This is a genomic window from Streptomyces soli, assembly GCF_003999195.1.
Classification (GTDB): domain Bacteria; phylum Actinomycetota; class Actinomycetes; order Streptomycetales; family Streptomycetaceae; genus Actinacidiphila; species Actinacidiphila soli.
Genome location: NZ_RJVR01000192.1, coordinates 1 through 99,405 on the forward strand (window position 1 = coordinate 1; position 99,405 = coordinate 99,405).

The window sequence follows — 99,405 nt, forward strand, 5'->3', positions numbered from 1 at the left end:
CGCGCCGCCGTCGCCGTACGCGCGCCAGCGCCCCCGGCGCCGTCGCCGTCGCCCAGGCCGAGCCCACGGCTGCCGTCGAGGCACCCGCCACCGACGAGCCCAAGCCGGCCCGGCGCCGTCGCCGCACCCGCTCGGGCGCTGCGACCAGCGACAGCTGACAGCCGGCTCTGAACGGCGAAGGGCCGGCCACCGTCTCGGTGGCCGGCCCTTCGCCGTTTCGACGGCCCGGACAGGGCCGTGGGCCGTAACGGGCCTTACGCTGGGGAGGCCCGTCACCAGCCGTGCCCTCCGAAGGAGCCTCCGTGTCAGCCGCGTCGCAGCCCACGCGCACCGCCACCGCAGCCGCCGATCGCGCCGCCGGCGGCCCGGAGCCGGAGCGGCATGCCGGGGCGACGGTGGACTTCACGCTGCTGGCGGTGGCGATCGCGGGCGTGTCGCTGTCGGCGCCGCTGATCGCGGCGACCGCCGCGCCCGCGCTGGCCATCGCCTTCTGGCGGAACGCCATGGCCGTGGGAGCGCTCAGCCCCTTCGCCCTCGTACGACACCGGGGCGAGCTGCGCCGCATGGGGCGGCGCGCCCTGCTGCTGTCCATAGCCGCCGGCGCCGTACTGGCCCTGCACTTCGGGCTGTGGCTGCCGAGCCTGTCCATGACCTCGGTCGCCTCGTCGACAGCCCTGTGCACGACCACCCCGATCTGGACGACTCTCTTCCTCCGCATGCGCGGCCACCGACCCCCCACCCTTGTCTGGGCCGGCACCCTCCTCGCGGTCGTCGGCGTCGTGATCCTCACCGGCGTCGACCTGTCCCTCTCCCCCCGCGCCCTCGCAGGCGACGCCCTCGCGCTGGGCGGCGGCATCGCGGCCGCCGCGTACGTCCTCCTGGGCGCCGAAGTCCGACGCACCGTCAGCACGACCGCGTACACCTACGTCTGCTACTCGACCACCGCCGTCGTCCTGCTCGCCGCCTGCCTGGTCTCGGGCTCCGCCCTCCACGGCTACGACGGCACCACCTGGGCCAAACTCGTCGCCCTCACCGTCGCCGCCCAACTGCTCGGCCACAGCCTCCTCAACCGCGTCGTCCGCGGCCTCGGCCCCTCCACCACCTCCACCGCCATCCTCCTCGAAACCCCCGGCGCCGCCCTCATCGCCGCCCTGTGGCTCGGCCAAACCCCGCCGGTGGCGGCCTACCCGGCGCTCGGCGTGATCCTGGTGGGGCTGGCGCTGGTGGTGCGGGCGGGCCGGCAAAGCGCATAGCCCACCGCACGGCCCCGGGCACCCCGGCCCGACGGAGGGGGCACTCTCCCCCAGACTCCGTCCGGGGGGACCCCCACCCAGCCTTCGGCCGGAGGACCCCCACCCAGACGGAGTCTGGGGGAGAGTCCGGCGCAGCCGCCCCGAAGCCTGCGAAGCAGTGAGTGCGAGGACGGCAGAAGGGATCAGAGCCAGCCGTTGCGGCGAAAGCCGCGGTGGATGGCGAAGCAGACGGAGAGCATGCCAATGAGGACGACGGGGTAGCCGAAGCGGGTGTGGAGCTCGGGCATGTGGTCGAAGTTCATGCCGTAGACGCCGGTGATCATGGTGGGGACGGCGAAGATGGCGGCCCAGGCGGTGATCTTGCGCATGTCCTCGTTCTGGACGACGGTGGCCTGGGCGAGGTTGGCCTGGAGGATGGAGTTGAGGAGGTCGTCGAAGCCGATGACCTGCTCGTGGACGCGGGCGACGTGGTCGGCGACGTCGCGGAAGTACTTCTGGATCTCGGGGTCGACGACCCGCATGGGCCGCTCGCTGAGCAGCTGCATGGGCCGCAGCAGAGGCGAGACGGCCCGCTTGAACTCCAGTACCTCGCGCTTGAGTTGGTAGATGCGGCCCGCGTCGCCGCCGCTGCGCGGGGTGCGGCCCTGCACCGCGGAGAAGACGTCGATCTCGACCTCGTCGATGTCGTCCTGGAGGGCGTCGGTCACCGCAAGGTAGTCGTCGACGACCTGGTCGGCGATGGCGTGGAGGACGGCGGAGGGGCCGTGGGCGAGCAGCTCGGGGTCGTCCTCGAGGCGGTGACGGAGGGCGCGGAGCGAGCCGTGGCCCCCGTGCCGGACGGTGATGACGAAGTGCCGGCCGGTGAAGACCATGACCTCGCCGCTCTCGACCACCTCGCTGGTGGCGGTGAGTTCGGCGTGCTCGACGTAGCGGATGGTCTTGAAGACCATGAAGAGCGTGTCGTCGTAGCGCTCCAGCTTCGGCCGCTGGTGCGCCATCACCGCGTCCTCGACCGCCAGCGGGTGCAGTCCGAAGACCTCAGCGATGCCGGAGAACTCCTGCTCCGACGGCTCGTGCAGGCCGATCCACACGAAACCCTTGTCGCCGCTGCTGTCGCCACCCCGCACCTGGTCCAGGGCCTCGCGCGGGCTCAGGTGGTCGCTGGCGCGGCGGCCGTCGCGGTAGACGGCGCAGTCCACGACCGAGCTGGGGACGGCCGGGCGGCCGGCGGTCGGGCCGTAGTCGTACGAAGCGTGGCTCTTGCGCAGGCTGGGGCGCGGGCGGACGACTGCGCGCAGGTCGCGGATCATCGACATGGCAAGCTCCTTCACGGACTGGCCGACGGCGTGACGACGCCGTACTGAAATGCTGATCAATGCAGGGTGATCACAGCGCAGTTCAGGGAGCTCTTCCGGTGCGTGGTGCGTGCGTCCGTATGACGGCGACGCAGACAGCACGTGGCGACTGCCACTCGCGGAAAGTCAGAGATTCCGGGATTCCGGGTTTCGCGGCTGGGAGGCCGGGAAGGGAAGCGTGGGGATCAGTGCGAGAGTCGCCGGGCGGAAGAGCTGCCGGTACTGCACGGTCGACTAGGATCCATTGCAGCCCCCACCTCCTCCTGCCGATCCCCGCTTGGGGAAGACCTGTTGGCGATTTACTCAGCCAGCGGCCCAGCCTACCAGGGGGCTGAGGCGTTACCTCGGCACTTTGCCCGTTCGATACGCGCTCTATGCTCGCGTCATGGTCGAGGTACTGGAGCTGGTGGAGGCGCGGCTGCGCATGGCGTTCGGCGAGCCGGACGCCCGGGCGGCGGTGACTTTCCTCGGTACGGAGCGGATCGAGGTGCTGCGTTTCGTCGACGGCGACATGCTGCGTTACGTCACCCTCGGCATGTCGCGCGAGCCGATGAACGATCCCCTGGCCGCCGTCGCCGACCCCCTGCGCGGGCCGCGCGCCGAGCTGGTGCTCTCCCTCCGGGCGGGTCGGGCCTCCGGCGCCGACACGGACAAGGTGCTGCGGCCGCTGGCGGTCCTCGCCGCATCCCCCCGGGTCGAGGGTGTCGTCGTCGCCCCGGGCAACTCGCTCGACGTCGGCGAACCCCTGTGGCCCGCGGCGCCGTTCTCGGCGGTGCTCGTGGCCGAGCCCGGCGGCCTGGTGGAGGCCCTGGCCCTGGAGGCGCCGCTCGATCCGGTGCGCTTCTTCCCGCTGCTGCCGATGACGCATACGGAGGCCGCCTGGAAGCGGGTCCATGGCGCGGCCGCGTTGCAGGAGCGGTGGCTCCAGCACGGCACGGATCTGCGTGACCCGGTACGCGGCCCGGTGTCGCTCGGCTGAGGCGATCCGCGGAGACGCTCGGGAAGCCCGGCGCGCCGATCCGTGCCGGACGGGTGATCGTCCTTGACGCGGGCACGGCGCGGGAGGACTGTTGGGCGGTATGAGGGGCGAACCCAGTTGCCCGAAGTGCGGTGGCCGGGTCCGAGCGCCCGGCCTCTTCTCCGATTCCTGGCAGTGCGACGAGCACGGCGCCGTCCATCCACTGCAGCCCGTCGTCCCGCCGAGCGTCGAGGCGCTGAGCGTGGTCGTGAACCGCGCGCATGTGCCGGTGTGGATGCCGTGGCCGCTGCCGGTCGGCTGGCTGTTCACCGGCGTGGCGTCGGCGGGCGACGACCGAAGCGGCGGGCGGGCGACGGCTGTCGCGTGCTCGGGCCCCGGGCCGCTGGGCGGTCCCGGTGAGATGGTACTGGTGGCCGAAGAGCTGGGAGTCGGGCTCGGTGCCCGCTTCGCGGGCATTCCGGGACCCGATCCGGGTCCACAGATGTGTATCGGCAGGCCGCCGGCCGCCAAGGTGATCGCCGCGGGGCGGGTGACGCCGCTGTGGCATGTGGCCGGCGTGCCGGCCGATCGCGCGGTCTTCGCAGGTGAGTCGTTCGGACTGTGGCTGTGGGCGGTGGTCTGGCCGGAGGAGGCCGGGCTGCTGATGTACGACGAGTTGATACTGACCGATCTGCGGGATGCCGGCGCGGAGGTCGAGCTCGTGCCGTGCGGGGCGCTCTCACCACGTCTGTTGTAGTGAACGCTCTGCGGACAGGTCCCTGGAATTCAAAGGCGTCCAAGGCCGTTATCCTGGTATTCGCATCCCCGCATCTATAGCCGACCGCCTTGGAGTTCAACCGTGCGCATCGACCTGCACACCCACTCCACGGCATCTGACGGCACCGACACCCCGGCCGAGCTGGTCCGCAACGCGGCCGCCGCGGGCCTGGACGTCGTCGCCCTCACCGACCACGACACGGTGGGCGGATATGCGGAGGCCCAGAAGTCCCTGCACGAGCTGACGGTCCCGCTCACCCTGGTGACCGGCGCCGAGTTGTCCTGCCGGATCGACGGTGTGAGCCTGCACCTGCTCGCGTACCTCTTCGACCCGCGCGAGCCCGAGCTGTTCCGCGAGCGCGAGCTCGTACGGGACGACCGGGTGCCGCGCGCCCGCGCCATGGTCGCGAAGCTGAACGAGAACGGCGTCCCGGTCACCTGGGAGCGCGTCGCGCAGATCGCCGGGGACGGGGCGGTGGGCCGCCCGCACATCGCGCAGGCGCTGATCGAGGCGGGCCTGGTCGGCAGCATCTCCGAGGCCTTCACTCCGCAGTGGATCGGCCCGGGCGGACCGGCGTACGTCGAGAAGCACGAGCTCGACCCCTTCGAGGCAGTACGCCTGGTCAAAGGCGCTGGCGGCGTGACGGTCTTCGCCCACCCGGCGGCCGTGAAGCGCGGCGTGTGCGTGCCGGACAGCGTCATATCCGACCTCGCGGCGGCCGGCCTGGACGGCATCGAGGTCGACCACATGGACCACGACGAGCCCACCCGGGCCCGACTGCGGGGCCTCGCGGGGGAACTGGGTCTGCTGGCCACGGGGTCGAGTGACTACCACGGCACCCGCAAGACGTGCCGGCTCGGCGAGTACACGACGGACCCGGAGGTATACGGCGAGATCGCGCGGCGCGCCACGGGCGCCGTGCCGATCAGCGCCGTCTAGCGCGATTCCCCTCCGGCCCCCGTCCCTCCCTCAACCCCGCCTGTCCGCAAACGCCGGACGGCCTGAAAGCTCATGAACCTCTTCGACCCGACCCTCTTCGGGTCCGTCTTCGTCACGCTCTTCGTGATCATGGACCCGCCCGGCATCACGCCGATCTTCCTCGCCCTCACCTCCGGCCGTGCCACGAAGACCCAGCGGAAGATGGCCTGGCAGGCCACCCTCGTCGCACTCGGCGTCATCACCATCTTCGGCATCTGCGGCCAGCAGATCCTGGACTACCTGCATGTGTCGGTGCCCGCGCTGATGATGGCGGGCGGGCTGCTCCTGTTGCTGATCGCGCTCGATCTGCTCACCGGCAAGGCGGACGAGCCGACGCAGACCAAGGACGTCAATGTCGCGCTCGTGCCGCTCGGCATGCCGCTGCTGGCGGGGCCGGGGGCGATCGTGACCGTGATCCTGGCGGTGCAGAAGGCGGACTCGGTGGGGCAGCAGGTGTCGGTGTGGGTGGCGATCGTGGCCATGCATGCCGTGCTGTGGCTGACGATGCGCTATTCGCTGCTGATCATCCGTCTGATCAAGGACGGCGGTGTGGTCCTGGTGACCCGGCTGTCCGGGATGCTGCTCTCGGCGATCGCCGTGCAACAGATCGCCAACGGCATCTTCGGCTTCATCCGCGGCGAGGGGTAGCTCGTAGTGGGTAGCCAAAGGGCCCTGTACGTCCTCGTACAGGGCCCTACTGCGTAAAGCTGTCTCCCCTACTCCGCCGGGCGGATGTAAAGGCGCTGGCCGGTTTCGGCAGCCTGCTGAACGATCTTCTTGACGGAGGCGGCGTCCACGACCGTGCTGTCGACGGCGGTGCCGTCCTGGTCGTTGAGGCGCATGATTTCGAAGCGCATGGGCTTCTCCCTTCGTCCGGGCACTCCTCCATTGGAGCGGTGAGCTGCTTCACAGCCATTGCTTGTCCGTTAAGTCTGGATTGCGAGGCGCACTTGTCGCATCTCGGATCCCCACTTACATGACTGAACAACGAAGCTGCCCAGGAAAACATTCCCTACGCTAACGAAATCCTTTCGGAGCCTAACTACTCGCCGGTAGCTGCTCCGGTTGTGCGCGCACGGCGGGCCGCCGGACAATGTGACCTCTATGAACGACGACGTCCTGGCCGCCATCGAGCGGACCAACGAGCTCCTGCAACGCGTGCTCGCCGAGGTCGCAACCACCCCGGCCACCCATGCGGTCTTCGTCGACGCCGGGTATGTGTACGCCGCCGCCGGCCGCCTCGTCGCGGGCACCGAGGACCGGCGGGCCTTCGAGCTGGACGCCGAGGCGATCATCGAGGCCTTCATCGACAAGGCCCGCGCGCTCTTCCCCGACAGCCGGCTGCTGCGGGTCTACTGGTACGACGGCGCCAGGCGCCGCATCCACACCCCCGAGCAGGAGCGGATCGCCGAGCTGCCGGACGTCAAGGTGCGGCTCGGCAACCTCAACGCCAGCCGGCAGCAGAAGGGCGTCGACTCGCTCATCCGCTCCGACCTGGAGTCACTCGCCCGGCACCGGGCCATCAGCGACGCCGTGCTGATCGGCGGCGACGAGGACCTGGTCTCCGCGGTCGAGGCCGCGCAGGGCTACGGCGCCCGGGTCCACCTGTGGGGCATCGAGGCCGACAGCGGCCGCAACCAGGCCGACCCGCTGCTCTGGGAGGTCGACAGCCAGCGCACCTTCGACCTCGACTTCTGCAAGCCGTACATCACCCGGCGCTCCACCCCCGCCTATGGCAGCGACCTGCCCGGCAGCCCGGGGATCATCCCGACGCGCGAGGACGTGCACTTCGTCGGCGCCCGGGTCGCCGCGCAGTGGCTGTCCACCCGCGGCCGCGAGTCGCTCGCCGAGCTGCTGCCGGGCCACCCGTATCTGCCGCCCGCGTACGACCAGGAGCTGCTGGTCGAGGCCGAAGGAATGCTCAACATCTCCCTGCGCGGCCACGCCGACCTGCGGCGCGTCCTGCGCGACGGCTTCTGGGAGCACCTGCAGGCGCAGCTTTAGGGCCTGTCTTGTTGATCTCCGTGGGGAAGGAGCGGGGTCTGGTAATCCACAAGACAGGCCCTAAACGCTTGCCCAGAAGGCGGTCAGCGCCTCGGCGGTGGCGGCGGGCTGCTCGGAGTTCGGGGAGTGCTCGGCGCCGTCGATCACCACCCGTACGGCGGAGAGGCGCTCGGCCATGTCGTCCAGCCAGGGGCAGGGCCAGGCGTGGTCCGCGGCACCGGAGATGACCAGCTTCGGGAGCGGAACGGCGGCCAGTTCGGCGACCCGGTCGGGCTCGGAGATCAGCTGCCGGCCGGTGACGACGAGCAGCTCCGGGACGTTGGCGAGCCAGCGGCGGTGCATGAAGTCGTCGACGGCGCCGGTGACTTCGGGCACGGTGGCAGGGACGCCGGCGTCCTCCACGTCCAGTTCGCGCATGGCCTGCCAGACGGTCTCCATGTCGGCGACCGCGAGCGCTTCGAGCAGCATCTTCGTACGGGCCTGCTGCTCGGCCTCGATCGCGGCCGGGCCCGAGCTCATGACCGTCAGCGACGCCCACCCCTCCGGTCCCGTCTCCAGCACCGCCCTGCGGGCCACCAGGCCGCCCAGGGAGTGCCCCAGCAGGTGCACCGGGCCGGGCAGTGCCTCGGCCTGGGCGACCACGTCGGCCGCCAACTCGGCCTGGGCGTAGGGCGCCTCGGAGCGCGGGCCGCCTGTCTCGTGCTGGCCGCGGCCGTCCACGGCGATCGTACGGAAGCCGAACGCCGCCAGCGGTTCGAGCAGCGCGATGAAGTCCTCCTTGCTGCCCGTGAAGCCCGGGACCAGCAGCGCCGTGCCCCGGACAGCTGTCCCGGCGGGCGGCGTCGCGTCCAGTACCGCGAAGGACCCGCGGGCCGTCTCCAGCCGGTGGGCGCGGGCGTTGTCGGGCAGCGTGAGGAAGGGAGGCCTGCTCATGCGGTCGAGGCTAGCGGTGCCGGGTTACGGGCCCCGAGCCGGACTCCATCCATCAGGCAATAGGCTGCAGACATGACGGAGACGGAGACGGCGGCCATCAGTCAGGCGCTGCTCGACCAGGCACTGGTCGAGGAGGCCCTGAAGAAGTCCGGCCTCGTGTGGGTCGCGGCGGGCGCGGGCGCCGAGGCGGCCGCACCGCAGGCCCTGTGGCACGCCTGGGTGGACGGCGCCGTCTGCGTCGTCGGGGACGGCGAAGGCGAGCAGCCGCTGCCCGGCCTCACCGACGGCGGTACGGCCACCGTGACCGTACGCAGCAAGGACAAGGGCGGTCGCCTCGTCGCCTTCCCCGCCAAGGTCGTCGAGCTGGAACCGCGCGGCGAGGCCTGGTCGGCCGCCGTCGACGAGCTCAAGGGCAAGCGCCTCAACGCCCCCGACGCCGAGACCATGACCGACCGCTGGGCCCGCGAGTGTCGCGTCCTGCGCCTCGAGCCCGCCGGCGAGCTCACGCAGCACCCCGGTGCCATGCCCGACGGTGGTGGCGCAGCGGCGCCGGTGCCGACCTCGGCCACCACCCGCCAGGCCATTCCGGCCGGCCTGCCGAAGCTGCTCTTCCGCCGCAAGCGCCGGGCCTAGCCGGGCTGTGCCGGCCGCCGACGCGCCTGCGGCCACCACCGTCGGAGGCGCGCTCGTTGCCGGGCGCGGGCCGGTTGGGCCGGCCTCCCCCGAAGCTTCCTTTGGGTGATGGGGAGGACGGCCTACCCCCAACCCGGGCTATGACGTGACTGACTTGCCGTAGTCCACGACGTGATCCGCGTCCGGCGCGCGCAGCGTGAAGTCCTTGCCCCAGTCCGCCAGTGTGAGGGTGCCCGCGCCGCCTGCGCGCTCGTAGCGCAGCGGGTACGGCTTGCCCTCCAGGGACACGTCCAGCGTGCCGCCGGAGCCGCCCGCGCCGGTGAGAGCGATCGTGCGGGTGCCGCCGACGGAGCGGTGGTCGCCGATCGCCAGGTCGCCGTCCAGGACGAAGAGGCCGTCGAGCAGGACCTTCTTGTCGGTGAAGCCGCTGAACTGCTTGTAGGCGGGGTCGCCGGTGGGCACCTTGACGTACTTGTTCTTGAGCTTGTCGCCGACCTCGTCGCCGTAGAAGCCGGCCCCGGCCTTGAGGTACAGGTCGTCGCCGACCCGCAGCAGCTGGAAGGTGCTGCCCTTGGCCGTGACCTGCCCGAGGCCGCCGTTGCCGCGCAAGCGCATGTCCAGCTTGTACGTGCTGCCGTTGCTGGAGACCGTGCCGGACAGCCGGACCGTGGCGGCCGCGTCGGCGGCGGAGCGGGCGCGCTGCTCGATGGTTTTGGGCGGGAGCTTGGCGACGCCGTTGGTTCCCGCGTCCGGATCGCCCGCGCATCCCGTCGTACCCACGAGCGCGAGTCCCGCGCACATCACCCACCAGAGGAAAGCGGCTGACCGGCGGCCGGGAAACACGTGGGATCTTCCTCCTACGGCAAAAAGCGTGCGCGAAGCGGGCCCGAAGCTACCGCAGCGTACCGCCGTCGCACGAGACCCCCTACGGGACCCAAGGAGCCGTCCGGCGCGCCCCCCATGATCCTGGCGAGCTAGCCTGAACACGCGTCATCGCCGGAAAGCCACGCAGCAGAACGCCAGGAACACCGCGAAGAGGAGGTCACCGCATGCCTGCCGGTACCTTCCGGGTCTTCGTCTCGCATCTCGCCGGCGTGCCGGTGTTCGACCCCAACGGCGACCAGGTCGGCCGGGTCCGGGACGTGGTGGTGATGCTGCGCGTGGGCGGACGCCCGCCGCGCGTGCTGGGCCTGGTGGTGGAGGTCGTGAGCCGCCGGCGCATCTTCCTGCCCATCACCCGCGTCACCGGCGTGGAATCGGGCCAGGTCATCACCACCGGCGTAGTGAACATGCAGCGCTTCGAGCAGCGCCCCACCGAGACCCTGGTCCTGGGCGAGCTGCTCGACCGGCGCGTCCGCCTCACCGAGACCGGCGAGGAGGTGACCGTCCTCGATGTGTCGATGGTGCGTCTGCCGGCCCGCCGCGACTGGGAGATCGACAAGGTCTTCGTACGGAGAGGCAAGGGCGGTGCGCTGCGGCGGCGCGGGGAGACGCTGACCGTCGAGTGGTCGGCGGTCACCGGCTTCTCGCTCGACGAGCAGGGGCAGGGCGCGGCGGCGCTGCTCGCGACCTTCGAGCAGCTGCGCCCGGCCGACCTGGCGAACGTGCTGCACCACCTCACGGCCAAGCGCCGCGCCGAGGTCGCGGCGGCCCTGGACGACGACCGGCTCGCCGACGTGATGGAGGAGCTGCCGGACGACGACCGGGTCGAGATCCTCGGCAAGCTCAAGGAGGAGCGCGCGGCCGACGTCCTGGAGGCGATGGCCCCGGACGACGCGGCCGACCTGCTGTCCGAGCTGCCGGAAGCGGACAAGGAGAAGCTCCTCGCCCTCATGCAGCCGCACGACGCGGCCGACATGCGGCGCCTGCTGGCGTACGAGGAGCGGACGGCCGGCGGTCTGATGACCACCGACCCGATCGTGCTGCGCCCCGACGCCACCGTCGCCGACGCCCTCGCGCGGGTCCGCAACCCGGACCTGTCCCCCGCGCTGGCCGCGCAGGTCTACGTCTGCCGGGCCCCGGAAGAGACGCCGACCGGCAAGTACCTGGGCACCGTGCACTTCCAACGGCTGCTGCGCGACCCGCCGTTCACCCTCGTCGGCTCGATCGTCGACAGCGACCTGCGGCCGCTGACGCCGGACAGCTCGCTGCAGGGTGTCACCAGCTATCTGGCGACGTACAACATGGTCGCGGCTCCCGTCGTCGACGAGAGCGGCTCACTGCTCGGCGCGGTCACCGTCGACGACGTCCTCGACCATCTGCTCCCCGAGGACTGGCGGGAGACCGACTATGGCCGATGACCGCCCCCGCGTCCGCCTGGACCAGCCACGGGTTCGGCGGCGCAATCTGCTGCCCACCTACGACCCCGAGGCGTTCGGGCGGCTGTCGGAGAAGATCGCCCGCTTCCTGGGCACCATGCGCTTCATCGCGTGGATGACGGCGGTCATCATCGCCTGGGTGCTGTGGAACGCCTTCGCGCCCGCCCATCTGCGCTGGGACCCCTACCCGTTCATCTTCCTGACCCTGATGCTGTCCCTGCAGGCCTCGTACGCCGCTCCGCTGATCCTGCTCGCCCAGAACCGCCAGGACGACCGCGACCGCGTCAACCTGGAGCAGGACCGCAAGCAGAACGAGCGCAGCATCGCGGACACCGAGTATCTGACCCGTGAGGTGGCGTCGCTGCGGATGGGACTCGGCGAGGTCGCGACCCGCGACTGGATGCGCTCCGAGCTCCAGGATCTGGTCAAGGAGTTGGAAGAGCGGCGTCTGGTCGACGCGGGTGACGAATCCGACGACCGGGCCTCCTGACCCGAGCCGTACCATCGACGGTATGGCTACCGAAACGTACACCCCCCCTACCGCCGACGCGGTGCGCACCGCGCTCGCGACGGTGAACGACCCGGAGATCCACAAGCCAATCACCGACCTCGGCATGGTGAAATCGGTCGACATCGCCGAGGACGGTGCGGTCAAGGTGGCCGTCTACCTGACGGTGTCGGGGTGTCCGCTGCGGGACACGATCACGCGTGAGGTCACCACGGCGGTGTCGGCGGTCGCCGGTGTGACCGGTGTGACGGTCGAGCTGGACGTGATGAGCGACGAGCAGCGTCGTGAGCTGACCTCCTCGCTGCGCGGCGGCCAGGCCGAGCGCGAGATCCCCTTCGCCCAGCCCGGCTCGCTGACCCGGGTCTACGCGGTCGCCTCCGGCAAGGGCGGCGTCGGCAAGTCCTCGGTGACGGTGAACCTCGCCGCCGCGATGGCGGCGGACGGGCTGAAGGTCGGTGTCGTCGACGCCGACATCTACGGCCACAGCGTCCCGCGCATGCTCGGTGTGGACGGCCGGCCCACCCAGGTCGAGAACATGATCATGCCGCCGTCCGCGAACGGCGTGAAGGTCATCTCGATCGGCATGTTCACCCCCGGCAACGCCCCCGTGGTGTGGCGTGGCCCGATGCTGCACCGCGCCCTCCAGCAGTTCCTGGCGGACGTCTACTGGGGCGACCTGGACGTGCTGCTGCTCGACCTGCCGCCGGGCACCGGTGACATCGCGATCTCGGTGGCCCAGCTGGTACCGAACGCCGAGATCCTGGTCGTCACCACCCCGCAGCAGGCGGCGGCCGAGGTCGCCGAGCGGGCCGGCTCCATCGCCGTACAGACCCACCAGAAGATCGTCGGCGTCGTCGAGAACATGTCGGGCATGCCCTGCCCGCACTGCGACGAGATCGTCGACGTCTTCGGCTCGGGCGGCGGCCAGAGCGTCGCCGAGGGCCTGACCCGCACGACCGGCGCCACGGTGCCGGTCCTCGGCCAGATCCCCATCGACGTCCGCCTCCGCGAAGGCGGCGACGACGGCCGCCCGGTGGTGCTGACGGACCCCGAGTCCCCGGCCGGCTCCGCCCTGCGGGCCATCGCCGGCAAGCTCGGCGGCTGCCAGCGCGGCCTCGCGGGGCTGTCGCTGGGGATCACGCCGCGCAACAAGTTCTGACGGCTCTCGCAGCTGACGCCGGGGCGGGCTTCGCCCCCGGCGTCAGCCGGCGCACGCTGTGATGTCCTTGACGACGGCCAGCCCGAGCCCGTACGCGCTCATCCCGCGCCCGTACGCGCCCAGGTGCACCCCCCGCGCGGATCCGGCCAGGACCCACCCGTACTCGGACTCGCGGTAGTGGAACGCGGTAGGCACGCCGTCCACCGGCAGGGTGAGCGCCGACCATCCCGGGCCGTCGAGCGCGTCGGCCAGGTCCCAGGCGATGGCCGTCTGCTGGTCCAGCCAGGCCTGACGGAGGTGGCGCTCCATCATGGTCGGCCAGGTGCAGGACAGCAGGCCGGACCCGGCGAGCCAGGCAGCGGACGAGACGGATGTGGCGTCGAGCACACCGGTGCCGTCGGCGCTGCGCCGTAGGGGCCGGTCGGCGACGGACACCACGACCGCGAAGCGGCGGGTTTCCGGGGTCGGCTCGACCTTCACCGAGGGCTCGTCACCATGGCCCACGGAGCCGTGCTCCACAGTGCCGTCGGCGCTCATGCCGATTGGGGTGAGCCAGCGAGGGCCGGTGAAAGCCTCGTCCAGCCCGTACCAGGGGAAATCGGCCTTGAGATAGCCGTCGATCGGACGGGAACGTTCCGCTGTATCAGCTGTCGTCTCCACGCGCGGCGCCTCCTCAATAGGGCAAACAAAGGGAGAATAGCCACTCGCGGTGCCTGATCGGGGCAGGGGCCCCGATCAGGTGGCGTCGGAGTCGTACGGCGGGGGCTCACCGGGGTCGAGACGGTCTCGCTTGCGCAGCATGTCCGGCGTGTCGGACGAGGCCGAGGAGGACCCCGACGAGGAGTCCCGGCCGTGCACCGCGTCGGTCAGCGTGGCCGCTTCCTCGCGGAAGTCGAAGCCGTTGCGGATGTCCTTCAGCCCCAGCTCGTCGTTGTCCATCAGCTGCTTGCGGACGAACGTCTTGGGGTTGAGGTCCTCGAACTCGAAGTCCTTGAACTCCGGGCCCAGCTCCTTGCGGATGTCCTCCTTGGCGCTGTCCGAGAACGCCCGCACCTTGCGGATGAAACTCGAGACGTCCTGGATGACCTTCGGCAGCTTGTCCGGGCCGAAAACGAGCACGGCAAGGATCGCGAGCGCCACTATCTCCAGCGGGCCTATGTCGAAGAACACCCTGCAGCTCCTACGTAAACGAACCGGCAGACCTCACCGTACCTGGCGACCCTGGCAAAGCGGGAGGGGCCGCCCTTGTCAGCTTGTTGTGGCGTCGGCTTCGTGTGGCGTCAGCTTCCTGAGGCGCTGCCGAGCGTAAGTTGTGCGGTGTGTTGCTCGCCGTTGCGCGTGAGGGTCAGCGTGAGGTGGTCGCCCGGGCGGTTGCTGCGGATGCGCACGATCAGCTCCGCGCCGCTGTGCACGCTCTTGCCGTCGACCGCGGTGATGACGTCGCCCTTCCTGATGCCCGCCCGGTCGCCCGGGCCGCCCTTGGTCGGCTCTTCGCTGACCTGGGCGCCGTCGCCGCTGTACTGCATGTTGACGCTGACGCCGATGACCGGGTGGGTGGCCTTGCCGGTGCTGATCAGCTCTTCGGCGACCAGCTTGGCCTGGTTGATCGGGATGGAGAAGCCGAGGCCGATACTGCCGCCCTGGCTGCTGCCGCCGAACGGGTCGGAGCCGGGGTCGGCCGAACGGATGGCGCTGTTGATGCCGATGACCAGGCCGCCCTCGTCGACCAGGGGGCCGCCGGAGTTACCGGGGTTGATGGGGGCGTCGGTCTGGAGGGCGTCGACATAGCTGACGTCGGTGCCGTCGCTCTGGCTACCCGCGGTGATGGGGCGGTGGGTGGCACTGATGATGCCGGAGGTGACGGTGCCCTCCAGGTCGTAGGGGGCGCCGATGGCCACGACGGGGTCGCCGACCCTGACCGCGTCGGAGTCGCCGAGGGCCAGCGGGCGCAGGCCGGTGGACCCGGAGACCTTGATGACAGCGAGGTCGTAGCCGCTGTCCCGGCCGGTGACCTCGGCGTTCTTGATGACCTGGCCGTTGTTGAAGGTCACGGAGATGCCGCCGCTCGTGGCGGACTCCACGACATGGCTGTTGGTGAGGATGTGGCCCTGGCCGTCGAGTACGAAGCCGGTGCCGGTGGCCTCGCCGCTGTCGGTCTTGACGTGGATGTAGACCACCCCGGGCAGTGTCCTGGCGGCTATACCCGCGATGCTCTGCGGCGCCCGTGCCTCCGCCTGGGCGGAGGCGGAGGCGGTCGCCTGCGGCAGGCTCACCCGGCTCCCCCCGTCGCCGTTGTGCGACCGTACGTACGCTCCGGCGGCCCCGCCCAGCACTCCGGCCGCCAACGCGACCGCCAGCAGCCCGGCGACCGTCCGGCGCCGCCGCCGCCGTTCAGGGGTGGGCGAGGGCGAGGGCTGGGACGGCGTCCAGGGGTCGTACGCCTGCCAGTGGCCGACGGAAAGCGGCTGCACGGGCGGGGCGGGCGCCCAGGGGCCGGGCGGCCCGTAGGGCGGGGTGTCGTACGGGTCCGGGGTGTGGCGCGGCACGGGCGACAGCGCCGCCTGTACGGGCTCTGGGGCGGCCTCTACGGCCTCGGGGGCAGCAGGGGGTGCGGCGGGCTCGGTATCCGGCCCTGCGGTCGGTTCCGGGCGGCTCCACCACTGCGGCCCGGCGGCCTTCCCCACGCTCATGCACTCCCCTACGACGGACGACCTGCGGACGACGACCTGCACTCACTGGGATTGAACCAGGAGTCGGCGCCGCCCGCAGCCGTCGGTCAGGGGGTGGCCGAGGCGTTGCCCAGCAGCGGGATCGGGGAGTCCAGCAGTGCGGGCACGGTGGGAGTGACCGTGGGGGTCGGGCTGGCGGAGGAGGTCGCGCGGGACCCCTTCCGGGGGGTCGTGGTGACCAACTGTCCGGTGTCCGGAAGGACCAGCGGGCGGGCCACCGACACCACAGGTGTGCTCGCGACCCCGGGCGAGGCCGGACCGGCCGCCGAGGCGGACGGGGAAGCCGACGGCACAGGCGCCGACACCGGGCTGACCGCATCGCCGGCCTGCCCCCGTGTGCCGCGCACGCCCCGCACATCGGCGACGTCGGAGGCCCGTGCGCTCAGCGGCGTCACCGCAGAGCCCGGGTCGTCCGAGCCAATGTCGGCCGCGCCTTCGAGCGGCAGCGCGCCACCGAGGGCGATCGCCGCCATGGAGAAAGCGCCGGCCGCTGCGAAGGCGAACCGCCGGCCCCGCTTGGCGTTCCCGGGCCGCTCGACCTCGTGTATGCGGAAGCCGCTGGTCGGCTCGGGCGCCGGGATGAAGCCGTCGCGCCGCCTGCCGAAGACATTGCCGCTGAGCCGCTGGCCGCCGAGGCTGGTCGCCTCGATCACGCCTTCGCGCTGGTCGTCCTTGTCTCCGCCGCCCTTGCCGCCACTGCTGCCATGGTCGTCACCGCCGGGCAGTCCCTGGAGCCGGGCCAGCAGGTCGGCGGACAGGGCGGGCGGGGCCGCGGCGGCCACCGCGTTCTTCAACTGCCGCTGATCGTTCGCGGCCGCTTTGCAGCCCGGGCAGGTGGCGAGGTGCGCGAGCACCCGTTCCCGGGCGTCGTCGTGCAGCTCTCCATCGACAAAGGCGGCGAGGCGGTCGCCGAGGTGATGTTCGGCAGGCGTGAGGTGCTCGCCGGTCCCGTTCACGTTCTCCCGCCCTCCAGGCCCGGCTGGTGGGTCGCGAGGGCCGGCGCCTCCCCGGGGCGGGCGGCGGGGGCTCGGTGCTCCAGTGCCTTGCGCAGGTGCGAGCGGCCACGGTGGATCCGGCTGCGCACGGTGCCGAGCTTCACGCCGAGCGTCGCCGCGATCTCCTCGTACGAAAGGCCCTCGATGTCACAGAGCACGACGGCGGCACGGAACTCCGGCGCAAGGGTGTCCAGCGCCTGCTGCACGTCGGCGTCGAAATGCGTGTCCGCGAAGTGCTGGGCGGGCGACGGCTCACGGCTGGGCAGCCGCTCCGCCGCGTCGTCGCCGAGCGCGTCGAAACGGATCCGCTGACGACGGCGCACCATGTCCAGGAAGAGGTTGGTGGTGATGCGGTGCAGCCAGCCCTCGAAGGTGCCGGGCGTGTACGTCGACAGCGAACGGAAGACCCGGACGAAGACCTCCTGAGTCAGGTCCTCGGCGTCGTGCTGGTTACCCGTCAGGCGGTACGCCAGGCGGTAGACCCGTGCGCTGTGCGTGCTGACGATCTCCTCCCACGAGGGAGGGGTCCAAGCCTGTCCGTCCCCGTCGGTGGCGAAAGTCGCGGTCGTAGGCGCGGTCGCGGTCTCGGAGTCGTCAGTGGACGGCCGGTCGTCAGCAGTATCGGTCACGGATTTCGGCTCGCCGGCCGACCTGCGGAAGCGCTTCAGCACTCCCCGGTCCTCCGCCGCAGCCGCACCTCCCCTGTCGGCTCTGGTGGTCTCCAGTAGAGCCCCTACCATATCCACCTCGCCCGTTAGCTCCGGATAAGGGCGATGCATGCGACCGCCCCCTGCTTTCTCTGCTACGTATCACTGTCTCTAACGCGCAGTCCCATCTGCGGGTTCCCGACGGCAGCGGATACAGTCGCCAACGCGAGTGCACAAGCGATACGGGGACAGCACGGGGACAGGGAGAGGGCGATTACCGGCAACCGGCAGGCGAGCTGGGCGTTCGCGGACGCCTTCGTCGCCGAGGACGACGCGCTGATACGCGCCCGCGCCCGTGCCCGGGAGGCCGGAATGCGGGTCGTCTCGCCCGGCACCGGCGCGGCCCTGCGGCTGCTCGCCGCCACCGCGGACGCCAAGGCCGTCGTGGAGATCGGCACCGGCACCGGCGTCTCCGGCATCCATCTGCTGCACGGCATGCGCCGCGACGGCGTCCTGACCACCGTCGACTCCGAGCCCGACCGCCAACAGCTCGCCCGCGCCGCCTACCGCGAGGCCGGCTTCGCCACGAATCGCGCCCGCTTCATCCCCGGCCGCGCGCTCGACGTTCTGCCGCGCCTCGCCGACGGCGGCTACGACCTCGTCTTCTGCGACGGCGACCGGCTCGAGTACCCCGAGTACCTAGCCGAATCGTTGCGTCTGCTCCGTCCGGGTGGCCTGGTCTGCTTCGAGGGCACCTTCGCCCAGGGCCGCGCCATGGACGCCGCCCACCAGGAGCCCGAAGTCGTACGCCTGCGCGAGCTGATGCGCTCCGTACGCGACCACTCCGCCCTGGCCCCGGTCCTGCTCCCCACGGACGACGGCCTGCTGTGCGCGGTGCGCCGGGGCTGAAAAGCCGACGGCTCCCGGCTGCACGTGTTTTACGTACAGCCGGGAGCCGCGAGGAATTCGGTTCGCCGGTGTCAGGCGATGGCCTTCTTCAGCGCCTCTCCGAGCGCATCCGCCTCGTCGGGTGTCAGCTCGACGACAAGCCGTCCGCCGCCCTCGAGCGGAACTCGCATGATGATGCTCCGCCCCTCCTTGGTCACCTCGAGCGGGCCATCACCCGTCCGCGGCTTCATGGCCGCCATGCTCGTTCCCCTTCCTGAAACCAGCTTCCGCAACCGGGGGCCAGGCGCCACCGGACTCGAACACATTGGTTCTCGGCCATTATCCCGCATCGTGTGACCCGATGACCAACGTCGGTTCCCATCCGTTCGAGAACCGGGTCCCACAAAACCGTTCATTTCGGTGATCACGATTGATGCACGTCACAGGTTCTGCCGCTCTGCTCCCGTATTCGCCCCCGGTGATCTCCGGCATGCTGACCCTCGTACGTGAGCCGCGACGAAGGGAACGACGACCGATATGGCCGACACCGTGCTGTACGACGTGAGCGACGGGCTCGCCACGATCACCCTGAACCGGCCGGACGCGATGAACGCGCTCAACATCGAGACCAAGGTCGCCCTGCGGGACACGCTGCGGGCGGCGGCCGAGGACCCGGCGGTGCGGGCGGTGCTGTTCACGGCGACCGGGCGGGCCTTCTGCGTCGGGCAGGACCTCAAGGAGCACGTCGGCCTGCTGGCCCAGGCGGACGGCAAGCAGGTCATGACGACCGTGAGCGAGCACTACAACCCCATCGTCACCGCCATCACCACCATGCCGAAGCCGGTCGTGGCCGGGGTCAACGGGGTCGCGGCGGGCGCGGGCGCCGGGTTCGCCTTCGCCGCCGACTACCGGGTCGTCGCCGAGACGGCGTCCTTCAACACGTCCTTCGCGGGCGTCGCCCTCACCACCGACTCCGGCGCGTCCTGGACCCTGCCGCGCTTGGTCGGCCCCGGCCGGGCGGCTGACCTGCTCTTCTTCCCGCGTACGATCCCGGCCGCCGAGGCGCTGGAGCTGGGCATCGCCAACCGGGTCGTACCGGCGGACGAGCTGGCGGGCGAGGCGGCCGCCGTGGCGCGGACGCTCGCTGAGGGCCCGACGGTCGCGTACGCGGCGATCAAGGCGTCGCTGGCGTACGGGGCAAACCACTCGCTCGTGGAGACCCTGGAGAAGGAGGACGAGTTGCAGACCCTGGCCGGCGCCTCCGAGGACCACCGCATCGCGGTGGACGCCTTCCTGAAGAAGGAGCGGCCCCGCTACGTCGGCCGCTGACGTGCGTGGCAGCCCGCCAGGTGGTCGTTGACCAGGCCGCAGGCCTGCATCAGCGCGTAGGCCGTGGTGGGGCCGACGAAGCGGAAGCCGCGCTTCTTGAGGTCCTTGGCCAGGGCCGTGGACTCCGGGCTGACGGCCGGGATGTCGGCGAGCGTGCGCGGGACGGGGCGGGTGGCGGGATCCGGGGCGTAGGACCAGATGAGCGCGTCGAGGCCACCGTCGTACGCCTCGCGCAGCGCCTGCACGGCGCGGGCGTTGGCGATGGTGGCGTCGATCTTGGCGCGATTACGGATGATGCCCGCGTCCGCGAGCAGCCGCTCGCGGTCGGTATCGGTGAAGGCCGCGACCTCGTCCGGCTCGAAGCCGTGGAAGGCCTTCCGGAAGCCCTCGCGGCGCCGAAGGATCGTGATCCACGACAGCCCGGACTGGAAGGCCTCCAGGCACACCCGCTCGAACAGCGCGTCCTCCCCGTGCACCGGGCGGCCCCACTCGGTGTCGTGGTACGCCACGTAGTCCTCGGTGGACAGCCCCCAGGGGCACCGCAGCAGCCCGTCCGGCCCGGCGACCGCGCCCCGGGCCGGCAGGGGCTGCGCCTGCGGCTGCTCAGCCATGTGAGCCATGCGCCTGGCCGTTCTCCGGCTCCTTGACCAGGGACGGCGTGCTCAGCGCGGACGCCTGCGCCCCGGCCCGCTCGGCCTCCAGCTCGGCGATCCGGGCGTCCCGCTCGGCCAGTTCGGCCCCGAGCCGGTCCAGCACCTCGTCCACGTCCACCATGCGATAACCCCGTATGGCCACCGGCAGCCGCAGGTGGTCGATGTCGGCGCGCTCCACCGGGCGCTCCCCCGGCAGCCGGTCGTCCAGCCGGTCGGGCTCCACATCGCGCAACACCCCGCCGTCGCCGAGCACGGCGAGTGCCACCGCGGCGACCACCGCGACCAGGGCGACGAGCATGAACCAGAACAAGACGATCTCCCGGTGGTCCGGACGGACGTGTACGCCACGATCGTGCCACGCCGCGCTGTGATTCGGCAGCGACAGTCAAGGGCCCGACTCCCACCGCCCTCCTCGCACTGCTCAGCCCCAGGGGGCCTTCCCACGCTTCGGATGGCTGCGCCCGACTCTCCCCCGGCCGAAGGCTGGTGGGGGTCCTCCCCCTGGCTTCGCCGGGGGTACCCCCACCGGACGGAGTCTGGGGGAGAGTGCCCACCTCCGGTGATCCGGCGAGGCGCCGTCGGCCACGGCGCAGACGCCTCAGCGACTAGGGTCGCTGGCAGGCCACTCGGCGGCCACTTCGAGGAGGACTGCGCAATGCTACGGCTGGGGACACGGGAATTCGCCCCGCACGAGCCCGTGATCATGGCGATCGTGAATCGCACGCCCGACTCGTTCTACGACCAGGGCGCGACGTTCACCGACGAACCCGCCCTGCAGCGCGTGGCGCAGGCGGTGTCGGAGGGCGCCGCCATCATCGACATCGGCGGGGTGAAGGCAGGTCCCGGCGAGGAGGTGTCGGCGGAGGAGGAGATCCGCCGGACGGTTGCCTTCGTCGCGGAGGTCCGGCGGCGGCACCCGAACGTCGTGATCAGCGTCGACACCTGGCGGCACGAGGTCGGCGAGGCCGCCTGCGAGGCCGGCGCGGACCTGCTCAACGACGCGTGGGGCGGCGTCGACCCGAAGCTCGCCGAGGTCGCGGCGCGGCATCGGGCCGGCCTGGTCTGTACGCACGCCGGCGGCGCGGAGCCGCGGACCCGGCCGCACCGGGTCGCGTACGCGGACGTCATGGCGGACATCCTCAAGGTGACCGTCGGCCTCGCCGAGCGCGCCGCCGGCCTGGGCGTCCGCCGCGACGCGATCCTCATCGACCCGGGGCACGACTTCGGCAAGAACACCCGCCACTCGCTTGAGGCGACCCGGCGGCTGCCCGAGATGGCGGCGACGGGGTGGCCGGTGCTCGTCTCCCTGTCCAACAAGGACTTCGTCGGCGAGACGCTCGACCGGCCGGTCAAGGAGCGGCTGATCGGGACGCTCGCGACGACCGCGGTGTCGGCGTGGCTCGGGGCGCAGGTGTATCGGGTGCACGAGGTGGCGGAGACGCGGCAGGTGCTTGAGATGGTGGCGTCCATCGCGGGCCACCGCGCGCCCGCGGTAGCCCGGCGCGGCCTGGCCTGACAGCGCGGGTTGTGGGAGAACGTTCCGCTGGGGGTCCTCCCCCAGCCTGGCGGCTGGGTGGGGGCACTCCCCCGGCCGAAGGCTGGGGGAGTGCCCCCACCCCCAGACTTCGTCCGGGGGACCCCCACCTCGCTTCGCTCGCCTCAGGCGGACGGCCACCCCCAACCCGGAGGGCCTACGTCGCCGCTTCCTTCGTCATCAGGGCGACCGCCTCGTCCACGTCGTCCGTCAGATGCAGGAGCTCCAAATCGATCGCGGAGGCCTTGCCGCCGTCGACGACGGTGTGGCGGACCCAGTCGATGAGGCCCTGCCAGTAGGAGGTGCCGAAGAGGACGATGGGGAAGCGGGTGACCTTGCGGGTCTGGACGAGGGTGAGGGCCTCGAAGAGCTCGTCGAGGGTGCCGAAGCCGCCGGGGAGGACGATGAAGCCGGAGGCGTACTTCACGAACATCGTCTTGCGGACGAAGAAGTAGCGGAAGTTGACGCCGATGTCGACGTAGGGGTTGAGCCCCTGCTCGAAGGGCAGCTCGATGCCGAGCCCGACCGAGACCCCGCCGCCCTCGACGGCGCCCCTGTTGGCGGCCTCCATGGAGCCGGGGCCGCCGCCGGTGATGACGCCGAAGCCCGCTTCGGCCAGGGCGCGGCCGATGCCGACGCCGGTCTCGTAATCGGGGGAGCCGGGCTGGGTGCGGGCGGAGCCGAAGACGCTGACGGCAGGGCCGAGTTCGGCGAGGGAGCCGAAGCCTTCGACGAATTCGGACTGGATCCGCATGACCCGCCAGGGGTCTTGGTGCACCCAATCCGACGGCCCCCGGGTGTCCAGCAGGCGCTGGTCCGTCGTGGACGGCTGCACCTGGCCCCTGCGGCGTACGACGGGGCCCGTCTGCCGCTCCGGCCACGCCTGGCCGTGAGTGCGGCCCTGGGCCGCCGCGTTCTCCGCTACCGCGGCATCTTCCGCGTCTGAGCTGCTCATGTCGCGCTCCTTCCGCTGCGGATCGTGCCGCCAGGGTACGCACGCCGTACGGGGGTGGATCAAGAACGCGCCGTTTAATTGCGCGTTACGTACACGCGGCTAGGAGAGCCACGCCTTGAGCTTCTCCTCGGCCTCCAGCACCGCCGCGACCGCGACGTGCTCCTCACGGGTGTGGGCCAGCTTGGGGTCCCCGGGGCCGTAGTTGACCGCGGGCACGCCGAGCGCGGAGAAGAGGGCGACGTCGGTCCAGCCGTCCTTGGGCGCCGGCTCCAGGCCGAGGGCGTCGACGAAGGCCACGGCGGAGGGGTGCGAAAGGCCGGGGAGGGCGCCGGGGGCGCTGTCGGTGAGCACGACGTCGTAGCCGTCGAAGACCTCGCGTACGTGGGCCAGCGCCTCCTCTTCCGAACGGTTGGGCGCGAAGCGGTAGTTGACGGTCACGGCGCAGAAGTCCGGGATGACGTTCGTGGCGTGGCCGCCCTCGATCAGGACCGCGTTCAGCCCCTCGCGGTAGGTCAGGCCGTCGACGGGCACCTGGCGCGGTTCGTACGCGGCGAGCCGGGCCAGGATCGGCGCTGCCTTGTGGATGGCGTTCTCGCCGAGCCAGGCACGGGCGGAGTGCGCACGCCGGCCCTTCGTCTCCACCCGCACTCGCATGGTGCCCTGGCAGCCGCCCTCGACCTTGCCGTCGCTGGGCTCGAGCAGCACCGCGAAGTCCCCGGCCAGCCAGTCGGGGTGTCTCTCGGCCAGCCGCTTCAGGCCGTTGAACTCGGCGGCGATCTCCTCGGCGTCGTAGAAGACGTACGTGACGTCGCGGTTCGGGGCGGGGAGGGTCGCGGCGAGCCGCAGCTGCACGGCGACGCCGGACTTCATGTCCGAGGTGCCGCAGCCCCACAGGATGCCGTCCGCGTCGAGCCGGGAGGGCAGGTTGTCGGCGATCGGCACGGTGTCGAGGTGGCCGGCCAGGACGACGCGCTCGGCGCGGCCCAGGTTCGTACGGGCCACGACCGAGTCGCCGTCGCGGTCGACGGTGAGGTGCGGCAGGGCACGCAGGGCCGCCTCGACGGCGTCGGCGAGGTGCTTCTCCTCCAGGCTCACGGAGGGGATGTCGACGAGCTGCGCCGTCACGGCGGCGGCGTCCTGACTGAGGTCGAGTACGGGCTGCTCCATGCCCCCGACACTACCCACCCCTCCGGACGACGCGTCCACAGACGCCTTGGGTACGGTGAGCGCCGTGCCGAAGTCACAGTCGACGCCAGCCAAGGGCGCCCCGAAGAAGAAGCGGGGACGCCTCTTTCGCTTTGTGACGGCGACCCTCGTACTGATCGGGCTCGCCGGATACGCCGTGCACCACTTCACGACCAGCACGCCGCAGCAGCCCGGATGCACGGTGACGGCGGAGGGCCGCACCCTCACGCTGGAGCCGCAGCAGGCGGCGAACGCGTCGACGATCGCCGCGGTGGCGTCGTCGCGGGATCTTCCGGAACGGGCGGTGACGATAGCCCTGGCGACGTCGATGCAGGAGTCGGGGCTGCGCAATCTGGATCACGGCGACCGGGATTCCAGAGGGCTCTTCCAGCAGCGCCCTTCGCAGGGTTGGGGCACAGCGGCGCAGATCATGGACCCGGTGCACGCCTCGAACGAATTCTTCGACGGTCTGGTCAAGATCCGGGGATATTCGCGTCTCCCGCTCACCGTGGCCGCCCAGAAGGTGCAGAAGAGCGGCTTTCCGCAGGCATACGCGAAGCACGAGCCGGACGCCACACTGCTGGCCTCCGCGCTGACCGGCCGGGTGTCGGCGGCCCTGAGCTGCACGACCGCGTCCGGCCGTACGACGGTCACGGGCGGCGATCCGGCCGCCGTACGGGCCCGGCTCACGCGGGAGTTCGGCTCGCGCGTGGCGCCCAAGGCCTTGGCGACGACGACTCACGCGGTCGCCGTGCCGTCGGCCGCGCCGGGCAACGAGACGCAGGGCGCAGAGCAGCAGCGCGGCTGGGAGCTGGCGCAGTGGGCGGTGGCACACGCGCACGAGCTGAAGGTCGAGAAGGTCAGTTTCCGGGACCGTGAATGGCAGGCGTCGGATTCCGCCAAGGGCTGGCAGAAGGCGAGCACGGGGACGGGGTCGGTAACCGCCGCCGGGGACGTCACTATCACCGTCGCTCAATAGTGCGGGCATTCACCCTCAGGGGGATGACTGATAGGGCAAAACCATCAGATGTGAAATCACTGCGTGAGCCGCGGAAATCCCTTGTGGATCAAGGGATCTGACGTTTCACCGCAGCATAGCGAGGTGTCCGGATGGTCCTGGTTTATTCGAAACCCGAAAGAGTCTGCATTACCAACTCTTTACCTCGAACGGCCGCAACCTTACGGCTTCTCACGCGGTAGTCAAGGCGTCCGCCCCGCGGGCATGTCACGTCGTCTCTCCGTAAAAGGAGCACCATGTCCCTCCCCCTTACGCGTCGGATCGCCCGGGCCGCCCTGCTCGTCGGCGCGGCAGCCGCTCCTCTGGTCGGCGCGGGTGCCGCGTCCGCCGCGGAGCTGCCGCAGGCCGCCGACCTGGGTGGACTGACCAACCTGGACAAGACCGCCGACCTCAGCCACACCGTGGAAGGCGTCGCCAAGGAGGCCGGCGCGGTGAAGTCCGTCCAGAAGGCGCTGCCCGACCCGGGGAAGACTCTCAGCAGTGCCGCCAAGACCGCCGTGCCGGTCGCCAAGAAGGCCGCGGTGGACGCCGCCGGAGCCCTCAAGGGTGCCACCACCGGCGTCGCCAGGACCGCCAAGGGCGCCGGCAACGCCGACCCGCTGGGCGCCCTGCCGGTCAGTCAGCTCCCCGTGGGCCAGGTGCCGCTCGCCGGTGGCCTCCCGATCGGCGGCTGACCCCCACAGCCGCAACGAGGGCCCGGAAAGCTTCCGCTCTCCGGGCCCTCGGCCTTTGGTCGTCCGCCCTTGCGTCACCGCCTACTTGAGGCGGCGCACCGCTTCGTCCACCCGGTCGTCGGTCGCCGTGAAGGCGACGCGTACGTGGTTCTCGCCCGCCGGGCCGTAGAAGTCCCCGGGGGCCACCAGGATTCCGAGCTCGGCGAGTTCGGCGACGGTGTCCCAGCAGGAGTCCCCGCGCGTCGCCCACAGGTAGAGGCTGGCCTCGCTGTGCTCGATCCGGAAGCCCGCGCCCTCGAAGGCGGCGCGCAAGGCGGCCCGGCGGCGGGCGTAGCGCTCGCGCTGCAGAGCCACGTGACCGTCGTCGCCGAGCGCCGCGATCGTCGCCGTCTGCACCGGAGCGGGCACGATCATGCCGCCGTGCTTGCGGATCTGCAGCAGCTCGCCCAGCACGCCCGGGTCGCCGAGCAGGAAGGCGGCCCGGTAGCCGGCCAGGTTGGACCGCTTGGACAGCGAGTGGACGGCCACGATGCCCTCGTACGACCCGCCGGAGATCTCCGGGTGCAGGACGGAGACCGGTTCGGCCTCCCAGCCGAGCTCCAGGTAGCACTCGTCGCTGAACAGCAGCACACCATGCTCGCGCGCCCAGGCCACGGCGGTGCGCAGCTCGTCCTTGCTCAGAACGCGACCGGTGGGGTTGGAGGGGCTGTTGAGCCAGAGCAGCTTCAGGCCCGCCGGGTCCAGCTCCGTGGGGTCGTCGTACGCGATGGGCTCGGCGCCCGCGAGCCGCGCACCGACCTCGTACGTCGGGTAGGCGAGGCGCGGGTAGGCGACCCGGTCGCCGGGGCCGAGGCCCAGCTGCGTCGGGAGCCAGGCGACCAGCTCCTTGGAGCCGATCACGGGCAGCACGTTGGTGTCGCCGAGCCCCTGCGCGCCCAGGCGGCGCGCCGCCCAGCCGGTGATCGCCGCGCGCAGCGCCGCCGTGCCCCACACCGTGGGGTACCCGGGGCTGTCCGCAGCCGCCGCCAGGGCGTCCTGGACGATCTCCGGGACCGGGTCCACGGGGGTGCCCACCGACAGGTCGACGACACCGCCGGCGTGCGCGGCGGCCTGAGCCTTGTACGGTTCGAGCCGATCCCAGGGGAAGACCGGGAGGCGGGCGGAGACTGGCGGCACGGCGGTGCTCTCTTTCAGCAGTACGGCGGGACCCGCACGGCAGGGTGCGCCATGCGGGGCCCGCCCGATGCGGCTCTTCTGTCCTTTATCAGCCGTTCTGCGGAGGCAGGGCGGCGATGAACGGGTGGTCACGCTCGATCAGCCCGAGCTTGGAGGCACCACCGGGCGAGCCGAGTTCGTCGAAGAACTCGACGTTCGCCTTGTAGTAGTCCTTCCACTCCTCCGGGGTGTCGTCCTCGTAGAAGATGGCCTCCACCGGGCAGACCGGCTCACAGGCGCCACAGTCGACGCATTCGTCCGGGTGGATGTACAAGGACCGCTTGCCCTCGTAAATGCAGTCGACGGGGCACTCCTCGATGCACGCCTTGTCCTTGACGTCCACACAAGGCTGCGCGATGACGTAGGTCACGCTGTCGTTCCTCCTCGATCAGGGCCATTCGCGCGGGAGCGCGGCGTCGTCGATGCCCGCCCCTAGTATCTCCGTTCCTGGGCATCAGACGAACAGGAGGGGCCGCGATGAGCATGGATTTCGCCGCTAGAGGACGGCCTGAACTACACCTTACCGTCTCTGACGTGGGCAAACGGGTCTCTGTGCGGCGGATTGCGGAGGTCGTGGCGGGTCGCCCGGTGTTCCGCGACGCGGTCGGGGTTCTCACATCGTGGAATGACGGAGTGCTCATCGTCACGCGCCGGACCGGCGAAGCCGTCCACATCGCGGAAAACTCGGTCGTCGCCGGCAAGGTCGTCCCCGACACGCCGCTCCGGCGCGGCATCCGTGCCCCCCGCGCCACCGCTCAGGAACTGCAGGAGATCGCCTCGCGCGACTGGCCCGCCCAGGAGACCGAGCGGCTCGGCGACTGGGTCCTGCGGGCCGCCGGTGGCTTCACCCGGCGGGCCAACTCGGTGCTGCCGTTCGGCGACCCCGGCATACCGGTGGCGGCCGCCGCCGGGCGCATCGTGGAGTGGTACGCGGCCCGGGGCCTGCCCGGCTGCGTCCAGGTCACCGACGAGGGGCTGGACGCAGAACTGGCCGCCCTCGGCTGGACGAACGAGGCCGAGGCCCTGCTGCGCACGGCGCCGCTGCCGCCGCTGGCCAACCTGCCCGGCGCGGAGCGCGTACGGCTGTCGCGGGAGGTCGACGCGGACTGGCTGGCGCGGTATCACCGGACGGGCGCGCTGGGTGAGGAGGCGGTCAAGGTCCTCACGGGTGGGCCGTCGGTGTGGTTTGCGACGGTGCCGGGCACCGAGGGGCCCGCGGCCATCGGGCGCTGCGTGGTGGACGGGGCCTGGGCGATGTTCGGGGCGGTCGAGGTCGATCCGGCGGCGCGGCGGCAGGGGCTGGCCACGGCGGTGATGGCGGCGCTGGCGCTGCGAGCGGTGGCGGAGGGCGCCTCCGGGGCGTATCTGCAGGTCGAGGCGGACAACGAGGGCGCGGGGAGCATGTACGACCGGCTGGGCTTCACGACGCACCACGCTTACCACTACCGACGCGCGCCGAAGGGGTAGATCCCCTTTATGGCCATGGACGACACCGTCAGGCATCGGTTCGCGGAGGCGGCGCGCGAGGAGCGGCCCGACCTCGCCGCGCTGTGCCTGCTCGTCGGCGCCGAGGCCGACCCGGCGCTCGGTGAGGCCGGACTCGACGCCGCCCAGATCGAGCTCGACCGGCTGGCCGGGCTCGTTCCGTACGGCCTCGTACGGCCCCTGGACTGGGCGAACGCCACCGCCGACCTACTCGGCGCCCGCAACGGCTTCCACGGCACCCCGGCGGACTACCGGCGGCTGGAGTCCTCGCTGCTGCCCGAGGTGCTGCGTCGGCGGCGGGGCCTGCCGATCCTGCTGTCGGTCGTCTGGATCGAGGTCGCCCGCCGGGCCGGCGCCCCGGTCTACGGGGTCGCCCTGCCCGGCCACTTCGTCGTGGGCTTCGGCGATCCCGGGGGCTCCTTCGTCCTCGCCGACCCCTTCGACGGCGGGCGAATCCTGGGCGACGACGACGTGAGGCTGCTCGTCGCCGGCGCGACCGGCGCCCCGCCGTCCGCCGCGATGCTCACGCCGGCCGACCCCCTGGACATCGTCATGCGGATCCTCAACAACATCCGTGCCTGGGCGTCCGCCCGCCCCGAGCACCTCCGCGTCCAGCTCTGGGCCGTAGAGCTCTCGCTGCTCCTCCCCCGCCATCCGGCCCGCCTGCGGTACGAGCATGCCCAACTGCTCGTGCGCACCGGTGACTTCGCGGGCGGGGCGGCGGAGATGGACGCCTACGCGGACGTCGTCGCCGAGGTCGAGCCCGCGTCGGCCGCCGCCATCCGGGGGCAGGCCCGGGCGGCCCGGGCGCTGCTGAACTGACGCTGCCGTTGTCTCTTCCGGGCTTTGATCAGAGCCAGCCGCGCTCTCGGGCGATCCGTACCGCCTCGGCGCGGTTGCGGGCGGCCGTCTTCTGGATCGCGGTGGACAGGTAGTTGCGTACGGTGCCCTCCGACAGGTGCAGTGCCCTCGCGATGTCGGCGTTGGCGCGCCCGTCCGCCGCCGCCCGCAGTACGTCCCGCTCGCGCGGCGTCAGCGGATCCGCGCCCTCGGCGAGGGCGGCGGCGGCCAGGGCCGGGTCGATGACCCGCTCGCCGCGCAGTACACGCCGTACGGCGTCGGCGAGTTGCGCGGCCGGGGCGTCCTTGACCAGGAAGGCGTCGGCGCCGGACTCCATGGCCCGGCGCAGGTAGCCGGGGCGGCCGAAGGTGGTCACGATGACGATCCGCACGCCCGGCAGCGCCTTGCGGAGCGCAGCCGCCGCGTCCAGGCCCGTCATGCCGGGCATCTCGATGTCGAGCAGGGCGACATCGGCGCCGCTGTCGCGTGCCGCGGCGATGACCTCGTCGCCGCGGCCTACCTGGGCGACGACCTCGATGTCCTCCTCGAGACCGAGGAGTGTGGCGAGTGCCTCCCGCACCATCGACTGGTCCTCAGCGAGCAGCACCCTGATCATGCGGTGCAGCGTAGCCGCTGAGGCGCAGCGGCACCCAGGCGCACAGCGTGAAGCCGCCACCGGCCCGGGAGGAGGTGCTGAGGCGGCCGCCCGCCAGCAGCAGCCTCTCGTCCAGCCCGGTGAGGCCGTGGCCGGGGCGGTGGCCCGGGTCGAGGCCGCGGCCGTCGTCGCTGACGGTCAGGCTGAACTCGTCGCCGTCCTCCCCGAGGGCCAGGCGGCAGCGGGCGGCGCCGCTGTGCCGTACGACATTGGTCACCGCCTCGCGCAACGCCCAGGCCAGGGCGGCCTCGTCGTCGGGCGCGAGCCGGTCGTGGCCCATCCACTGCACCGGGTCGAAGTCCGCCTCGATGCCGGCGGCACGCAGGGCGGCCGAGGTACCGGCCAGTTCGACGGCGAGGGTGGGGCGCCGGTAACCGCCGACCGCCTCGCGGACGTCGACGAGGGCCTGCCTGCTGACCCGCTCGATGTCGGCGACCTGGACGGCCGCGTCGTCGGGCCGGTCGGGGAGCATGCGGCCTGCGAGCTCGCTCTTGAGGGTGATCAGGGAGAGCGAGTGGCCGAGCAGGTCGTGCAGGTCACGGGCGAGCCGCAGCCGCTCCTCGTTCGCGGCCAGGTGCGCGATCGTCTCCCGCGCCTCCCGCAACGCCCGCATCGCGCTGACCAGTTGCCGGATCCCGACCATCGCGAAGCCGCTGAGGAAGCAGGGAATGCCGAGCGACAGGAGGGTGTCCGACCCGGCATGGATCAGAACGCCGGTGGCGAAGAGCAGGCCCGTGACGACGGCGATGGCCCATCGGGAGCGGTCCGGCCGGAGGACGGATCCGCAGGCGACGGCCGCGTAGACGAAGAGCCCCAGCCAGGAGTCGCCGAGGGTGAGCGACAGCGCGACGGCGAGGACACCGAGCAAGACCAGCGTGACGTGGACCCAGCGCGGCTGGTCGGGCTGGTTGGTGCGGAAGAACACCAGGGCGAGGTAGGCGAGGACGAAGCCGGTCAGTCCGGTCCAGCCCAGGACCAGGGCCGGGAGGCCGTGGTGACCGTGGACGAGGTTGTCGAGCGGATAGGCGAGATAGACCATCCACATGGCGATCCACAGCAGCTTCACCCACGCCTGGCGGCGGGTCTCCGGGGCATGTCCCATGCCCAGCGCGTCGTCGGCCGCCGTGGCCGCCGCGCCACGCCACGGCGGCCACGGCGGCCAGCTCTGCTTCCGTACAGGCATGACTCTTCCTTACGCCTTCGCCGTGTCCTTGCGGTACATCCAAGCCGCCCCGCCCGCGAAGAGTACGAGGTAGAAGGCCAGCACCGCGATGTCCTTCAGATGCGGCGCGCTGCCGAACTCGATGGCCTGGCCCAGCGCCGCGTAGGGCCGCGCCGGCAGATAGTCGGCGATGGTCTGCAGCCAGCCCGGGAAGAGGGTGAAGGGCGCCCACAGGCCGCCGAGCGCCGCGAGCACGAAGTACGCGATCATCGCGATCGGCCGCGCCACGTCGGCAGTGGCCACATACCCGATGGCCACGCCCAGCGCGGCGAAGACGAAGCTGCCCGCCCAGCTGCAGAGCAGGATCCCGGCCCACTGCCAGGCATCGAGCCGCACCTGCTTCACGGACGCCGCGACCAGCATGACGAGGATGATCGACGGCAGGCTGATGGTCGCGGCGGAGGCGATCTTCGCGGTGACGTAGCCGCGCCCCGGGAGGGCGGTGAGGCGCAACTGCCGCACCCAGCCCTTCTCGCGTTCGCGGGAGATGCGCTCGGCGTTGCCCATGAGCACGGCGGTCATCGCGCCGAAGGCGCACATCGCGACCATGTAGTACGCGACGACGGTGATGCCGAGGCCGTCGAGCTTCTTGTGCGCGTCCTGGCCCGCCGTCAGGAGGAGGAAGAGCACGGGAGGGTAGATCACCGAGAAGAACATGAATTTCCGGTTGCGCAGCACGCGCAGGATCTCCAGCTTGATCAGGGTCTTCATCGGTTGGCCGCTTCCTCTTCCGCGGTGATGGCCAGGAACGCCTGCTCCAGGCCGAGTCCGGCGACTTCCAGATTGCGGGGGTACAGGCCCGCCGCGTAGACGGCGTGTACGGTGGCGTCCGCGTCGGTGGACCGGATCCGGACCGTACGGCCGGAGATCTCCAGCCCGGCCAGGTGCGGCAGGGCGTTGAGGACGGCCTCGGGGGTCTCGCCGCTCGGGTCGTCCCGGTCCTCCCGGTCCTCGCGGTCCTCCAGGCCCTCCAGGTCGAAGACGATCCGCCGGGCGCCGGCCCGCGCCTTGATCTCGGCGGCCGTTCCGTCGGCCAGCAGCCGGCCCCGGTGCAGCACCAGGACGCGGTCGGCGATCGCGTCCGCCTCCTCCAGGTAATGGGTCGCGAACAGGACCGTCCGGCCCTCCGCCGCCTGCGCGCGCATGGTCGCCCAGAAGGCCTGCCGGGCCGACACGTCCATCCCCGTCGTCGGCTCGTCCAGCACGATCAGCTCATTCGCCCCCGCCGTCGCCAGCGCGAAGCGGACCCGCTGCTCCTGGCCCCCCGACAGCTTGTTGACCTTCCGCCCCGCGATCTCCGTGAGGTCCGCGGTGGCCAGCACCTGGTCCACGGGGTGCGCACGCGGATGCAGGTCGCACGCCAGCTGGACGACCTCGCGTACGGTCACGTCCTCCATCAGGCCGCCGCTCTGCAGCATCGCGCCGACCATGCCCCGCGCGATCGCCTGCCGCGGGCTTCCCCCGAACAGCTCGACCGTCCCGGTGTCGGGCATCCTCAGGCCCAGCAGCAGGTCCAGTGCCGTCGACTTGCCCGCCCCGTTCGGGCCGAGCAGCGCCACGGTCTCGCCGGGGTGGAGTTCGAGGGTGAGATCTGCGACGGCCTGCACGTCGCCGAAGCTCTTGCTCACGCCGTTGAAGCCGACCACGGTGGTGGTCTCTGCCGTTGTGGACGTTGTGGACGTCTTCCGTGTCGCGGTTGCGGTCATGCGGCAAGCTTCGCCCGGCGGCGGGGGGCGCGGCAGTGCGCGGGATCCTGTCCTCGGGGTGACAGATGTCATGGGTGGGGGAAGTGCCCCTGTCTGCCCCCTGGCCGGAGGAATCGCTTCCGTCCGGCCAGGGTGGCTGCTACGGGACCGCGTTCGAAAACGTGACGGTCTTCTTCGTGGCGTCGGCGGTCTGCAGAGCCGGAAGCATCGCGCTGGCCACGTCCTGGGGGGTGACGGCCGTCTTCGAGCCGTCCCCCCGCTGGAGCAGGATGCCGTCGAAGGCGTGCCCGTAGAGGCCCTTCAGGACGGTCAGGTCGATGTGCGGGGTGAGTTCGCCGTTCACGGCGACCATCGTGAGGAACTTCGGCAGTGACTTCTGCGGGCCGAAGGCGATCAGGGACACTCCGCTGGAGTTCTTGAACGTGACCATCTTCGACATCGCGGTCTTGCCGAAGCCGTTGACCGCCGCGTCGAGCTTGGCCTGGGTGACCTTGGGCTGGACGGTGGTGACGGGGAGGGGGACGGCGGTGCTGCTGCCGGTCTCCAGGTGGGTGCGGTAGGCGGCGGCGACCTTGGCGAGGGAGGCGTCGACGTTGATGGCCTGGTGGGCGCTGCCAGGGACGGCGACGGCCTTGCCGCTCTCGAACTTGACCATGCCGTCGGTGCCGGTGCTGCCGGTGTTGAGCTGGTCGGAGAGGGTGTTGAGGCGGGCCCGGAGCTTTTCCTCGTCGGTGACCATGGTGGGCTCGGCCTGGCGGGTGCCGCCGAAGAGGGAGCCTATGACGGTGACGGGGTTGTAGTCGCGGTGGGCGACGCTGCTGACGGTGGCGTCTATGTCGACGTCGAGGCCGGCGGAGGAGGGCTTGATCTTCTCCTCGGTCTTGCCGACGGTGACGGTCAGCGGGGCGGTCTCGCGGTCGCCGAGTACGGAGCCGAGCGCGGCGACGGCGTCGCTCCGGGACTTGCCGCCGATGTCGATGCCGAGGACGGTCGTGCCGGCCGGGACGTCTGCGTGGTCCATCAGCAGGCCGGCGCCGTACGCGAAGCCGGCCACGACGAGGAGGGCGACGCCGGCCAGGATCACCTTCGAGCGGCCCTTGGGTGCGGGCTTCTCTCCGGGCTGCGCCGGCTTGGTGACCGGCGGCCCGGCGGGCGGCACGGCCGGGATGCCGCTGACCACGGTGTCGCCGGAGAGCCGGTCGCGGTCGCCGGGGAAGCCGGCCGGGGGGACCTGCATCTCGCCGGTGACCGGGCCGGCGGTGGGCCCGGCGGGCGGCTGGTAGCTCGGGAACGGCGTGCTGCCCGGGCCGCCCGGCGCGCCGGTGGTACCCGGGAAGGGCCGGGGGCCCTCGCCGGTGGTGCCCGGGAAGGGCCGGGGGCCGGGACCGGGGCGCGGACCCTGGGCGGGGCCTATGGTCGGACCGGCGGGGCCCTCGTTGAGGTACGGAATGGTGGGGCGGCGGCCCTGCGGCGGCGGGGCGGCCGGGCCGCCGGCGGGACCGGAGGCCGCGAAGTCGCCGAGGCTGAGCGGCTGCGTGGCCTCGGGCGCCTGCGGGAACGGAGACGGGGCCGGCGCCGGAGCCGGGATCTGCTGCGTGGTCTCAGCAGGGGCAGGGGCCGGAGCCGGAGACTTGCGGGGCGCGAACCAGTCGCTCGGGGCCTTCTCCGCCTCGGCGGCCGGAGCCGGAGCCGGTGCAGGCGCAGGCGCCGGGGCCCTTGCCGGAGCAACCGGAGCCGAAGGCACGACCCCGGGCGGGGGCGTCGGGTCGCCACCGACCGTCCAGCCGGACGGGAGTTCCGTCGGCTCGGCCGCGAACTCCGCACCGGGCGCCCCGTCAACCGGCGTACGGACGACCACCGGCGGAATCGGCCGGGACCCGGGGATGTTGATCCGTACCCGGGTGGTCAGCGTGGTCTCGGTCTTGGGCTCGTCCGTGGCAGGCGGGGCGGCGTGGACGGCGTCGTCCGCCACCTCGCCCTCGCGCGGCCGCTCCTGCGGGTGCAGCGACGGAAACGGCCTGGTCCCGTACGGCGGGGTGCCGGACGGATACGCGGCTCCGCCACGACCACCCTGCGGCCCGGGGGCAGCATCAGGGGACGAACTGTCAGTTTCACGACTCAAAGCAGGCTCTCCCGGTTCGCTTCGCCACCCGTCACGGCCATCCGCGGGCGGCCCGGCGGCGCGCACCACCATACTGGGCTCCGCCGAGCGGGTACCCATCGTCCACCACTGAATCGGGCGACAACCGGCTTCCGTCCGGCGATACGGCGCTACGTTGGCGCCTATCGTGCACCAGTTGATCTGCCGTCCGTGAAGCCGGGCTGGGCAAGCGTGGCGCACATCACTCCCGCCATCGCCCCGCCCAGCAGATACAGATACGGTGCGACGCCGTTCGCGAAGAGGAAGTCGCCCTCCGGCCGGGACGAGCTGAGGAACAGCACTGTGGCCAGCCACAGCCCCGCCGGCACGATGGCGCCCACCCGGTTCCGGGTGAGCTTCGAACCGCCCCAGAACAGCGCCCCGCTGCCCGCGAGGGCGAGCAGCAGCCCGCCCGGGAACCACGCGTCCTGCACCAGCGCCCCGGCGACGGCGACGGCCACCCCGAGCACGGCGAGCGCCAGGTAGGCGACGTACCTCATACGCCCACCCCCGCGAAGAGGTCGTCCTCCGGCTCGGCACCGGCGACGCCCCGCACCAACTGGTAGTACTCGGCGCCGAAGAGCGGCTGCCCGAGGTCGTTCGACAGGGCGAAGAAGAAGCCGTCGACCGCGATCTGGCTCAGGTGGGCGCGCATCGCCGCCGTCTTGCGCTCGGCGTACGCCCCCTCCTTGTCGATGACCGCGGTGTACTCGGAGTCCTCCACGACGCCCGGCAGATCGTCCGGTGTCGCGACGCCCTCGAAGGGGGCTTTCTGTCCGGCGGCCCGCAGCCGTTCGAAGCCCGCCTCGACCTCGGAGCGCGGCATGCAGTTCCAGTAGACCTTCGCGATGTCGATGCCCTCGTCCGCCGCCAGTTCGGCGGCGCGCATCGCGACCCGGTGCGCCTGGATGTGGTCGGGGTGGCCGTAGCCGCCGTTCGGGTCGTACGTCACCAGCACCTGCGGCCGCACCTCGCGGATGACCTCGAGGAGGTGTCCGGCCGCCTCGTCGAGGTCGGCCTGCCAGAAGCAGTCCGGCCGCTCGTTCTGGGGGACGCCCATCATCCCGGAGTCGCGGTAGCGCCCGGGGCCGCCGAGGAACCGGTGGTCGGTGACCCCCAGTTCGGCCATGGCGGCGGCCAGTTCCCCGATGCGGTGCGGGCCGAGGGTGTCGTCCCGGTCGGGGGCGAGGTGCGCCAGCTCGGGCGGGATCACCTCGCCCTCCTCGCCGAGGGTGCAGGTCACGAGCGTCACATGGGTGCCCTCGGCCGCGTACTTGGCCATGGTCGCGCCGTTGTTGATCGACTCGTCGTCCGGGTGGGCGTGGACGAGGAGCAGCCGACGGCCGGAAGTAACTGTCACAGGACAGAGCCTACGGCTCAGAAGTTGATGTTCCCGATCATGCTGGCGACGTTGTTCGTGAGCTCCGTGATCGTCGGTGCCATCGACGACTTCGCCACGTAGAAACCGAGCAGCACACAGACCACCGCGTGTCCCCCCTTGAGTCCTGACTTCTTGACCAGGAGGAAGACGACGATCAGCAGCAGCACCACCGCCGAAATCGAAAGTGCCACAGCGGCTCACCTCCAGGGCCTCAGGGTCCGACAGCAGTTGCCAAGCGGTTATTACCCACTCTCGGCAACGGATCATAACTTTGTGTCGTACCGCATAGGTCGGAGCACGGAAGCATGCGGGGGCGCATGGCCGGAATCCGTCGCCGCCGCTCACAACGCGCCCGCAACGCGCCCGCCGGAGTGCACCCCGGGGGCGCATACCGGGGGCCTACGCTCGCCGCATGACCGAACCGCTGTCGTTCCCCCGCCAGTACGCCCGGACCCAGCGCTTCACCCTGGGCGCACCCCGGTCGTTCGCCGTCTCGCCGGACGGGGAGCGGGTGGCCTTCCTCCGCTCCCGTACGGGGACGGACCGGGCGCACCTGCTCTGGGTCCTCGACCTCGCCACGGGTGAGGAGAGGATCGCCGCCGACCCCGCCGCCCTTCTCGCCGGCGCCGGCGAGGAACTGTCCCCCGAGGAGCGCGCCCGCCGCGAGCGCAGCCGTGAGGGCTCCGCCGGCGTCGTCGGCTACGCCACGGACGACGCCGCCGAGCTCGCCGCGTTCGCCCTCTCCGGCCGCCTGTTCGTCGCCGATTTGCGCGCCGGAACCGCCAGGGAACTGGAGGTTCCGGGTCCGGTCGTGGACCCGCGCCCCTCGCCGGACGGCCGGCGGGTGGCGTACGTCTCCAAGGGCGCCCTGCGCGTCGTGGAAGTTGGGGCACTCCCCCGGACTCCGTCCGGTGGGGGTGCCCCCGGCGAAGCCAGGGGGAGCACCCCCACCCAGCGTCCAGTTGGGGGAGGGACGGCGGACCGGGCGCTCGCCGAACCGGAGGGCAAGAACATCACGTACGGCCTCGCGGAGTTCATCGCCGCCGAGGAGATGTCCCGCAGTCGTGGCTACTGGTGGTCCCCGGACGGCACCGCGCTGCTGACCGCCCGGGTCGACGACTCCCCCGTCGACCGCTGGTGGATCGCCGACCCGGCCAACCCCTCGCAGCCCCCCGCCGAGGTCGCGTACCCGGCCGCCGGAACGGCGAACGCCGAGGTCACCCTCACCCTCATCCGCCTCGACGGCTCCGCCACCCCCGTCACCTGGGACCGTGAGGCCTACCCCTACCTCGCCCAGGTCCACTGGTCCCCCGCCGGGCCGCCGCTGCTGCTCGTACAGGCCCGCGACCAGCGCAGTCAGCTCTACCTGACGGTCGACCCGGGCACAGGCAACACCAGTGCCACGCACAGCGACGAAGACGAAATCTGGCTTGATCTTTTCCCCGGTGTCCCGGCCTGGACCAAAGATGGACGACTCCTGCGGATCACGGACGAAAGCGGAGCAAGGGTCGTCGCGGTCGGCCAACTCCAGCTCACCGGGCCGGAGTTGCACGTACGCGCGGTCCTCGACATCGCCGATGGCGACATCCTGGTCGCGGCCTCGGCGGGTTCGGCCGCCGCTCTGCCGGAGACCGGCGAGATCCATGTGTACCGGGTCCCGCTCTCCGGCGATGCCGGCGCTGTCCGCTTGTCGGAGACCCCCGGGGTCCACTCCGCCGTCCGCTCCGGTGCGGTGACCGTGCTCGCGTCCTCGTCGCTGGACCGGCCCGCGCCCCTGGTGCGCGTCCTGCACGAGGGCGGCCCCGACAAGCCGCTGGCCGAGATCGCCTCGTACGCCGAGACCCCCGTCCTCACCGCCCGCCCGCTCCTGGACGCCGCCGGCGACCGCCGGATCCCGTCCGCCGTCGTCCTGCCCACCGGCTACCGGGAGGGCGACGGACCGCTGCCCGTCCTGATGGACCCGTACGGCGGCCCGCACGGCCAGATGGTGGTCAGCGCCGGCCGCGCCTACCTCGAGTGCCAGTGGCTCGCCGACCAGGGCTTCGCCGTCGTCGTCGCCGACGGCCGCGGCACCCCGGGCCGCTCCCCCGCCTGGGAGAAGGCGATCGCCCACGACTTCGCCGGCGTGACCCTGAACGACCAGGTCGACGCCCTGCGCGCCCTCGCCCGTACGTATCCGCTGGACTTGACCCGCGTCGGCATCCGCGGCTGGTCGTACGGCGGCTACCTGGCAGCCCTGGCGGTGCTGCGCCGCCCGGACGTCTTCCACGCGGGCGTCGCCGGCGCCCCCGTGACCGACTGGCGGCTCTACGACACCCACTACACCGAGCGCTACCTCGGGCACCCCGACGAGCGCCCCGAGGTCTACGCCGCCAACTCCCTGGTCACCGACGAGGGCCTGTCCGGCGCCGCCGACCGCCTCCGGCCGCTCATGATCATCCACGGCCTCGCCGACGACAACGTGGTCGCCGCCCACACCCTGCGGCTGTCCTCCGCCCTGCTGGCCGCCGGCCGCCCGCACGAGGTGCTCCCGCTGTCCGGGATCACCCACATGACCCCGCAGGAGCAGGTCGCCGAGAACCTGCTGCTGCTCCAGGTCGCCTTCCTCAAGCGGTCCCTGGGCGTGGCGTAGGCCGCCCCCGGCAGCCGCCCGCGGCTCATCTGCGTCGCGGCGGCGGCCGCAGACACCCCGCCACTCCCGGGGGCGGCCCCGGGGGCGGCGGGGCGCTGGACCAGTTCCCGTAGGCCGGCATGGTCTGCGTGTCCTGCGTCGCCGTCGCCTCGGCGTCGTACGCCGTGCTGCCGTACTGCATGCCGTACCCGGACTCGTCCAGGGCGCTGAACGGCCCCTCCGCCCTCGGCACGAGCAACAGCGCCACCACCACGGCCACCACCACGGCGAAGCCCGCCGCGAACTGCCCCACCGTCACCGCCGGCGGCTTCGCCGTCGCGATCACCGGCACCGCCAGCGGCACCAGCAGCCACCCCACCGCGATCCCCAGCGGCCTCGCCACCAGCGTCCGCCTCAGCGCCGCCGCCCCGGCCGCCGCGCACAGCGCAGCCGTCGACCACGACAGCCACCCGAACGGCGCACCGAGCAGCGAATTGACCAGATATCCGCCGGTTACCGTCCGCCAAAAGAACCCGGGCGGCTGCGCCTGCGTCCCGTCGCTCAGCCCCGTCCCGTAGATCCGGTCGAGCTGCCACACCGCCGTCATCAGCGCCACGATCAGCAACAACAGCCCCGCCAGCACCCCCGCCGCCGGCCTCGGCGGCGCCGGGTCCCAGCCCGGCAGCACCCTCCGCCGGTTCACCGCGATGCTCAGCAGCGCCACCGCCCCCACCACCTCGGCCGCCGCCGTCAGCACCAACTGCCCCTGGATGTCCAGCCGCCCGTTCCACTGGCCGCCCAGAATCAGCACCGTCGGCGCCCGCAGTAACAGCGTCACCGCCCCCACCGCCCCGAACGCCCCGGTCGCCACCGGCCGCGTCGACGCCCCGATCGCCCCCACGTACAGCCCGAGCAGCGCCAGATCCACCACCGACGTATTCAGCGGCCCGCCCCCCAGCGGCACCGCCAGCCCCGCCCAGACCTGCCACAGCCCGTCCGCCCCCACCAGCCCTACATCCCGCATCACCCATCCGGCCTCGACCAGCACGAGCACCCCGCACACCGCCGCCCCCGCCCACCTCGCCGGGCGCGCAAGCGCGAATCCCTCCCGCATGGCGACCTCCTGGACTCCGGGCAGCAGCTCGTCCAGCCACCTGTTCCAGGTGATACGGCACATCCACACGCCACGTTCACCGGAGTCGCCCCAAACGGCAGCCGGCCGGGGTGACAATGTCACCCCGGCCGGCTTACGGCACCCGCACGGCCGTACGCAGTTCAGCGTGCCGCGTCCGTATATCGGTGAGGCGACAGTTACGTTGCCGCCACGTTACGGAATTTGATCCCACTTCAGCACGAGATGTCCGATTTCAAAGAAGCGTGTCAAGCACGATCAAGCGACGATCTAAACAATCTTCGCTCAAGATGCACACTGTAGGGTTATCCCCACCCCTTTTGCTCTTGACTGAGCGCTTAATCCATTGCGACAGTCCGCTCAACCACGGCGTTCATACACGCCACGAGTCTCTTTGGTGTGAAGGCAGATCTTTATGTCGAGTCCAACCACGGCCGCGACCGAGCCTGAGCCGGTCCCGGCCGAAGCTCCGGCTGCCACCGAAGGGACAGGCAAGAGCAGCGACGAACACGTCGGACGCTCTCCAGGCCAGCTGGCCTGGCTCCGCTTCAGGCGTGACCAGACAGGTATAGTCTGTGCCGTCGTCGTTGGCATCTTTATTTTGGTCGCGATCGCGGCACCGCTGATCTCGAAGATCTACGGAAAGAACGCGTACAACCTCTACGGTCAGGACGACGGGCTGCTGAACAGCTACGGTCTGCCGATCGCCCCCAATGGCGGCATCAGCGCCCAGCACTGGTTCGGCATCGAACCCCAGCTGGGCCGCGACGTGTTCATGTTGCTGATCTACGGCATCCGCACCTCACTGCTGATCGCGCTCGCGGTCACCGTGCTCTCTGTGGTCACAGGTGTGTTGTACGGCCTTACCCAGGGGTACCTGAGCGGGAGGACCGACTACCTGTTGGGCCGGTTCTCCGACTTCATGCTGTCCTTTCCGTCCCAGTTGTTCTTCATCGCCTTCTCACCGGTGGCCATCTCGCTCTTTGTGGGCGTCGGCGATCAGGAGCCCTGGTGGGTGCGCCCATTCGTGCTCATCACCTTGCAGTTCCTGCTCGGCTGGATGGGCCTCGGCCGCCTGGTGCGGGCCCAGGTGCTGAGCCTGCGCGAGCGGGAGTTCGTCGAGGCAGCCCGGATCAGTGGCGCGTCTTCCCGGCGCATCATCCTCAAGGAACTGCTGCCGAACATCTGGAGCACCATCCTGGTGCAGTCCACCCTGATGCTGCCGGTGTTCGTCACTGCCGAGGCGGGCTTGTCCTTCCTCGGTGTCGGCATCCTCCCGCCGACACCGGACTGGGGCCTGATGTTCCAGACGGGTGCGACTTACTACCAGAACGACATCACCTTCATGTTCTTCCCCGGCATCGCGATGGTGATCTTCGTGGTCGCCTTCAATCTGCTCGGGGACTCGGTCCGGGACGCTCTCGACCCCAAGACCCTCCGCTAGTGCGCTAGCTCGATCAAAGTTTGTTCAGGTCGTCGGCACCGGCCCCAGCTCAGGCGGCGCGGACCTCGGCATCGATGGCAGACAAAGTCACTGACAGGCAGGATTCCATGAGAAACAGCAGAGCTCGCTTGGCGGCGGCCATCCTGGCGGCCGGCGCGCTGTCGCTCACCGCGGCGTGCAGCAGCGGCGGCGGCGGCGGCACAAGTGGCGGGGGCGCGGCTCCCTCCAAAGCTCCCGTTCCGAACTACGGCCTGGGAACCGCGGCCGACTCCACCGGTCCTGCCCCCGCGGTCCCCGGTGCGGTCAAGGGCGGCACGGTCCAGGACCTGGACCAGGCCGGCTTCGACTACCTCGACCCGGCCCAGCAGTACGTCAGTGACCAGCTGTCGGTGTCAGCGCTCTACGCCCGTACGCTCACCGGCTACAAGATCGACCCGAAGACCGGGAAGACGATCCTCGTCGGCGACCTCGCCACCAACACCGGCAAGCAGTCGGACGGCGGCAAGACCTGGACGTACACGCTCAAGGATGGCCTGAAGTTCGACGACGGCACGCCGATCACGTCGACGGACATCAAGTACAGCATCGAGCGGCTCTACGCGAGCTTCGAGACCCAGGGTCCGCAGTACATCCAGTCCTGGTTGTACGGCCCCGACTACCGCAAGCTGTACACCGGCCCGTACACCGGTAAGTCGATCCCGGACACCATCCTGGCGGCACCCAACTCGAAGACCATCGTCTTCCACTTCAAGTCCGCGCACGCGGACGCCCCGTACGCGATGGCCATGCCGGTCACCGCCCCGGTGGAGAAGTCCAAGGACGACAAGGCGGCGTACAACAACCACCCGGTGTCCAGCGGTCCGTACAAGATCTCCAGCTACCAGCCGGGCAAGTCCCTCACCTTCGTGCGCAACCCTTACTGGGACCCCAAGACGGACCCGATCCGCAACGCCTACCCGGACTCCTGGAACTTCCAGCTGGGCATTCAGCAGCCGGGTCTGACCCAGCGCATCATGGCCGGCTCCGGCACGGACAAGAACGCCCTCGACCTGTCCGGTGTGGCCGACCCGTCGCAGATGACCTCACTGCTCAGCTCGAAGTACAAGTCGCGCACGATCAACCAGTACCAGCCGTACGTCGAGACCCTCAACATCAACACCAAGCGCATCACGGACGTCCGGGTCCGCCAGGCCATCGCCTACGCGTTCCCGATGTCGCAGGTGCAGCAGGCGTTCGGCGGCGCAGCCCAGGGCGACCTCGGTACCACGCTGCTCAGCCCGACCATCGAGGGCTGGAAGAAGTATGACCCGTTCGGCAAGCTCGCCAAGCCCACCGGTGACATCGCGAAGGCCCAGCAGCTGCTGAAGGCGGCCGGTCAGCCGCACCCGAAGCTGGTCTACGCCTACGCCAACACGCCGAAGTGGCAGGCCATCTCGCTGACCGTGGCGAACGCGCTGCAAAAGGCGGGCTTCCAGGTCGTCCGCAAGGCGATCGACCCGACCTCCTACTACACGGTCGTCGGCAAGGTGAACAACCAGTACGACATCTACCGCACCGGCTGGGGCGCGGACTGGCCGAACGCCTCGACGGTGGTCCCGCCGACGATGGACGGCCGTAACCTTCAGGACGGCACGAACAACTACTCGTTCCTGAACGACCCGCACATCAACTCGGAGATCGACCGGATTCAGAAGGAGACGGACCTCACCAAGCAGGCCGCTGACTGGGAGGCCCTGTCGGAGTACGCGCTGCAGCACGACACCGCGCAGGTGCCGTTCATTTTCGACAAGTACTTCAACGTCTACGGTTCCGGCCTGGGTGGCATCACCTTCAACTCGGTGTCGGGCGTCATCAACGCCAGCACCGTGTACGTCAAGAAGTAGTTCCCGCGACGGGCGGCCGGCCCCGGATCACCACCGGGGCCGGCCGCCCCCGGATCTGACCGCGCGGCCGCCACCCGCGCCCCCACGGAAGAGCCTCACCGATGCTCCGTTTCCTCGCACGACGCGCCCTCGGCGCGGCCGTCATCATCCTGGCCATCAGCCTCATCACGTATCTCCTGTTCTTCGTGCTGCCGACGGATCCGGCTCAGCTCGCCTGCGGCAAGAACTGCTCCAACACGCAACTGGTCGCGCAGATCCATCACAACATGGGCTTGGACCTTCCGGTCTACCAGCAGTACTGGGATTACATACGCGGCATCTTCGTCGGCCGCAGCATGCCCAGCGGGCAAAGCTGCCCGGCCCCATGCTTCGGCTTCTCCTTCGCCAACGACCAGCCGATCTGGCCGCTCATCCAGAACCGGTACCCGACCACGCTGTCGCTGGCCATAGGCGGGTCCGCCGCCTTCCTCCTCATCGGTGTCGGCCTGGGCATGCTGTCCGCCTGGCAGCAGGGCAAGACCTTCGACCGCGTCGCCAGTTCCGTCTCGCTGGTCGGCAACTCGGTCCAGATCTACTTCATCGGCCCGCTGGCCATCGCGCTCTTCGCCGACAAACTGGGCTGGCTCCCCCACGGAAGCGACCCGACGTGGTCCTCCGACCCCATCGGCTCGCTCACCAACATGATCCTGCCCTGCCTGGTCATGTCGGTCATCTTCTGGTCCAACTACAGCCGCCAGACCCGCTCCCTGATGATCGAGCAGCTTTCCGAGGACCACATCCGCACCGCACGCGCCAAGGGCATGTCGTCGAGGTACGTGTTCTACCGGTACGCGCTGCGCGGTGCCGCCGCCTCCATTATCACCATCTTCGGCATCGACCTCGGTACCGTCCTCGGCGGCGCGATCATCACCGAGGCTACGTTCGGCCTGCACGGCCTGGGCATGCTCGCCGTCAATGCGGTGGGCTCGCTCGATCTGCCGCTGGAGATGGCCGTGATGCTCATCAGCGCGAGCTCCATCGTGATCGTCAACGTCATCGTCGACGCCTGCTACGCCGTCATCGACCCGCGGGTCCGGCTCGCCTGAGCGCGGCCCGACCCCCAACCGTGATCAGCGCACCACCCCGGTAGGAGAACCCGCCCGTGACCACTTTGACGAAGCCCGAGGCCGAGCCCACGCCTCAAGAATCCGAGCACTTCCTTTCCGTGCGCGATCTGTACGTGCAGTTCGCCACGGAGGACGGCGTTGTGAAAGCCGTCGACGGGCTGTCCTTCGACCTCGACCGGGGTAAGACCCTGGGCATCGTGGGCGAGTCCGGCTCCGGCAAATCGGTCACCAACCTGGCGATCCTGGGACTGCACAACCCGCGCAACACCACCGTCGCCGGCGAGATCGTGCTCGGCGGCCAAGAGCTGACCGGCGCCTCCCCGAGGACACTGGAGAAGCTTCGCGGCAAGAAGATGGCGATGATCTTCCAGGACTCGCTGACCGCCCTGTCGCCGTACTACACCGTCGGCCGGCAGATCGCCGAGCCGTACATGAAGCACAACGGCGCCTCCAAGAAGGAGGCCAAAAACCGGGCCATCGAGATGCTCGCCAAGGTCGGCATCCCCCAGCCGCAGACCCGGGTGGACGACTACCCGCACCAGTTCTCCGGCGGTATGCGGCAGCGCGCGATGATCGCGATGGCGCTGGTCTGCGATCCCGACCTGGTGATCGCGGACGAGCCGACCACCGCGCTCGACGTGACCGTGCAGGCGCAGATCCTGGACCTGCTCAAGGACCTGCAGCAGGAGACTGGCACCGCAATCATCCTGATTACGCACGACCTCGGCGTGATCGCCAACACCGCCGACGACGTCGTGGTGATGTACGCGGGCAGAGCCGTTGAGCGCGGCACCGTGCGGGACATCCTCAAAACGCCGGAGCACCCTTACGCATGGGGCCTGCTCGGATCGATCCCGCGGCTGTCGGCCGACGTGGACGTGCCGCTCGCGCCGATCCCGGGCTCCCCTCCGAGCCTGCTGAACCCGCCGCCCGGCTGCCCGTTCCACACCCGGTGCGCCTTCACCGACACGGTGGGCGGCGACCGGTGCCGCACCGCCCGGCCGCAGCTTCCGGCCGGGCGGGGATCGGCCTGCCACCTGACGCAGGACCAGAAGCGTGACATCTTCATCGAGCAAATCCAGCCGCGGCTGCGCTGACCAGAGTCGAGGGAACAAGCAATGAGTGAACAGCAGACCCTGGACCAGCAGCCCTCCCCGCAGAAGGTCCCCACCCCGCGCGACGAACCCGGCAGCCCGCTGCTCGAGGTCTCCGGGCTGCAGAAGTACTTCCCGATCCGCGGCGGCTTCCCGATCAAGCGGCACATCGGTGACGTACGGGCCGTCGACGGCGTCGACTTCACAGTGGGTGCCGGCGAAGCGCTCGGCGTGGTCGGCGAATCCGGCTGCGGCAAGTCCACCACCGGACGCCTGGTCACCCGGCTGTTGGAACCCACCGCGGGCAGGATCACGTACCGGGGCCAGGACATCACCCACGCCAACCGCAAGGAACTGGCGCCGATCCGGTCCGAGATCCAGATGATCTTCCAGGACCCGTACGCCTCGCTCAACCCGCGGCAGACGGTTGGCAGTATCATCACCGCTCCGATGGAGATCAACGACATCAACCCGCCCGGCGGCCGCGAGAAGCGAACCCGCGAGTTGCTGGAGATCGTCGGCCTCAACCCCGAGCACTACAACCGCTTCCCGCACGAGTTCTCCGGCGGCCAGCGCCAGCGCATCGGCGTCGCCCGGGCGCTCGCGCTGGAGCCCAAGCTGATCGTCGCCGACGAGCCGGTATCCGCGCTCGACGTGTCCATCCAGGCCCAGGTCGTCAACCTTCTGCAGAAGCTGCAGAAGGAACTCGGCATCGCCTTCCTCTTCATCGCCCACGACCTGGCCATCGTGCGACACTTCTCGCAGCGTGTCGCAGTCATGTACCTCGGCAAGATCGTCGAAGTGGGCGCGCGGGACGACATCTACCAACGTCCGCGCCACCCCTACACCCACGCGCTGCTCTCGGCCTCACCCGAAGCCGACCCGGACCAGCGTGACTCCACCCAGCGCATCCGCCTCGCCGGCGACGTCCCCTCCCCCATCAACCCGCCCTCCGGCTGCCGCTTCCGTACCCGCTGCTGGAAGGCCCAGGACAAGTGCGCCACGGAAGAGCCGCCGCTCATCCAGATCGAGGGCAACCGTGAGGGTCACCTCACCGCCTGCCACTTCCCCCAGGACCCCACCCTGGAGGCCCGCGAGCAGGACGTCATCCTCGACCCGGCGCTCGCCGCGCTCGAAGAGACCCAGGCCGAGGGCAAGACCCTCTGACCGGGGCTCCGCCCACTTCTGCTCAGCAACATGGCCCGCATCCGAGACTCCGGATGCGGGCCATGCCCGTTCGAGTGAACCTCTCGCGGAGCGCGCAAGGACTGGACCCTCGCCGGTATGATTTCGAGTATGAGCCTTGAGCGCGTCACGATCACTATCCCAAGCGAGATCCTTTCTGCCGCCAAGGAGGCGGCAGAGCGTGAGGGTCTGAGCGTGTCGGCATGGCTCTCCAGGGCGGCAGAGCACGCGGCAAAGATCGAGGCAGGTCTGGCGGAGGCAGAGGTCGTCCTCGCGGAGATCGGCCCGCCGACCCCTGAGGAGCAGGCCTGGGTGGACGGCTTCATGGAGTTGGTTACGCAGCCAGCGACTGGCGTAAGCGCCGCCTCCGAGCACAACGCGGCCTGAGCCGTGGTGGGGAGGGAGGCGCGGATGAGCGGGTTGCGCGTGGTGGTCTACGACGCGGGAATGCTGATTGCCGCCGAAGGGTCCGACGCCAAGGTCTGGCGTAGCCACCGGGCTTACCTGACCGCAGGCGGCGTACCGCAAGTGCCCGCGCCTGTTGTCGCCCAGGTGTGGCGCAACGGCTCACGGCAAGCGCGTCTGGCGCAGTTCCTGAAGGGATGCGATGTCGTGCCCCTGGAGGACACTTTGGCGCGGGAAGTCGGCAAGCTTCTTGGCAAGGCAGGGTCGGATGACACGGTCGATGGAGCCGTCAGCGTGCTGGCGGCCCGATCTGGGGCGGTCGTGGCCACATCCGATCCGGATGACATCCACCGGCTGCTTGATCACTTGGGTGAGCGCGGCAAGAGGGCCCAGATCCAGCCGGTCTGAGCAGACCGTCGCCCGAAAGGCCGTTGCCCGGTGATGACCGGGGGATCGGGCGAGGCGATCGAAGAGGCCCAGGACGAAGGCAAGACACTCTGACCGGGGCTCCGCCCATTTCGGCTCAGCACCAAGGCCCGCATCCGAGACCTTCGGATGCGGGCCATGTACGTTGGCGGCGCGTAAAGGGGGTGCCAGGGGCCCGGGCGTCTTGGGTGCTGATCGCTCCCGGGTGACACGGGCCGTGAGACCCCGACACGTCCCTGCCCCATCCGCCGGATAGCTCAGTTAGCCCAGACCACCCTCACGATGACGATCAGTTGACGGCTCTCGACCGGCAAGAACCACAACATCGCGCCGCCATCGATATCAACGACACGCAGCCGACTGCCGGTGCCCACCTCGCGTGCGTCCCGACCCAGCGCGGCAAGCTGCCCGGCGGCATGCTCGACTGCTGCGATGACTGGTACGGGCAGACCGGCAACAACGTGGGCGCGGTCCGGGTCGTACTCCCACGTCCAGGTGTCACTCACAGCGCCCTGACCTCGGCCTCGGCCGCGTCGAGAATCCGGTGGATCTCCGCGAGCGCTGCCCGCATCTCGTCGTCGTCAGCCGTCTCGGAGGCGATCAGCTCGTGCTCCCGCAGACGGGAGGCCCGGTCGGGCCACCGCTCGATCGCGACGATCATGCCCCAGTGCAGGGAGAAGAGGCGCAGCGGATCAAGGCTCTGCTGGTCGCGGGCCTGGTGCATCGCCCGTGCCATGTGGCGGTCGAATTCCGGCCTGCGGGTCGGCGCTATCGTCTCCACGGCCGCGCGTAGGGACTCGGCATCCAGCGCGGGCATGGGAATGAGCGGTCCCCCGCCGTTCGCTAGCGGCTGACTGGTCATCGCTGGTACCTCCCGTCCGGTCCGGCCTCAAAGTCTATGACGCAGCGCTCGTAACATGCCGCTGATCGCCGACCATCTGCTGGATCTGCCGGTAGAGGAGGTGGCCTGGGATTCGGAGGGGTCGAGCTGCGCGATGCGGACACGGTTGAGTCGGGTCCGGAAGATCCTCGGCGAGCGACTCAAGGAGACCGGCACCGGCAGGCACAGGGGGTCGCTGCGCCGGCCGACCGACCCACCTGGGGTGCGCTGCGCCGAATCGGTGACACGACTGCGTTGGTGTCCTACTTGCGGTGCCATGGGGAACAAAGTGTCTTTTGTAACCCATGACATATGAGCCATGAAGCCATGACTCCACAAGGAGGCACCCGATGCGCGGAGCCACGCGCTACAAGTGGGCCGCCTGCGCGGCGACGACCGTCGTGCTGGCGGCCACGGTGACGGCCTGCGGCGGTGGTGGCGGGGGCGGTGGCGGCGGGAGCAGCGCCACGGGGGTGTTGAGTGCGTCGTGGACGGACCCGCAGAACCCGTTGGAGCCGGCCAACACCAATGAGGTGCAGGGCGGCAAGGTGCTGTCAATGATCTTCCGGGGGCTGAAGAAGTACGACCCCCAGACGGGCGCGGCGCAGAACATGATCGCCAGCTCGATCGGCACGAAGGACTCGCAGAACTTCACGATCAAGCTCAAGAACGGATGGACCTTCAGCAACGGACAGAAGGTCACCTCCGCCTCCTTCATCGACGCCTGGAACTACGCGGCGGTGACGTCGAACAAGCAGATCAACGCCTCCTTCTTCTCCTACATCGACGGCTTCGACAAGGTCCACCCGGAGACCGGCTCCCCCTCCGCCAAGACGATGAGCGGGCTGAAGAAGACCGGCGACCTGAGCTTCACCGTCAAGCTCAACCAGAAGTTCTCGACCTGGCCGGACACGCTCGGCTACTCGGCCTTCATGCCGCTGCCGCAGTCGTTCTTCACCGACCACGCCGGCTGGCTGCAGAAGCCGATCGGCAACGGCCCGTACGAGGTGCAGTCGTACACCAGGGGCACCGGCATCAAGCTGCGCAAGTGGAGCGGTTACAAGGGCGACGACAAGGCCGTCAACGGCGGGGTCGACCTCCAGGTCTACACGGACAACAACACCGCGTACACCGACCTGCAGGCGGGCAACCTCGACCTGGTCGACGACATCCCGGCCACGCAGCTGAAGAACGTCAAGAGCGACCTGGGCGGCCGCTACCTCAACACCCCGGCGGGCATCATCCAGACCCTGGGCTTCCCGCTCTACGACAAGAACTGGAAGGGCGCCAACTCGGCGAAGGTGCGCCAGGGCATCTCGATGGCGATCAACCGCCCGCAGATCACCAAGACGATCTTCCAGAACACCCGTACGCCCGCCACCGACTGGACCTCGCCGGTCCTCGGCTCCGCCGGCGGCTACCAGAGCGGCGTCTGCGGGAGCGTCTGCACCTACAACCCGACGCAGGCCAAGAAGCTGATCAAGGATGGCGGCGGGATCCCCGGCGGCACCCTCAAAATCGGCTACAACGCGGACACCGGCTCGCACAAGGACTGGGTCGACGCGGTGTGCAACAGCATCAACAACGCGCTCGGCAACGACAACGCCTGCGTCGGCAGCCCGACCGGCACCTTCGCGGACTTCCGCAACAAGATCACCAACAAGCAGATGACTGGGCCCTTCCGGGCCGGCTGGCAGATGGACTACCCGCTGATCCAGGACTTCCTGCAGCCGCTCTACTACACCGGCGCCTCGTCCAACGACTCGCACTTCAGCAACGCGGCCTTCGACAAGCTGGTCGACCAGGCCAACGCCGAGAACGACAGCGCGAAGGCCGTGCTGAAGTTCCAGGACGCCGAGCGGATCCTCGCCCAGGAGGTCCCGGCCATCCCGCTCTGGTACCAGAACGGCAGCGCCGGCTGGTCGAGCCGGCTCTCCAACGTCGCGCTCGACCCGTTCAGCGTCCCCGTCTACAACGAGATCAAGGTCAGCTGACGCATCGCAGCGGCCCGGGGCCTTCTCCGGGCCGCCGCCAGGCCCTCACCCGACCCGCCACCCGACCCGCTCCCGGGAAGGCCCCATGGGACGCTATGTGATCCGCCGTCTGCTGCAGATGATCCCGGTGTTCATCGGCACGACGCTGCTGATCTTCTTCATGGTGTACGCCCTCGGCGACCCCGTCGCCGCCAAGTGCGGCGAACGCGCCTGCGACCCCGCCACCGCCGCGCAGATCCGCAAGGACCTCTACCTCGACCACCCCCTGTGGCAGCAGTACCTGCACTACATGGGCCAGATCTTCCAGGGTGACTTCGGCACCGCCTACAACGGCCAGCAGGTCACCGCGCTGATGGGGAGCGCCTTCCCGGTGACGCTGCGGCTCACCATCGTCGCGATCCTCTTCGAGATCATCATCGGCATCACGCTCGGCGTCATCACCGGCATGCGGCGCGGCCGGCCTGTCGACACCGGCGCCCTGCTGCTGACCCTGATCGTGATCTCCATCCCGACCTTCGTCACCGGCTATGTGCTTCAGTACCTGCTCGGCGTCAAATGGGGCGTCATCTCACCCTCGGTGTCCACGGGGGCGCCCTTCAACGAGCTGATCATCCCCGGCCTCGTCCTCGCGCTGGTCTCCCTGGCGTACGTCACCCGGCTCACCCGTACCTCCATCGTCGAGAACGCCCGCGCCGACTACGTACGTACCGCCATCGCCAAGGGCCTGCCGCGCGGCCGGGTCATCACCCGCCACCTGCTGCGCAACTCCCTCATCCCGGTGGTCACCTTCATCGGCACCGACATCGGGGCGCTCATGGGTGGCGCCATCGTCACCGAGCGGATCTTCAACATCCGCGGCGTCGGCTTCCAGCTCTACCAGGGCATCCTGCGCCTCGACTCGGCGACCGTCGTCGGCTTCGTGACCATCCTCGTCATCGTCTTCCTGGTGGCGAACCTCCTCGTCGACCTCCTGTACGCAGTTCTGGACCCGAGGATCCGCTATGCGTAGGCCGCTGCGCGGCCAGGAATCCGCATTTAAGAGGCCGCGCAAATTGGTGGGTGGGGGAAGGAGCGGTGTCCGGGCCGAGTCTGGCAAGGCGGTGGGGCACTCCCCCAGCCTTCGGCCGGGGGGACCCCCACCAGCCGCCAGGGCTGGGGGAGAGGGAGGCACCCTGGTTTTGGGTGGCGACCGACGACAACGCCGCCAGGCGAGAGTCCGGGCGCCGCGACGCCGCCCACCAATTTGCGCGGCCTCTAAGCCTGCCCGCAGCGCGGGCAGGGCGCTGGAGAGGCCTGCGCAGCCGGGCCTGACCGACCTGAGGACTCCTTATGCCTGAGCCCGATAATCACCGCGACGAAGCGATTGAGCCCGCGGGCGGGACCGGCGCGAGCATAAACCTCGCGCAGGACGAGGCACGGTCCCTGGAACGCCGGCCCGGCGGCGGGCAGGCTCCGGGCGGGCCGGCGGAGAAGCCGCGCAGCCTGTGGTCGGACGCGTGGCGGGATCTGCGGCGCAACTCGATCTTCGTCATCTCGGCGCTGGTGATCATCTTCCTGGTCGTCATCTCGCTCTGGCCGAGCCTGATCGCCAGCGGCAACCCGCTCAGCTGCAACCTCGGCAACTCCCAGAAGGGCTCGACGCCCGGCCACCCCTTCGGCTTCGACAACCAGGGCTGCGACGTGTACACGCGGGTCGTCTACGGCGCCCGCGCCTCCGTCACCGTGGGCGTCTGCGCGACGCTGGGCGCGGCGATCCTGGGCAGTGTGCTGGGCGGGCTGGCCGGGTTCTTCGGCGGCTGGGGGGACGCGATCCTGTCCCGGGTCAGCGACATCTTCTTCGGCATCCCGATCGTGCTGGGCGGGCTGGTCTTCCTGTCCGTGATCACCAACACCACCGTCTGGCCGGTGGTCGGCTTCATCGTGCTGCTGGGCTGGCCGCAGATCGGCCGCATCGCGCGCGGCTCGGTCATCACCGCCCGCCAGAACGACTACGTACAGGCCGCGCGGGCGCTCGGGGCGGGCAACTCCCGGCTGCTGCTGCGGCACATCGCGCCCAATGCGGTGGCCCCGGTGATCGTGGTCGCGACGATCGCGCTCGGTACGTACATCTCGCTGGAGGCCACGCTGTCGTACCTCGGGGTCGGGCTGAAGCCGCCGACCGTGTCCTGGGGCATCGACATCTCCCAGGCGTCCAGCCAGATCCGCAACGCGCCGCACATGCTGCTGTGGCCGGCCGGGGCGCTGAGCGTGACCGTGCTCGCCTTCATCATGCTCGGCGACGCGGTGCGCGACGCCCTCGACCCCAAGCTGCACTGACGGAGGCGTCGATGACGACCACTGAGGTATCGGCCGAGGGGACCGCCCGGCCGTCGGCGCCCTTGCTGGACGTACGGGATCTGCATGTCGAGTTCCGTACGAGGGACGGGGTCGCGCGCGCGGTCAACGGAGTCAGCTACACCGTGAAGGCCGCCGAGACTCTCGCCGTGCTCGGGGAGTCCGGCTCCGGGAAGTCGGTGACCGCGCAGGCGATCATGGGCATTCTGGATTCGCCGCCCGGCTTTGTGACGAAGGGGGAGATCCTCTTCCAGGGCCGGGACCTGCTGACGATGAACGCCGAGGAACGCCGCAAGGTGCGTGGCGCGAAGATGGCGATGATCTTCCAGGACGCACTGTCCGCACTGAACCCGGTAATGAGTGTCGGCGACCAGCTCGCCGAGATGTTCATCGTGCACGAGGGCCTGTCGCGGAAGGACTCCAAGGCCAAGGCGATCGAGCTGATGGACCGGGTACGGATCCCGGCGGCCCGGGAGCGGGTCGGGCAGTATCCGCACCAGTTCTCCGGCGGTATGCGGCAGCGCATCATGATCGCGATGGCGCTGGCGCTGGAGCCCGAGCTGATCATCGCCGACGAGCCGACGACGGCGCTCGACGTCACCGTGCAGGCGCAGGTCATGGAGCTGCTGGCGGAGCTGCAGCGCGAGTACAGCATGGGGCTCATCCTCATCACCCACGACCTGGGGGTGGTGGCCGACGTCGCCGACTACATCGCCGTCATGTACGCCGGCCGGATCGTCGAGACCTCCCCGGTGCACGACATCTACCGGCGCCCGGCCCATCCGTACACCAAGGGCCTGCTCGCCTCCATCCCGCGCCTGGACCAGAAGGGCCAGGAACTGTACGCGATCAAGGGCCTGCCGCCGAACCTCCTGCACATCCCGCCGGGCTGCGCCTTCAACCCGCGCTGCCCCATGGCGCAGGCCGTGTGCCGCACGGACGAGCCGCCGCTGTACGACGTGAGCCCCACCCGGGCCAGCGCCTGCCACTTCTGGAAGGAGTGCCTCGATGGCTGAATCGATCCTTCAAGTGCGCGGCCTGGTCAAGCACTTCCCGCTGACCCAGGGCATCCTGTTCAAGAAGCAGGTCGGAGCCGTTCAGGCCGTCGACGGCGTCGACTTCGACCTCTACGCAGGCGAGACGCTCGGCATCGTCGGCGAGTCGGGCTGCGGCAAGTCGACGGTCGCCAAGCTGCTGATGAACCTGGAGCGGCCCACCGCCGGCGAGATCATCTTCAAGGGCGACGACATCACCAAGCTGTCCGGGCGTGCGCTGAAGGCGGTGCGGCGCAACATCCAGATGGTCTTCCAGGACCCGTACACCTCGCTGAATCCCCGGATGACGGTCGGCGACATCATCGGCGAACCGTACGAGATCCATCCCGAGGTCGCGCCGAAGGGCGAGCGCCGGAAGAAGGTCCAGGACCTGCTGGACGTCGTCGGCCTCAACCCGGAGTACATCAACCGCTATCCGCACCAGTTCTCCGGCGGCCAGCGCCAGCGCATCGGCATCGCGCGCGGGCTGGCGCTGCGGCCGGAGATCATCGTCGCCGACGAGCCGGTGTCGGCGCTGGACGTCTCGGTGCAGGCCCAGGTCATCAACCTGATGGAGCGGCTGCAGGACGAGTTCAGCCTCTCGTACATGTTCATCGCCCACGACCTGTCCATCGTCCGGCACATCTCCGACCGGGTCGGGGTGATGTACCTCGGCAAGATCGTCGAGATCGGCGACGACGCCCAGATCTACGAGCACCCCACCCACCCCTACACCCAGGCCCTCCTGTCCGCTGTCCCCGTCCCCGACCCCGACGCCCGCGAACACCGCGAACGCATCGTGCTGTCCGGCGACGTCCCCTCCCCCGCCAACCCCCCCTCCGGCTGCCGCTTCCGCACCCGCTGCTGGAAGGCCCAGGAACGCTGCGCCTTCGAAATCCCTCTGCTCGCCGTCCCGGCGGTCTTCCGGGGCCTCGACTCGCCGGCCGCGCACGACAGCGCCTGCCACTTCGCGGAGGAGAAGCCCACGGTCGTCCCCCCGGAGGCGCCACCGGTGGAGCCCCCGCATGAACCCCCGCCGGACAAGCAGCCGTGAAACGCGACGGCCCGGCATCCCACGGGGGGCGCCGGGCCGTCGTACGTACGTCAGTACGTCAGCGCTTCGCGCGCGACGCCGTGCGGCCGCGCTCCTTCTGGTCAAGGACGACCTTGCGGATGCGGACGGTCTCGGGGGTGACCTCGATGCACTCGTCGTCGCGGCAGAACTCCAGGGACTGCTCCAGGGAGAGCTTGCGCGGCGGGACGACGTTCTCGGTGTTGTCGGCCGAGGCGGCGCGCATGTTGGTGAGCTTCTTCTCCTTGGTGATGTTCACGTCCATGTCGTCGGAACGCGAGTTCTCACCGATGATCATGCCCTCGTAGACCTCGGTGCCGGGCTCGACGAAGATGACGCCCCGCTCCTGGAGGTTGATCATCGCGAAGGGGGTCACCGAACCCGAACGGTCCGCCACCAGCGAGCCGTTGTTACGGGTGCGCAGCTCGCCGAACCAGGGCTCGTGTCCCTCGAAGATGGAGTGCGCGATGCCGGTGCCGCGGGTCTGGGTCAGGAACTCGGTACGGAAGCCGATGAGGCCACGGGACGGCACGATCCACTCCATGCGGACCCATCCGGAGCCGTGGTTGGTCATGGTCTCCATACGGCCCTTGCGGGTCGCCATCAGCTGCGTGATCGCGCCGAGGTACTCCTCGGGGGAGTCGATCGTCATGCGCTCGATCGGCTCGTGCGTCTTGCCGTCGATCTGCTTGGTGACCACCTGGGGCTTGCCGACGGTCAGCTCGAAACCTTCCCGGCGCATGGTCTCGATGAGGATGGCCAGCGCCAGCTCACCACGGCCCTGGACCTCCCAGGTGTCGGGGCGCTCGGTCGGCAGGACGCGGAGCGAGACGTTACCGATCAGCTCGCGGTCCAGGCGGTCCTTCACCAGGCGGGCGGTGACCTTGTGGCCCTTGCCGCCCTTGCCGACCAGCGGCGAGGTGTTCGTACCGATGGTCATCGAGATCGCGGGCTCGTCGACCGTGATCAGCGGGAGGGCGATCGGGTTCTCCGGGTCGGCCAGGGTCTCGCCGATCATGATGTCCGGGATACCGGCGACCGCGCAGATGTCACCGGGGCCGGCCGACTCGACGGGCTTGCGGGTGAGGGCCTCGGTCATCATCAGCTCGGTGAGCCGGACGTTGGAGATCGTGCCGTCACGCTTGATCCAGGCGACGGTCTGGCCCTTCTTCAGGTGGCCCTGCTCGACACGCAGCAGCGCGATACGTCCGAGGAAGTTGTCGGCGTCGAGGTTGGTGACGTGGGCCTGGAGCGGGGCCGCGTCGTCGTAGACCGGCGCCGGGACGGTGTCCAGGATCGTGGAGAAGAACGGCTCCAGGCTGTCGCTGTCGGCCGGGACGGTGCCGTTCTCCGGCTGGGTCAGGGAGGCGACGCCGTCGCGGGCGCAGGCGTAGACGATCGGGAACTCGATCTGCTCCTCGGTCGCGTCCAGGTCCAGGAAGAGGTCGTACGTCTCGTCGATGACCTCGGCGATCCGGGAGTCCGGGCGGTCCGTCTTGTTGATGCAGAGGATCACCGGGAGCTTGGCCTGCAGCGCCTTGCGCAGCACGAAACGGGTCTGGGGCAGCGGACCCTCGGAGGCGTCGACGAGGAGGACGACCGCGTCCACCATCGACAGACCGCGCTCCACCTCGCCGCCGAAGTCGGCGTGGCCGGGGGTGTCGATGATGTTGATGGTGATCACGTCGCCACCACCCTTGGGGTGGTACTTGACGGCGGTGTTCTTCGCGAGAATGGTGATGCCCTTCTCGCGCTCCAGGTCGTTGCTGTCCATCATGCGGTCGTCGAGGTGCTGATGGGCCGCGAAGGCGCCCGCCTGCTTCAGCATGGCGTCGACGAGGGTCGTCTTGCCGTGGTCGACGTGGGCGACGATGGCGACGTTACGAATGTCGTGGCGCGTGGGCATACTGCGGCGCTTCTCCCGGGTTGGTGGGTGGCGGCGCGCCCTCATCGGCACGCCTGCCCGCCGGGCGAGTCAAGCCACGGCCTCACCCAATGGTACGGGGCCCGGGCCGACTCGGCCGCCCGGGCAGGTTCCGCAGGGGGCCCCGGGAGCCGTGAAACCGCACACCACGGGCTGCGTCATGGTTCCGTAAACGCGCTGTCCGCCGGGATCACTCGTCTGTCATGATCCCGGCCATGTCCAGCAGCGCATCGAACACATTGCCGCCCGCGCCCGCCAAGAAGCGGCGCCGCATGGCCGCCCAGCGGCTCCTCATTGTCCCGGCGGCCACCCTGGGGGCATACATGGGCATCCGTGGGGCCGACGCGGGCGGGCCGGTGGGGCCGCTGACCCTCTTCCTCGGGACGGTGCTGGGGCTGGAGCTGCACGTCCTGTTGTCGCTGGCGCTGAGCCGGTGGGCGGGGATGGCGCTGGTGTCGATGTCGGTCGGGGCCGGGAAGTGGCTGGGCTCGACGCGAGCGGCGGGGCGGTTGCTGGTGTTCAGGCTCGTGCCGATCGTGCCGTTCATGACGTGCCTGCTGCTGGTACGGGCGCGAAAGTGGCGGCTGTGGACGGCAGTGGCGGGCGTGCTGGCTGTGGAGGCGGCGGTGGCGGTGGCGACGTACACGATCCGGCCGGCGCTGGGCGCGGGGTTCGGGTTCGTGGTCCTGGCAGTGCTGCTGAGCAAGCCGGGGACGCCGATGTCCGCGTTCTGGACGCTGTTCCGGCTGCCGTTCGGCGACCAGGAGCGGCGGCTGGAGGAGTGGACGTACAGCCCCGCAGTGCTGGCGGCGACGAAGGAGATGCTGGCGGGCCGTATCGAGGCGGCGCGCGCGGCGCTGGGAGAGTCGGACGGGACGCAGCGGTGGCTGGGGACGGCGTGCACGCTGGCGCTCGCGGAAGGGCGGTTCGCGCAGGCGGCCGAGCAGGCGAACGAGCTGTACACGAGGTCCGAGGCGGCGCAGCTCAAGGCCGGGGCGCTGGCGGTGTACGCGGGGGCGATGGCGGACGGAGTGGCGGCGGGGCACTGGCAGCCGCATGAGGCGCTGCCGCAGTTCGCGGCGACGATGCAGACGATCCGGGACACGCAGCCGCTGCTGCTGCGGGTGACCGACCTGGGGGCGATCGAGTCGCTGCTGAAGCAGTGGCCGGCGCAGGCGGCCAAGCAGGCCGCGAACGCCGCCGGGATGGCGCCGGACGCGGTGTCGCGGGCGCGGGCACTGTGCACGCAGGCCGTGGCGCTGGCGTACCTCGGCAGGGCGGCGAAGGCCCGCGAGGTGCTGGCGGCGGCGGAGCGCACCGCGCCCGGGCTGGCCCGGGTCGCGGTGGTGGGTCAGCTGCTGGACCCTACGGCTGTGGTCACTACTTCCTGAAGCCGAGGTCCTGGTACCGCGGGGTCGCGAAGCCGAAGGCGCCGGCATTGGCGATCCCCGTACGCAGGGCGACGAGCTGGGGGCGCTGGTAGAGGGGGATGGAGCCGGCGGCGGCCCAGATGCGGGCGTCGGCGCGGGCGGTGAGGTCCCGGGCGGCGCCGTGGTCGAGTTCGCCGGCGGCCTGGTCGAGGAGCTGGTCGATCTGGTCGGTGCCGACGCGGGTGTAGTTCTGCTCGACGGTAAGGGTGCCGTCGGCGGCCGGCTCCGGCTTGGCGAAGATCGGGCGGTCGTCGGTGGCCGGGAAGGCGGTGCCGGGCCAGGAGTAGAGGGCCAGGTCGAAGTCGCCGGAGGCGATGTGGTCGCGGAAGAAGCTGTCGTCGGCGACCCGGGTGATGTCGGTACGTACGCCGATGGCGGCGAGCATGCGGGCGATCCGGACGCCCACCTGGTTGAGGGTGAGGGACGACTCCGGCAGGATGAAGCGCAGGGTGAGGGCCTTGCCGGTCCTGACGCTGCGCATGGCCGGCGCCGCGCCCTTCGCCGCAGGCTGTACCTTGGCGGGCCGCCAGCCCGCGTCGGCGAGCAGCGCCCGCGCGGAGGCGGCGTCCGCCGTGCCGAGGGCGGAGCTGTGGTCGGCGTAACCTTCCTGCGTCGCGAGCAGCAGGTGGTTGCCGAGCGGTTTCGAGGGCAGGCCGAGCGGCTTGAGGACGGCGTCCGCGATGGCCCGGCGGTCGATCGCGCGGGCCACGGCGTGGCGTACCCGTTCGTCGGCGAGCGGGCCGGCGGCGCCGTTGAGGGCGAGCTGGGACCAAGCGGCCTCGGCGACCTTGCGGATGGACAGCTTCGGGCTCTTGGCGTCGGCCTGCTTGCGCAGGTTGGCGTACGCGGACGGCTCGAATTCCGCCACGTCCAGCGTCCCGGCGGCCACCGCGGCGGGCCGCTTCGCCACCGGCACGGCGGCCAGCACCAGCGCGTTCAGCTTGGCCCGGTCGCCCCACCAGGAGGGGTTGCGGGCCAGGGTGATGGTGCCGCCCTTCGGGGACACGTTACGTACGGAGAAGGGCCCGGCGGAGACGGGGAGGTTGTGCCGGGCGGCGTCGTTGAAGGCCCTGGCGCTGCCGGTCACGGAGGCCGGGTACAGCGGCGCGAAGAGCGACTGCCAGTCGGCGTACGGCTTGGCGAAGGTGACCCGGACCTCGTGGGGCTCCTTGCCGGGCTCGACCGAGGCGATGCGGTCGTAGCCGGCGTTGCGGGCGGTCCAGTAGGCGTCGTTGTCGCCGCGCAGGGCCTTCCACTGGGCGGCGAAGTCCCCGGCGCCGATGGCCCGGCCGTCGCTCCAGCGCGCCTTGGGGTTGATCCGGTACGACACGACCTGCCTCGGCTCCGTGGTTACGACGTCCGCCGAGTCGAGGTAGTCGGCGTCCCGCTGCGATCGTCCCCGGCCGTCCAGCCGGAACAGCGTCGGCAGTACGGCGTCGGCCACCAGGCTTGTGGTGCCGTCGGCGTCCGCCTGGAAGGCGTTCAGGGTCGCCGGTACGGAGTCGACGGCCCAGCGCATGGTGCCGCCGTCCCGTACGGCGTCGCGCGGTGCCGTCGCGACATCGGTGCCGGCGGCGTCGCCACCGCCGGACGAGCAGCCGGCGAGGGCGAGCGCGGCGACGGCGGCGATTGCGGTGCCGGTGGTGGTGACGCTGCGGGACATCTGACGTACCTCCGCACGCGGGGCCATGATCACTTCGCGGTATTTGCCGGTTATCGCACCTACTGAAAGTGGTGCGCGGCGTGGCGCCGCCCCGACACGGCGTACGCGGGGCGCGCTGCCACCCGGGCGGCTTAGAGGCCGCGCAATTAGGTGGGGCGGAGGAAGGAGCGGGGCGAGGGCCGAGTCCGGCAAGGCGGTGGGGGCACTCCCCCACCCAGCCGCCAGGCTGGGTGACGTCGTCGACCGACGACAACGCCGCCAGGCGAGAGCCACCGGCACGCGACACCGCCCCACCCATTCGCCGCGGCCTCTCTATGCGATGCGCCCCCGGCGAGCGGCCCTGGACCTCAGGCGGACGGCCTACCCCCAACCCGGATGGATGCGCGGCGCGGGGCGCCTGTGACGCCTGCGTGGGAGAATCGGTGCAGATCTCTTCCCAAGCGCGACTGTGACGCGCGACACTCTCCTGGCGTCGGCATCGCGCACCCGCAAAGAGGCGGAGGTGAGGGCAGCCATGTCCCTGCAGGACGACCTTTCATCGGTTCAGCGTCGGCTCGACGATCTCAACAAGGCCGTCGCGCGGCTGGAGCAGCACGTCGGCAGTGCCAGCGTCGACATGCGCCGCGTACGTGCCGATACCGATCATCTGCGCGAGGACCTCGCGCTTCTCCGGCAGAGCGCGCCGCTGGGCGGCAGCGCGGGGGCGCAGGACCGCCCGGAGATGGTGACGATCCCGGACGCGCCGTACGACCGGAAGCTGTGGTCCGGGGCGGAGGACGAGGGGCTGGGATCGCCTTACGGGCACGCGCCGTAGGCGGCACGCGCGCGCCGCGTAGGCGGCGCGAGACGCCGCCGTAACCCCCCACCCGCACTCCCCGGGAGTGATCCTTGGCCACCGGAACAGAGCCCCATACCGATGCCGCGCGCCGCGGCGTACTCACGACGGGGCGCGCGGCGATCGCCGCCCGGCATCTGCGGACCGATCGGTGGTGGGTGCCGCCGCTGGTTACGGCGCTGGGGCTGGGGGCGTTCGTCGTGTATTCGACATGGCGGGCGTTCGCCAACAGCAACTACTACAGCGAGCCGTATGTCTCGCCCTTCTACTCCCCCTGCCTGGGCGCGAACTGCGTGGACATGCCGCTGGGCGCGCGCTGGCCGCTGTTCGGCGAGTGGTGGGGGCTGTCGCCCGCCCTGCTGGTGCTGATCTTCCCGCTGGGCTTCCGGCTGACGTGCTACTACTACCGCAAGGCGTACTACCGGGGCTTCTGGGCCTCGCCGCCCGCCTGCGCGGTGGCCGAGCCGCACGCCACGTACACCGGCGAGACCCGCTTCCCGCTGATCCTGCAGAACATCCACCGCTACTTCTTCTACTTCGCGATCCCGGTGGCGGGGATCCTGACGTACGACGTCGTGCTGGCCTTCCGCGACACGCACGGCCACTGGGGGCACGCGGGGCTGGGCACCCTGATCCTCCTGATCAACATCGTGCTGATCTGGGCGTACACCTTCTCCTGCCACTCCTGCCGGCACATCGTCGGCGGCCGTCTCAAGCACTTCTCCAAGCACCCCGTCCGCTATCGCCTCTGGTCCTGGGTCGGGAAGCTCAATGCCCGTCACATGCTGCTCGCGTGGGCGTCCCTGATCAGCGTGGCGGTCGCGGACTTCTACGTCTTCCTCGTCGCGAGCGGCGCCTTCGATGATCCGAGGTTCTTCTGATGACGCAGGTCGAACGGCATACGTACGACGTCGTGGTGATCGGCGCGGGCGGGGCCGGGCTGCGCGCGGCCATCGAGGCGCGGGAGCAGGGGCTGCGGACGGCCGTGATCTGCAAGTCGCTGTTCGGCAAGGCGCACACCGTGATGGCCGAGGGCGGAATCGCGGCGAGCATGGGCAACGCCAACTCCAGCGACAACTGGCAGGTCCACTTCCGGGACACCATGCGCGGCGGCAAGTTCCTCAACCAGTGGCGGATGGCGGAGCTGCACGCCCGCGAGGCGCCGGACCGCGTATGGGAGCTGGAGACCTGGGGCGCGCTCTTCGACCGTACGAAGGACGGCCGGATCTCGCAGCGCAACTTCGGGGGCCACGAATACCCCCGGCTGGCGCATGTCGGTGACCGCACCGGCCTTGAGCTGATCCGGACCCTCCAGCAGAAGATCGTCTCGCTGCAGCAGGAGGACTTCAAGGAGCTCGGGGACTACGAGGCCCGGCTGAAGGTCTTCCAGGAGTGCACGGTCACCCGGGTGCTGAAGGATGGCCCAAAGGTCTCTGGGGTCTTCGGCTACGTACGCGAGAGCGGGCGCTTCTTCGTCATCGAGGCGCCCGCCGTGGTGCTGGCGACGGGCGGCATCGGCAAGTCCTTCAAGGTGACGTCCAACTCGTGGGAGTACACCGGGGACGGGCACGCGCTGGCGCTGCTGGCGGGGGCACCGCTGATCAACATGGAGTTCGTGCAGTTCCACCCGACCGGGATGGTCTGGCCGCCGTCGGTGAAGGGGATCCTGGTCACGGAGTCGGTGCGCGGCGACGGCGGGGTGCTGCGCAACAGCGACGGCAAGCGGTTCATGTTCGACTACATCCCGGACGTCTTCAAGGAGAAGTACGCGCAGAGCGAGGACGAGGCCGACGGCTGGTACGCGGACCCCGAGCACCACCGCCGCCCACCCGAGCTGCTGCCCCGCGACGAGGTGGCCCGCGCCATCAACTCCGAGGTCAAGGCGGGCCGTGGCTCTCCGCACGGCGGGGTCTTCCTGGACGTGTCCACCCGGCTGTCGGCGGAGGAGATCAAGCGCCGGCTGCCCAGCATGCACCACCAGTTCATGGAACTGGCCGACGTCGACATCACCGCCGAGCCCATGGAGGTCGGCCCGACCTGCCACTACGTCATGGGCGGCGTCGATGTCGACCCGGATTCGGCAGCCGCGACCGGCGTTCCCGGCCTGTACGCCGCCGGTGAGGTCGCCGGCGGCATGCACGGCTCCAACCGGCTCGGCGGCAACTCGCTGTCCGACCTGCTGGTCTTCGGCCGCCGGGCCGGGCTGCACGCCGCGCAGTACGCCGCCGGGCTGGGCGCGGCCGACCGCCCGCTGGTCGCCGACGAGCAGATCGACGCGGCCGCCGCCGAGGCCCTGCGGCCCTTCAGCGCGGAGGGCGGCGACCCGGCGGCCCCGGAGAACCCGTACACCCTGCACCAGGAGCTGCAGCAGACCATGAACGACCTGGTCGGCATCATCCGCCGGGCCGACGAGATGCGCGAGGCCCTCACCCGGCTCGCGGCGCTGCGGCTGCGGGCCCGGCGGGCGGGGGTGGAGGGCCACCGGCAGTTCAACCCCGGCTGGCACCTCGCGCTGGACCTGCGGAACATGCTGCTGGTCAGCGAATGCGTCGCCCGCGCCGCTCTGGAGCGTACCGAGTCACGCGGCGGCCACACCCGCGACGACCACCCCGAGATGGACCGGCGCTGGCGCAAGGTCAACCTGGTGCTGGGAATCGCCGAGGCCGAGGACGATCTCGGGCAGGTCTCCCTCGTCCGGCGGGACATGCCGCCCATCCGCGGTGACCTGCTGACGCTCTTCGAGAAGGACGAACTGCTCAAGTACCTGACGGACGACGAGGTCGACGCGTGAGCACGTACACAGCGCACTTCAAGGTATGGCGGGGCGACACCGAGGGCGGCGGCCTGCAGGACTTCGACGTCGAGGTCAACGACGGCGAGGTCGTCCTCGACATCATCCACCGCCTCCAGGCCACGCAAGCCCACGATCTCGCCGTGCGGTGGAACTGCAAGGCGGGCAAGTGCGGTTCGTGCAGCGCGGAGGTCAACGGACGGCCGCGTCTGCTGTGCATGACCCGCATGTCGCTCTTCGGCGAGGACGAGGTCATCACGGTCACGCCGATGCGCGCCTTCCCGATCGTGCGGGACCTGGTGACGGACGTGTCCTTCAACTACGCCAAGGCGCGGGAGGTGCCGTCCTTCGTGCCCCCGGCCGGGCTCGCGCCGGGCGAATACCGGATGGCGCAGGAGGACGTCGCGCGCTCGCAGGAGTTCCGCAAGTGCATCGAGTGCTTCCTGTGCCAGGACACCTGCCACGTGGTCCGCGACCACGAGGAGAACAAGGCGGCTTTCGCCGGCCCCCGCTTCCTCATGCGCATCGCGGAGCTCGACATGCATCCGCTCGACGCGGCGCAGGAGGCCGGCCTGGACCGGAAGTCCTCCGCGCAGGACGATCACGGGCTCGGGTACTGCAACATCACCAAGTGCTGTACGGAGGTCTGCCCCGAGCAGATCAAAATCACCGACAACGCCCTCATCCCCCTCAAGGAGCGCGCAGTGGACCGCAAGTATGACCCGCTGGTCTGGCTCGGCAACGTGATCCGCCGCCGGACCCCCTGACCCGTACGGCCTGCTACGTCGGGTGGCAGAGCAGCGGCCGCCGGGGCGACATAGTCGCCCTCGTCGATCGGCGTCCAGCCGCTGATCTGCGGCACTGCGGGTTAACCTGCCTTTCGCCCGGCGCCTGGGCTTGCGACCCGCACGACACCGGTCAGAAGAGGCTCAGCAGTTCCTCGGCGGTCATCTCGCGGGTCGACTCGTCGCCGGGCAGCGGCAGTTCGAACCAGACCGTCTTGCCGCGGTGGGTGCGCCGGGAGCCCCAGGCGGAGCTGAGCATGGTGACGAGCTGGAGGCCGCGGCCGCCCTCGTCGGTGTCGCGGGCGCGGCGGCGGCGGGGCTGGACGAGGGCGTCGTCCCAGACCTCGCAGACGAGGGTGCGGTCCCGGAGCAGCCGGAGGCGGATGTCGCCCTTGCCGTGCCGGAGGGCGTTGGTGACGAGCTCGCTCACCAGCAGCTCGGTGGTGTCGACCAGGGCTTCGAGGCCCCAGGAGACGAGCCGTTCGCGGGTCAGCTCACGCGCCCGGGCCACGGACTTGGGGTTGGGGTCGAGCGTCCAGTCGCCGACGGAGTCCTCGGCGAGGCCCTGGACGCGCGCCATGAGGAGGGCGATGTCGTCCTCTCCGTGGGCTGTGTCGAGCTCGGCGAGTATGTGGTCGCAGACGTCCTCCAAGGGCCGCTGGGGGTCGTCCAGGGCGGCGCGGAAGGCGGTGAGGCCCTCGTCGAGGGGGTGGTTGCGGGATTCGACGAGGCCGTCCGTGTAGAGGGCGAGGAGCGCGCCGTCCGGGAGGTCGACGTCGATCTCCTCGAAGGGCTCGCCGCCGACCCCGAGCGGCAGGCCCGCGGGGACCTCCAGCAGCAAAGCGGGCTCGCCGGGTTCGACGATGGCCGGGGGAAGGTGGCCGGCGTTGGCGATGGTGACGCGGCGCGTGACGGCGTCGTACACCGCGTACACACACGTGGCGAGGTAGACCTCGGACAGGTCGGAGGCGTCCTTGTCGCGGGCGCGGCGGCTGCCGCCCTCCGCCGGGCCGCCGAGGCCGCGGGCGACCTCGTCCAGGGCCGTGAGGACATCGGCCGGTTCGAGGTCGAGCAGGGCCAGGGTGCGTACGGCGGTGCGGAGTTCGCCCATGGCGACGGCGGCGCGCAGGCCGCGCCCCATGACGTCGCCGACGACGAGGGCGGTGCGGTGGCCGGGCAGTTCGATGACGTCGAACCAGTCGCCGCCGACCTCGGTCTCCATGTTGCCGGGGAGGTAGCGGCAGGCGATGTCCAGACCGGCCGCTTCGGGGTTGCCGGGGGGCAGGAGGCTGCGTTGCAGTATCAGCGCGCGCTCGTGCTCGCGGCGGTAGAGCCGGGCGTTGTCGATACAGACGGCTGCGCGCGAGGCCAACTCCTCGGCGAGCATGCGGTCTCGCTCGTTGAAGGGCTCGCTGCCCTTGGCCCGCGAGAACTGCACAAGCCCCAGCACGGCGTCCCGGGCGACCATCGGCACGGCCAGCGTGGACTGGACGAAGCTGTCGCCCTCGTCGGGTTCCGGCACCTGGGTCTGCGCCGTACGCAGTGCGCTCGCGAAGGGCGAGGAGAACGGATAGCGGTGGACCGCGCCGACCGAGACCGGCCCGACCGGGACGGGTTCGTCGCCCTCCTTGACCGGCGGCAGGAGTCCTACCGGGGCGTCGGACACCGCGCTGGCGAAGGCCACCCGGCGGATCTCGCCGCTGCCGTCGGCGGTGCCGACCGGGCCCTCCTCGCCGGACAGCAGGGACTGGTAGAGGTCCACGGACGCGAGGTCGCAGAAGTGCGGCACGGCAACGTCCAGCAGCTCGCGCGCGGTCGTCTCCAGGTCCAGGCTGCTGCCGATCCGCCGTCCGGCCTCGTTGAGCAGTGCGAGATTGCGCCGGGTGTGCGCGGCCTCGCGCTCCGCACGCTGACGGCCCGTCACATCCTGGGCCAGGCCCGCGACTCCGATCGGCCGCCCGCTACCGCTGTGCAGCCGGTACAGCGACATCGACCAGCGCCGACGGCTGCTCTGCCCGCCGCCACCGTGCTCGCCCCGGTCCCCCACCGTACCGACCAGTGTCATGTTCAGCACCGGGTCGCCGCTCTCCAGGACCTGGCGCAGGGCGGCGGTCAGCCGGTCGCCCTCGACCCGGGAGAGGAAGTCATATGGGGTGCGGCCGCTGTAGTCCTTGACCGGCTTGCCGAAGGTGTCCGCGAAGCGTTCGTTGACCCGCAGCAGCTTCAGATCCGTGCCGAAGAGGACGAAGCCCATCGGGGACTGCCCGAACACCGCCTGCGAGGACGCGATGTCGGTCTCGATCTGCCGCAGTACGCGGACGTCGACGGCGACACAGAGCGCTCCGCGCCCGCCGGTCTCGCTCTCCGAAGGCATGACGTAGATCTCGGCGAGGCCCTCGTGCCCGGTCGCGTCGCGGTAGGGCACGACGCCGATCCACTCACGGCCGTCGAGTATCTGCTCGACGCGGACGTGGGCCCGGTCCTGTACGTCCTCCGGTACGAAGGCGGTGATCGGGTCCTTGCCCACCACCTCGTCGGCGGAGACTCCGAAGAACTCCTCAGCGCGCTCGCTCCACTGCTCGACACGGCCGTCCGGACCCAGGGAGAAGGACGCGACGCGTATGTAGTCGTAGATCGATCCGGGCGGGCTGGACTGCCAGACGTGCCGACGCGGTGCCGCAGGGGTTCGGGGCTCTTCGCCACCCGATGGCTCAACGCTCACGCCCGACCCCTCCAGCTCACACTTACGGACCGGCTCGTGCCGAGTATTCAGCATTCACCCCGTTCCGCACATGGTCTTGTCGATCACAGCATCATCTCAGCACATACGCATACCGCTCTGTGCGCAGTTCAACTACCCTGCCCAGCCTGCGCCGACGCCTCCGGAAGGGGGCGCGTTGGTGGGGGTGATGCGTCACGCCCCGGCCGGGAGCGCCAGTTCGAACCAGACCGTCTTGCCGAGGGGGCCGTGGCGGGTGCCCCAGCGGCGGGAGGCGCGAGCGACCAACTGGAGGCCGCGGCCGCCCTCGTCGTCCTCGGCGGCGGAGCGCTCGCGCGGGGGGTCGGGGAGCGGGTCCGAGACCTCCACCAGCAGCGATGAACCACGCACCATACGGACGCCGATGGGCCCGTGCGCGTACCGCAGGGAGTTCGTGACCAGCTCGCTGACCAGCAGTGCGGTGATGTCGGTCAGCCCCTGCAGCCCCCACCCGGCGAGCGTCTCGCGGACATTCCGCCGCGCCTGCCGCACGGCGCTGGGCTCGGCGGCGAAGGTCCAGGAGGCGGTGGACCCTTCGGGAAGGCCGCCGAGGCGGGCCATCAGCAGGGCGACGTCATCGGGCTCGCGGCCGGGGGGCATGCTGGCGAGGAGGTCGTCGCAGGTGTCCTCCAGGGAGTCGTCCGGCCCGAAGTGACGCAGGACGGCGACGAGCCGGTCGATGCCCTCGGAGATGTCCTCGCCGCGCGCCTCGACCAGGCCGTCGGTGTAGAGCACCAGCACCGCGCCGTCGGGCACCTCGAAATCCGTCGACTCGAACTCCATGCCGCCGACGCCGAGCGGCACGCCCGCCGGAACGTCCAGCTGCCGTACCTCCGCCGTGTCACCGGGGCAGACCAGCATGGGCGGCAGGTGGCCGGCTCTGGCGACGGTGCAGCGGCGGGTCGACGGGTCGTATACCGCATACACGCAGGTCGCCATCCACCCTTCGGCGCGGCTCTGCGCGAGGTCGTCGCCCAGGTCGTTGATCCGGCGCAGCAGCTCATCCGGGGCCATGTCCAGCCCTGCCAGCGTCCTGACCGCCGTACGCAGCCGGCCCATGGTCGCTGCCGCTCGCAGCCCGTGCCCCATCACATCGCCCACGACCAGCGCGATCCGGCCTCCCGCGAGCGGGATGACGTCGAACCAGTCGCCACCGGCCGCCGCCCCGCTGCTGCCGGGCACATAGCGGAAGGCCAGCTGGACTCCGGGCGGCTCGGGCATGCTTTGCGGCAGCAGGCTGCGCTGCAGCATCAGGGCGCCCTCGCGCTCGCGTACGTACAGCCGGGCGTTGTCCAGCGCCGCCCCGGAGCGGTCGGCGAGCTCCATCACCAGCGCGAGGTCGTCCTGGTCGAAGGGCTCCCGGCCCTCGATACGGCTCACCACGAGCACCCCGAGCACGATGCCACGGGCGCGCAGCGGGGCGACCAGCAGTGAGTGCACCCCGAGGTCGACCGCGGCCTGGATCTTGGGATCCCCCGGATACGTCGTGCCACGCAACTGCTCCTCGCCCTCGACCATCTGCGGCTTGCCGGTGTGCAGCACCGTGCCGAAGATGCCCTCCGACGTGACCTTGATGACCTTGCCGATCCCGAGCATCCGGTCGACCAGCGGGCTCTCCTTGATCTTGCCGATGCCCACCTGCCGCATGTCCGTGCTCTCGCTGTAGGGATGCAGCGGCACCTCCCCGCCGTCCGGCACGGCGGGGTGCAGGATCACCCCGCTGAAGTCGCTGAACCGGGGGACGAGAGCCTCCGCCAGCACCTCCGCGATCCGCCGCACGTCGAGCAGGTCCGCGAGCTGCGACCCCACGTCGTTCAGCAGCGCCAGCCGCTGCCGGGCCCGCTCGATCTTGGCGTGCGCGAGCTGCCGCTCGGTCACGTCCATCACCGTGCAGCTGATGCCGAGCACATGGCCCGCGCGGTCCTCCAGACGGTGGTACGAGACCGAGCGGTGCCCGTTGCCGGTCGCGGCCGGCATGATGAAGTCGATCACCGGGCGGCCGGTGGCCAGCACGTGCTTCTGGAGGATCGTCAGCTCCTCGGCCACCTTCGGATGCACGATCTCCTCCGCCCTGCGGCCGATGTGCTCGGCGACCGGGCGGCCGTTCATGATGGCCAGAGCCTCGTTGACGCGTACGTAGCGCAGATCGGTGTCGAAGATCGCGACGCCGAGCGGCGAGCTGCCGAAGAGGCTGTCCAGCGCGGCGAGATCGTGCTCGAGGATCTGCAGCTGGCTGATCTCGGCGATCGACGCCAGGACGAAGGGGCGGCCGTCGCCGTCAACCAGCAGCGAGGCCCTCGCCTCGACCTGCACCGCGTGTCCGTCGCGGTGCCGCAGCGACAGGACGCCCGTCCACCGCCCGGACCGCAGCAGCTCAGCGAGGATTTGCTCGGCCGGCCCCGGGGCCGGCACCGCGGACATCCGTCGTTCGTGCGCCCCAGCCACGTCCGTGACCAGCAGTCCGGTGAGCCGGCGCCCGACGATGTGCTCACCCGCCCAGCCCAGCATCTCCTCCGCCAGCGGGCTCCACAGCAGCACGCGGCCGCTGGTGTCCAGCATGACGACGGCGACCCGCAGTGTGTCCAGCAGCGTCCCGGCCTTGCGAGCCCCCTCGCCGTACGGCCCCGGGTGCAGTCCCGTCCCCTTCCGGGCACGCGCGCTCCCGGCCCCCGACACCCCCGGCTCCTCCCGGGCCTCTCCGATCCCACTGCCGTCAACGCTGGCGCTCACGCCCTCCACATCCCGACCGGGTCGGGCCGGCTTCCCGGCCATTAGCGGATCAATCCCCCCATACCCGATATTCCGCCCGTGCTACCGCTCAGCCGCCGACGGCCTGCCGCTCCGGACGAGCCGCGCCGCCGCCCATGCGACCGCTGGGCGGTCCTGGTCGAGCCAGTCGACGGAGTCGATGTCGTCGGGGGTGAGCCAGCGGAGCTGGTCATGGTCCTCGAGGGGTTCGGGGGTGCCGGCGAGGATGCGGGCGGTCCAGACCTGAAGGACGTAGCCGGGCTTGGGAAGCGGCCACTCCCCCGGGACGGGTTCGAGGGGTTCGGCGTGGATGCCGAGTTCTTCGTGGAGTTCGCGCACGAGGGCGTTCTCGACCGACTCGCCGGATTCGACCTTGCCGCCGGTTCTTTAGGCTATTCTCATCTGTCGGTTCCTTACGCATCACCCTCGGAGCTGCGCACGTGAACACCCTGGAACGCTGGACCGTCGACTTCTACGACTTCACCGCCCCACCACCTGTCACCGCAGATCCCCAGCTCCCCGATCTCGGTGATCTGCACACCAGAGCCGCCCGGAACGGGGCCCGCCACGGCACCCCCGTGATCCTGCCGCCGTCCGGCCGCCCGGATTCCCGGATCAACCTCTTCTTCCGGGAGGGGCGTATGGCCACCTCCCAGCCCGGCACCTGGCGACGCTACGCCTACACCCTCGTGGTTTGGCTGGACTTCCTGGACGCCATCGGCGCGACCTGGGACCGGGCCACGGTCCGTGACGTCGAGGCGTTCAAGGACTGGCGCATCACCGACGCCCGGAACACGGAGCGGGTGCGGGCCACGTCGTTCGACACCGACCGCGCCGGCCTCAACAGCTTCTACACCTGGGCGAGTTCCCGGTTCGGCATCACGAATCCGGTCGCGACCGTGCGCGCCGACGACGAGGCGGCGACGCGACAGGCGTACGGGCGCGGGCGCCGGGATCCACTGCGCCCGGCCGGCTCGACGAGCCGCCAGGTGAAGTGGCTGCTGCGGGATGCCCTGGAGCAGTGGCGCGACATCGGGCTTCGCAGCTACGGCTTCGACGGTCTGCGGCGTCCCGGCCGACAGGCCGGAGGCTTCAATGAGGACCGGGACGCGGCCTTCGTCGACGGCCTGTACGGAACTGGGCTGCGGCTTCGCGAATGGGCGAGCATCCTCGACGTCGAGCTCCCCGACTCGGGCGGCGAGCGGATGGGCACGGCGTGGCTCGCGGCCAAGTGCGTCAAGGGCGGGCGTGACGGCCGGACGTACTGGATCCCGCGGCAGGTGCTGCGTGCGGTCGAGGGCTACCTGGATCCGCTGGAGGGATCCAGGGCCGAGGTGATCCGCCGCGCCCAGCGGCAGGGACGGTACGAGCGACTGTCCGGCGTATGCGTCGTCACCGGTCACGATCCCCGCACCCGGCAGCTGCGCGTGACCACTGCGGACGGCTCGGAGACCGTGGCCCTGGACGCGCTGGCACCGGACGACCGCCGCCTGCTGTTCCGCCGTACGCCACAGGGGCTGGAGCCGTTGTGGGTCTGGCTGTCGGTGAACGGCCTGCCGAAGAAGCCGCACAGCTGGGAGGACACCTTCGACGCGGCGAACCGGCGGGTCGCACAGGCCTGGCTGCGGAAGACCGATTCGGAAGGGCGGCTGAGCGAAGAGCAGCAGGAGCAGGTGCGGCGCGAGTGTCCGCTGTGGGCAACGCCCCACATGTGCCGGCACTCCTTCGCCCTGAAGTGGTTCTCGATCCTGTCACTCCTTGAGGAGCGCCGTCTGGAGGGCTTCTCTCCCGACGAGATCGAGGACTTCCGCGACCAGCTCGGGGATATCTGGCTGCAGCTGGCCGTACTTCTCGGGCACCGTCATCCGGACACCACACGCGAGTACTACCTGGAGCCCTTCACCGGCCTGCAGGTCTCGTACCTGATGGCGCTCCTGGACGACGACGAGAGGTCAGGGGTGGACACGCTGGTGCGAATCTTCGCGCGGCACGGCGGGTCGGTCGTGGGGCCGGTCGTCGCCGCCGGGGCGGCGCGGTGAGGGGCGGGCGCCGGGCCGCGCTGCCGCCGTCCGACTGGTCTCCGCCCGAGCGGCTGCCCGGTGGGGTGTCAGCAGCGGTGGTGCTGTTCCATGAGGAGTGCACCGGGCGCACCGTCCGGTTCGACTGCTCCGACCTGCCGGTCTCCGAGCTGGTACGGGACTGGCTGGTCCGGCGGCTGGCCGAGCGCGCCGGTGCCCGCAGCGGGGTGAAGCGCGCGAAGTCCTTCCGCAGCGGCTACCAGGTCGTCCGCGACTTCGCCCAGACCCTCGCGCGGTGCGAACCGCCACCGGGGCACCCGGCGGATATCACGGCTGCGCACATCAGAGCCTTCACGTCCCGGTACTCGGATCCGCAGACCCGACGTACCTGTGTGGCCCGGCTGCGGATCGTGCTGCGCGGCTGCGCGGAGCTTCCCGAAGCCGCGCGACGCGAGCTGTTCGAGACACGGCTGCCCGTCAAGAAGGTGTCCGAGCAGATCACGGGTTACTCCGAGGGTGAGTGGCAGCAGATCATGACCGCGCTACGGCGGGATGTCCGGTTGTGCAGGGACCGGGTCCGGGGCAGCCTGCAGCTTCTGGAGCGGTTCCACGCAGGTGAACTGGTACCGGACGGCGCCGAGGCGGAACTGGGCAGCCTGCTCGACCGCTTCGCCACCACCGGCGATCTGCCGCGCGGGCGTGACGGTGGAGGAACTCCCGAGGTCAAACGGCACGGCGGCGTGGTGACTGTGATGCGCATGCTGTCGCTGTCCCAGCAGGAGGCCAGCGCTTTCGCCCTGCTCCTGGCTGCGCTGACTGCCGAGAACCTCGGCACCGTGGCGAAGTGGCCCGCGGTGTACCGCCGGACGGGCGGTGGGGCAGGAACTCCGTCAGCGGCCCTGGTGGAACAGCGCAAACCTCGCCGTGGCCCGGAGCGGGAACACCGAGTGGCTGCCGTCGAGAACCTCCCCGCGTCTCTGAACTCCGTCCTGGAACAGACCTACGGAGTCGATCCGCTGTTCCACTCCCCGTTGCGGGTCTATGATCTGCTGCTCGAACTGACCGCTCCCGCCCGGCGGATCACGGGCAGCACCGGAGCGTTCGTGAACCGCCGCGTCAGCGACCGGAGCGGGCAGGGGACGTGCTGGTCGGACGAGATCCGTGTCGAGCGGTGGGCCAGAACCCGAGGTTTCCCTCCCGTCACCCGCGACGGCGAGCAGGGGCTGCCCGGGATCGACGTACGTCGTATCCGCCAGACTGCGCTGGAGATCCAGCGACGCCCTGTGTCGCACCAGCGGAGCACCCTGCGCGACCACTACCTCCAGCGCAGCCGGACGGTACGCGAGCAGAGCCAGAAAGTGGTGGCCGAGGCGCTGCAGGAGCAGGTGGCCAAGGCGCGTACCGCTGCTGAAGTCGTCGTGCTCTCTCCCCGACTGCTCTCGCTCGCGGCCCAGGACCCGAGCACAGCAGCAGCCGAGGCCGGGTTCGATCCAGCAGTTCTGAAGAGCATGGCCTGCGGGGAACGGGACACCGGTGTTGTCGCCTGCCGCGATCACCGTGAGAGCCCCCATGCCGCCGCCGGCGAAGCATGCCCGGCCTCGTTCCTGAACGGCTGCCTGAACTGCGCCAACGCGCGGGCTTTGCCGCACCACCTCCCGGTCCAGATCGCACTGCACGACCGGCTCGCAGCACTGCGGCCCAACCTGGATCCGCCGGTGTGGGAAGCCCGCTACGCGAAGCCAATGGCCCAGCTGCGCGACATCCTCACCCACTACAGCGCGGCCGAACAGAACCAGGCGCGCGCATCGGTCACCGACCGCCACCACACCCTGATCTCCGCTCTCCTGGACGGACGGACCGACCTGCGATGACAACCCCCGCTCGCCTCTCCGCCCCGGCCGTGGCGACCCCCGTCCCCTGGCCCGACGACAGCGTGTCCGTACTGCGGAACCGGCCGGTCAGGCTCGGCACGGACCCCGCCTCGCTGTCCCGCTTCGGCGATGACGACTGGAACATCCGCCCAGCTCACCGCGATGCCCACACGACCATCTGCAACCTCAATCTCCGTGTCTTCCCCGAGCCCCTGCGCCGCCAGTTCCGCGCTGTCCTGCTGGCCGCGCTCGACCATCCGCAGCCCGTCGAGCCCGGGGGCCGTCAGCGGTCCGCCGAGTACATCGGCATCGGTTCGATGCCCGTACTCGCCCGCGGCCTGCAGTTGTTCGCCCACTGGATGCACCTGCAAGGCGTCCGGCAGATCGCCGACATCACCGATCACGACCTGGACGTCTACCTGCAGCACATCACCGGAACGACCACCCCGCTCAGACAACAGGCGAACACCTTGAACTCAGTGCGCACCCTCTGGCTCTTCCGCGACGTACTGCCCGCCTCCTGCCGCCTCGCCGCACAGTTCCCCTGGCCGGGGCGTACCGCCAACGAACTCGTCGGCCTGCGTACATCGAACGGGGAGAACAAGCGCCCCCGCATCCAGGACGACACCATGGAGGCACTGCTTGCCTGGTCGCTTCACATGGTGGAGGAGATCGGGCCCGACATCCGCGATGCCTGGCAGGAGTACACCCTGCTGTGCCGGGGAGAGCACTCCTCCCAAGCCATCTACGTCGGCACCGCCGGTCCCCGTCTGCGCGCCTACGTCGACCAATGCCGCCGGACCTGCACACCCCTGCCCGGCATCCCCGGCCCCGACGGGCCCCGTATCAACTACGGCCACGTACTGCGGCTGATCGGCCTGGACGGCAAAGGAGCGTTCAGCCCGGCCCAGAAGCGGTGGTTGGCCGGGCAGGGACTTCCAGTCGCCGAGCACAGCACGGTAGGTGTCATCACGGGGCAGATCCAGGGGCGTCCCTGGCGAGACACGCCTCTGGCCATCGGCGAACTGTCCGGCCTGTGGCGCCGCCTGGCCGGGGCCCTGTTCACCGTCGTCTGCTATCTCTCCGGGATGCGCCCTGGCGAGGTGCTGTCGCTGCGCCGCGGCTGCTGTGATACGGACGAGGCAACCGGGCAGCTGGTCATGCACGGCCACCGCGGCAAGGGGTACGACCGTGCCCCGGACACCCCCGACGCGGCCGAGCCCACCCGCCCGTGGGTCGTCGTCGGCGTCGTCCACGAGGCCATCGCCCTCCTGGAGTCCCTGCACGACCAGCCGCATCTCTTCCCCGCGCAGCTGCGTGTGGGCATGTTCCGTCCGTCCGCCACGCACGCCCGCACCTGCTCCTCGGTCAACCGGGACATTGCCGACTTCGCCGCCTGGGTGAACCAGACTTTCCGCCGCGCCGACGGCAGTGCACCGATCCCCGACGACCCCGCCGGAAACCTCAACGCCAGCCGCTTCCGCCGCACCCTGGCCCGGTTCATCGTCCGCCGCCCGCGCGGTCTCATCGCCGCCGCCCTCCAGTACGGGCACGTCGACACCAAGGTGACGCTCAATTACGCGGGCGCACCGGACACCGAGTGGCTCCAGGACGTCGCGGTCGAGAAGCTCGAACTCGTCCTGGAACAGATCAGCGACGACGCCCAGCGGCTCGCGGCAGGCGAACACGTCAGCGGGCCGTCCGCCGACGAGTACCGCCGCAGGGTCGTCGGCTCCGCCGACTTCCCCGGCCGTACGGTCATCAGCCCTCGCAGCGCCGAGCGGCTCCTGGGCAGCACTGACCCCCAGGTGCACCACGGCGAGGGCATGACCTGTGTCTGGCGCCCCGAGACGGCGGCCTGCCGCGCCGCCCGCCTCGCCCAGGGCCTGCCCGAACCAGCCGGTCCGGACGAGCGCGAGTGCCGCTCCACCTGCACCAATCTGGCCTTCACCGACCGGGACATCACCCGCCGCAAGCAGGATCTCCACGACCTGAAGGCGACCGCGTCCGACCCGCTCGCGCCCCGGCCCCTGCGCGACCGAGCCGCTGCGCAGGCCGAACGCATCGCCTCCCTTGTACACCGCCACGAACAGCACCGCAACGAAGGAGCCCCGGCATGACCACCCGCCGCCCCCGCGACCTCGACGGCGAACGTGCCTCCTTGCAGGCCGCCGCCGACCGGCTCCTCGAAGGCACCCCGCTGCACTCGGCGTCCGGCCGTCTCACCGTCACCGAGCTGCTGCGCGAGTCCGGCCTGCGCCGGGATGTCGTCTACGGTGACCACAAAGACTTGGTCGAGGAGTTCCAGGCCCGCGTACGAGCACAACAGCGGACGCCTGCGATCTCGCAGTCACTGGCCGACGAAAACGCCCAGCTGCAACAGAAGCTGGCGGATACGGCAGCCGCCCTAGCCAAGGAGCGCGAGATCACTGCGGCTCTACGCCGCCTCGTCGCCGAACTCGGCCTGGAACTCCACGCGATGCGGGAGGAGTCCGGTCCAGCACGCGTCACCGCCCTGCCGCCCCGGCGGCGGACGAGCCGTAAAGGGTGACCGTCGGCCGTGTTGCCCCGTTCGGCGGAAGATCCGAAAAATGACAGACGTCGATCGAGGCCAGACCCACTGACGAGAGGAGTAAAGGCGTGAGGTACGTGCTGAACCTATGGCGTCAGATGCTCGGCGAGGTGCCCGAGTCGGTCTGGCAGCGAACCGAGCTCAGCGTGCTGATCCTCGCGGAGACCGGGCTCACCGCGCTGTCACCGGGGATCGGAAGGCTGCATCGGCTGAGGACCCTGGATCTGGGCCACAACGCGCTCCCCTCGGTTCCCGACGAGCTGGGTGATCTGTCCGGGCTCTGCGACTGCCTCTACCTGCACGACAACCGTTTGACACAGCTGCCGCAGACGCTGGGGCGGCTGACACGACTGCGCTACCTCAACATCGGTGAGAACCAGCTGACCGCCCTGCCTGATGCCATCGGCGGGATGGGCGACCTCATCGAGCTGCGAGCGCAGCACAACCAACTGAGCACGCTGCCCGCCTCGATCGGTGAACTCGGCAACCTGCGCGAGCTCTGGCTCCGCGGAAACGCCATCGAGTACCTGCCGTCATCCGTTGGCGAACTCCGCGAACTGCGGCACCTGGACCTTCACGAGAACACACTCTCCGAGCTACCCCGGGCGCTGGCCGGCCTCCCCCTCCTACGGCAGATCGACCTCCGGAGCAACCGGCTCAGCCGTCTGCCGGACTGGCTGGCCCAGATGCCCTCCCTGGAGAAACTGGATCTGCGCTGGAACGAGATCGATCTCTCTCAACCGCTGCTGACTGAACTGGAGCATCGGGGGTGTGTGGTTCTGGCATGAACACGTTTCGGCTGCCGGCCAACGATCACGCCAAGTCGCCACGGGACTTCAGGTCGTCGAAGAGTTCCTGGTCGACAGGCGGTACTTCCGCCCGGTCCGCATACGAGAACCAGGCCACTTCCTCGATCTCGCTGCTCGGGACTAGCTCGCCCTGGTAGTCGCCCGAGTAGCAGGCCATGCGCACCACAGCGCCCTCAGGTGAGCCGGGTACCTCCGCCTCGTACGTGCCCACATGGGTGACGGTCTCCGGAACTAGCAGGACCGTCAGTTCCTCCTTGATCTCGCGCACCAGCGTTTCGAGATCACTCTCCGCGCCCTCCCGCTTGCCGCCCGGGATGTAGAAGACATCCTTCCCGCTCGGCCGTGCGCACAGGATCCGGCCGTCCTCGATCCGCACCCACGCCACCGTGTCGATCAGCATTGCCGGAGCCTCTTCTCACTCTCCACAGAACATGGCCGAAAGGGACCCTATCGGCACCGCGCAGCACGCCAGACAGCCTCCGGTGCCGACCGACACACATTGCCCCGACAACCGGCTTGCCTAATGAACGCCGGGGAGTTCCCAGCGGCCCGCGAGCTCGGGCGGGGCGCTGCGGCGGGCGGCGAGAAGGCGCCCCTGGTCGAAGAGGGCCGCACCGACGACGACCACGCGCTCAGTCATGCGCGGCACTCTATGACGCGCGCTGGTCTATTCGCTCGACCACGTACAGCTGCCGGTGACCCCGGGCGTCGAGCGCGTCCGCGATGCGCTCGGCCTCCTCGCGGGTGGCGTAGCGGCCGACGCGGTAGCGGTTGCCGTTGTCGTCCTGGCGGATGACGACCCAGAGGAGCTCGCTCATCGGGCGGCTCTCACCCCCTCGATGTCGTGGAGGTGGGCGACGTTGGCGAGGTCGTCCGCCTCTCGGCTCGGCGCGCCGGCGAACCAGGCGTCGAGGATCTCCTTGAGCAGTGGCTCGCTGGTCAGCCGCAGGCTCAGGGCGAGGGCGTTGGCGTCGTTCCAGCGGCGGGCGCCGTCGGCGGTGTAGGCGTCGGTGCAGAGGGCGGCGCGGACGCCGGGGAGCTTGTTGGCGGCGATGGAGGCGCCGGTGCCGGTCCAGCAGCAGACCACGGCCTGGTCGGCCTCGCCGGAGGAGACCGCCTGAGCGGCGGCCTCGGCACTCCAGGCCCAGTCGTGCCGGTCGCCCGGGCGCAGGGCCCCGTATGCGAGCACGGTGTGACCGCGCAGTCGCAGCTCGTCGATGACGGTGCGGGCGACAGGCTCGTCGATGTCCGAGGAAACGGCGATGCGCATATGCCGGAGCCTACGCCCGAACGTGACACTGCGGACACGTTCGGACGGGAACCGACTCGAACGAGCCATGTTCCGTACGGGAGTTGACTGATTCGGTCCGGCGAGATCAGGACCGGACAGCCGGCCCGGTCGCCGCGTACATCACTTGACCGGCAGGTGATACGCCACCCGGTAGCGGTCGGCCGGAACGACGAGGTCTGCCGTCTCCACCGGCAGCCCCGACGCGTAGTAGGTCCGCTGGATCTCGATGACGACATGTCCCGGGACCCCGCCCAGAAGTGAGGTCTCCTCCGCGAGCCCCGGACGGGCGCCGACATCCTCGGTCACATGGTCGACGACCACATCCAGGGCCGCCATGCGCTGCACGACGCCCTGCCCGCCCACCGGCCCCTCCTCGGGCAGCATCGCGGGGGTGCGACCGGTGACCGCCAGTGGCTCCCACGAGGTGGAGAGCATCATCGGCTCGCCCTCGGTCCGGAAGAGGTAGTTGGTGCGCATCACCCGGTCGCCGGGCTGGATGCGCAGCCGCTCCGCGATCCGGGGCGTGGCCGTGGCCTGGACGCTGCTCGACTCCCATGTGCCCTTGAAGCCCTCGTCCCCCTGCTCCTGCCGGAAGGGCGTGGACTGACCGGCGGCCGGGTGGTAGCCCGTACGGATGATCCGGCGGGGCTCCGGGCGCTCCCGTACGTACGTCCCCGAGCCCGAGCGGCCCTCGACGAAGCCCTCGGCCATCAGCACCTTGCGCGCTTCGAGGGCGACGGTGTCCGACACCCCGTACTCGGTACGGATGCGGGCCTGGGAGGGAAGCCTGGTGTGCGGCGGGAGGGTGCCGTCGAGGATCTTCCGTCGCAGATCGTCGGCGACGCGAAGGTACGCGGGCTGCTCACCGAAAGGCACGTGCCACTCCCTCGGGTTGACGGACAGCAACAGCTTCGCAACTGAGGGTGGTCAACCGCAAGTCATGGCTAGAGATTCACGCAGTGTCAGCTGAGCAGCTCGAAGCACGCGATGGCCGCGCGGGCGTGCTGCTCGGCCTGGTGCCGCACCGGGATCCAGCGGGCGCGGTGAGCCGTCTCGTACGAGCGGCACCAGTCGGTGACGAGGTGTTCGAGGCGCCCCCGCATCTCCGCGAGGGCGAAGGACGGCTCGGCCACACCGCGTACGAAACGCAGCAGCATGGACGCGGCGCGCAGCGGCAGCCGCTGGGTGTAGATCTCGACGCTGCTCACCCGGGCCCGGGTCATCACGGGCAGTGGCGGGCCCCCCGGACGGCGCAGGGACGGATCCCAGTCCGCGGCGAGCTGCGGGCCGACGGCGGCGATCTCGGCGGCGGCCCGCAGCAGGGGCCCGGCGTCGCGGTCGGCGACGAGGGGGCGGACCTCGGCGATGAGGCGCTGCACGAGGTGGCTGCCGTGCCGCAACGTGTCACCGGCGGTGCGCAAAGCCCCCTCGGCGGCGGGGTGCGGGGAGACGTCCGAGGCGCTGTCGCAGGCCCACATGGGGACTTCGGCGATCGCGGTGACGCCGCCGTAGCGGTGGAGATACGTCCACGTGGAGTGGTCGGCGTCCTCCCGGGAGCGCGAGCCGCTCGGCGGCGGCATGACGTAGACGCCGGGTCCCGGGCTCGGCCAGTGGAAGGCGTCGGAGGAGCCTGCCTCCAGGGGGATGTCGAACTCGGCGGCGGACTTGGCGATGCGCTCGGCCAGCCGGGGGATGTCACGGGTGAGCTGTACGAAGCTGCCGCCTACATCGATGCCGTGCAGGGAGATCTGCAGCACCGGGCGCAGCTCGTCGATGACCTCTATCAGCGCCCGCGTCTCGGGCAGGGCCCCGCTGAGGCGGCCGTCGGCGGCCAGCCACTCGGGCTGCTCGGCAGCGCACGGCCGGAAGAAGTGCCGGTAGTGGCCGAGCATGGTGAACTCGCCCTCGGGGACCGCCTCGTTGAGTCTCGCGCCGTCCGGGTCGGCGCAGAGCAGGAAGTGCCAGGCGGCGTCGGCCCCGGCCAGCAGCCGGTCCTCGACAACGACCCGCTCGGCGAGCCGCAGCACGGTGGCGCCGCCGACCATCTCGTTGGCGTGCGGGCCCGCCACCACCAGGACATTGCGCTGCCCGTGCCCCACGGACAGCAGCCACAATGGCTCCCCCGCCCGGGACCTTCCGACCTGCCGCAACCGGCACAGCCACGGCCAGCGGGAGGCAAGTTGGCGCGCTGCTGCGGTGACCTCGTCCACGGTGGGATATCGATCGCGGGCGAGGCCTTCCCCCCATGCCTTCATTCAGTTCCCCCGGGCGCACTGGTGCAGTCTTTGACTGGATTCTTCCAATTCGCCCTCACTGGAGGCTAGAGCGCGTCGGAAGGCGGTCCCCTTTCTTTCTGGGGCGAGTTCGTCTCCGCTGCGCTCAGCCACTGTGGGGGCACTCCGCTTCGGCTCACTCGCCGACCCGGCACCGCAGGTGCCGGGTCGGCCGTTGGCCAAAAGGTAAGCGGCGTGTCCTCATAGGACACGCCCCTTACAACACACGTACCGTCAGTGGCGGCGGGCCACCTGACGGCGCCGGGTGGCGAACAGCACGCCCGCGCCGGCGGCGACGAGGACGGCCGCGCCGGCCGCGAGGGCGCCGGTGCCGTTGCTGCCGGTCTCGGCGAGGTCACCGGAGGAGGTGCTCGCGGAGGCGGAGGCCGCGACGTCCGACGCTGAGGCCGAGGCGGACATGGAGGCCGCCGGGGAGGATTCGCCCGTGGCCGGCGTGGTCGACGCCGACGCGGACGGGGTGGCCGACTCGGACGTGGAGGCGGACTCCGAGGGGCTGCTGGAGGGAATGACCTGCGCGGTGCAGTCCTTGGTGCCGCCGTTCCACCAGGCGATCTTCTTGTCGCCGATGACCGCGTGGTCCGGGCCCTCGGGCAGATCGCCGTGCGTGTAGCCGTCGTTGGCGTTGAAGTCGCCGTCGTACTTGGTGTTGCCGTAGTACAGGTCCACCTGGGCGAAGCAGCCGACGTCCGGGAAGGCCACGTCGAGTGTGTCGGTCTCGCCCGACTTCACGGTGGCGGTGTCCCAGTCGTGGAAGACCTGCTTGCCGGAGGTCTCGAAGGTCGCGCCGTGCGTACGGTACGAGGCGAGGGAGGCCGTGCAGGATGCCGAGTCCGAGGCGGTCCGGACCTTGACGTGGACCTTGCCGTCGTCGCCGGCCTTGAGGTTGATGTCGTCGACCTTGACGGAGGCGTACCAGTTGGTGCCGTCGACGGAGAACTCGCACTTGTCCGTGGAGGTCTTCGTGCCGCCGCCGTTACCGGGCTTGTAGCCGGCCGGGGTGCCCTTGTTCCAGCCGCTGCCGCCCTCGCAGGCGTACGCGGCGGTGGACCCGGCGACAGAGAGAGCGAGAGCTGCGGCGCTTACGCCGAGCAGCCGCCGCATGGTGACACGTCTCGATATGGACATGCAGTTACCAATCTGGCGATACGTGGCCCGGTGCGCATCGAAACGGCAGCCCTCCCCGTACTAGGGCAGGCCGAAAGCGGTGCCGGGCAGGGGTGGTCGAGGTAACACTGGGCACTGAGGCCACAGTGGCATCACGCATCGTGAACGTTGTCGTCGAATGCTGTCAACCCGCGTGTCCGGTATAGCGGAGGGATTCCGTAAAGACTCTTCACGGCACGTCAACCGGTTGCCCGATAGCTCCGCTTGATGCCGAACCGGCGGGCCGGCGCCGCACGCTCCAGTCGAACCTCCCCCGGCACACCGGGACGCCGTCCGCGTCCGTGACGTCCGCGAGGGTCGGTAACTGGTGGCGGTTGAGTGTCTATGAGTGTCCTTTACTGGTCATGAGTGGTGTATGGTCTTTGCTTATGAACCTGACGGAATGGGCACGGGCGCAGGGGATCGCTCCCCGGACTGCGTACCGCTGGTTCCGTGAGGGCACGTTGCCGGTCCCTGCGGAACGCGTGGGCCCGCGCACGATCCTGGTGAACATGGACGCGAATACGTCGCTGTCTGCGACGGGTGGTGTCGGACTGTATGCCCGGGTGTCCTCGCACGACCAGAAGGCAGACCTGGAGCGCCAGACCGCGCGGCTGGCCGAGTGGGCGGCGAAGGCCGGTCACCGGGTGGTGCGGGCCGAGTCGGAGATCGGGTCCGGTATGAACGGCGGGCGTACGAAGGCCCGTCGGCTGCTGGCTGATCCGGATGTGACCACTGTTGTGGTGGAGCACAAGGACCGGCTCGGCCGGATGAACGTGGAACTGGTCGAGGCTGCACTGTCCGCGACCGGCCGCCGCTTGGTCGTCCTGGACGACGGGGAGGTCGAAGACGACCTCGTACGCGATGTGGTGGAGGTACTGACCTCGTTCTGCGCCCGCCTCTACGGACGGCGCTCCGCGAAGAACCGGGCGCACAAGGCCCTGCAAGCGGCGGCGGCCGATGACTGAGCCGGAGAAGAAGCAGCTCCGTACCGTCGATGCCCCGTTCGTCGCGCTCGGGCCGTCCGGGGTGGCGATCCGAGACCGCCTCAAACACCTCACACCCCAGGACGACAAGGTGCTGCGCCTGGTGGGCGAGCACCTGGGACACCTCGCGTCGCTCGATCTCAAGGTGCGCTGTGCGGACGGCAACGACCACGATGCGCAGCGGTGGGCGGCGCGTAAGCAGAGTCTGACGGCCGAATCGTCGTCTCGCTGGGCTGGCAGTATCACCAAATCCACCCACGATCAGTGGGCCCTGTCGCGGCGCTGCCAGCTCGTGCACATCCAGTCCCTTGAGACCGGTATCCGCACGCTGATGCACCGTCTGTCACAGCCGATCGGCGAGAAGGGCACCAAGAAGGCGCCGGGCGGATACCGCTCGAAGAGCGAGTGGTTCCACAAATCCCGCCGCCTGCACACGCTGGAACACCGGCTCGGCGTGGCCCGTGCGGAGCGTGAGGCCGGTGCCGTGAACGTCGTGCGCGGTGGCCGCAAGCTCCTCAACACCCGCCACAACCTCACCAAAGCCCAGCTCACCGAGACCAAGTGGCGCAAGCGGTGGGAGGCGGAACGCTGGTTCCTCGCCGCAGACGGCGAGTCCGGCAAACGCTTCGGCAACGAGACGATCCGCGTCACGCCCGAGGGCGAAGTGTCGATCAGGCTGCCCGCACCGCTCGCGCACCTGTCGAACGCCAGGCACGGCCGGTACGTCCTCACATCCAAGGTCACCTTCAAGCACCGGGGCCAGGAATGGCGCGACCGGGTCGAGGCCAACCGGGCCGTGGCCTACCGCATCCACCTGGACGTGGCCCGCGGGCGCTGGTACCTCACCGCGTCGTGGCAGCGCCCCGTCGTCCAGACCATCCCGCTTCAGGCGGCCCGCGCGAACGGCATGATCGGCGTGGACACCAACGCCGACCACTTCGCCGCCTACCGGCTCGACGAGCACGGCAACCCGGTCGGCGACCCGCACAGGTTCCACTACGACCTGTCCGGCACCGCGAACCACCGGGACGCGCAGATCCGGCACGCCACCACCCGTCTCCTGTACTGGGCGAAGCGGTGCGGCGTCGCCGCCATCGCCATCGAGGACCTCGACTTCACCGCCGAGAAGACCCGGGAGAAGCACGGCCGCAAGAAGCGGTTCCGTCAGCTCATCTCCGGTATCCCCACCGGGAAACTCAAGGCACGCCTTGTCTCGATGGCCGCCGAGTCCGGCCTGTCGATCGTGGCCGTCGACCCGGCGTACACCTCCCAGTGGGGAGGCCAGCACTGGCAGAAGCCGCTGGTCACCCCGCGCCGCAAAATGACTCGCCATGACGCCGCTTCGGTGGCGATCGGCAGGCGCGCCCTCGGGCACCCGGTCCGGCGACGGACGGCACCGCCCCCACACGACCAGAGCGATCGTGCGGGGCATCGGACCGTCCAGGCCGATCGTGGAGTCCGGGGACGTGAGGAAACCCGCCACCCCGTCACGGAGCGTGCACACGATGCACGCCGCCGAGCGGGGACACAACAGGGAACGCGGGCAACCAGTGCATCCAAAACCGTTCGGGATGCGCGCAGTACCGGGACGTGGGTCCAAGACTCACTCCTGACCACTGATTAGGAACGGTGCTGATACGCGCCCGGGCCTCCGCCCCCGAGAGCACCGGGCGCAGGGCGGCGCGGGTTGCCTCGTCCAGGGCGCAGGACGCCACGAGCCGTCCGCGTGCGGGAGCGAGGAATTCCAGGGAGGCGGCCGCACCCAGGGGCACCACGCCGGTGAAGTCGTCCGTGTCCTGGCAAGCCGCGATGATCGCGGCGAGGCCCGCCGCGTCCACCAGTGAGATCAGCCCGCTGGAGTGCAGCGAGCCGATGACGTTGGTCAGTTCGTACGGCGTGTCCATGGCTACCTCGGCCGAGCCGTCGGCGGCGCGCAGCACCTTCGATGCCCGCCGTCCGGTGAGCGGGGGTCGGGCCGATCAACGAGCGCGCCGGCTCCGTCACGTCCATCCGCGGAGTCTGACACCGGAAAGCGGTCAGGCGGTGAACCCCGCGTGGACGTGGTCGTGGTGGGTGTTGTCGGAGAAGAACTGATTACCCGAGCCGCCCGACAACTGCACCGGGCCGCCCACGTTGTACGAACCGGCCGCCGCCGCGTCCCGCATGAAGGACTCGACCAGCCGGCGGGACGTACCCGGGTCGACGACGGCGTGCCCATTGATCTGCCAGACGTCGAAGGCCCGGCCGAGCGGATGGTCACTGGGCCGGCTGGTGCCGAACACGTCCAGCGGATGCCCGGATCGGACCACGCTGACGTACATCCGGTACGTCCCGGCCAGGTCCAGCAGCGCCCGCAGCACGCTCGCGTGGACGTTCCCGCTGCGGATGTCGGCCCCCGCCGCGGGCGGCAGGACGATCCGCGAGTCGGCCAGCACCTGCCGCGCGGCGCCCGGCAGCGACTTCGCGGCACCGCCGGGCCGCGCCGGGTGCAGCGCGGTGACCCTCCAGCGCGGCTGCGCGCGGCTCAGCCGTACGTCGACGGTCGTACCGCCCGCGTGGCCCGGGGTCCACTGACGGCACACCACCAGCACGCTCGCGGAGTCCGCCAGAATCCCCCCGTACTGCGCGTCGACCACCTGCAACGCCGCCTCATCCGCCGCCGGCAACAACGCCCCCGCCTGATCCACCAGCGCCCCCGCCGCCCCCAACGCCGCCACCCGCTTCCTCGCCGCCGCCACCCCGCCCTGCCCGGCGCCCCAGGCACCGATGGCCTCCACGACCTGTACGGCACGCAGCTTCACGCCGGGCTCAACGTCGTCCCGGTTCGGCCGCCACACCGTGGTCGCGGGCAGGGCTGATGACGCCGACGCGGACGGGGAGGGGGCCGACGGCAGGGCAGGCGGCGAGGACGTGGACGGCGACGGACCGGCCTGCGTCTTCGACGTCTCCGAACAGCCCGCCGCGCCGATCAACAACCCGCCCACCCCGAGCAGCACCGCCCGCCGGTCGACCGGATGTCCCATGCCGCGCCTCCCTTGCGTAGGAGATCCACCGTACGGCGGAGGGCGCGGTCGGCGGGCGTAGGTGGCCTCGTGGCCCGGACCTCCCCGAGTCGCTACGGTTGAGCCATGACCGCCCTGCCCGACTGGATGCACCCACCGCGTGCGGAAGGCTGGTTCGCGGAGGACCTGGACCACCTCCCGGAAGCACCGCGCCACACAGAGCTGATCGACGGAGCCCTCGTCTTCATGATGTCGCCGCAGCGGTCTTGGCATGGGCGCCTCGTTACAGCCCTGACGACCGAACTCATGGCGCAGGCACCAGACGGCATCGAGGTCGAGCGCGAGATGACCATCCGTCTCGACGCACGCAATCGCCCCGAACCCGACCTCCTGGTGACCACCTCCCCCTACGACCCCGATCGCACGTGGTACGCACCGGAGGATGTCCTGCTGGTCATCGAGGTCGTCTCACCCGAGTCCGCTCACCGCGACCGGTCGGTCAAGCTGCGCAAATACGCAGAGGCCGGGATCCGGCACTACTGGTGCATTGAGGATGAAGGTACAGCCCCGGCGGTCCACGTCTACGAGCTTGACGAGCCGACCCGGATCTACGCTCCGGCGGGGATTTTCCGCGAGACGCTTCAGCGGCCTCTCCCGTTCAAGATCGACCTCGATCTGAAGGGCCTCGCACCCAACAGGAACCTCTGACAGCGGACTCAGAAGTTCTGATCCGCGCTCGCCTGCCACTTCCCCAGGGCAGCGATCTCCACGGACAGCAGCAGGCGCTGGGTCGGGTCGCGGAGGGACAGGCCGAATGTCTGCTCGGCCCTGCGCAGCCGTTGCCGCAGGGTGTTCTGGTGGATGTGGAGGGCCGCGCTGGCCGGTACGACGTCGCCGAAGTGCCGCAGATACGCGGCCAAGGTGGCGAGGTAGTCGGTGCCGTGGTCCGCGTCGTGTGCCGCTATCTGCTCGGCGGTGCCGGTGCGGAGGTCGTCGTTGTCGCGGACGGTGGCGAGGAGGCGTCGCAGCACCAGGTCGGCGCGCAGGTCCTGGGTGCGGTAGGTACCGGGTGCGGCGCGTTGGTCGTGGAGATGGTCGAGCGCGGCGTCGATGTCACGGCGCGCCTCGTGCAGGCCGGCCGGTGAGTCGACGGCGCCGGAGCGCACCAAGGTGTACGTCCGCCGCAGGGATCGGCGGGCGCGGTCCATGAGGTGGTCGAGCAGATGGTCCACCGGTACGGAGGCGGGGGGCGCGGTCGGCAGCAGGGCGTAGAGCCGGTCGCCGATGACGGTGACGACCGGTTCGTGGCCCAGGGAGCGCCCGTCCAGGGTGATGAGGTCGAGCATTCTCATCAGGTCGGCCCGCAGCCGCATGGTGTCGTCCGTCTCCCTGTCGTCCACCTCCCCGGTGGCGGCCAGGCCGAGCAGGACGGCGGGCAGCCGGATGCCGGTCGGGCGGTCCGTGGCCGCCTCCGCTGTCTCGAGGGCGGACCGCAGCGCCCGGTTGCGGCTGTCCTGGTCGTCGTCGACCTGCCTGCGCAGCGCGAGCATGTGCAGCGCCGCGACGCCGGCCGCCTCGCGCAACGTGGCCTCGAAGTCGCCGAGCGGCCGCCGGTCGGCGTCGGCGAAGGCCACCCACAAGGAGCCCAGAACGTCCTGGCCCACCCTGATCACCACGGCCAGGCGTGGCAGGTCGCCTGGCCTGTGGCGGCGGACCACGGCGTCGCTGCCCCACAGTTCCTTGTCGAGGTGGTCGGCGACGGCCTCCTTGGGCACCTGCCGGCCCAGGATGCCGCGCCTGCGGGTCTCGTCGATGGGCTGGTCCGGCAGGTTCGAGTAGGCGACGAGGACCTGCTGGGTGTCCATGATCGCGACGGCACCGCCGACGATCGCGGCGACCGCGTTGGCCAGGGCGAACAGGTCACCGCCGGGGAACCGGCGATCGTCGGTCCCGGGGCCGGCCGAGCGCGCGGCGAGCAGCGTGGCCACCATCTGCTGGATACGGGTCCACGGCACCCGCGGGTCCACCGCGAGCACGGTGACTCCCTGCTCCGTCGCCCGGTCCACGAATCCGGTGGGGGCGGGGAGCGCGCATTTCACCGCGAGAGCGCTCTTGTGGTCCGCGGCCGTACGCAGCGCGGCGTCGCCTGCCGTGTCGTCGGCCGGATCGAGTCCCACGGCGAGCAGCAACTGCCCGGGCGGCAGGTCGCCGGCCGCCTCCGGGCAGTCGAGGAGTTCGACCCCCGCGATGTCCGGCGCCTGGGCATCGCCGCCCGAGAGCACGGTCACCACATCCTCGGGCATCGAGTCGACCAACTGTGCCAGCGGCAGTGACGTCATCCGTCCTCCTCGCGTAAGGGCGAACACACAGGTGGTGTCGTAGCCGACATTCGCGCCCATGAGCGAGTGTACGTTTCGACATTGCTCCTGGGAGTGCGGCGTCCCATGCTCGAGCTCAGCGCGCGCCGCGACACGAAGGAGCCAGCGTGACCGTTCTGACGCACCCCCCGAATCGGCAGACCCCGGAGTCCATGAGCGACGCCGAATGGCAGGCGAGGCTCGAACTGGCGGCCTGCTACCGGATTTTCAATCATCTGGGCTGGGTCGAGATGATCTTCAACCACATCACGCTGCGGGTCCCGGGTGAGGAGGGCAGCCTGCTGATCAACCCGTTCGGCCTGATGTACCACGAGGTCACCGCGTCGAACCTGGTGAAGATCGATCACCAGGGGAACATCCTCTCCGACTCGCCCTGGCCGGTGAACGAGGCCGGGCTGCTGATCCACACGACCCTGCACGCCAGCCGCCCCGACGCCCGGTGCATCATGCACACCCACACCACGGCCGGCACCGGCGTCGCCTGCATCGGCGAGGGTCTGGATCCGGACAACTTCTACTCGGCCCAGCTGTTCGAGATGGTCGCGTACCACGGCTTCGAGGGCATCACCGTCAATCCGGAGGAGCAGTCGCGGTTGGTCGAGGACCTGGGCGAGCGCAATCTGATGATCCTGCGCAATCACGGTCTGCTCTCGCTGGGACCGACCCTGCCCGCGGCGTTCTCGGCCCTATGGACTCTTCAGCGGGCCTGCGAGATCCAGCTCGCCGCGGGATCCACCGGCCGGCCGTTGGCCAAGGTGAGCCGCGAGGCCGCGGTCCAGTCGACGAGGGAGTCCTTCCAGTTGGGGGACCGTACCGACGCGGGTCGGACCCTCTTCGAGGCGCTGCGGCGCAAGATCGACCGTACCGATCCGTCCTACCAGAGCTGAGGGATGGCCTTGAAGATCACGATTGTCGGACCGGGTGCCGTCGGGGCGACCTTGGCCGCGTCTTTCACCGCCTCCGGCGCGCAGGTGTCCCTGCTGGGCGCGCCGGGCGCTCATCTGGACGCCATCGTCGAGCACGGGTTGCTGGTGGACAGCACCGGCCGCAGCGCCCGGCACCGCCTTGCCGCCTCCGACGACCCCGCGCGGCTCCCCGAGCCGGATCTGGTGGTCATCTGCGTCAAGAGCCAGGACCTGTCCGCCGCCGTCACACGCGTACGGCCGTGGATCGAGGCCGGTGCCGACGTGCTCGTGGTGGCCAACGGCGTCCCGTGGTGGCTGCTGGCCACGGTGGGCGCCGACGACCCGGTGATCCGGAGCGTGGACCCGGACGGTGGTCTGCTGGAACTGCTGCCACCCATCCGGGTGATGGCCGGGGTCGCGCACTTCAGCAGTTCCGTCCCGGCGGCGGGACACGTGACGCATTCCAGCGGCGACTGCCTGATCGTGGGCAACCCGCTCGGCGGGGTCTCGGCCCGTGTCGACCGGTGCGCCAAGGCGCTGTCCGCCGGCCCGGTCCATGCCGAGGTCAGCGCGGACATCCGTACGGCGACCTGGGAGAAGCTGCTCGGGAACGTGAATCTCAACCCGGTCAGCGCGCTGACCGGCGGGACGGTGCTCGAGATCCTCGAGCACCCCGATCTGCGGCAGCTGTGTGCCGCCATCTTCACCGAAGCGGCCGAAGTCGGCACCCGGTTGGGCATCCCCACCGCGATGTCGGCGGACGAGCGGCTCGACGTCGCCCGCCGGCTCGGCGCCTTCCGCACCTCGATGCTGCAGGACTCCGACCGAGGCCGGCGCCTGGAGACGGACGCCATTCTCGGCGCCGTACGGGAACTCGCACGGCGCGCCGGCGTCCCCAGCCCGGCCATGGACGCGGTCGACGGTCTGCTGTCCCTGCGCGAACGCATCCGCCACGAGGACCAGGGACAGGAGCCCGGCTGATGCCCCACCCGCTCGGAGCACGACACCCTCGAAGATCATCGCCGTCCACCTCAACTACCGCAGCAGGGCGGCGGAACGCGGACGGGTGCCCGACCAGCCGTCGTACTTCCTCAAACCGCCGTCATCGCTGGCCGGCAACGACGACCCGATCCACCGGCCGCGCGGCTGCGAACTGATGGCGTTCGAGGGCGAGATCGCCCTGGTGATCGGCCGTCGCGCGTACCGGGTCACGCCGCAGGACGGCTGGCAGCACATTGCCTACGTGACCGCGGCCAACGACGCCGGTGTGTACGACCTGCGCCACGCCGACCGCGGCTCCAACCTGCGTTCCAAGGGCTCCGACGGCTTCACTCCGATCGGCCCGAGGCTGCTGGCCGCCGGACGGCTCGACCCGGCGGCGCTGCACTTGCGTACCTGGGTCAACGGCGAACTCGTCCAGGACGACACCACCGACACCCTGCTGTTCCCGTTCGGGGATCTGGTCGCCGACCTGTCGCGGCTGGTCACGCTGGAGCCCGGGGACGTCATCCTCACCGGCACGCCGGCCGGCGCGTCCGTCGTCTCGCCCGGCGACACCATCGAGGTCGAGGTCGGCGACGGGAACGTCAGCACCGGCCGGCTGCGCAACCGGATCGCCGGGGCCGACCACGACCTGGAGACCTGGGGTGCGATGCCCAGGGCCGACCAGGCCGAGCGCGAGGCGGCCTGGGGCGCGGCGTACGAGCCCGAACCCGTACTGGACATGCGGATCGAGCAAGGACTGCGGGACATCGCCGTGGCCACGCTCAGCGCGCAACTGCGCAAGCGCGGCCTGGCACAGACCAGCATCGACGGGGTACACCCCACGCGGCCCGGCGACAAGATGGTCGGCGTCGCCCACACACTGCGCTATCTGCCGCTGCGCGAGGACCTGTTCCAGCGGTACGGCGCCGGCATGAACGCCCAGAAGCGGGCCATCGAGGAACTGCGGCCCGGTCAGGTGCTGGTCATGGACGCCCGCCGGGACACCACGGCGGGCACCCTCGGCGACATCCTCGCCCTGCGCGCCCTGCGGCGCGGAGCGGCCGGGGTCGTCACGGACGGGGCGCTGCGCGACAGCGCGGTGGTCGCCGAGCTCGAACTGCCGGTGTACTGCGGCGGGGCTCACCCCTCCGTACTGGGCCGCCGCCACGTCCCCTGGGACACCGGCATCCCGATCGCCTGCGGCGGGGCCCTGGTACAGCCCGGCGACCTCCTGGTCGGCGACGCCGACGGCGTGGTCGTCGTGGATCCCTCACTCGCCGAGGAGCTGATCGCCGACAGCGCCGAGCAGGAGTCGCAGGAGCGCTTCATCACCGAGCAGGTTCGGGCCGGCCGGCCGGTCGACGGCCTGTACCCGTTGGGCCCCGACTGGCAGGGACCGTACGAGCAGTGGCGTGCCAGGCGGCGCGAGCAGGGAGACACCGCATGAAGTTCCGCAGCGACCCGGCCGCCATCCGGGGTTCCATCGCCCCCGTCGTCACCCCGTTCACCGACGACGGAGCCGTCGACCACGACAGCCTGCGCGGCCTGGTCCACTGGCAGCTGGAGTCCGGCTCGCACGGCATCTCGCTGGGCGGCTCCACCGGCGAACCGAGCGCGCAGAGCGCCACCGAGCGGATCGCCGCCATGCGCACCGCGACGGAGGAGATCGCCGACCGGGTGCCCTTCCTGCCCGGCACCGGATCGCACAAGCTCGACGAGACCCTGGAGATCACCGCAGCGGCCCGCGAGCTGGGCGCGGACGCGGCCCTGGTCATCACCCCCTACTACGCCCGTCCGACGCAGGAGGCGCTGTACCAGTGGTACGCCACGGTGGCCCGGGAGTTCCCCGACCTGCCGCTGGTCGTCTACAACGTGCCGTCCCGCACGGCCGTCGACATAGCGCCGGAAACCGTCAAGCGGCTCTTCACCGAATTCGACAACATCGTCGGCGTCAAGGAGACGACCAAGGACTTCGAGCATTTCTCGAGGGTGATGCACGCCTGCGGCCCCGAGCTGCTGGTCTGGTCGGGCATCGAGTTGCTGTGCCTGCCGCTGCTGGCCCTGGGCGGGGCGGGCTTCGTCAGCGCCGTGGCCAACCTGGCGCCGGCGGCGGTGGCGCGGATGTACGAGCTGTGGGAGGCGGGAGAGCCCGAGAGCATGGCAGCCGCCCGCGAACTGCACTTCCGCCTGCATCCTCTGGTCGACCTGCTGTTCGTGGAGACCAATCCGGCGCCGGCCAAGTGGGTGCTGCACCAGCAGGGACGTATCGCCTCCGCGCACGTACGTCCGCCGCTCATCACCCCCACCGAGCCAGGCCTGGCCCGCATCCGGGCGTATCTCGCCGAGGGCGCCGACCTCGTCCAGCCCGTCTGATACACCACGAAGGAGGAGCTATGCCCAGCACGCGCCCGGCAGGACTGCCCGGCACCATCCGTCACTGGATCGGCGGCGAAGCCACCGACAGCGCCGACGGCCGCACCTTCGACGTGTCCGATCCCGCCTCGAACACCGTGTACGCCCAGGCCTCGGCGGGCGGCCCAACGGACGTCGACCGGGCGGTGGCCGCCGCCAAGGCCACGTTCCCCGCCTGGTCCGGGCTGTCGAACCGGGCCCGGGCCACCACGCTCCACCACATCGCGGACGAGGTGGAGGCGTGCCACGAGCAGCTGGCGCAGTTCGAGTCGTACGACTCCGGGCTGCCGATCACCCAGGCGCGTGGCCAGGCCCGGCGAGCCGCTGAGAACTTCCGGTACTTCGCGGACGTGATCGTGGCGCTCGGCGAGGAGGCGTTCCGTCAGGGCGAGGAGCAGTTCAGCTATGTGGTGCGCGCCCCGGTCGGCGTGGCCGGGCTGATCACACCGTGGAACACGCCTTTCATGCTGGAGAGCTGGAAGCTCGCCCCGGCGCTCGCGGCGGGCTGCACCCTGGTGCTCAAGCCGGCCGAGTGGACGCCGCTGTCGGCCGGACTGTGGCCGCGGATCCTCGCCGACGCTGGGCTGCCGGCCGGGGTCGTCAACATCGTGCACGGCATCGGCGAGGAGGCCGGCCAGGCGCTGGTCGACCACCCGGACGTGCCGCTGATCTCCTTCACCGGCTCCACCGACACAGGCCGGCACATCGTCCGCAGCTCCGCCCAGCATCTGAAGAGCACCTCGATGGAACTTGGCGGCAAGTCCCCGGCGATCGTGTTCGCCGACGCGGACCTGGAAGCCGCCCTGGACTCGGTGGTCTTCGGGGTCTTCTCCCTCAACGGCGAGCGCTGCACCGCCGGTTCGCGGGTGCTGGTGGAATGGCCGGTGTACGAGGAGTTCACCCGCCGACTGGCCGAGCGGGCTGAGCGAGTGAAGGTCGGCCCGCCGTCCGATCCGGCGACCGAGGTCGGCGCCCTGGTCCATCCCGAGCACTACGCCCGAGTCCTGCACTACGTGGAGACCGGCATCAAGGAGGCCCGCCTCGCCGCCGGCGGACGGCGACCGGATCACCTTCCGGAGGGCAACTACCTCCAGCCGACCGTCTTCGCCGACGTCTCCCGCGACGCCCGGATCTTCCAGGAGGAGATCTTCGGCCCGGTCGTCGCGATTGCCCCCTACGACGACGAGGCGCAGGCGGTCGCGCTGGCCAACGCCACGCAGTACGGACTCGCCGCCTACATCTGGACGTCCGACCTGAAACGCGGTCACCGCATCGCGCACGCTGTCGAGTCCGGCATGGTGTGGATCAACTCCCACAACGTCCGTGACCTGCGGACCCCCTTCGGCGGCGTCAAGTCCAGCGGTCTCGGCCGGGAGGGCGGCGCCCACAGCATCGACTTCTACACCGAGTCGAAGATCGTGCACGTGGCGCTGGGCGAGGTACACACCCCGCGGTTCGGTGCGGGAGACCCCGCGTGAACGCCGGCACCTCACCCGATGTCGTCCGTTCCGCCTACGCCCAGCTCGCGGTCACCGACATCGCGAGGGCCCGGTGGTTCTGGGTGGACATGCTCGGCTTCCACGTCCAGTACGAGGACGCCGGGAGCCTCTGCCTGCGCGGCACCGATGAGCTGACCCACCACTCCCTCGTACTGCGCCAGGGCGAGGTTGCCGCACTCGACCACATCGCCTACCGCGTCCGCACCCCCGAGGACGTCGACAAGGCCGAGAGCTACTTCACCCACCTCGGCTGCCCGGTGCGCCGTGTCCCGAAGGGCGCGGGCACCCACGGGGTCGGCGACGCCGTACGGGTCATCGACCCGCTGGGCTTCCCGGTGGAGTTCTTCCATGACATCGAGCACGCGGAACGGCTCATCCAGCGCTACGACCTGCACCGCGGCGCCGAGGTCGCACGCCTGGACCACTTCAACATCTGCACCCCGGACATACCGGCCGCGTACGCCCACTACACCTCTCTCGGCTTCGGCTGCTCGGAGACAATCGAAGGCGACGAGCACGAGCTGTACGCCGCCTGGATGTACCGCAAGCAGACCGTCCACGACGTGGCCTTCACCGGTGGCGCGGGACCACGCCTGCACCACGTGGGCGTGGCCACGCACGAGTCCCACCACGTGCTGCGCACCGCGGACATCTTCGGCGCGCTCCGCCAGGAGCACCACATCGAGCGCGGCCCGGGCCGCCACGGTGTCTCCAACGCCTTCTACCTCTACCTGCGCGACCCCGACGGGCACCGGGTCGAGATCTACACCTCCGACTACTACACCGGCGACCCGGACCACGAGACGTACCGGTGGAACGTCCACGACGACCGCCGCCGCGACTTCTGGGGAAGCGCGGTGATCGAGTCCTGGTACAAGGAGGCCAGCCCGGTCCTCGGCCTCGACGGCTCGCCGCAGCCGGTCACCGACACGCTGCTCGACGAGTCCGCGGTCCACGTCGGTGCGGACGGCCTGGGCTGAGAACCGGAACACCCTTGGGGCCGGCGACCGTCTTCGATGGTCGCCGGCCCCAAGCCGCCGCCCCTCAGCCGCCGTCGGCCGTGAAGCCGGCGCTCTCGATGCCGTACACCGCGCACGCCTCGTCCTTGTCGGGGTGATCTCCGCTGACCCCCACCGCGCCGATGACGCGGCCCTCGCTGTCGCGGACCAGTACGCCGCCGGGAACCGGAGCGATACGTCCGCCGGAGATGGCGCTCAGGGCCTCGAAGAAGGCCGGTGCCGTGGCGGCTCGCCTCGCCAGATTACGGCCCCCGGCGCCCATACCCAGCGCTCCCCATGCCTTGGCCTGGGCGATGTCCGGCCGCAGGATCCCGCTGTCGTCCTCTCGCTTGAGCGCGAGCAGATGACCGCCCGGGTCGAGGACGGCGACGGTCAGCGGGTGGCATTCCAGGGCGCGTCCGTGTTCCAGCGCGCTGTCGACCATCCGCGACGCGTCCTTGAGCAGAAGTACTTCCATGGTTCCGTTCCTTGAAGTGGTGACGGGCGACGCTGCGCACGGCACCGCGTGCGGCGGTACCGTGCGCAATCCGATCGGGCAGTTGAAGGAACGTCAGGCTGCCTGCGACTCCGGCAGCTTGTGCCCCGGGATCTCCTCCAGGTCGTACTCCTCGGATTCCTCCTTCGGCACGACGACCGGGGGCAGTCCGATGAGGAACAGCTCCAGGGGCTCCGACGCGGTCAGACGCAATTCTTCACCGGCATCGGTCTGAAGGGCGGTCATGGCCCCGACGGGCGCGCCGTCGCAGGAGCCCGTGCCGGACGACACGAACGCCAGCCGGCGTGCCCTGTCGTCCACGGACGACCACTCGGCGTGAGCGCGCAGCCGGACCATCTCGATCCAGACGCCGCGCTCGGAGAAGGCGCCCATGTACTTGTGGTCGACGCCCTTGGCGTTCTCCACGGGCAGCCAGTTGAACCGCTTCGTGTCGGCTACCTGAACGTTCTTGTAACGGGGCCTGGGGTACTTGAGCCGCTCACCGAAGACGTGCTCCCAGATGGTGTTCAGGCCCCACTGCACCTTCCCGTCCGGGCGGTGGTAGTACGGGCCGACGAACTTGCCCCCGGCCGCGAGCAGCTCCTCCCGTGCCTGGCGGCGCTGTTCGATGCTCATGAACCCGTAGCCGGAAGCGCCGCCGAACTGCAGGACCAGCGAAATGCGATCCTGGTCCGGTGTCGCCAGGTCCTCCTGCGGACCGTAGGAGAGGCCCTCGGGGAAGTAGCCGACCTGCCCTTCCTCGAGGTCGATGCCGCGCCCTATGCTCATCGGCCCCCGGACCGGAAACCGGATCTGGTCGAAGTTGTGCCGGTGCCGGGGCATCGAGAAGTCGCCGACCTGCTTGCCGAGGATCAGCATGAAGTTGTCGGGGGAGTCCGGCTCGCCCTTGAGCATGTGCTGGAAGTAGATCGCGCCGGTGGGGTGATCCATCTTCCAGTTGGTGTCATCGAAGGGAACGATCTTCATTGGATTCTCCTTACGATCAGGCCAGGCTGGCCGCGTCGTTGACGGGAGCGTTGAGGGTGGCGGAGGCCGCTGCGCGCCGCTTGAGCCGGCTGAACGCGAACAGCACCAGTGCGGCGCAGACGGAGACGCCTCCTGCGAGGAGGAAGAGGGAGGAGGTGGCGAGCCCCGCCGCGATCAGCCACCCGCCGACCACGGGGCCGGTGATGCCGCCGAGTCGCCCCCAGCCCATGGACCAGCCGACGCCGGTGGCGCGCTCTGTCGTGTTGTAGTAGTTGGCGACCAGCGGGATCGTGCACATCTGCGCGCCAAGGCTCAGCAGACCGGCGACGAAGGTGACCACGAGCAGCATGGCGTCGGACTGCTCGGCCCAACCGATGGCACCGACCGCGACAGCGCCCAGGGCATAGGCGGCACCGACCACCACCGCCGGGCGGCGCCGGTCCGCGATCCGGCCGATCACCAGACACCCGAGCACTCCGCCGAGATTCAGCGTGGACACGGCGAGCAGACCGCTCTTCGCCCCGGCTGCGACCGCGACGCTTGGCAACCACGTGACCAGGAAGTACGTCATGAGCAGAGTGAGGAACATCGCGGCCCACAGCAGGACCGTGCCCGGGGCGTTGCCCTTCGTGAACAGGGCCGCCACGGGAGACCGGGTCGCTGTGGGACCTTCCTCCACCGGAGCGGCGCTGCCGGCCGGGATCCCCAGCCTCTCCAGGGTCTTCGCCGCGGCCACGCTGTCGCCGCGTGCCGTGAGGAACCGCGCGGACTCGGGCAGCTTGAACACCAGCAGCGGCAGCAGCAACAGCGGTGCGACACCGCCGACGTAGAAGACGCTCCCCCAGCCCTGGGCGGGGATCAGCCAGTTCGCCACGACTCCGCCGACCACCGCGCCCATCGGGAAGCCGCAGAACATCATCCCCACGATCGTCGCCCGGGACTTCGCAGGCGCGTACTCCGAGGTGAGCGAGATGATGCCCGGCAGAGCGGTACCGAGACCGATTCCGGTGAAGAACCGGACGATCTCCAGGGCGCCGACCGAGCTGACGGACGGAGTCACGAGGGTGACGACGCCGAACACCAGGACTCCGCAGGTCACCAGCGGCTTACGGCCTATGCGGTCGCCGATCGTTCCGGCCACCGAGGCCCCGATCAGTCCGCCGAGCAGTCCGATGCCGAACACGGTGCCGAAGCCGGAGGGCTGCAGGTGCAGGACGGGCCCCAGGGCGGGGGCTGCCAGGGAGATCGACTGTGTATCGAATCCGTCGAGGAGTGCGACCGACGCGCACAGGAGAATGACGGTCAGGGTTGAGCGCGACATGCGTCCTGCGTTGAGAACCGAATCGACGTCGACTCTCTGACTGGTACTCATGGATCATCTCTTTCCGTTCCGATGAATCCGGCTCAATTCTTTGGTGCTCTGGGCGCCGTGGCACCTTCGTGAATGCGTTGTTCCGGGTCTTGCCGTTACGTCACTGCGTCTGGTCGGCCAGCCGGGTGTTCACGAGCGATGCGATCAGCTGTGAATAGAGGGGGTCCGCGACTTTGATCTCCTCGGTGCGTGGCGAGGAAGTGACCAGTTCAAGTGCGCGCGCATGGTAGGTCCTGACCATTTCCGCCGCCCGTGCGCCGTCCCGGACCTCAAGGGCTTCCACGACGGCAATGCGCTGTGGATGGAGGGCGCCCGCGATGCGTTTCCAGTCGACGAGCTTGGGGCCGCCGGACATGGCGAACGCCAGCTCCACCTGGACGTCGGCGAAGAATCTGCACAGCGCCGCGAGGAGCGCGCTGTGGGAGATCTCGGAAAGCCGGCGGAGGTACTGCTTGAGATCGGCCGCGGCCCGGTCCACGCTGTCGATGACCACCAGCTTCTCGGCAGCCGCTCTGAGCGAGGCGATCTCCTCGTCGGAGGCGTTGCGTGCCGCCAGCTCAACCGCGTGGGCGTTCAACACCCCGAGGAGACCGAGGACTTCGGCTGCGCCGACGTCCTTCAGCTGGATCACCGAGGCGATCGACACCGCGATCATGGCGTCGGCCGACGCGGTGACGAACGACCCGCTGCCGTGCCGGACGCTGACCAGCCCCATGGCCGTCAGGGCACGTACGGCCTCGCGCACCGTGGCGCCGCTGACCCCGTACTGGTCGGCGAGGTCCCGTTCCGCCGGGAGGCGCGATCCGTCGGGCAGCGCTCCCCGAAGGATTTGATTCCGCAGGTCCTCGAAGATGCGGTCAGCGACCCGTCCGCGTTCGAATCTGTGAAATTCCTGTGCTCTGTTCACGTCATCCGTCATGGAGGGCATCCTCGGGCGATGATCGGCAATGGTGCCCCATCGAAGGTGAAAGCGGCATTCGACATGGGGAGTTGTTGCGCGGGGGACCGGCCGGAATTGGCCAGTTTGTGTTTCGGGGTGTTCTCAGTCGCTTAACGTGGCTGTAGCCTAAGTCACTAGGTGACTTAGGGTCAAGGCTCCGGACAGCCCCTCTTCCGGATGGCCCAGAACGTCTCGCCGGCCCCTGAGAAAGGACGATGCGACCCATGATTTCCGTCCCTCATACCTCCCTGACCTGCGGCTCCGCGTACCACGGCGTGGGGATTCTGCTGACTCGCTTCGGCGACGCCATCGACGGCCGACGCCCGGAGGACGTGGCGGGCATGTTCACCGCCGACTGCTCCTTCGTCCCCCCGACCGGCGAAGTCGTACGCGGCCGGGAGGCGGTCGAGACGTTCTACCGGGCGAGGTTCGCGGACGCTCGGCGCCGGACCTGTCACCAATGGGCCAACCTGCAGGTCCTTCCCGACGGCGAGACCCTGGCCGACGTCCAAGCCGTCATGACGACCTACGCCTTCGAGCCCGCGGTGTCCGAATCCCACGCCCAACTGCGGGTGGGCAAGGTTCTCGGCCGCTGCGAGACGGGCCACGACGGCATATGGCGCTTCGCCGAGCACCGGTTCGAGATGGCCTTCCCGCTCAGCATTCCACTGCGGTCCTGACCTGTAGTCCTGACCGGAAAACTCAACGGTCAGATGGGTGCGGCGGGATAGCCCCGCGACGCTCGTTGTTTGTCGGGGGCTGTTTCGGTGCTGGGGTTGGCTGTCA

Annotated in this window: 93 protein-coding genes and 2 pseudogenes; 50 read left to right on the plus strand and 45 right to left on the minus strand. The window is 70.3% G+C overall.

From position 1 onward, the window contains the following. Window positions 1-302 precede the first annotated feature (302 nt). Window positions 303-1,253 (plus strand): DMT family transporter, encoded by a 951-nt coding sequence (locus EFK10_RS17975; RefSeq protein ID WP_127356702.1) that lies wholly within the window; start codon window positions 303-305, stop codon window positions 1,251-1,253. 182 nt (window positions 1,254-1,435) lie between these two features. Here the strand turns inward: EFK10_RS17975 and EFK10_RS17980 are convergent, their stop codons facing one another. Then, entirely contained in the window at window positions 1,436-2,569 is a 1,134-nt protein-coding gene (locus EFK10_RS17980; protein WP_127356703.1) for a magnesium and cobalt transport protein CorA, read from the minus strand. A 424-nt stretch (window positions 2,570-2,993) separates the two neighbouring features. Here EFK10_RS17980 and EFK10_RS17985 point away from each other — a divergent pair, with 424 nt between their 5' ends. The 4 genes from EFK10_RS17985 to EFK10_RS18000 all read left to right on the plus strand — a co-directional run bounded on the left by EFK10_RS17985 (window position 2,994) and on the right by EFK10_RS18000 (window position 5,970). Beyond that, window positions 2,994-3,587 carry a suppressor of fused domain protein gene (locus tag EFK10_RS17985; protein ID WP_127356704.1) on the plus strand — a complete coding sequence of 198 codons (594 nt, stop codon included), beginning with the start codon at window positions 2,994-2,996 and terminating at the stop codon, window positions 3,585-3,587. Window positions 3,588-3,687: 100 nt separating this feature from the next. Then, window positions 3,688-4,323, plus strand: coding sequence for a DUF6758 family protein (locus EFK10_RS17990; protein WP_127356705.1), 636 nt, complete (start codon window positions 3,688-3,690; stop codon window positions 4,321-4,323). 102 nt (window positions 4,324-4,425) lie between these two features. Then, on the plus strand, window positions 4,426-5,283 hold the full coding sequence (locus tag EFK10_RS17995) for a PHP domain-containing protein (protein WP_127356706.1): 858 nt from the start codon (window positions 4,426-4,428) through the stop codon (window positions 5,281-5,283). A 72-nt stretch (window positions 5,284-5,355) separates the two neighbouring features. Beyond that, complete coding sequence (locus tag EFK10_RS18000; RefSeq protein WP_127356707.1) at window positions 5,356-5,970, plus strand: MarC family protein; 615 nt, start codon at window positions 5,356-5,358, stop codon at window positions 5,968-5,970. A gap of 68 nt (window positions 5,971-6,038) precedes the next feature. Here the strand turns inward: EFK10_RS18000 and EFK10_RS47485 are convergent, their stop codons facing one another. Beyond that, the gene (locus EFK10_RS47485) at window positions 6,039-6,179 is read right to left on the minus strand and encodes a hypothetical protein (RefSeq protein ID WP_164836035.1); all 141 of its coding nucleotides are present in this window, start codon (window positions 6,177-6,179) and stop codon (window positions 6,039-6,041) included. 247 nt (window positions 6,180-6,426) lie between these two features. Here EFK10_RS47485 and EFK10_RS18005 point away from each other — a divergent pair, with 247 nt between their 5' ends. Continuing rightward, window positions 6,427-7,326: an NYN domain-containing protein gene (locus tag EFK10_RS18005; protein ID WP_127356708.1), complete on the plus strand. Its 900-nt coding sequence runs from the start codon at window positions 6,427-6,429 to the stop codon at window positions 7,324-7,326. Between the two features lie 60 nt (window positions 7,327-7,386). On the opposite strand, the gene EFK10_RS18010 is transcribed toward EFK10_RS18005, so the two are convergent. Further along, window positions 7,387-8,259, minus strand: a complete 873-nt coding sequence (locus tag EFK10_RS18010; RefSeq protein ID WP_127356709.1) for an alpha/beta fold hydrolase — start codon at window positions 8,257-8,259, stop codon at window positions 7,387-7,389. A 72-nt stretch (window positions 8,260-8,331) separates the two neighbouring features. Here EFK10_RS18010 and EFK10_RS18015 point away from each other — a divergent pair, with 72 nt between their 5' ends. Then, window positions 8,332-8,892, plus strand: a complete 561-nt coding sequence (locus tag EFK10_RS18015) for a hypothetical protein (RefSeq protein ID WP_127356710.1) — start codon at window positions 8,332-8,334, stop codon at window positions 8,890-8,892. Between the two features lie 138 nt (window positions 8,893-9,030). Here the strand turns inward: EFK10_RS18015 and EFK10_RS18020 are convergent, their stop codons facing one another. After that, window positions 9,031-9,693, minus strand: a complete 663-nt coding sequence (locus EFK10_RS18020) for a hypothetical protein (protein ID WP_127356711.1) — start codon at window positions 9,691-9,693, stop codon at window positions 9,031-9,033. Window positions 9,694-9,941: 248 nt separating this feature from the next. Here EFK10_RS18020 and EFK10_RS18025 point away from each other — a divergent pair, with 248 nt between their 5' ends. The 3 genes from EFK10_RS18025 to EFK10_RS18035 are packed head-to-tail and all read left to right on the plus strand — an operon-like array spanning window position 9,942 to window position 12,877. Next, complete coding sequence (locus tag EFK10_RS18025) at window positions 9,942-11,192, plus strand: magnesium transporter MgtE N-terminal domain-containing protein (protein WP_127356712.1); 1,251 nt, start codon at window positions 9,942-9,944, stop codon at window positions 11,190-11,192. Further along, on the plus strand, window positions 11,182-11,700 hold the full coding sequence (locus EFK10_RS18030) for a DUF1003 domain-containing protein (RefSeq protein ID WP_127356713.1): 519 nt from the start codon (window positions 11,182-11,184) through the stop codon (window positions 11,698-11,700). The genes EFK10_RS18025 and EFK10_RS18030 overlap by 11 nt, the downstream gene beginning before the upstream one ends. Window positions 11,701-11,722: 22 nt before the next feature. Then, complete coding sequence (locus EFK10_RS18035; RefSeq protein WP_127356714.1) at window positions 11,723-12,877, plus strand: Mrp/NBP35 family ATP-binding protein; 1,155 nt, start codon at window positions 11,723-11,725, stop codon at window positions 12,875-12,877. Between the two features lie 42 nt (window positions 12,878-12,919). Here the strand turns inward: EFK10_RS18035 and EFK10_RS18040 are convergent, their stop codons facing one another. From EFK10_RS18040 to sigE, 5 genes are all read right to left on the minus strand, one after another. Further along, window positions 12,920-13,537: a hypothetical protein gene (locus tag EFK10_RS18040; protein ID WP_206305492.1), complete on the minus strand. Its 618-nt coding sequence runs from the start codon at window positions 13,535-13,537 to the stop codon at window positions 12,920-12,922. Window positions 13,538-13,612: 75 nt separating this feature from the next. After that, on the minus strand, window positions 13,613-14,047 hold the full coding sequence (locus EFK10_RS18045; RefSeq protein WP_127356716.1) for a sec-independent translocase: 435 nt from the start codon (window positions 14,045-14,047) through the stop codon (window positions 13,613-13,615). 110 nt (window positions 14,048-14,157) lie between these two features. Next, entirely contained in the window at window positions 14,158-15,567 is a 1,410-nt protein-coding gene (locus EFK10_RS18050) for a S1C family serine protease (protein WP_127356717.1), read from the minus strand. A gap of 86 nt (window positions 15,568-15,653) precedes the next feature. Next, a complete protein-coding gene (locus EFK10_RS18055; RefSeq protein WP_127356718.1) occupies window positions 15,654-16,562 on the minus strand; it encodes a zf-HC2 domain-containing protein in 909 nt (302 codons plus the stop codon). Further along, on the minus strand, window positions 16,559-17,341 hold the full coding sequence (gene sigE, locus EFK10_RS18060; RefSeq protein WP_127356779.1) for an RNA polymerase sigma factor SigE: 783 nt from the start codon (window positions 17,339-17,341) through the stop codon (window positions 16,559-16,561). The genes EFK10_RS18055 and sigE overlap by 4 nt, the downstream gene beginning before the upstream one ends. A gap of 147 nt (window positions 17,342-17,488) precedes the next feature. Between sigE and EFK10_RS18065 the strand changes: the two genes are divergently transcribed. After that, entirely contained in the window at window positions 17,489-18,157 is a 669-nt protein-coding gene (locus EFK10_RS18065) for an O-methyltransferase (protein WP_206305498.1), read from the plus strand. Between the two features lie 71 nt (window positions 18,158-18,228). Here the strand turns inward: EFK10_RS18065 and EFK10_RS18070 are convergent, their stop codons facing one another. Then, window positions 18,229-18,396, minus strand: coding sequence for a DUF3117 domain-containing protein (locus EFK10_RS18070; RefSeq protein ID WP_018561471.1), 168 nt, complete (start codon window positions 18,394-18,396; stop codon window positions 18,229-18,231). A 277-nt stretch (window positions 18,397-18,673) separates the two neighbouring features. Between EFK10_RS18070 and chcB the strand changes: the two genes are divergently transcribed. Further along, complete coding sequence (chcB, locus tag EFK10_RS18075; RefSeq protein WP_127356719.1) at window positions 18,674-19,465, plus strand: 2-cyclohexenylcarbonyl CoA isomerase; 792 nt, start codon at window positions 18,674-18,676, stop codon at window positions 19,463-19,465. Here the strand turns inward: chcB and EFK10_RS18080 are convergent. Both EFK10_RS18080 and EFK10_RS18085 read right to left on the minus strand, forming a co-directional pair. Then, window positions 19,450-20,076, minus strand: a complete 627-nt coding sequence (locus EFK10_RS18080; protein WP_164836036.1) for a DNA-3-methyladenine glycosylase I — start codon at window positions 20,074-20,076, stop codon at window positions 19,450-19,452. The genes chcB and EFK10_RS18080 overlap by 16 nt on opposite strands. Beyond that, window positions 20,069-20,428, minus strand: a complete 360-nt coding sequence (locus EFK10_RS18085) for a DivIVA domain-containing protein (RefSeq protein ID WP_127356720.1) — start codon at window positions 20,426-20,428, stop codon at window positions 20,069-20,071. The genes EFK10_RS18080 and EFK10_RS18085 overlap by 8 nt, the downstream gene beginning before the upstream one ends. Before the next feature lie 345 nt (window positions 20,429-20,773). On the opposite strand from EFK10_RS18085, the gene folP reads away from it, so the two are divergent. After that, complete coding sequence (gene folP, locus EFK10_RS18090) at window positions 20,774-21,634, plus strand: dihydropteroate synthase (RefSeq protein ID WP_127356721.1); 861 nt, start codon at window positions 20,774-20,776, stop codon at window positions 21,632-21,634. A 175-nt stretch (window positions 21,635-21,809) separates the two neighbouring features. On the opposite strand, the gene EFK10_RS18095 is transcribed toward folP, so the two are convergent. Continuing rightward, window positions 21,810-22,607, minus strand: a complete 798-nt coding sequence (locus EFK10_RS18095) for an LOG family protein (RefSeq protein ID WP_127356722.1) — start codon at window positions 22,605-22,607, stop codon at window positions 21,810-21,812. A 99-nt stretch (window positions 22,608-22,706) separates the two neighbouring features. Continuing rightward, complete coding sequence (dapE, locus tag EFK10_RS18100) at window positions 22,707-23,774, minus strand: succinyl-diaminopimelate desuccinylase (RefSeq protein WP_127356723.1); 1,068 nt, start codon at window positions 23,772-23,774, stop codon at window positions 22,707-22,709. Between the two features lie 64 nt (window positions 23,775-23,838). Between dapE and EFK10_RS18105 the strand changes: the two genes are divergently transcribed. Together EFK10_RS18105 and EFK10_RS18110 are read left to right on the plus strand one after the other, a co-directional pair. Next, window positions 23,839-24,771, plus strand: coding sequence for a heavy metal transporter (locus EFK10_RS18105; RefSeq protein WP_127356724.1), 933 nt, complete (start codon window positions 23,839-23,841; stop codon window positions 24,769-24,771). 275 nt (window positions 24,772-25,046) lie between these two features. After that, on the plus strand, window positions 25,047-25,484 hold the full coding sequence (locus EFK10_RS18110) for an ATP-binding protein (protein ID WP_127356725.1): 438 nt from the start codon (window positions 25,047-25,049) through the stop codon (window positions 25,482-25,484). Between the two features lie 81 nt (window positions 25,485-25,565). On the opposite strand, the gene dapC is transcribed toward EFK10_RS18110, so the two are convergent. Then, complete coding sequence (gene dapC, locus EFK10_RS18115) at window positions 25,566-26,660, minus strand: succinyldiaminopimelate transaminase (protein WP_127356726.1); 1,095 nt, start codon at window positions 26,658-26,660, stop codon at window positions 25,566-25,568. An 88-nt stretch (window positions 26,661-26,748) separates the two neighbouring features. Beyond that, window positions 26,749-27,069 (minus strand): ferredoxin, encoded by a 321-nt coding sequence (fdxA, locus tag EFK10_RS18120; protein WP_058940613.1) that lies wholly within the window; start codon window positions 27,067-27,069, stop codon window positions 26,749-26,751. A 113-nt stretch (window positions 27,070-27,182) separates the two neighbouring features. Here fdxA and EFK10_RS18125 point away from each other — a divergent pair, with 113 nt between their 5' ends. Both EFK10_RS18125 and EFK10_RS18130 read left to right on the plus strand, forming a co-directional pair. Further along, window positions 27,183-28,166, plus strand: coding sequence for a GNAT family N-acetyltransferase (locus EFK10_RS18125; RefSeq protein WP_127356783.1), 984 nt, complete (start codon window positions 27,183-27,185; stop codon window positions 28,164-28,166). Window positions 28,167-28,181: 15 nt separating this feature from the next. After that, entirely contained in the window at window positions 28,182-29,006 is an 825-nt protein-coding gene (locus EFK10_RS18130; protein ID WP_127356727.1) for a transglutaminase-like domain-containing protein, read from the plus strand. Window positions 29,007-29,034: 28 nt separating this feature from the next. Here the strand turns inward: EFK10_RS18130 and EFK10_RS18135 are convergent, their stop codons facing one another. From EFK10_RS18135 to EFK10_RS18170, 8 genes are all read right to left on the minus strand, one after another. Next, a complete protein-coding gene (locus tag EFK10_RS18135; RefSeq protein WP_206305493.1) occupies window positions 29,035-29,640 on the minus strand; it encodes a response regulator transcription factor in 606 nt (201 codons plus the stop codon). After that, a complete protein-coding gene (locus tag EFK10_RS18140; protein WP_240677296.1) occupies window positions 29,618-30,781 on the minus strand; it encodes a sensor histidine kinase in 1,164 nt (387 codons plus the stop codon). The genes EFK10_RS18135 and EFK10_RS18140 overlap by 23 nt, the downstream gene beginning before the upstream one ends. A 90-nt stretch (window positions 30,782-30,871) precedes the next feature. Then, window positions 30,872-31,612: an ABC transporter permease gene (locus EFK10_RS18145; RefSeq protein ID WP_127356729.1), complete on the minus strand. Its 741-nt coding sequence runs from the start codon at window positions 31,610-31,612 to the stop codon at window positions 30,872-30,874. Further along, the gene (locus EFK10_RS18150; RefSeq protein ID WP_127356730.1) at window positions 31,609-32,607 is read right to left on the minus strand and encodes an ABC transporter ATP-binding protein; all 999 of its coding nucleotides are present in this window, start codon (window positions 32,605-32,607) and stop codon (window positions 31,609-31,611) included. Before EFK10_RS18150 ends, EFK10_RS18145 begins: the two co-directional genes overlap by 4 nt. A 139-nt stretch (window positions 32,608-32,746) precedes the next feature. Beyond that, complete coding sequence (locus tag EFK10_RS52110; RefSeq protein WP_127356731.1) at window positions 32,747-34,729, minus strand: VanW family protein; 1,983 nt, start codon at window positions 34,727-34,729, stop codon at window positions 32,747-32,749. A 161-nt stretch (window positions 34,730-34,890) separates the two neighbouring features. Further along, the gene (locus EFK10_RS18160) at window positions 34,891-35,247 is read right to left on the minus strand and encodes a DUF6113 family protein (RefSeq protein WP_127356732.1); all 357 of its coding nucleotides are present in this window, start codon (window positions 35,245-35,247) and stop codon (window positions 34,891-34,893) included. Continuing rightward, on the minus strand, window positions 35,244-36,107 hold the full coding sequence (gene mshB, locus EFK10_RS18165) for an N-acetyl-1-D-myo-inositol-2-amino-2-deoxy-alpha-D-glucopyranoside deacetylase (protein WP_127356733.1): 864 nt from the start codon (window positions 36,105-36,107) through the stop codon (window positions 35,244-35,246). Before mshB ends, EFK10_RS18160 begins: the two co-directional genes overlap by 4 nt. Before the next feature lie 17 nt (window positions 36,108-36,124). Next, window positions 36,125-36,319, minus strand: coding sequence for a hypothetical protein (locus EFK10_RS18170; protein WP_127356734.1), 195 nt, complete (start codon window positions 36,317-36,319; stop codon window positions 36,125-36,127). Between the two features lie 221 nt (window positions 36,320-36,540). Between EFK10_RS18170 and EFK10_RS18175 the strand changes: the two genes are divergently transcribed. After that, entirely contained in the window at window positions 36,541-38,760 is a 2,220-nt protein-coding gene (locus tag EFK10_RS18175) for a S9 family peptidase (RefSeq protein WP_127356735.1), read from the plus strand. Window positions 38,761-38,785: 25 nt separating this feature from the next. Here the strand turns inward: EFK10_RS18175 and EFK10_RS18180 are convergent, their stop codons facing one another. Continuing rightward, window positions 38,786-39,916, minus strand: a complete 1,131-nt coding sequence (locus EFK10_RS18180; protein ID WP_127356736.1) for a hypothetical protein — start codon at window positions 39,914-39,916, stop codon at window positions 38,786-38,788. A 370-nt stretch (window positions 39,917-40,286) separates the two neighbouring features. On the opposite strand from EFK10_RS18180, the gene EFK10_RS18185 reads away from it, so the two are divergent. The 7 genes from EFK10_RS18185 (at window position 40,287) to EFK10_RS18215 (ending at window position 47,396) form a co-directional block, all read left to right on the plus strand. Continuing rightward, a complete protein-coding gene (locus EFK10_RS18185) occupies window positions 40,287-41,315 on the plus strand; it encodes an ABC transporter permease (RefSeq protein ID WP_127356737.1) in 1,029 nt (342 codons plus the stop codon). A gap of 107 nt (window positions 41,316-41,422) precedes the next feature. Continuing rightward, on the plus strand, window positions 41,423-43,198 hold the full coding sequence (locus EFK10_RS18190; RefSeq protein WP_127356738.1) for an ABC transporter substrate-binding protein: 1,776 nt from the start codon (window positions 41,423-41,425) through the stop codon (window positions 43,196-43,198). A gap of 101 nt (window positions 43,199-43,299) precedes the next feature. After that, a complete protein-coding gene (locus EFK10_RS18195; protein WP_127356739.1) occupies window positions 43,300-44,283 on the plus strand; it encodes an ABC transporter permease in 984 nt (327 codons plus the stop codon). Window positions 44,284-44,339: 56 nt separating this feature from the next. Beyond that, window positions 44,340-45,401 carry an ABC transporter ATP-binding protein gene (locus tag EFK10_RS18200; protein WP_127356740.1) on the plus strand — a complete coding sequence of 354 codons (1,062 nt, stop codon included), beginning with the start codon at window positions 44,340-44,342 and terminating at the stop codon, window positions 45,399-45,401. Between the two features lie 21 nt (window positions 45,402-45,422). Beyond that, window positions 45,423-46,565: an ABC transporter ATP-binding protein gene (locus EFK10_RS18205; protein ID WP_127356741.1), complete on the plus strand. Its 1,143-nt coding sequence runs from the start codon at window positions 45,423-45,425 to the stop codon at window positions 46,563-46,565. A gap of 129 nt (window positions 46,566-46,694) precedes the next feature. Further along, window positions 46,695-46,970: a hypothetical protein gene (locus tag EFK10_RS18210; protein WP_127356742.1), complete on the plus strand. Its 276-nt coding sequence runs from the start codon at window positions 46,695-46,697 to the stop codon at window positions 46,968-46,970. Between the two features lie 24 nt (window positions 46,971-46,994). Beyond that, window positions 46,995-47,396, plus strand: a complete 402-nt coding sequence (locus tag EFK10_RS18215) for a twitching motility protein PilT (protein ID WP_206305494.1) — start codon at window positions 46,995-46,997, stop codon at window positions 47,394-47,396. A gap of 275 nt (window positions 47,397-47,671) precedes the next feature. On the opposite strand, the gene EFK10_RS18220 is transcribed toward EFK10_RS18215, so the two are convergent. After that, entirely contained in the window at window positions 47,672-47,920 is a 249-nt protein-coding gene (locus tag EFK10_RS18220; protein WP_206305495.1) for a hypothetical protein, read from the minus strand. Then, entirely contained in the window at window positions 47,917-48,231 is a 315-nt protein-coding gene (locus EFK10_RS18225; protein WP_240677288.1) for a DUF6247 family protein, read from the minus strand. The genes EFK10_RS18220 and EFK10_RS18225 overlap by 4 nt, the downstream gene beginning before the upstream one ends. 413 nt (window positions 48,232-48,644) lie before the next feature. On the opposite strand from EFK10_RS18225, the gene EFK10_RS18230 reads away from it, so the two are divergent. From EFK10_RS18230 to EFK10_RS18250, 5 genes are all read left to right on the plus strand, one after another. Continuing rightward, window positions 48,645-50,288, plus strand: a complete 1,644-nt coding sequence (locus EFK10_RS18230) for a peptide ABC transporter substrate-binding protein (protein WP_127356744.1) — start codon at window positions 48,645-48,647, stop codon at window positions 50,286-50,288. 85 nt (window positions 50,289-50,373) lie between these two features. Further along, window positions 50,374-51,297: an ABC transporter permease gene (locus EFK10_RS18235; protein WP_127356745.1), complete on the plus strand. Its 924-nt coding sequence runs from the start codon at window positions 50,374-50,376 to the stop codon at window positions 51,295-51,297. 320 nt (window positions 51,298-51,617) lie between these two features. Continuing rightward, window positions 51,618-52,604: an ABC transporter permease gene (locus tag EFK10_RS18240; protein ID WP_127356746.1), complete on the plus strand. Its 987-nt coding sequence runs from the start codon at window positions 51,618-51,620 to the stop codon at window positions 52,602-52,604. Window positions 52,605-52,615: 11 nt separating this feature from the next. Beyond that, window positions 52,616-53,638: an ABC transporter ATP-binding protein gene (locus EFK10_RS18245; RefSeq protein WP_127356747.1), complete on the plus strand. Its 1,023-nt coding sequence runs from the start codon at window positions 52,616-52,618 to the stop codon at window positions 53,636-53,638. Further along, window positions 53,631-54,710: an ABC transporter ATP-binding protein gene (locus EFK10_RS18250; protein ID WP_127356748.1), complete on the plus strand. Its 1,080-nt coding sequence runs from the start codon at window positions 53,631-53,633 to the stop codon at window positions 54,708-54,710. The genes EFK10_RS18245 and EFK10_RS18250 overlap by 8 nt, the downstream gene beginning before the upstream one ends. A gap of 58 nt (window positions 54,711-54,768) precedes the next feature. On the opposite strand, the gene typA is transcribed toward EFK10_RS18250, so the two are convergent. After that, complete coding sequence (typA, locus tag EFK10_RS18255) at window positions 54,769-56,634, minus strand: translational GTPase TypA (protein WP_127356749.1); 1,866 nt, start codon at window positions 56,632-56,634, stop codon at window positions 54,769-54,771. A 233-nt stretch (window positions 56,635-56,867) separates the two neighbouring features. Between typA and EFK10_RS18260 the strand changes: the two genes are divergently transcribed. After that, on the plus strand, window positions 56,868-58,043 hold the full coding sequence (locus EFK10_RS18260) for a hypothetical protein (protein ID WP_127356750.1): 1,176 nt from the start codon (window positions 56,868-56,870) through the stop codon (window positions 58,041-58,043). Here EFK10_RS18260 and EFK10_RS18265 read toward each other — a convergent pair. After that, window positions 58,033-59,745, minus strand: a complete 1,713-nt coding sequence (locus EFK10_RS18265; RefSeq protein WP_127356751.1) for an ABC transporter family substrate-binding protein — start codon at window positions 59,743-59,745, stop codon at window positions 58,033-58,035. The two genes, EFK10_RS18260 and EFK10_RS18265, sit on opposite strands and share 11 nt — an antisense overlap. Window positions 59,746-60,259: 514 nt before the next feature. Here EFK10_RS18265 and EFK10_RS18270 point away from each other — a divergent pair. The 4 genes from EFK10_RS18270 (at window position 60,260) to EFK10_RS18285 (ending at window position 64,138) form a co-directional block, all read left to right on the plus strand. Next, window positions 60,260-60,559: a hypothetical protein gene (locus EFK10_RS18270; protein WP_127356752.1), complete on the plus strand. Its 300-nt coding sequence runs from the start codon at window positions 60,260-60,262 to the stop codon at window positions 60,557-60,559. A gap of 74 nt (window positions 60,560-60,633) precedes the next feature. Beyond that, window positions 60,634-61,461, plus strand: a complete 828-nt coding sequence (locus EFK10_RS18275; RefSeq protein ID WP_127356753.1) for a hypothetical protein — start codon at window positions 60,634-60,636, stop codon at window positions 61,459-61,461. After that, on the plus strand, window positions 61,461-63,371 hold the full coding sequence (locus EFK10_RS18280; RefSeq protein ID WP_127356754.1) for a fumarate reductase/succinate dehydrogenase flavoprotein subunit: 1,911 nt from the start codon (window positions 61,461-61,463) through the stop codon (window positions 63,369-63,371). Before EFK10_RS18275 ends, EFK10_RS18280 begins: the two co-directional genes overlap by 1 nt. After that, on the plus strand, window positions 63,368-64,138 hold the full coding sequence (locus EFK10_RS18285; protein ID WP_127356755.1) for a succinate dehydrogenase/fumarate reductase iron-sulfur subunit: 771 nt from the start codon (window positions 63,368-63,370) through the stop codon (window positions 64,136-64,138). Before EFK10_RS18280 ends, EFK10_RS18285 begins: the two co-directional genes overlap by 4 nt. Before the next feature lie 151 nt (window positions 64,139-64,289). Here EFK10_RS18285 and EFK10_RS18290 read toward each other — a convergent pair whose 3' ends face one another. The 3 genes and pseudogenes from EFK10_RS18290 to EFK10_RS18300 form a co-directional block, all read right to left on the minus strand. Continuing rightward, on the minus strand, window positions 64,290-66,932 hold the full coding sequence (locus EFK10_RS18290) for a SpoIIE family protein phosphatase (RefSeq protein ID WP_127356756.1): 2,643 nt from the start codon (window positions 66,930-66,932) through the stop codon (window positions 64,290-64,292). A 138-nt stretch (window positions 66,933-67,070) separates the two neighbouring features. After that, a complete protein-coding gene (locus EFK10_RS18295) occupies window positions 67,071-69,644 on the minus strand; it encodes a SpoIIE family protein phosphatase (protein ID WP_240677290.1) in 2,574 nt (857 codons plus the stop codon). Between the two features lie 81 nt (window positions 69,645-69,725). Next, window positions 69,726-70,043, minus strand: a pseudogene (locus EFK10_RS18300) (NUDIX domain-containing protein); the annotation flags it as partial. A 59-nt stretch (window positions 70,044-70,102) separates the two neighbouring features. On the opposite strand from EFK10_RS18300, the gene EFK10_RS18305 reads away from it, so the two are divergent. The 5 genes from EFK10_RS18305 (at window position 70,103) to EFK10_RS18325 (ending at window position 76,911) form a co-directional block, all read left to right on the plus strand. Then, window positions 70,103-71,701, plus strand: coding sequence for a site-specific integrase (locus EFK10_RS18305; RefSeq protein WP_240677291.1), 1,599 nt, complete (start codon window positions 70,103-70,105; stop codon window positions 71,699-71,701). Continuing rightward, a complete protein-coding gene (locus EFK10_RS18310; protein ID WP_206305496.1) occupies window positions 71,698-73,551 on the plus strand; it encodes a hypothetical protein in 1,854 nt (617 codons plus the stop codon). The genes EFK10_RS18305 and EFK10_RS18310 overlap by 4 nt, the downstream gene beginning before the upstream one ends. Continuing rightward, on the plus strand, window positions 73,548-75,671 hold the full coding sequence (locus EFK10_RS18315; protein WP_206305497.1) for a site-specific integrase: 2,124 nt from the start codon (window positions 73,548-73,550) through the stop codon (window positions 75,669-75,671). Before EFK10_RS18310 ends, EFK10_RS18315 begins: the two co-directional genes overlap by 4 nt. Next, on the plus strand, window positions 75,668-76,102 hold the full coding sequence (locus tag EFK10_RS18320) for a hypothetical protein (RefSeq protein WP_127356759.1): 435 nt from the start codon (window positions 75,668-75,670) through the stop codon (window positions 76,100-76,102). The genes EFK10_RS18315 and EFK10_RS18320 overlap by 4 nt, the downstream gene beginning before the upstream one ends. A gap of 89 nt (window positions 76,103-76,191) precedes the next feature. Beyond that, window positions 76,192-76,911, plus strand: coding sequence for a leucine-rich repeat domain-containing protein (locus EFK10_RS18325; protein ID WP_240677292.1), 720 nt, complete (start codon window positions 76,192-76,194; stop codon window positions 76,909-76,911). Between the two features lie 25 nt (window positions 76,912-76,936). On the opposite strand, the gene EFK10_RS18330 is transcribed toward EFK10_RS18325, so the two are convergent. The 7 genes and pseudogenes from EFK10_RS18330 to EFK10_RS18360 all read right to left on the minus strand — a co-directional run bounded on the left by EFK10_RS18330 (window position 76,937) and on the right by EFK10_RS18360 (window position 81,642). After that, window positions 76,937-77,332, minus strand: coding sequence for an NUDIX hydrolase (locus tag EFK10_RS18330; RefSeq protein ID WP_127356760.1), 396 nt, complete (start codon window positions 77,330-77,332; stop codon window positions 76,937-76,939). Between the two features lie 129 nt (window positions 77,333-77,461). Then, a pseudogene (locus tag EFK10_RS18335) lies at window positions 77,462-77,572 on the minus strand (DNA mismatch repair protein MutT); the annotation flags it as partial. A 10-nt stretch (window positions 77,573-77,582) separates the two neighbouring features. Then, on the minus strand, window positions 77,583-77,750 hold the full coding sequence (locus tag EFK10_RS18340) for an SPOR domain-containing protein (RefSeq protein ID WP_127356761.1): 168 nt from the start codon (window positions 77,748-77,750) through the stop codon (window positions 77,583-77,585). Beyond that, window positions 77,747-78,202 (minus strand): RpiB/LacA/LacB family sugar-phosphate isomerase, encoded by a 456-nt coding sequence (locus tag EFK10_RS18345; protein ID WP_127356762.1) that lies wholly within the window; start codon window positions 78,200-78,202, stop codon window positions 77,747-77,749. The genes EFK10_RS18340 and EFK10_RS18345 overlap by 4 nt, the downstream gene beginning before the upstream one ends. 141 nt (window positions 78,203-78,343) lie before the next feature. After that, window positions 78,344-79,099: a GntR family transcriptional regulator gene (locus EFK10_RS18350; protein ID WP_127356763.1), complete on the minus strand. Its 756-nt coding sequence runs from the start codon at window positions 79,097-79,099 to the stop codon at window positions 78,344-78,346. A gap of 86 nt (window positions 79,100-79,185) precedes the next feature. Next, on the minus strand, window positions 79,186-80,478 hold the full coding sequence (locus tag EFK10_RS18355) for a M14 family zinc carboxypeptidase (protein WP_127356764.1): 1,293 nt from the start codon (window positions 80,476-80,478) through the stop codon (window positions 79,186-79,188). 252 nt (window positions 80,479-80,730) lie between these two features. Further along, the gene (locus EFK10_RS18360) at window positions 80,731-81,642 is read right to left on the minus strand and encodes an LAETG motif-containing sortase-dependent surface protein (protein ID WP_127356765.1); all 912 of its coding nucleotides are present in this window, start codon (window positions 81,640-81,642) and stop codon (window positions 80,731-80,733) included. Window positions 81,643-82,049: 407 nt separating this feature from the next. Between EFK10_RS18360 and EFK10_RS18365 the strand changes: the two genes are divergently transcribed. Together EFK10_RS18365 and EFK10_RS18370 are read left to right on the plus strand one after the other, a co-directional pair. Continuing rightward, window positions 82,050-82,628, plus strand: a complete 579-nt coding sequence (locus tag EFK10_RS18365) for an IS607 family transposase (RefSeq protein ID WP_127356766.1) — start codon at window positions 82,050-82,052, stop codon at window positions 82,626-82,628. After that, entirely contained in the window at window positions 82,621-84,270 is a 1,650-nt protein-coding gene (locus EFK10_RS18370; RefSeq protein WP_127356767.1) for an IS200/IS605 family element transposase accessory protein TnpB, read from the plus strand. The genes EFK10_RS18365 and EFK10_RS18370 overlap by 8 nt, the downstream gene beginning before the upstream one ends. Before the next feature lie 412 nt (window positions 84,271-84,682). Here EFK10_RS18370 and EFK10_RS18375 read toward each other — a convergent pair whose 3' ends face one another. Next, the gene (locus EFK10_RS18375; protein ID WP_240677293.1) at window positions 84,683-85,669 is read right to left on the minus strand and encodes a hypothetical protein; all 987 of its coding nucleotides are present in this window, start codon (window positions 85,667-85,669) and stop codon (window positions 84,683-84,685) included. A gap of 105 nt (window positions 85,670-85,774) precedes the next feature. Between EFK10_RS18375 and EFK10_RS18380 the strand changes: the two genes are divergently transcribed. Continuing rightward, window positions 85,775-86,356 carry a Uma2 family endonuclease gene (locus tag EFK10_RS18380; protein ID WP_127356768.1) on the plus strand — a complete coding sequence of 194 codons (582 nt, stop codon included), beginning with the start codon at window positions 85,775-85,777 and terminating at the stop codon, window positions 86,354-86,356. A gap of 8 nt (window positions 86,357-86,364) precedes the next feature. Here the strand turns inward: EFK10_RS18380 and EFK10_RS18385 are convergent, their stop codons facing one another. Continuing rightward, entirely contained in the window at window positions 86,365-87,987 is a 1,623-nt protein-coding gene (locus tag EFK10_RS18385) for a PucR family transcriptional regulator (RefSeq protein ID WP_127356769.1), read from the minus strand. 146 nt (window positions 87,988-88,133) lie between these two features. On the opposite strand from EFK10_RS18385, the gene EFK10_RS18390 reads away from it, so the two are divergent. Genes EFK10_RS18390 through hpaD form a run of 6 tightly spaced genes read left to right on the plus strand, consistent with a single transcriptional unit; the run spans window position 88,134 to window position 94,806 of the window. After that, window positions 88,134-88,913, plus strand: coding sequence for a class II aldolase/adducin family protein (locus EFK10_RS18390; protein WP_240677294.1), 780 nt, complete (start codon window positions 88,134-88,136; stop codon window positions 88,911-88,913). Window positions 88,914-88,922: 9 nt separating this feature from the next. Beyond that, window positions 88,923-89,912: a ketopantoate reductase family protein gene (locus EFK10_RS18395; protein WP_164836037.1), complete on the plus strand. Its 990-nt coding sequence runs from the start codon at window positions 88,923-88,925 to the stop codon at window positions 89,910-89,912. 37 nt (window positions 89,913-89,949) lie between these two features. Further along, window positions 89,950-91,362, plus strand: coding sequence for a fumarylacetoacetate hydrolase family protein (locus tag EFK10_RS18400; RefSeq protein ID WP_240677297.1), 1,413 nt, complete (start codon window positions 89,950-89,952; stop codon window positions 91,360-91,362). Beyond that, the gene (dapA, locus tag EFK10_RS18405) at window positions 91,359-92,288 is read left to right on the plus strand and encodes a 4-hydroxy-tetrahydrodipicolinate synthase (RefSeq protein ID WP_127356771.1); all 930 of its coding nucleotides are present in this window, start codon (window positions 91,359-91,361) and stop codon (window positions 92,286-92,288) included. Before EFK10_RS18400 ends, dapA begins: the two co-directional genes overlap by 4 nt. A gap of 20 nt (window positions 92,289-92,308) precedes the next feature. Continuing rightward, window positions 92,309-93,805, plus strand: coding sequence for a 5-carboxymethyl-2-hydroxymuconate semialdehyde dehydrogenase (hpaE, locus tag EFK10_RS18410; protein WP_127356772.1), 1,497 nt, complete (start codon window positions 92,309-92,311; stop codon window positions 93,803-93,805). Continuing rightward, entirely contained in the window at window positions 93,802-94,806 is a 1,005-nt protein-coding gene (hpaD, locus tag EFK10_RS18415) for a 3,4-dihydroxyphenylacetate 2,3-dioxygenase (RefSeq protein WP_127356773.1), read from the plus strand. Before hpaE ends, hpaD begins: the two co-directional genes overlap by 4 nt. Before the next feature lie 64 nt (window positions 94,807-94,870). Here the strand turns inward: hpaD and EFK10_RS18420 are convergent, their stop codons facing one another. The 4 genes from EFK10_RS18420 to EFK10_RS18435 all read right to left on the minus strand — a co-directional run bounded on the left by EFK10_RS18420 (window position 94,871) and on the right by EFK10_RS18435 (window position 98,598). Beyond that, window positions 94,871-95,302 carry a GlcG/HbpS family heme-binding protein gene (locus EFK10_RS18420; RefSeq protein WP_127356774.1) on the minus strand — a complete coding sequence of 144 codons (432 nt, stop codon included), beginning with the start codon at window positions 95,300-95,302 and terminating at the stop codon, window positions 94,871-94,873. A gap of 93 nt (window positions 95,303-95,395) precedes the next feature. After that, the gene (locus tag EFK10_RS18425; RefSeq protein WP_127356775.1) at window positions 95,396-96,307 is read right to left on the minus strand and encodes a hypothetical protein; all 912 of its coding nucleotides are present in this window, start codon (window positions 96,305-96,307) and stop codon (window positions 95,396-95,398) included. A gap of 16 nt (window positions 96,308-96,323) precedes the next feature. Then, window positions 96,324-97,628 carry an MFS transporter gene (locus EFK10_RS18430; protein WP_164836038.1) on the minus strand — a complete coding sequence of 435 codons (1,305 nt, stop codon included), beginning with the start codon at window positions 97,626-97,628 and terminating at the stop codon, window positions 96,324-96,326. A 151-nt stretch (window positions 97,629-97,779) separates the two neighbouring features. Next, window positions 97,780-98,598, minus strand: coding sequence for a FadR/GntR family transcriptional regulator (locus EFK10_RS18435; RefSeq protein WP_164836039.1), 819 nt, complete (start codon window positions 98,596-98,598; stop codon window positions 97,780-97,782). A gap of 245 nt (window positions 98,599-98,843) precedes the next feature. Here EFK10_RS18435 and EFK10_RS18440 point away from each other — a divergent pair, with 245 nt between their 5' ends. After that, a complete protein-coding gene (locus tag EFK10_RS18440) occupies window positions 98,844-99,299 on the plus strand; it encodes an SgcJ/EcaC family oxidoreductase (RefSeq protein WP_164836040.1) in 456 nt (151 codons plus the stop codon). The last annotated feature ends 106 nt before the right edge of the window (window positions 99,300-99,405 follow it).

Coding starts and splice junctions, on each gene's coding strand:
- EFK10_RS18320 (WP_127356759.1), top strand. CDS start 75,668: ATGACCACCCGCCGCCCCCGCGACCTCGACGGCGAACGTGCCTCCTTG.
- EFK10_RS18360 (WP_127356765.1), bottom strand. CDS start 81,642: ATGTCCATATCGAGACGTGTCACCATGCGGCGGCTGCTCGGCGTAAGC.
- EFK10_RS18210 (WP_127356742.1), top strand. CDS start 46,695: ATGAGCCTTGAGCGCGTCACGATCACTATCCCAAGCGAGATCCTTTCT.
- EFK10_RS17985 (WP_127356704.1), top strand. CDS start 2,994: ATGGTCGAGGTACTGGAGCTGGTGGAGGCGCGGCTGCGCATGGCGTTC.
- EFK10_RS18095 (WP_127356722.1), bottom strand. CDS start 22,607: ATGAGCAGCTCAGACGCGGAAGATGCCGCGGTAGCGGAGAACGCGGCG.
- EFK10_RS18080 (WP_164836036.1), bottom strand. CDS start 20,076: ATGGCTGAGCAGCCGCAGGCGCAGCCCCTGCCGGCCCGGGGCGCGGTC.
- chcB (WP_127356719.1), top strand. CDS start 18,674: ATGGCCGACACCGTGCTGTACGACGTGAGCGACGGGCTCGCCACGATC.
- EFK10_RS18290 (WP_127356756.1), bottom strand. CDS start 66,932: ATGCTGAATACTCGGCACGAGCCGGTCCGTAAGTGTGAGCTGGAGGGG.
- typA (WP_127356749.1), bottom strand. CDS start 56,634: ATGCCCACGCGCCACGACATTCGTAACGTCGCCATCGTCGCCCACGTC.
- EFK10_RS18280 (WP_127356754.1), top strand. CDS start 61,461: ATGACGCAGGTCGAACGGCATACGTACGACGTCGTGGTGATCGGCGCG.
- EFK10_RS18215 (WP_206305494.1), top strand. CDS start 46,995: ATGAGCGGGTTGCGCGTGGTGGTCTACGACGCGGGAATGCTGATTGCC.
- EFK10_RS17980 (WP_127356703.1), bottom strand. CDS start 2,569: ATGTCGATGATCCGCGACCTGCGCGCAGTCGTCCGCCCGCGCCCCAGC.
- EFK10_RS18135 (WP_206305493.1), bottom strand. CDS start 29,640: ATGATCAGGGTGCTGCTCGCTGAGGACCAGTCGATGGTGCGGGAGGCA.
- EFK10_RS18370 (WP_127356767.1), top strand. CDS start 82,621: ATGACTGAGCCGGAGAAGAAGCAGCTCCGTACCGTCGATGCCCCGTTC.
- EFK10_RS18140 (WP_240677296.1), bottom strand. CDS start 30,781: ATGGGACATGCCCCGGAGACCCGCCGCCAGGCGTGGGTGAAGCTGCTG.
- EFK10_RS18315 (WP_206305497.1), top strand. CDS start 73,548: ATGACAACCCCCGCTCGCCTCTCCGCCCCGGCCGTGGCGACCCCCGTC.
- EFK10_RS18195 (WP_127356739.1), top strand. CDS start 43,300: ATGCTCCGTTTCCTCGCACGACGCGCCCTCGGCGCGGCCGTCATCATC.
- EFK10_RS18245 (WP_127356747.1), top strand. CDS start 52,616: ATGACGACCACTGAGGTATCGGCCGAGGGGACCGCCCGGCCGTCGGCG.
- EFK10_RS18070 (WP_018561471.1), bottom strand. CDS start 18,396: ATGGCGGCCATGAAGCCGCGGACGGGTGATGGCCCGCTCGAGGTGACC.
- EFK10_RS18025 (WP_127356712.1), top strand. CDS start 9,942: ATGCCTGCCGGTACCTTCCGGGTCTTCGTCTCGCATCTCGCCGGCGTG.
- EFK10_RS18205 (WP_127356741.1), top strand. CDS start 45,423: ATGAGTGAACAGCAGACCCTGGACCAGCAGCCCTCCCCGCAGAAGGTC.
- EFK10_RS18110 (WP_127356725.1), top strand. CDS start 25,047: ATGTCCCTCCCCCTTACGCGTCGGATCGCCCGGGCCGCCCTGCTCGTC.
- dapE (WP_127356723.1), bottom strand. CDS start 23,774: ATGGAGCAGCCCGTACTCGACCTCAGTCAGGACGCCGCCGCCGTGACG.
- EFK10_RS17990 (WP_127356705.1), top strand. CDS start 3,688: ATGAGGGGCGAACCCAGTTGCCCGAAGTGCGGTGGCCGGGTCCGAGCG.
- hpaE (WP_127356772.1), top strand. CDS start 92,309: ATGCCCAGCACGCGCCCGGCAGGACTGCCCGGCACCATCCGTCACTGG.
- EFK10_RS18435 (WP_164836039.1), bottom strand. CDS start 98,598: ATGACGGATGACGTGAACAGAGCACAGGAATTTCACAGATTCGAACGC.
- EFK10_RS18010 (WP_127356709.1), bottom strand. CDS start 8,259: ATGAGCAGGCCTCCCTTCCTCACGCTGCCCGACAACGCCCGCGCCCAC.
- EFK10_RS18340 (WP_127356761.1), bottom strand. CDS start 77,750: ATGAGCGAGCTCCTCTGGGTCGTCATCCGCCAGGACGACAACGGCAAC.
- EFK10_RS18180 (WP_127356736.1), bottom strand. CDS start 39,916: ATGTGCCGTATCACCTGGAACAGGTGGCTGGACGAGCTGCTGCCCGGA.
- EFK10_RS18240 (WP_127356746.1), top strand. CDS start 51,618: ATGCCTGAGCCCGATAATCACCGCGACGAAGCGATTGAGCCCGCGGGC.
- EFK10_RS18265 (WP_127356751.1), bottom strand. CDS start 59,745: ATGTCCCGCAGCGTCACCACCACCGGCACCGCAATCGCCGCCGTCGCC.
- dapA (WP_127356771.1), top strand. CDS start 91,359: ATGAAGTTCCGCAGCGACCCGGCCGCCATCCGGGGTTCCATCGCCCCC.
- EFK10_RS18375 (WP_240677293.1), bottom strand. CDS start 85,669: ATGGGACATCCGGTCGACCGGCGGGCGGTGCTGCTCGGGGTGGGCGGG.
- EFK10_RS18430 (WP_164836038.1), bottom strand. CDS start 97,628: ATGTCGCGCTCAACCCTGACCGTCATTCTCCTGTGCGCGTCGGTCGCA.
- EFK10_RS18440 (WP_164836040.1), top strand. CDS start 98,844: ATGATTTCCGTCCCTCATACCTCCCTGACCTGCGGCTCCGCGTACCAC.
- EFK10_RS18385 (WP_127356769.1), bottom strand. CDS start 87,987: ATGACGTCACTGCCGCTGGCACAGTTGGTCGACTCGATGCCCGAGGAT.
- EFK10_RS18235 (WP_127356745.1), top strand. CDS start 50,374: ATGGGACGCTATGTGATCCGCCGTCTGCTGCAGATGATCCCGGTGTTC.
- EFK10_RS18355 (WP_127356764.1), bottom strand. CDS start 80,478: ATGAAGGCATGGGGGGAAGGCCTCGCCCGCGATCGATATCCCACCGTG.
- EFK10_RS18020 (WP_127356711.1), bottom strand. CDS start 9,693: ATGTGCGCGGGACTCGCGCTCGTGGGTACGACGGGATGCGCGGGCGAT.
- sigE (WP_127356779.1), bottom strand. CDS start 17,341: ATGGTAGGGGCTCTACTGGAGACCACCAGAGCCGACAGGGGAGGTGCG.
- EFK10_RS18130 (WP_127356727.1), top strand. CDS start 28,182: ATGGACGACACCGTCAGGCATCGGTTCGCGGAGGCGGCGCGCGAGGAG.
- EFK10_RS18345 (WP_127356762.1), bottom strand. CDS start 78,202: ATGCGCATCGCCGTTTCCTCGGACATCGACGAGCCTGTCGCCCGCACC.
- EFK10_RS18270 (WP_127356752.1), top strand. CDS start 60,260: ATGTCCCTGCAGGACGACCTTTCATCGGTTCAGCGTCGGCTCGACGAT.
- EFK10_RS18365 (WP_127356766.1), top strand. CDS start 82,050: ATGAACCTGACGGAATGGGCACGGGCGCAGGGGATCGCTCCCCGGACT.
- EFK10_RS18050 (WP_127356717.1), bottom strand. CDS start 15,567: ATGAGCGTGGGGAAGGCCGCCGGGCCGCAGTGGTGGAGCCGCCCGGAA.
- EFK10_RS18185 (WP_127356737.1), top strand. CDS start 40,287: ATGTCGAGTCCAACCACGGCCGCGACCGAGCCTGAGCCGGTCCCGGCC.
- EFK10_RS18035 (WP_127356714.1), top strand. CDS start 11,723: ATGGCTACCGAAACGTACACCCCCCCTACCGCCGACGCGGTGCGCACC.
- EFK10_RS18380 (WP_127356768.1), top strand. CDS start 85,775: ATGACCGCCCTGCCCGACTGGATGCACCCACCGCGTGCGGAAGGCTGG.
- EFK10_RS18190 (WP_127356738.1), top strand. CDS start 41,423: ATGAGAAACAGCAGAGCTCGCTTGGCGGCGGCCATCCTGGCGGCCGGC.
- EFK10_RS47485 (WP_164836035.1), bottom strand. CDS start 6,179: ATGCGCTTCGAAATCATGCGCCTCAACGACCAGGACGGCACCGCCGTC.
- EFK10_RS18175 (WP_127356735.1), top strand. CDS start 36,541: ATGACCGAACCGCTGTCGTTCCCCCGCCAGTACGCCCGGACCCAGCGC.
- EFK10_RS18160 (WP_127356732.1), bottom strand. CDS start 35,247: ATGAGGTACGTCGCCTACCTGGCGCTCGCCGTGCTCGGGGTGGCCGTC.
- folP (WP_127356721.1), top strand. CDS start 20,774: ATGCTACGGCTGGGGACACGGGAATTCGCCCCGCACGAGCCCGTGATC.
- EFK10_RS18230 (WP_127356744.1), top strand. CDS start 48,645: ATGCGCGGAGCCACGCGCTACAAGTGGGCCGCCTGCGCGGCGACGACC.
- EFK10_RS18005 (WP_127356708.1), top strand. CDS start 6,427: ATGAACGACGACGTCCTGGCCGCCATCGAGCGGACCAACGAGCTCCTG.
- EFK10_RS18260 (WP_127356750.1), top strand. CDS start 56,868: ATGTCCAGCAGCGCATCGAACACATTGCCGCCCGCGCCCGCCAAGAAG.
- EFK10_RS18000 (WP_127356707.1), top strand. CDS start 5,356: ATGAACCTCTTCGACCCGACCCTCTTCGGGTCCGTCTTCGTCACGCTC.
- EFK10_RS18015 (WP_127356710.1), top strand. CDS start 8,332: ATGACGGAGACGGAGACGGCGGCCATCAGTCAGGCGCTGCTCGACCAG.
- EFK10_RS18030 (WP_127356713.1), top strand. CDS start 11,182: ATGGCCGATGACCGCCCCCGCGTCCGCCTGGACCAGCCACGGGTTCGG.
- EFK10_RS18150 (WP_127356730.1), bottom strand. CDS start 32,607: ATGACCGCAACCGCGACACGGAAGACGTCCACAACGTCCACAACGGCA.
- EFK10_RS18225 (WP_240677288.1), bottom strand. CDS start 48,231: ATGCCCGCGCTGGATGCCGAGTCCCTACGCGCGGCCGTGGAGACGATA.
- EFK10_RS18125 (WP_127356783.1), top strand. CDS start 27,183: ATGGATTTCGCCGCTAGAGGACGGCCTGAACTACACCTTACCGTCTCT.
- EFK10_RS18330 (WP_127356760.1), bottom strand. CDS start 77,332: ATGCTGATCGACACGGTGGCGTGGGTGCGGATCGAGGACGGCCGGATC.
- EFK10_RS18250 (WP_127356748.1), top strand. CDS start 53,631: ATGGCTGAATCGATCCTTCAAGTGCGCGGCCTGGTCAAGCACTTCCCG.
- EFK10_RS18145 (WP_127356729.1), bottom strand. CDS start 31,612: ATGAAGACCCTGATCAAGCTGGAGATCCTGCGCGTGCTGCGCAACCGG.
- EFK10_RS18425 (WP_127356775.1), bottom strand. CDS start 96,307: ATGAAGATCGTTCCCTTCGATGACACCAACTGGAAGATGGATCACCCC.
- EFK10_RS18420 (WP_127356774.1), bottom strand. CDS start 95,302: ATGGAAGTACTTCTGCTCAAGGACGCGTCGCGGATGGTCGACAGCGCG.